This is a genomic window from Bacillus sp. H1a, assembly GCF_000633475.1.
GTDB classification, from domain to species: Bacteria; Bacillota; Bacilli; order Bacillales; family Bacillaceae_G; genus Bacillus_A; species Bacillus_A paramycoides.
Genome location: NZ_AYMH01000034.1, coordinates 1 through 84,446, shown reverse-complemented (window position 1 = coordinate 84,446; position 84,446 = coordinate 1). Strand labels below are relative to the sequence as shown.

Annotated in this window: 80 protein-coding genes, 6 pseudogenes and 4 other annotated features; of the genes and pseudogenes, 21 read left to right on the top strand and 65 right to left on the bottom strand. The window is 33.9% G+C overall.

Features of this window, described 5'->3' with window-relative positions:
• Positions 1 to 22: 22 nt before the first annotated feature.
• The 5 genes and pseudogenes from U860_RS0116325 to U860_RS0116305 all read right to left on the bottom strand — a co-directional run.
• Positions 23 to 745, bottom strand: a pseudogene (locus tag U860_RS0116325) (MurR/RpiR family transcriptional regulator); the annotation flags it as partial.
• Positions 746 to 806: 61 nt separating this feature from the next.
• A complete protein-coding gene (locus U860_RS0116320) occupies positions 807 to 2,117 on the bottom strand; it encodes a serine hydrolase domain-containing protein (protein WP_025149401.1) in 1,311 nt (436 codons plus the stop codon).
• 9 nt (positions 2,118 to 2,126) lie between these two features.
• A complete protein-coding gene (locus U860_RS0116315; protein ID WP_025149400.1) occupies positions 2,127 to 2,762 on the bottom strand; it encodes a response regulator transcription factor in 636 nt (211 codons plus the stop codon).
• A gap of 14 nt (positions 2,763 to 2,776) precedes the next feature.
• Complete coding sequence (locus U860_RS0116310; RefSeq protein WP_240184481.1) at positions 2,777 to 3,874, bottom strand: GAF domain-containing sensor histidine kinase; 1,098 nt, start codon at positions 3,872 to 3,874, stop codon at positions 2,777 to 2,779.
• A gap of 241 nt (positions 3,875 to 4,115) precedes the next feature.
• The gene (locus tag U860_RS0116305) at positions 4,116 to 5,018 is read right to left on the bottom strand and encodes a mechanosensitive ion channel family protein (protein WP_025149398.1); all 903 of its coding nucleotides are present in this window, start codon (positions 5,016 to 5,018) and stop codon (positions 4,116 to 4,118) included.
• A gap of 315 nt (positions 5,019 to 5,333) precedes the next feature.
• On the opposite strand from U860_RS0116305, the pseudogene U860_RS37020 reads away from it, so the two are divergent.
• Positions 5,334 to 5,417 (top strand): annotated as a pseudogene (locus U860_RS37020) (DNA mismatch repair protein MutT); the annotation flags it as partial.
• 34 nt (positions 5,418 to 5,451) lie between these two features.
• Here U860_RS37020 and U860_RS0116300 read toward each other — a convergent pair.
• The 9 genes and pseudogenes from U860_RS0116300 to asnB all read right to left on the bottom strand — a co-directional run bounded on the left by U860_RS0116300 (position 5,452) and on the right by asnB (position 14,131).
• On the bottom strand, positions 5,452 to 6,000 hold the full coding sequence (locus U860_RS0116300) for an isochorismatase family cysteine hydrolase (RefSeq protein ID WP_025149397.1): 549 nt from the start codon (positions 5,998 to 6,000) through the stop codon (positions 5,452 to 5,454).
• Between the two features lie 450 nt (positions 6,001 to 6,450).
• A complete protein-coding gene (locus U860_RS0116295; RefSeq protein WP_025149396.1) occupies positions 6,451 to 6,939 on the bottom strand; it encodes a hypothetical protein in 489 nt (162 codons plus the stop codon).
• 259 nt (positions 6,940 to 7,198) lie between these two features.
• Positions 7,199 to 7,846: a nitroreductase family protein gene (locus U860_RS0116290; RefSeq protein WP_025149395.1), complete on the bottom strand. Its 648-nt coding sequence runs from the start codon at positions 7,844 to 7,846 to the stop codon at positions 7,199 to 7,201.
• Positions 7,847 to 7,944: 98 nt separating this feature from the next.
• A complete protein-coding gene (dat, locus tag U860_RS0116285) occupies positions 7,945 to 8,820 on the bottom strand; it encodes a D-amino-acid transaminase (protein ID WP_025149394.1) in 876 nt (291 codons plus the stop codon).
• Positions 8,821 to 8,947: 127 nt separating this feature from the next.
• A complete protein-coding gene (locus tag U860_RS0116280) occupies positions 8,948 to 9,910 on the bottom strand; it encodes an iron-siderophore ABC transporter substrate-binding protein (protein ID WP_025149393.1) in 963 nt (320 codons plus the stop codon).
• A gap of 380 nt (positions 9,911 to 10,290) precedes the next feature.
• Positions 10,291 to 11,291 (bottom strand): annotated as a pseudogene (locus U860_RS31620) (N-acetylmuramoyl-L-alanine amidase).
• Positions 11,292 to 11,395: 104 nt separating this feature from the next.
• Positions 11,396 to 11,731: a hypothetical protein gene (locus U860_RS31615; RefSeq protein WP_115610325.1), complete on the bottom strand. Its 336-nt coding sequence runs from the start codon at positions 11,729 to 11,731 to the stop codon at positions 11,396 to 11,398.
• A gap of 45 nt (positions 11,732 to 11,776) precedes the next feature.
• The gene (locus U860_RS0116270) at positions 11,777 to 12,136 is read right to left on the bottom strand and encodes a GNAT family N-acetyltransferase (protein ID WP_025149392.1); all 360 of its coding nucleotides are present in this window, start codon (positions 12,134 to 12,136) and stop codon (positions 11,777 to 11,779) included.
• A gap of 93 nt (positions 12,137 to 12,229) precedes the next feature.
• The gene (asnB, locus tag U860_RS0116265) at positions 12,230 to 14,131 is read right to left on the bottom strand and encodes an asparagine synthase (glutamine-hydrolyzing) (protein ID WP_002171774.1); all 1,902 of its coding nucleotides are present in this window, start codon (positions 14,129 to 14,131) and stop codon (positions 12,230 to 12,232) included.
• A 217-nt stretch (positions 14,132 to 14,348) separates the two neighbouring features.
• On the opposite strand from asnB, the gene U860_RS0116260 reads away from it, so the two are divergent.
• The gene (locus U860_RS0116260; RefSeq protein WP_025149391.1) at positions 14,349 to 14,813 is read left to right on the top strand and encodes an Hsp20/alpha crystallin family protein; all 465 of its coding nucleotides are present in this window, start codon (positions 14,349 to 14,351) and stop codon (positions 14,811 to 14,813) included.
• 35 nt (positions 14,814 to 14,848) lie between these two features.
• On the opposite strand, the gene U860_RS0116255 is transcribed toward U860_RS0116260, so the two are convergent.
• Positions 14,849 to 15,436, bottom strand: a complete 588-nt coding sequence (locus U860_RS0116255) for an SCO family protein (RefSeq protein ID WP_025149390.1) — start codon at positions 15,434 to 15,436, stop codon at positions 14,849 to 14,851.
• Between the two features lie 406 nt (positions 15,437 to 15,842).
• Here U860_RS0116255 and U860_RS0116250 point away from each other — a divergent pair, with 406 nt between their 5' ends.
• The gene (locus U860_RS0116250) at positions 15,843 to 16,817 is read left to right on the top strand and encodes an MBL fold metallo-hydrolase (RefSeq protein WP_025149389.1); all 975 of its coding nucleotides are present in this window, start codon (positions 15,843 to 15,845) and stop codon (positions 16,815 to 16,817) included.
• Positions 16,818 to 17,000: 183 nt separating this feature from the next.
• Here the strand turns inward: U860_RS0116250 and U860_RS0116245 are convergent, their stop codons facing one another.
• The 4 genes from U860_RS0116245 to U860_RS0116230 all read right to left on the bottom strand — a co-directional run bounded on the left by U860_RS0116245 (position 17,001) and on the right by U860_RS0116230 (position 19,637).
• Entirely contained in the window at positions 17,001 to 17,843 is an 843-nt protein-coding gene (locus U860_RS0116245; protein WP_025149388.1) for a DegV family protein, read from the bottom strand.
• A 155-nt stretch (positions 17,844 to 17,998) separates the two neighbouring features.
• On the bottom strand, positions 17,999 to 18,250 hold the full coding sequence (locus U860_RS0116240; RefSeq protein WP_002171769.1) for a DUF2535 family protein: 252 nt from the start codon (positions 18,248 to 18,250) through the stop codon (positions 17,999 to 18,001).
• Positions 18,251 to 18,663: 413 nt separating this feature from the next.
• A complete protein-coding gene (gene tatC / locus U860_RS0116235; protein WP_029953007.1) occupies positions 18,664 to 19,404 on the bottom strand; it encodes a twin-arginine translocase subunit TatC in 741 nt (246 codons plus the stop codon).
• Between the two features lie 56 nt (positions 19,405 to 19,460).
• Entirely contained in the window at positions 19,461 to 19,637 is a 177-nt protein-coding gene (locus tag U860_RS0116230) for a twin-arginine translocase TatA/TatE family subunit (protein ID WP_002141629.1), read from the bottom strand.
• A 213-nt stretch (positions 19,638 to 19,850) separates the two neighbouring features.
• On the opposite strand from U860_RS0116230, the gene U860_RS0116225 reads away from it, so the two are divergent.
• Complete coding sequence (locus tag U860_RS0116225) at positions 19,851 to 20,507, top strand: hemolysin III family protein (protein ID WP_002171767.1); 657 nt, start codon at positions 19,851 to 19,853, stop codon at positions 20,505 to 20,507.
• Between the two features lie 37 nt (positions 20,508 to 20,544).
• On the opposite strand, the gene U860_RS0116220 is transcribed toward U860_RS0116225, so the two are convergent.
• The 5 genes from U860_RS0116220 to U860_RS0116200 form a co-directional block, all read right to left on the bottom strand.
• A complete protein-coding gene (locus U860_RS0116220; RefSeq protein WP_025149386.1) occupies positions 20,545 to 21,264 on the bottom strand; it encodes a lysophospholipid acyltransferase family protein in 720 nt (239 codons plus the stop codon).
• 112 nt (positions 21,265 to 21,376) lie between these two features.
• Positions 21,377 to 22,012, bottom strand: a complete 636-nt coding sequence (locus U860_RS0116215) for an FMN-dependent NADH-azoreductase (RefSeq protein ID WP_025149385.1) — start codon at positions 22,010 to 22,012, stop codon at positions 21,377 to 21,379.
• A gap of 240 nt (positions 22,013 to 22,252) precedes the next feature.
• Entirely contained in the window at positions 22,253 to 24,238 is a 1,986-nt protein-coding gene (gene pbpC, locus U860_RS0116210) for a penicillin-binding protein 3 (protein ID WP_025149384.1), read from the bottom strand.
• Between the two features lie 149 nt (positions 24,239 to 24,387).
• Complete coding sequence (locus U860_RS0116205; protein ID WP_025149383.1) at positions 24,388 to 24,876, bottom strand: dihydrofolate reductase; 489 nt, start codon at positions 24,874 to 24,876, stop codon at positions 24,388 to 24,390.
• 19 nt (positions 24,877 to 24,895) lie between these two features.
• Positions 24,896 to 25,852, bottom strand: a complete 957-nt coding sequence (locus U860_RS0116200; RefSeq protein ID WP_002171762.1) for a thymidylate synthase — start codon at positions 25,850 to 25,852, stop codon at positions 24,896 to 24,898.
• A 198-nt stretch (positions 25,853 to 26,050) separates the two neighbouring features.
• On the opposite strand from U860_RS0116200, the gene U860_RS0116195 reads away from it, so the two are divergent.
• Positions 26,051 to 27,505 (top strand): serine hydrolase, encoded by a 1,455-nt coding sequence (locus U860_RS0116195; RefSeq protein WP_025149382.1) that lies wholly within the window; start codon positions 26,051 to 26,053, stop codon positions 27,503 to 27,505.
• 192 nt (positions 27,506 to 27,697) lie between these two features.
• Here U860_RS0116195 and U860_RS31610 read toward each other — a convergent pair.
• The 8 genes and pseudogenes from U860_RS31610 to U860_RS0116155 all read right to left on the bottom strand — a co-directional run bounded on the left by U860_RS31610 (position 27,698) and on the right by U860_RS0116155 (position 34,807).
• A pseudogene (locus tag U860_RS31610) lies at positions 27,698 to 28,560 on the bottom strand (phosphatase PAP2 family protein).
• Positions 28,561 to 28,568: 8 nt separating this feature from the next.
• Positions 28,569 to 29,678: an alpha/beta hydrolase gene (locus U860_RS0116185; protein ID WP_025149381.1), complete on the bottom strand. Its 1,110-nt coding sequence runs from the start codon at positions 29,676 to 29,678 to the stop codon at positions 28,569 to 28,571.
• A 131-nt stretch (positions 29,679 to 29,809) separates the two neighbouring features.
• Positions 29,810 to 30,691, bottom strand: a complete 882-nt coding sequence (locus tag U860_RS0116180) for an AraC family transcriptional regulator (protein WP_025149380.1) — start codon at positions 30,689 to 30,691, stop codon at positions 29,810 to 29,812.
• 46 nt (positions 30,692 to 30,737) lie between these two features.
• Positions 30,738 to 31,124 carry a VOC family protein gene (locus U860_RS0116175; protein ID WP_025149379.1) on the bottom strand — a complete coding sequence of 129 codons (387 nt, stop codon included), beginning with the start codon at positions 31,122 to 31,124 and terminating at the stop codon, positions 30,738 to 30,740.
• Between the two features lie 20 nt (positions 31,125 to 31,144).
• Entirely contained in the window at positions 31,145 to 31,780 is a 636-nt protein-coding gene (locus tag U860_RS0116170) for an HAD family hydrolase (protein ID WP_025149378.1), read from the bottom strand.
• A 263-nt stretch (positions 31,781 to 32,043) separates the two neighbouring features.
• Positions 32,044 to 32,625 (bottom strand): YpjP family protein, encoded by a 582-nt coding sequence (locus tag U860_RS0116165; protein ID WP_002171756.1) that lies wholly within the window; start codon positions 32,623 to 32,625, stop codon positions 32,044 to 32,046.
• Between the two features lie 279 nt (positions 32,626 to 32,904).
• Positions 32,905 to 34,104 carry an ABC transporter permease gene (locus tag U860_RS0116160; protein WP_025149377.1) on the bottom strand — a complete coding sequence of 400 codons (1,200 nt, stop codon included), beginning with the start codon at positions 34,102 to 34,104 and terminating at the stop codon, positions 32,905 to 32,907.
• Positions 34,097 to 34,807 carry an ABC transporter ATP-binding protein gene (locus U860_RS0116155; protein ID WP_025149376.1) on the bottom strand — a complete coding sequence of 237 codons (711 nt, stop codon included), beginning with the start codon at positions 34,805 to 34,807 and terminating at the stop codon, positions 34,097 to 34,099. Before U860_RS0116155 ends, U860_RS0116160 begins: the two co-directional genes overlap by 8 nt.
• 166 nt (positions 34,808 to 34,973) lie before the next feature.
• Between U860_RS0116155 and U860_RS0116150 the strand changes: the two genes are divergently transcribed.
• Together U860_RS0116150 and U860_RS0116145 are read left to right on the top strand one after the other, a co-directional pair.
• On the top strand, positions 34,974 to 35,405 hold the full coding sequence (locus U860_RS0116150; RefSeq protein WP_025149375.1) for a GNAT family N-acetyltransferase: 432 nt from the start codon (positions 34,974 to 34,976) through the stop codon (positions 35,403 to 35,405).
• A 29-nt stretch (positions 35,406 to 35,434) separates the two neighbouring features.
• Positions 35,435 to 35,962, top strand: coding sequence for an HAD-IIIA family hydrolase (locus tag U860_RS0116145; protein WP_025149374.1), 528 nt, complete (start codon positions 35,435 to 35,437; stop codon positions 35,960 to 35,962).
• Positions 35,963 to 36,086: 124 nt separating this feature from the next.
• Here the strand turns inward: U860_RS0116145 and U860_RS0116140 are convergent, their stop codons facing one another.
• The 7 genes from U860_RS0116140 to U860_RS0116110 form a co-directional block, all read right to left on the bottom strand.
• Positions 36,087 to 36,527, bottom strand: a complete 441-nt coding sequence (locus U860_RS0116140; protein ID WP_025149373.1) for a GNAT family N-acetyltransferase — start codon at positions 36,525 to 36,527, stop codon at positions 36,087 to 36,089.
• Entirely contained in the window at positions 36,524 to 36,997 is a 474-nt protein-coding gene (locus U860_RS0116135) for an SAM-dependent methyltransferase (RefSeq protein ID WP_025149372.1), read from the bottom strand. The genes U860_RS0116140 and U860_RS0116135 overlap by 4 nt, the downstream gene beginning before the upstream one ends.
• Positions 36,998 to 37,072: 75 nt before the next feature.
• Entirely contained in the window at positions 37,073 to 37,783 is a 711-nt protein-coding gene (locus U860_RS0116130; protein ID WP_025149371.1) for an aspartate/glutamate racemase family protein, read from the bottom strand.
• Between the two features lie 162 nt (positions 37,784 to 37,945).
• Positions 37,946 to 39,145 carry an iron-containing alcohol dehydrogenase gene (locus U860_RS0116125; protein ID WP_025149370.1) on the bottom strand — a complete coding sequence of 400 codons (1,200 nt, stop codon included), beginning with the start codon at positions 39,143 to 39,145 and terminating at the stop codon, positions 37,946 to 37,948.
• 88 nt (positions 39,146 to 39,233) lie between these two features.
• Positions 39,234 to 40,673, bottom strand: a complete 1,440-nt coding sequence (locus tag U860_RS0116120; RefSeq protein ID WP_025149369.1) for a GntP family permease — start codon at positions 40,671 to 40,673, stop codon at positions 39,234 to 39,236.
• A gap of 217 nt (positions 40,674 to 40,890) precedes the next feature.
• The gene (locus tag U860_RS0116115) at positions 40,891 to 41,556 is read right to left on the bottom strand and encodes an HAD family hydrolase (protein ID WP_025149368.1); all 666 of its coding nucleotides are present in this window, start codon (positions 41,554 to 41,556) and stop codon (positions 40,891 to 40,893) included.
• A gap of 15 nt (positions 41,557 to 41,571) precedes the next feature.
• Complete coding sequence (locus U860_RS0116110) at positions 41,572 to 42,213, bottom strand: class I SAM-dependent methyltransferase (protein WP_025149367.1); 642 nt, start codon at positions 42,211 to 42,213, stop codon at positions 41,572 to 41,574.
• Between the two features lie 166 nt (positions 42,214 to 42,379).
• Between U860_RS0116110 and U860_RS0116105 the strand changes: the two genes are divergently transcribed.
• Both U860_RS0116105 and U860_RS0116100 read left to right on the top strand, forming a co-directional pair.
• Entirely contained in the window at positions 42,380 to 43,177 is a 798-nt protein-coding gene (locus U860_RS0116105; protein ID WP_025149366.1) for a lipid II flippase Amj family protein, read from the top strand.
• Between the two features lie 34 nt (positions 43,178 to 43,211).
• Positions 43,212 to 43,787 carry a nucleotidyltransferase family protein gene (locus U860_RS0116100; RefSeq protein WP_025149365.1) on the top strand — a complete coding sequence of 192 codons (576 nt, stop codon included), beginning with the start codon at positions 43,212 to 43,214 and terminating at the stop codon, positions 43,785 to 43,787.
• 39 nt (positions 43,788 to 43,826) lie between these two features.
• On the opposite strand, the gene U860_RS0116095 is transcribed toward U860_RS0116100, so the two are convergent.
• Both U860_RS0116095 and U860_RS0116090 read right to left on the bottom strand, forming a co-directional pair.
• Entirely contained in the window at positions 43,827 to 44,702 is an 876-nt protein-coding gene (locus U860_RS0116095; protein ID WP_025149364.1) for an alpha/beta hydrolase, read from the bottom strand.
• 78 nt (positions 44,703 to 44,780) lie between these two features.
• Positions 44,781 to 46,121 (bottom strand): sodium-dependent transporter, encoded by a 1,341-nt coding sequence (locus U860_RS0116090; protein ID WP_025149363.1) that lies wholly within the window; start codon positions 46,119 to 46,121, stop codon positions 44,781 to 44,783.
• A 117-nt stretch (positions 46,122 to 46,238) separates the two neighbouring features.
• Positions 46,239 to 46,487: a binding site (T-box leader), on the bottom strand.
• A gap of 153 nt (positions 46,488 to 46,640) precedes the next feature.
• Here U860_RS0116090 and U860_RS0116085 point away from each other — a divergent pair.
• Together U860_RS0116085 and U860_RS0116080 are read left to right on the top strand one after the other, a co-directional pair.
• A complete protein-coding gene (locus U860_RS0116085; RefSeq protein WP_025149362.1) occupies positions 46,641 to 47,567 on the top strand; it encodes an ABC transporter permease subunit in 927 nt (308 codons plus the stop codon).
• Positions 47,560 to 48,531 (top strand): peptide ABC transporter permease, encoded by a 972-nt coding sequence (locus tag U860_RS0116080; protein ID WP_025149361.1) that lies wholly within the window; start codon positions 47,560 to 47,562, stop codon positions 48,529 to 48,531. Before U860_RS0116085 ends, U860_RS0116080 begins: the two co-directional genes overlap by 8 nt.
• A gap of 34 nt (positions 48,532 to 48,565) precedes the next feature.
• On the opposite strand, the gene aspS is transcribed toward U860_RS0116080, so the two are convergent.
• Both aspS and murF read right to left on the bottom strand, forming a co-directional pair.
• On the bottom strand, positions 48,566 to 49,864 hold the full coding sequence (gene aspS / locus U860_RS0116075; RefSeq protein ID WP_025149360.1) for an aspartate--tRNA(Asn) ligase: 1,299 nt from the start codon (positions 49,862 to 49,864) through the stop codon (positions 48,566 to 48,568).
• Between the two features lie 105 nt (positions 49,865 to 49,969).
• Positions 49,970 to 50,182: a binding site (T-box leader), on the bottom strand.
• Positions 50,183 to 50,250: 68 nt separating this feature from the next.
• A complete protein-coding gene (gene murF, locus U860_RS0116070; RefSeq protein ID WP_025149359.1) occupies positions 50,251 to 51,618 on the bottom strand; it encodes a UDP-N-acetylmuramoyl-tripeptide--D-alanyl-D-alanine ligase in 1,368 nt (455 codons plus the stop codon).
• A gap of 80 nt (positions 51,619 to 51,698) precedes the next feature.
• On the opposite strand from murF, the gene U860_RS0116065 reads away from it, so the two are divergent.
• Positions 51,699 to 52,178, top strand: coding sequence for a hypothetical protein (locus U860_RS0116065; RefSeq protein WP_025149358.1), 480 nt, complete (start codon positions 51,699 to 51,701; stop codon positions 52,176 to 52,178).
• A gap of 105 nt (positions 52,179 to 52,283) precedes the next feature.
• On the opposite strand, the gene U860_RS0116060 is transcribed toward U860_RS0116065, so the two are convergent.
• A complete protein-coding gene (locus U860_RS0116060; RefSeq protein ID WP_025149357.1) occupies positions 52,284 to 53,795 on the bottom strand; it encodes a M36 family metallopeptidase in 1,512 nt (503 codons plus the stop codon).
• Between the two features lie 328 nt (positions 53,796 to 54,123).
• Here U860_RS0116060 and U860_RS0116055 point away from each other — a divergent pair, with 328 nt between their 5' ends.
• Positions 54,124 to 54,720, top strand: a complete 597-nt coding sequence (locus U860_RS0116055) for a TetR/AcrR family transcriptional regulator (RefSeq protein ID WP_025149356.1) — start codon at positions 54,124 to 54,126, stop codon at positions 54,718 to 54,720.
• Positions 54,710 to 55,795, top strand: a complete 1,086-nt coding sequence (locus U860_RS0116050) for a heparan-alpha-glucosaminide N-acetyltransferase domain-containing protein (RefSeq protein ID WP_025149355.1) — start codon at positions 54,710 to 54,712, stop codon at positions 55,793 to 55,795. Before U860_RS0116055 ends, U860_RS0116050 begins: the two co-directional genes overlap by 11 nt.
• Positions 55,796 to 55,849: 54 nt before the next feature.
• On the opposite strand, the gene ileS is transcribed toward U860_RS0116050, so the two are convergent.
• From ileS to U860_RS0115980, 15 genes are all read right to left on the bottom strand, one after another.
• Positions 55,850 to 58,951: an isoleucine--tRNA ligase gene (gene ileS / locus U860_RS0116045; RefSeq protein ID WP_025149354.1), complete on the bottom strand. Its 3,102-nt coding sequence runs from the start codon at positions 58,949 to 58,951 to the stop codon at positions 55,850 to 55,852.
• A 54-nt stretch (positions 58,952 to 59,005) separates the two neighbouring features.
• Positions 59,006 to 59,244, bottom strand: a binding site (T-box leader).
• A 98-nt stretch (positions 59,245 to 59,342) separates the two neighbouring features.
• Entirely contained in the window at positions 59,343 to 63,545 is a 4,203-nt protein-coding gene (locus tag U860_RS0116040; protein ID WP_025149353.1) for a bacteriocin-processing peptidase family protein, read from the bottom strand.
• A gap of 506 nt (positions 63,546 to 64,051) precedes the next feature.
• Positions 64,052 to 64,936, bottom strand: coding sequence for a class I SAM-dependent methyltransferase (locus U860_RS0116035; RefSeq protein WP_025149352.1), 885 nt, complete (start codon positions 64,934 to 64,936; stop codon positions 64,052 to 64,054).
• A 225-nt stretch (positions 64,937 to 65,161) separates the two neighbouring features.
• Positions 65,162 to 65,380 (bottom strand): hypothetical protein, encoded by a 219-nt coding sequence (locus U860_RS0116030; protein WP_025149351.1) that lies wholly within the window; start codon positions 65,378 to 65,380, stop codon positions 65,162 to 65,164.
• A gap of 29 nt (positions 65,381 to 65,409) precedes the next feature.
• Positions 65,410 to 65,739, bottom strand: coding sequence for a DUF2085 domain-containing protein (locus U860_RS33480; protein WP_081806753.1), 330 nt, complete (start codon positions 65,737 to 65,739; stop codon positions 65,410 to 65,412).
• A gap of 241 nt (positions 65,740 to 65,980) precedes the next feature.
• Complete coding sequence (gene argS / locus U860_RS0116025; protein WP_025149350.1) at positions 65,981 to 67,669, bottom strand: arginine--tRNA ligase; 1,689 nt, start codon at positions 67,667 to 67,669, stop codon at positions 65,981 to 65,983.
• A gap of 45 nt (positions 67,670 to 67,714) precedes the next feature.
• Positions 67,715 to 67,928: a binding site (T-box leader), on the bottom strand.
• A 40-nt stretch (positions 67,929 to 67,968) separates the two neighbouring features.
• Positions 67,969 to 68,745 carry a class I SAM-dependent methyltransferase gene (locus tag U860_RS0116020; protein ID WP_025149349.1) on the bottom strand — a complete coding sequence of 259 codons (777 nt, stop codon included), beginning with the start codon at positions 68,743 to 68,745 and terminating at the stop codon, positions 67,969 to 67,971.
• Positions 68,746 to 68,794: 49 nt separating this feature from the next.
• Positions 68,795 to 69,229: a BrxA/BrxB family bacilliredoxin gene (locus U860_RS0116015; RefSeq protein ID WP_025149348.1), complete on the bottom strand. Its 435-nt coding sequence runs from the start codon at positions 69,227 to 69,229 to the stop codon at positions 68,795 to 68,797.
• Positions 69,230 to 69,312: 83 nt separating this feature from the next.
• A complete protein-coding gene (locus U860_RS0116010; protein WP_025149347.1) occupies positions 69,313 to 69,696 on the bottom strand; it encodes a DCC1-like thiol-disulfide oxidoreductase family protein in 384 nt (127 codons plus the stop codon).
• 3 nt (positions 69,697 to 69,699) lie between these two features.
• Positions 69,700 to 70,827, bottom strand: coding sequence for a conserved virulence factor C family protein (locus tag U860_RS0116005; protein ID WP_025149346.1), 1,128 nt, complete (start codon positions 70,825 to 70,827; stop codon positions 69,700 to 69,702).
• Between the two features lie 441 nt (positions 70,828 to 71,268).
• Complete coding sequence (locus tag U860_RS0116000; RefSeq protein ID WP_025149345.1) at positions 71,269 to 71,607, bottom strand: single-stranded DNA-binding protein; 339 nt, start codon at positions 71,605 to 71,607, stop codon at positions 71,269 to 71,271.
• Between the two features lie 161 nt (positions 71,608 to 71,768).
• Complete coding sequence (locus U860_RS0115995) at positions 71,769 to 72,023, bottom strand: DUF4318 domain-containing protein (RefSeq protein WP_025149344.1); 255 nt, start codon at positions 72,021 to 72,023, stop codon at positions 71,769 to 71,771.
• Between the two features lie 256 nt (positions 72,024 to 72,279).
• Positions 72,280 to 73,011 (bottom strand): Bax inhibitor-1/YccA family protein, encoded by a 732-nt coding sequence (locus tag U860_RS0115990; protein WP_025149343.1) that lies wholly within the window; start codon positions 73,009 to 73,011, stop codon positions 72,280 to 72,282.
• A gap of 76 nt (positions 73,012 to 73,087) precedes the next feature.
• The gene (locus U860_RS0115985; protein WP_025149342.1) at positions 73,088 to 74,983 is read right to left on the bottom strand and encodes an ABC-F family ATP-binding cassette domain-containing protein; all 1,896 of its coding nucleotides are present in this window, start codon (positions 74,981 to 74,983) and stop codon (positions 73,088 to 73,090) included.
• Complete coding sequence (locus U860_RS0115980) at positions 74,980 to 75,627, bottom strand: HD domain-containing protein (protein ID WP_025149341.1); 648 nt, start codon at positions 75,625 to 75,627, stop codon at positions 74,980 to 74,982. The genes U860_RS0115985 and U860_RS0115980 overlap by 4 nt, the downstream gene beginning before the upstream one ends.
• Positions 75,628 to 75,736: 109 nt before the next feature.
• Between U860_RS0115980 and U860_RS0115975 the strand changes: the two genes are divergently transcribed.
• The 5 genes and pseudogenes from U860_RS0115975 (at position 75,737) to U860_RS0115950 (ending at position 78,849) form a co-directional block, all read left to right on the top strand.
• On the top strand, positions 75,737 to 76,408 hold the full coding sequence (locus U860_RS0115975) for a hypothetical protein (RefSeq protein ID WP_025149340.1): 672 nt from the start codon (positions 75,737 to 75,739) through the stop codon (positions 76,406 to 76,408).
• A gap of 498 nt (positions 76,409 to 76,906) precedes the next feature.
• Positions 76,907 to 77,113 carry a hypothetical protein gene (locus tag U860_RS31605; RefSeq protein ID WP_240184480.1) on the top strand — a complete coding sequence of 69 codons (207 nt, stop codon included), beginning with the start codon at positions 76,907 to 76,909 and terminating at the stop codon, positions 77,111 to 77,113.
• 442 nt (positions 77,114 to 77,555) lie between these two features.
• Positions 77,556 to 78,002, top strand: a pseudogene (locus tag U860_RS37015) (RNase A-like domain-containing protein); the annotation flags it as partial.
• Positions 78,003 to 78,020: 18 nt separating this feature from the next.
• Positions 78,021 to 78,320 (top strand): contact-dependent growth inhibition system immunity protein, encoded by a 300-nt coding sequence (locus U860_RS0115955; RefSeq protein WP_025149338.1) that lies wholly within the window; start codon positions 78,021 to 78,023, stop codon positions 78,318 to 78,320.
• Between the two features lie 226 nt (positions 78,321 to 78,546).
• Complete coding sequence (locus U860_RS0115950; RefSeq protein WP_025149337.1) at positions 78,547 to 78,849, top strand: contact-dependent growth inhibition system immunity protein; 303 nt, start codon at positions 78,547 to 78,549, stop codon at positions 78,847 to 78,849.
• 50 nt (positions 78,850 to 78,899) lie between these two features.
• On the opposite strand, the pseudogene U860_RS35200 reads toward U860_RS0115950, so the two are convergent.
• Together U860_RS35200 and U860_RS35930 are read right to left on the bottom strand one after the other, a co-directional pair.
• Positions 78,900 to 79,333: pseudogene (locus tag U860_RS35200) on the bottom strand (hypothetical protein); the annotation flags it as partial.
• A gap of 105 nt (positions 79,334 to 79,438) precedes the next feature.
• Positions 79,439 to 79,606: a hypothetical protein gene (locus tag U860_RS35930; RefSeq protein ID WP_025149334.1), complete on the bottom strand. Its 168-nt coding sequence runs from the start codon at positions 79,604 to 79,606 to the stop codon at positions 79,439 to 79,441.
• A 399-nt stretch (positions 79,607 to 80,005) separates the two neighbouring features.
• Between U860_RS35930 and U860_RS0115930 the strand changes: the two genes are divergently transcribed.
• Positions 80,006 to 80,362, top strand: coding sequence for a septum formation initiator family protein (locus U860_RS0115930; protein ID WP_025149333.1), 357 nt, complete (start codon positions 80,006 to 80,008; stop codon positions 80,360 to 80,362).
• 321 nt (positions 80,363 to 80,683) lie between these two features.
• Here the strand turns inward: U860_RS0115930 and U860_RS0115925 are convergent, their stop codons facing one another.
• From U860_RS0115925 to exsG, 4 genes are all read right to left on the bottom strand, one after another.
• The gene (locus U860_RS0115925) at positions 80,684 to 80,959 is read right to left on the bottom strand and encodes a stage V sporulation protein S (RefSeq protein WP_002171638.1); all 276 of its coding nucleotides are present in this window, start codon (positions 80,957 to 80,959) and stop codon (positions 80,684 to 80,686) included.
• A 264-nt stretch (positions 80,960 to 81,223) separates the two neighbouring features.
• Positions 81,224 to 82,828: a hypothetical protein gene (locus U860_RS0115920; protein WP_025149332.1), complete on the bottom strand. Its 1,605-nt coding sequence runs from the start codon at positions 82,826 to 82,828 to the stop codon at positions 81,224 to 81,226.
• Between the two features lie 268 nt (positions 82,829 to 83,096).
• Positions 83,097 to 83,306, bottom strand: a complete 210-nt coding sequence (locus tag U860_RS0115915; RefSeq protein ID WP_033795445.1) for a hypothetical protein — start codon at positions 83,304 to 83,306, stop codon at positions 83,097 to 83,099.
• A gap of 189 nt (positions 83,307 to 83,495) precedes the next feature.
• The gene (exsG, locus tag U860_RS0115910) at positions 83,496 to 83,648 is read right to left on the bottom strand and encodes an exosporium protein ExsG (RefSeq protein WP_025149330.1); all 153 of its coding nucleotides are present in this window, start codon (positions 83,646 to 83,648) and stop codon (positions 83,496 to 83,498) included.
• Between the two features lie 220 nt (positions 83,649 to 83,868).
• On the opposite strand from exsG, the gene U860_RS0115905 reads away from it, so the two are divergent.
• On the top strand, positions 83,869 to 84,446 hold a 578-nt coding region (locus U860_RS0115905; RefSeq protein ID WP_025149403.1), incomplete at its 3' end, for a DUF6056 family protein.

The following is an 84,446-nucleotide window of genomic DNA, read 5'->3' as shown; positions in this document are numbered from 1 at the left end:
CGCAAGTTTTTCAGTGCCCTCCTTCTGTACGGAACTCCGTCTCACGCGTCGAAGTATGTAACGTTATGTCAGCAAGTTGACTTAATGCCGACTTTTGATAGCTCGTAATCGCAATAATACGTGCTCCTTTTGTTTTTGCTACTTCTAACACTTCAAGTAATCCTTTATTACTGCCCGAATGAGAAATTGCAATGACAACTGCTTCTTTTGTCAGTAAGCCCGCCCCCATAATTTGAAAATGAGAATCCGTATGAGCAATACAAGAAATACCTGTTCTCATAAACTTATGGTAAGCATCCATCGCGATAATACCAGATCCACCATTTCCATAAAACTCAATTCGTTTCGCCTCATTCAGCGCACTTACTGCTTGTTCCAGTGCGTTATCATTTAATAAATGTAATGTATCTTGTAGTCCTGTAATATGTGAATGAAAAACTTTTTTAGCGACAGTGACCATATTATCTTCTACCGATACTTCCTCATGAATATTTTGCATCGGTGTATGTACAATCTCACGAGCTAATGTGATCTTTAAATCTTGAAACCCTTGAAAACCAAGGTGTTTGCATAATCGAAATATCGTTGCTTCTGAACTATTCGTAACCTCAGCTAATTCCGTAATAGATTTATGTACAACATCTTGTGGATGTTTCAAAATATGTTCGGCAATACTTCGCAATTTCGGTGATAAACCATTTAACGAAGCCTGAATTTTTCCAATCTCACTTTTTATACCAGGCATAACGTATCTTCCCCTTCCATAGAAGCTTTATTGTACCTAATAATCGAAAGAAGAAAAACCTTTATTTGGCATCACTACTTATTTTATTAGCTTTTATGTATTTCCCCATAACATCTTTGTAACGTAATAATCCTGTTTTTGTATTTATTTCTATCTTTTCATCTACGTATGTCGTTCGGAATGTTGCAACTTCATCTCGCAAAGAACAGAAGTGAAGCTCAAGTTTATATAATACACCATAACGTTTCGGAACTATAACATAGAGTTTATTTTTCGTTTCTATAATTTGAATTACTTCATTGTTTTCTGTTACATACTTCCCCACACATTCTAACTTGTTTGCAAAATTCCGCTCAAACTTCTTTATAGGTAGAGGCATCTGAACCTCTTCCCCATTTATAATTTCAGCTATATTTTTTGCAATCTCTATGACTGGTGTAATATTTATATTACTTAGTACAATAATACAAATATTATCTTTTTCATATCGAATCATATAATTCACAAAACCATTTATATCACCAAAATGGCTAGCGGAAGTATTTCCTTCTCGCTCTTGTGTGATTGCCCAACCATAACCATAATGATTCAAATATGCAGTAAACATTTTTTGACGTGAAGCATCTGAAATCACCTCACTACGTCGCAACGCTTTATGCCATTTAAATAAATCTTTAACTGTCGAATACATTCCGTATGCCCCTAACGGGATAGACATATCAATATGTTCAGTTTGAATTACATCTCCATATATCGTATATCCTGTTGATAAAGATTTTACTATCTCTCTACTCTCATCCTCACATCCGGTATTATGCATTTGAAGTGGTTGACATATATATTTATGTATATATTCTTTATATGATAAACCAGTAATTTTCTCAATTATTATTGTTAATAAAATATAACCAGAGTTTGTATAACTATATTTCTCACCTGGTTTAAACTCTAATGGATACGTCTTTAATAGTTGCACCATGTCTTCTTTAGATATAGGCTTCCTCATCATATCCGACCAATAATTAGGCCAACTTGTAAAATTTGAAATACCCGATGTGTGAGTTAAAAGGTGGTGAATTGAAACATCCTCTCCATAAGAGAACCCCTTTATATATTTTGTAATCGAATCTACTACTGAAAGTAAACCTCGTTCCTCTAGTTGTAATATTGCTGTACAAGTAAACGCTTTTGTTAATGATCCAATTCGAAATTTTGTATCAATAGTATGAGGAATATTATATGTGAAATTCGCTGTTCCAAATGCTTCACTTAATAATATTTCATCATTCTTTGCAATAAGTACTGTACCATTAAAATAACTAGCCTCAGCTAAACTTGACATATACCTCTGTAGTACAGCCTTTTCTTTCATATGCCCCTCCTAAATAGCCCCATGTTTCACCGCATATAAAGCAGCTTGTGTGCGGTCATCTACTTCCAATTTAGCCAATACGTTAGAAACATGTGTTTTAACCGTTTGTTCTGTAATATGAAGCTCTGCCGCAATCTCCTTATTACTTCTTCCTTTCGCAATTTCACGAAGTACTTCTTGCTCCCTTTTCGTTAACATCGAAAAAGGATTCTCTTTTTCTTTCTTGACTGCCGGACGTCCTAATAGCGCAGGTGTTACTTTCGGATGAAAATTCGTATTCCCTTGATATACCGCAACAATTGACGCAACAAGTTGATCTGGCTGCACTTCTTTTAATTGATAACCATCTGCCCCAGCTTCTAATGCTGGTAAAACATAATCTTGTTCTGAAAAACTACTTAACATAAGAATTTTTATTGTCTTATCATATTGTTTTATACGCTTTGTCGCTTCAATACCGTCCATTTTAGGCATTGATAAATCCATTAATACTAGATCTGGCTTTTCTTTTTGAACAAATGTTAGTGCCTCTTCACCATTTTCTGCTTCTCCAATTATTTCAAATTCCTCTCTCGATTTCAAAAAGAATACGAGTCCCCTTCGAACGATATGATGATCTTCTACCAGTAGCAATTTAATCTTCACCAGACTTCCCCCTTTCAAACCGGTAATTGAATTTCTATTTTCGTCCCCTTTTCCGGCTCTGTTTTTATTCGAAATGATCCTCTCATTAACTGAATGCGTTCCTTCATATTTTTTAAGCCAAGTGCTGACTCTCTTACTTGTTCCTGCACAAATCCTATTCCATCATCTTCTATGTAAAAATATAAATTATTATTTTCTACTCTTAAATGAACACATACTTTTTCACATGAAGCATGTTTTTTACAATTATGTAGCGCTTCTTGACTAATACGCCATAAAACTTCTTCTATTTCATCTCCAATTGAAACCATCCCATCAATTCGAACTTCCACTTGAATTCCTAATAGCTTTCCATAATTTTGAATCCCTTCTACTAAACCTTTTTCTAACCCTTCAGGACGTAATTGCCAAATTAATAACGTCATCTCTTGTAATGCTTCTTGCGATAACTCTCCAATATAACTCAACATCTCCTGAAGTTCTCTATCTTCAGTCATATTAAGAGTGCCTTTAGCTGTTAGCATAATAGAAAATAGCAATTGTTTAACTGAGTCATGTAGGTCACGTGCGAGCCGATTTCTTTCAGCTACAACTACATATTTTCGTTCTTTCTCAACTAACTGAATACGTTGTATCGTTGTTCCAATTTGAAATGCGATCGATTCTAATAACGCTAATTCTTCCTCTGAAAAATGTGTTTTATGAGGCGAGGCCACATTTAATAGACCGAATTTCTCTGATCCAGAACGTAAAGGAATTGTCGCGTGGTGTGTAATGTCTTCTGTCTCACCCCAATTACATTCAATCGCATCTTCAATACGTTTACATTCAATAATATTTGTCGCTTTTTCCAATCTCCCATTCACAAAACGTTCTACACACCAACAGTCACCTTCACACATTGGCTTTTTTTCTTGCCACGTAAGAGCTGGCGGTAAGTTTTGGTCTACAAGCATACGATGTGTCCCTTTTTCATCAATAAAAAATATCCACCCTGTTTGTAAATTCATAACTTGTAATAATGTATGTAATACTTTTTCTAACATTTCCTGCAAGTTTGTTGCTTCATTTAGTAATTCAGCAATTTTTTTTAATGCTTCTAAACGTTGCATATCTTTTTCGTCAAAGTTCATTCTCATCACCAACTACCATTATAACATTAAGAAATTTCTAAATTCTACAAATAACAAAAGAGCACAATTCTTGTTGCAGAATTGCGCCCAAGTGCTGAAGTTAATTTTTCGGGAGGTATTATGCCCCCTAAAGCTCATCGAAATCTATCGGCCTAAAAACCCGAATTGTACCCTTAATTTCCAATCACGCTTCATGAATTGACCTAGGATCTCCAACCAACTAGTTTTCTTTACCAGTCTGGTGAAGCTGATTCCCATGGATTCCCTGTAATTTTTCGGTATGAACGTACATGTTCGCTGCTGGCATTTGTACTTGATTCTTATGGAATATAGACATTAGTTCAAACCTTACTTGCCTGGAAGTTTCAAAGTAATCTTCAGGTTTAATCAAACCTATAATACAAAATTCGTACCCAACATATTTAAGGTTTGGATTTAAGTCTGTAACACCAATATATTTAAATGGTTCAACAGCCTCATCCTCTACTCTATGTAGGCTTTGTCCCAATTTTTCATTGCAGTTAACACATACTTCTTCTAACAATTCCTTTATTCTTGTAGGATCTTCCTGATAACTTACCGTAATCCGTTCAATAACCCGCATCCAGCCTTTATTAAAATTTTGTATCGTTCTAATCTCTCCATGTGGGATGGTAAGAAGTTTTCCTGACCATTCACGAATTTGCATAAAGCGAATACTGATTTCCTCAATAGTTCCTGAACTTGTTCCGTTAAAAGTAACAAAATCGCCGACGCGAAACTCTTTGTCCGTTAATCTTGCGAACCCTAATATAACATCTTTTAGCATCTGTTGTGCAGCAAAACCGATGACAACTCCGGCAATCCCTGCACCCGCAAGAATACCTTTTATATCTACAAATTGACTAATTAGATAAATAATAAGGCTGACTACAATTCCATATCTAACAATTGATCGAATTACACTTTGAATCGTCTGTTCTACTTCTTCATCCAAAAAGCTTGACTTCCTAAAAAACCAATCAATAATACGGTTTATGACAAAAGAAAAAATCATAAGAATCAAAGCAAATAATATAAATCTTAAAAGCAAAAACTCCCTTACATAATTAAAAAATTCCTCAGTAAAAGTTAATAAATTCATCCATCCACTTCCTTAAAAATAAAAATTTCATACAGAGCTGATTTATTGTTAATTCTTTTTAATCAGTTCAAATTTTTTCTAGGAACATCTGTTATCCTGATTTTAAATATCGCTTTCTTAACTTATGTATTTTGATTTTCACTCTCAGTTCATCTTCAACAATATGCCCCTTTAATTAACGGTTCCTTAATCAATCTTTCAATTTCAGATGTCCTTTTCCTTTTTACTATAAATATACCCTTTTTAATCATCTTAAAGGAGATAACAGTGGAATTTTTTATAAACATTACGACTTTATTTTAAAACGCCACTTATCAAACTTTTGCTTTAAACCAACTACCAGAAAACATTAGTCCGTTCATAAAGAAACTAATTCAGCAACAAGTCGTCTCTATTTAAACGTAAAAAAAAGACCTTTTTAAAGGCCTCTTTTTTACTTCACTTCTGCATTTAAACAAGACTTAAAATGTCCAAGTGCAAATGCATGTCCTTGTTCATTAAATGATGCTACTGCCTTTTCATAAACAACAATTTGGAACCCTTTATTATAAGCATCTACTGCTGTATGAAGAACACAAATGTCTGTACATACACCTACAAGATGTACTTCCTCTATTCCTCTTTCTCTTAGCTTCATCTCTAAATCCGTTCCTGCAAAAGCACTGTAACGTGTTTTGTCCATATAGTATACATTCTCTGCGGTTTTATATTTTTCATATATATCTTGTAATTCACCAAATAAGCCTCTTCCATTTGTATCCGTTATATTATGTGGTGGAAACAATTTCGCTTCAGGATGATATACATCATTTTCTTCATGTTTATCGATTGCAAATACTACGTAATCTCCATTTTTGATGAATTGCTTCGTTATATTAACAAGTTCTCGTTCAATTTCTTGACCTGGTTTTCCACAAGTTAAAGCACCTTTTTCAGCTACGAAATCATATGTATAATCAATGTTTATAAGCGCTCGCTTCATTACTGATATCTCTCCTTCTTCTGTTTCACAATAAACAATAGAAAATATGTTATTACGACATTATATATTTCATTCGACATTTATAACTAAAATCCTACATCTTTCTTATGGGAATTTATTTTAATCCTAATTTCTCCTAAAAAATAAAAACAATTATAAAACATGTACTTCCCATTAGTAGGTCTTCAACATTACCTGAACAAGTTCTTGTATAATAAACCGGCCTATTGATACAGGGATACAAAGTAAAATGATTCGAATTAATATCTTCACATTACTTCCCTCTTCCCATGCAGTTATAGCAAATAATATTTTACTATCATTCGTACTGGGAAGAGAAGCCGATTATTCTCTACGACGTAATACACGAGTATAATTCAATAATTTACCGGGAATCGTTATAAACTAAAAAGTACACTACCACTTTAAGTAATGTACTTTTTATCCATATTAAGACGCAGGCTTCGTTTCAAACGTCGCTTGATTAAAGCTAATGACTTTTCCTTTCGGGTCATTGTTTTCAAACTGAACTGCGGTAATCATATGACCACCTGTCTCAAGCATCTTTTCTTTTAATTGTACTGTTGTCTGTGTTGTACTAGTAACTTGATGTTTATCTGCAAACATTTGATCTACAAATACAAATGTTTCTTTATCATTTTGAAAATTAGAAAGTTCTAATTCAACTTGCTGAATTAAAGTATCTTTTTTTATGAATACAGTTGGTATATTGCCATTTTCAGAAGTACCATCTGGTGTAATTACTTTTACTTTTCCTTCTCCAACTGGAATTGCGCCTTCAGGAAATACGACCATATTCTCATCACTTGCATTTACAACTTGTTCTTCCTGATTTGACTGTGCACCCTCTTTTTCCTTTGGAGCACCACAGCCTACTAATAACAATACAGACAATCCAGCGATTATGAATTTCTTCAAAATTCATCCCCCCTGTTATTTCGTTAGAATTTATTATACAAAAATAACTTCTTGATTTTAAAAAAGTTTTTAACACTTTCATGAACAAATATTAGCTTGCTCACGATTACTGTACCATACTTTCATTTTAAGAACATTAATTTTTTTTAAGAAATAAATAGAAATTCCATCTTATCCATCATTTTAGCCCAATTCACCAGAAAAATATCCGTTCAAAATAAAAAGACATTGTTCTTTCAATGTCTTTTCTACATAGCATTTAAAAAATAAATGTTGTAATCTCATCTACTTCTTTTCGCGAAAGTTTCTTCGGCTTATCTTTCGGAAACCCGAGTGAAATTACCATATTAATTTGTTTTTCAGGCTCAATTTGTAAATATTGTCGCAGTCCATCTTGAGCTAATAATACAGGTCCTGTCATTGGACAAGTACCAAGTCCTCTCGCATGTGCAGCCAACATTAAATTTTGTGCCGCTAGACAGCTACTCTTAATCCCTTCCTCTTCCCACACTGAATCAGGAACGAAAGCAATTGGATCAAATATCTTTTCACGAAACTTTGATTCGTATGGTGTTGCCAAGCATACGATTAATACTGGAGCTTCAGAAAAGGCAGTTGCATAAGGCCCAAATGAACGTGTTAATAATTTACCTGCTTTTTCTTCTCCATTTTCTGCCGCTTTTGCCGCAAGTTTATGTAACGAATCCCATGTCATTTGTTCAATCTCTTTAATTTTATCTCGATTCATGATAACCAAGAACTCCCACGTCTGCGAGTTAGTATCACTTGGTGCATATCTAGCACAATCAATAATTTCTTTTATATCACTAATAGCTACTTCTTGTTCTGTAAACTTTCTAACACTACGTCTTCCGTGGATTACTTCCTTAAAATCTTCATAATTCATATATTAAATCCCCTTTTACAGCGTTTTCAAAACTTGTCCTACACTTGAATTATATCATGAAAAAAAGCTGGAAGAATACCAGCTTCTTTTCCTAATACTTAATTTGTTACTTTAAAAGAGACAATACTTTCTTCATAAGCTGCTTGTAATTTTTTTGTAATATTACCTCTCTCTCCACTTCCAAACTGCTCATCACCAATTTGAACAACCGGGAATATCTCAAGAGGTGTCGCTGTAAAGAAGCATTCGTCAGCCTCGTATACTTCTTGTAATGAGAATTCACGCTCTTCTACTTCAATATGTAAAGCTTTCGCTAATGTCATAACATAGTAACGAGTAATACCATGTAGAATGAAATTATCAGCCGGATGTGTAATCAACTTATTATTTTTCACCATAAAGAAATTCGAATGACACCCTTCTGTTACAATTCCATCACGTACTAATATCGCTTCTTGATACCCTTGCTCGTTTATTTTATTTTTAATCATAATATTAGGAAGAAGGTTTAAAGATTTTATATGACAAAACTTCCACCGTATATCCTCTTCCACCGTTACTTTTATTCCTGTTTCCATTGTAGCAATTGGTCTTGGAAACGAAACGATATTCGCAAAATATGTCGGTTGTAGATCTTGTTCATACACATGATTTCGCGCTTGAGCCCCTCGTGATATTTGAAGGTACACATTCCCATCCTCTTGAAATTGATTTTTTTCAATCATTTGATGAAGTCCCTCGACTAGCTCTTCCTTTGTAAACGGTGGAACAATTTTAATTTCCTTCATAGATTTAAAAAAGCGTTCCAAATGTAAGTCTAATAAATGAGGCTTCCCATCGTATAATCTGAATACCTCATATATACCATCACCAAATTGAAAGCCTCTTTCCTCCAATGGGACCATAGGCTGTTCTTCCTTCGTATTTACAATTCTACCGTTAAACAAAATCCAATCTTTATGAGTAGCTTTCATTCATTCCCACTCCTTTATTTCATAATTGATTTTATTGTACAACTTATAACAATCTAAAAGAAGGAATTTTCTGTATTTTTATAAATAAAAAAGTACATCACCTATTTAAAGTGATGTACTTTTTTATTTATTTAAGATAATATTTTTCAATATCATCTAACATAAGGTTTGCAGCTTTAATGCCGCCTGCTGTATTCCAAATTACTTCATCTACTTGGAATACTTTATTATTTTTAGAAGCCTGTAGCTGCTTAAAGAGTGGATCTTCAATCCATTCTTTTGCTAAAGTATTTCCTTCATTATTCTTATCTGCATCTTTATCAGATGTGAAATAGAATAAGTAGTCCCCGTCCATATTTGGAATTTGCTCTTTTGTAATTCCTTTTATCGCGAATTCATCTTTATCTTGTAATGGTGGTCGTTTAAATCCAACATCATTTAATACAACGCCTGAGAATGAATTCTTTTGATAAATACGAACATCTCCTGGTACGAAGCGAATAATAGACACTTTAGAGTTTATTTTATCTCCTAGATTCTCTTTCATTCCTTCAATACGCTTTTTATAATCTTCAAGAGCCTTTTGGCCTTCTTTTTCTTTATTTACTGCTTTTGTATAGAGTGTAAAGTTTTCCTTCCAATCCCCACGCAATGTTTCAGCATATACAGTTGGTGCGATTTCTTTCAATTGCTCATATATTTTTTCATGACGCATTTTATTTCCGATAATTAAATCCGGCTTAAGCTTCATAACTGCCTCTAAATTAATATCACGCTCAGTTCCTACAACTTTTGTATCTTTTAACTCTTTCGCTAAATGAGGATACCATTCATCACCCGCACGCGGTTTTGTAGTTCCAACTGGTGTTACACCCACAGCTAGAAGAGCCTCTGCACCCTCATTTGTTAAAACAACGACTTTTTTAGGTGTACCATTTACTGTTGTTTCACCCATTGCATGCTTTATACTATACGAATCTTTTGCTTTAGCTGATGTATCATTTTCTTTTTTCTCTTCTTTACTACACCCTGCGATTATAACCATAAGTATCATAATGCAGAACATAAATATTTTTTTACTATGTACCATATGTCCTCCCTAGATGAAATCGATTATCATTAACAATTAAAGGTTAATGTATATTACATACATTGTCAATGTATATCAGAGAACTTTTTTAATATATACTATTTAGATTCTATCCGCTATTCAAATGTTTCTTTTTAAAATAAAGTTAAACTTTAATCAGTGGGGGTTTTGTCCATTCCCCCTGATTATTAGCCCACACCAATTGGGGTTTTACGAGCAGTTGATCTCCTATCTATCGCCGAGTTTTGAGGTGGGAGTCTTACTGCCCTCAAATAGCGGGATAAAGTGTATGAGTATGAAAATAATAGACGTTCTTAGAATGCGTATCTATGTTATACATAACAAAGATACGCATTCATATTACATTATAAGTTTATTTCCTAATATTGATTATATTTAATATATGATGGGTCATAATACACCCACTGCTTTCCACCCAGGTTTAACCAACCGTTTTGATTTATATATACTAAATACGATTCAGGTTTATTTAACTTGCGAATAACTGAAGAAGATGTTGACGGACCACTTCTTAAATTTACATTTGTTCCTTGTATATAAGCGACACCGATTGGATTTCCATCACTATTGCTCGTTTTTATAAAATTAATGTATGAGGGATTATTATACACCCATTGTCCATTCCCTAAATCTAACCATCCGTTACTTTCCTAATATACGACATAAGATTCTGGCGAATTTAGTTGACGAATAACTGAAGAAGACGTTGATGAACCACTTCTTAAATTTACATTTTTCCCAAGGATATAAGCAATCCCCTTCGTTTGTGGTGTCGGCTGTGGGTTTGGGGTTGTGGATTTGGAGGATTCGGATTTGGAGCTACTCCCAAAGCAGCTGCTATTCCGTTTGCATATGCTTGACTTAGATCTTCAATAAATTGTGGATTTTTCAATAAATTCGCATCAAACGTTGTATCAATAAAAGCAGTTTCTGTTAATACTGCATCCATTGCAGTCTCTCTAAGTACTGCATAATTTACTTTTTTGGCTCCTCGATCACGAAGGCCGTATTTTGTTAATACAGGATTAACTGCCGCATGAATTTTTTGTTGCTTGGCATATGCCGAACTACTATTAGATATCGCATTGTGTATATAACTTTCAAAACCAGTGCCACCACCACTATTAATATGAAATGAGATAAAATAGTCTGCGCCAAAGGAATTAGCAATATTAGCACGTTCTGATAAAGAGATAAACACATCACTATCACGTGTCATTTTAATAGTAATTGGGTAATTTGCAGTTAGAATAGCTCGAACACGTCTAGCAATTTGAAGTGTTAACTCTTTTTCCACTAAACCATAACCAACAGCCCCCGAATCATATCCACCGTGCCCTGCATCTATAACCAGCTTCATATAACTTTTTCGTTCCTTTCTTTAATGTAATAAACTTATATTTCTACTCGTCCTATTTTATGTTACTTGTACAAGTTCCGTTACAAATACAAATAAAAACCGCCTTATGTAAGGCGGTTTTTATCGCTTTGCTTTAACCAATTTAAAACGAATATGTATGATTGATAGTGGATGTAACGTATGCAAAATAAAATAAATAAAAGAACTATCCCAACGCCGCTATATAGCAAACCGAACTTCAAAAAGATGTTCAAAAGAGGTGGAAAATGAGTTATGTTTTGTAATACAAATAGCATACAAAACAAAATTAAAAACACGGGGATAAATTGTAATTCATACGGTCTTCTCTTCTTATACATTCTTTTTCGAATAAACATCTGGCATAGTTCCGCTACTATAAAACACCCTCCAACTAATACAAGCCCAGAAGTCATTGTCATACGTTCACCTGCCTTTTATTCATTTCATCACGTAATAAATATTCGTTACATTTGCTTTATATATACTCCATTTTCCTCAATAAAACCAGATCCCTCTATGAAAGACTTAGCTCGTTCTGTTAATTCCTCTTGTAATACTTTTATCTCTTTCACATTTCTATGTTTCATCATTTCTTCAAATGTAAAATACGTATTCGTTCCATATCCATAACCTTGATAATCAAAATGGATAATTAGCTGAGATAAAATAGCACTCTCTTCTTGAACACTATAATCTATTACACCGATATATGTATCATCAACTTTTACACAGTACTGAACCTTTTCCACACTTAAACTGTGCGAGCGAAACATTTCTTTAACAACGCTTTCATTTTCTATATTTACTTTCTCAAACGTAATCATATGTTGTACATCCTTTTACTATTATTGTATCAATTAAAAGTGCTATTTATGAAAAAAACCTTAAGACCAAATGCGATCTTAAGGTTTTTCTAATTAAACTAAGCTATACGCACGTTTTGTTTCTTCATGGAATTTATTCGTATCGTATTTATGCTCAACATAAATTTGATGCCATACCATAAACGCAAGTACAGTCCAAATTTTACGGCTATAATCGCCTTTATCTGCACAATGTGCTTCCAGTAAGTTTAATACATACTGTTTGTCGATTAAATGCTCAGTTTTGCTTTCGTTAATAATATTTACAGCCCAATCGTGCATTTCATCTTTTAACCAGTGACGAATTGGTACTGGGAATCCAAGCTTTTTACGATCTAACACGTGATCTGGAACAATTCCACGTGCCGCTTCACGTAAAATAGCTTTCGTTGTTCCGTTTGCAATTTTAAATTCTGTCGGAATTTTAGATGCAACATCAAATACTTCTTTATCTAAGAACGGTACACGAAGTTCTAATGAATTTGCCATCGTCATTTTATCAGCTTTTAATAAAATATCGCCGCGTAACCATGTGAACATGTCAATGTACTGCATTTTACTTACATCATCATAATCTTTAATTTCGTTATACAATGGTTTCGTGATATCCATATAGTTAACACTTTCATCGTAATACTTCATTAATTCAGCTTTTTCTTCTTCACGGAAGATTTTCGCATTTCCATAGTAACGCTCTTCAATTGACGTACATCCACGCTCTAAGAAGCTTTTCCCTTTAAATCCTTCTTTAAGGGCACCACTTAGTGCCTTTAGAACGCTCTTTCCTGGGCTAGGAATGTAAGAGAACATTTTTAAAGAGTTTGGCTCGCGATAAATGTTATAGCCGCCAAACAGCTCGTCCGCACCTTCACCCGAAAGTACAACCGTTACATGTTTACGCGCTTCTTTAGCAACGAAATACAATGGTACAGCTGCTGGATCCGCTAAAGGATCATCCATATGCCAAATAATTTTTGGGAACTCATCCATAAATTCTTGCGCTGAAATGAATACGTTATGGTTTTTAACTCCTAATTTCTCAGCAGTTTCTTTCGCAACATCAACTTCACTGAAACCGCGTTGCTCAAAGCCAACAGAGAACGTTAAAAGATTTGGATTCATTTCTCTTGCGATAGAAGCAATAATCGATGAATCGATACCACCAGATAAGAAAGAACCTACTGGTACATCACTACGCATATGCACTTTTACAGAATCATATAATACATCACGAATCGCTTGGATATGCTCCTCTTTCGTTGCACTTGAAGCATTGAAATAAGGTTTCCAGTAGCGATGAATTTCCATCTCTTTTCCGATTTCTTTTACGAAGTAATGACCAGGCTCAATTTTATTAACATCAATTGTTAATGTTTCTGGCTCTGGACCATATTGGTACGTAAAGTAATGTTGTAATGAAGTTGGGTTTACCCCTTTATCTTCCATTACATGCATAATACTTTTCTTCTCAGATGCGAAGAATGTAGTATCACCTTGTTGTGCGATGTATAAAGGTTTAATACCAAAGTGGTCACGTGCACCGAAAAGTTTCTTTTCTTCACGATCCCAAATCATAAATGCAAACATACCACGAAGGTAGTCTACACATTTTTCTTTCATATGTGCATACAATGCAATGATAACCTCTGTATCAGATTGTGTTGCAAAAGTTGCACCTTTTTCAAGTAACATTTCACGTAATTCTACATAGTTATAAATTTCACCATTAAAAATAATTACATATCGATCATTTTCATAAGTTAGTGGCTGATGTCCTGCCTCTAAGTCAATGATACTTAAACGGCGGAAGCCAAATTGTACATGTTCATCACGAAAATATCCTTCGTCATCTGGACCACGGTGGAAAATCATCGTGTTCATATTTTCAAATTGATGTTTTTCTGTTTCTGAAAACTCTCTAGGGTTTTCACATAAACATCCTACAAAACCACACATACTTCTTACCCTCTTTCGGTTTTCATTCTGTCTCTATACTACTATATCAACCTTATTTATACTAGCATAATCAACTGAATATGGCGACCAAAAACTATAAAAAAATCACTCCATTTCACATTTTTAACAATTTTTTATGAAAACATGAAAACTAGGCACACACCTTTCTCCGCTTTTGTCATATGATATTGCAAATTGATTTCTAGGAGGTAATACCATGAGTGAAGAAAAAAAAGATTCTTCTCGCCCACCGGTTCGTAATTATTTAAAGCAAATTGATGATTTTTTCGAACAAACACCTCTTCGTAATGTAATTGCTGATTTAAATCATTTTTTCCAAAAAGGAAACCGTTTATTAACATTCCCTGTAGATTTATACGAAGTTGGTGACGAACTCGTCGTTACAGCCGAACTACCAGGTATTCAAAAAGAACAAATTCAAATTGAAATACAAAGCGAATACTTAAAAGTCTCTGTGAAAGAAGATATAATTGAAGAGACAGAAGAACAAACATCTCATAACTATTATCGCCGAGAACGTTCCAGTTCAGAAGCGTCAAGAATTATTAAGTTACCATATTTAATTAATAAAAAAACAGCGAAAGCTTCTTATCAAAATGGTGTGTTAGAAATTCGTGCACCGAAACTTCCGCAACAACATGATATATTATCCATAGACTAAAAGACAAAAAAGAAGGGTGCTAAGCACCCTTCTTTTTAATCCACTAATCGCTTCATATCACGTATAATATCTTCGTATGGCGTATTACTAATACCACTATATTTTTTCATTACTTTTCCATTTTGATCGACTAAGAAAAATGATGTTCCATGAATAACTTGCCCATTCTCTGGTTTATCTACAAGCGATTGGAAATTATCTTTTGAAAATTTTGTAATATCCTCCAATGAATATCCTGTTAATAAGTTCCAGTTACTTGTATCTTCTGTGAACTTTTGAATGAATGCTTTCAAATTTTCCGGTTTATCTAGGTCAGGATCTACGCTAAACGACACAAACTGAACGTCTAACTTCTCTTCCTTCGCCATCTTCTGTAATTTCGCCATATTAGCAGTCATTGGTGGGCAAACTGTTTGACAGTTTGTAAACATGAAATCTGCAACCCATACTTTTCCTTTCAAATCTTTTGTACCAAACTGCTTTCCTTCTTGGTTTGTGAATTGGAAAGTTTCTAAATCCCAGTTTAATGGTTTACGGAGTTTCGATCCTGAGTCACTGCATCCAGCTAGTACAAAAAGACAAAAAATAACCATAAGACCAATTAACTTTTGATAACGCTTCATTATTAAACCTCTTTTCTCTTCCCTTAATTTATGTAGGTTATGTATATCATAACCTAAGTAAACACTATGAGAAAATTGTTTACTTCATTTGTTCACGAAATCGTACGATTTTACGTATGTTACTTCTTATTATTATGCGAATTACTAGACAAAAGTTCTATTGTTAACTACTATTATTTCTCTATACTTTATTTACAAACAAGAATCCATTTTAAAGTGAAACTTTAATCAGTGGGGGTTTTTCATCCTCCGTTGATTATTAGCCCTCACCAATAGGGTTAAATTTTGTAAAGGTAATTATCAATTTTTTTACAATTCCTTAAACATTAATCCATTTTACACACTGTTTTCCTTTACAACATTTCGGTACAATACAACTACAACGATTTTAAATGAGGTGATGTTCATGACAAAGCGCTATGAAAATATGGATAATGTGAGTACAAAAAAATCAATTCACTCCTTCTTACGCTGGCGTAAAGAGAGAAAACAAAACAAAAAAGATTTTTCTTTTCTAGTAGAACAATCACCTGTTAAACAAAGTAAATTTCTGCAAAATAACTTTGAAAAAACGACTGTCACATGGATCGGTCACTCTACTTTTCTAATTCAAACGAACGGCTTAAACATTTTAACAGATCCAGTATGGGCAAATAAATTAAAGCTAGTTCCAAGACTTACACAGCCAGGTCTCGCTTTAGATGAACTACCTAAAATTGATATTGTGCTTATTTCACACGGCCATTATGACCATTTAGACTTTTCATCTCTTCGTCAACTGAATAATGATGTTTTATACCTTGTGCCAATTGGATTAAAAAAATTATTTACTCGTAAAAAATTCACCAATGTAAAAGAATACAGCTGGTGGGACAGTATAACAATTGATGAAGTCGCTTTTCACTTCGTACCTGCCCAGCACTGGACGAGAAGATCATTATTTGATACGAATACCTCTCACTGGGGAGGATGGATTATCGATAATAAGATTACTTCAGAAACCATTTATTTTTGCGGTGATAGTGGTTATTTCAAAGGTTTTAAAGAAATCGGCAAACGTTTTTCAATTGATATTGCACTCATGCCAATTGGTGCCTATGAACCAGAATGGTTTATGAAAGTATCCCATGTTTCACCGGAAGAAGCTGTGCAAGCCTATTTAGATATAAACGCTACGCATTTTATTCCAATGCATTACGGTACTTTTGCGCTAGCAGATGAAACTCCAAGGGAGGCTGTAACACGACTTCGTAATAACTGGAATTTACGAATGCTACCGTGGGAACAACTACATGTTCTTTTTTTGGGCCAAACTTTCACTTATATCCCTACTATACTAGAGAAAGAGCCAGAAAAAATTACTGAAACCTCTCATGTATAACAGAACTACTTTTTCGAATAATTTATCATATACTATAGAAAATCGAAAAGGGTGTTTTCCATGAAAAATTACTTACAGACTCGCTATATCATTAGCGGAAGCGCCTGTATTGCCCTTCTCATTTCTTATTTCATATACACATAAAAAAGCTACTTGAAAATATATTTCAAGTAGCTTTTTTTATTATTCTGCTAAATACATAAAACCAATTGCTCCTGGTCCTGTATGAGTACTAATGACTGGTGTTGTATAGAAAATCTCTGTTTGAGTGAATCCATTTACTTTTTCAACAACTGCTTTTACACTTTCTGCTAAAGGAAGTGCTTTTGCATGTGGAATTGCAACTGCTTTTACAACTTTCCCAGCAGTATCTTGCTCAAATAATTTAGTTAAAGTTTTAACAACTTGCCCTTGACTACGAACTTTTGTCACTGGATTGTATGCTCCACCTTCAAGGTTTGCAATCGGTTTGATGTTCAGTAAAGAACCGATAAACGCTTTCCCTTTACCGATACGCCCACCTTTCACTAAATTCTCTAATGTATCTACGACTACATATAAACGAGTATTCTTCCTCACTTCATCAATACGTTTTAAAATATCTTCTAACGAGCGCTCTTCTTTTGCCATTTTTGCAGCTTCAATTACTTGATATGCTAACGCATGGCTAATGAACTGAGAATCAACGACTGTTACTTTAGTATCTGTCATTGATGCAGCACTATTTGCTGTTGAAACAGTACCACTCATTCCACCTGTCATATGGATGGAAAGTACTTCACTTCCATCTTCTCCTAACTTTTCATACATTTCTACAAATGTACCCATAGCTGGTTGTGATGTTTTTGGTAATTCTTCTGATTTCGCCATTTCCTCAATAAATTCATCTGGTTGTAAATCAACGCGATCTAAGTATGTTTGTCCATTTACAGAAATAGATAATGGTAAAACATGAATATCATACTTCTTAATCACTTCTTGAGATAAATCTGCAGTTGAATCTGTTACAATTTTAATTTTTTGCATATTATACTTCTTCCCTTTCCAATACGCTCTCCTTGTTATTATACTAGCATTCCCATTGCTTTCAACAATTTCGAACAAATTTCACCAAATTAATTATATTTTTATACCTAAAATAAAAAAAGACAGAGCTTACCTAACTCTGTCCCTGCTGTGTATTATGCATTCTTTTCAAGAGTATTTGTTTTATATACATTTGAATAATCATTCCACTTCAAACAACTTTGTAAATATTCACGGAAAGAGTACGAAAATCTTGGGTTTTTATGTTTTTGAATTTTCGCAATAAATAACTGAAGACGAGACTGAATTAGAAACGCTAATGGATGTTGTGCTTGTAGGACAGGGATTTCAAATATTTTAATGCAATTCCCTGTTGAATGAGTGAAATAAAAACTTTTCGTAATCACAATATCAATCCTCTTTTTCGTTGGATTTTTGAACTTCCTCCACTTTACGCCATGACACGTTATTTAAAGTGAAGGTTTCCTACGAATACTAAAGTATCCATAGGCGAACCCCGTAGTCCCTACGGTTAGAAGCTTTAGGCTCTATTCATCTCCACCTAATCCAGACCCTGTCCTATATATCCCTTGAGACGGGAGTCTTATTATCCGTAAATAGCTAGATAACTCCAGTATAAACTTATAAAAGTGAAAAGTTTGTCTAAATTTTGGAGATTCTATATTTTTTTTCTTCTATAATATTGTATACGATTATAGCTAGAGTATAACAAATAAAGTGAAACTTTAATCAATGGGGGGGGTGTCCATACCCCACTGATTATTAGCCCACACCAATCGGGATAAATAAAAAAGTGCCTTTATAACGAGGCACTTTTCGACTGTATTTCTTCTTTTTTCTGTTTTCGCTTACTAACAATCTTTGATAAAGCGATACTAATTTCATAAATACAAATAAGCGGTACCGCTACTAAACTATGTGATAAAAAATCAGGCGGCGATATACACGATGCAATTATAATCAACACTACATAAGCATATCTTCTTATTTTTTGAAGAAATTCTGCCGTTAGAAGACCTATGCTCGTTAAAAACATAACAACTACAGGTAATTCAAATATAACAGCAAACGGAACTGTTAAATTAAGTACAAAATGAAAATACTTTTCTGTCGTAAACATCGTATTAAACATTTCATTACCAATTGTCGTTAAAAAATGAAATAGAAATGGCATTACGATAAAATAACCGAAAGATAGGCCTGCTATAAATAATATAGACAATACCGGTATATACATTAATGTCATTTTTTGTTCATTTGGATGTAAACCTGGTTTTACAAATAACCAAATTTGTATCGCTGCAAAAGGAATTGTACAAACGATAGCAAATACTGTAGCAATCGAGAAAAAAATCCATAACACATCACTTGGACCGAGAACAGTTAATTTCATTGGTAAATCTTTTACAAGCCAAAAATAAATATCCTTCGTAAAAGTAAATCCGATAATTAAAAATAATACGAAGGATATTACTGTATATATTACTCGTTTGCGAAGCTCAACAATATGTTCTACTACGCTCATTTCCCGATCTTCCATCTCGTTCACCACACTTTATTTATCCATTCCAAGAAAATTTCATCATATTCTTTTATTTACTTCTTTTCCTTCTCTTGAAATGCCTCATCTGTCAATTCTTTTGTTGATTTTTTAAATTCTTTTAACGTTTCCCCTAAAGCTTTCCCAATTTCCGGTAACTTTTTAGGGCCGAATAAAATTAACACTGCTACTAAAATTAAAATTAACCCTGGAAAGCCAATATTTGAAAACATTTCCCCATCCCCTTCATAAGTAGATTCCTTGTCCTACTATTCCATAAGTTCATTTTGTCAAAAAATTTTGTAAACGTCAATGTATCCGCTATCTTTTGTCAAAAAAATTCAAAAATATAATCAATTATACAAATATCATTTTCTAATCCTTTTGTATATGATATGGTTAAGAAAAATATATCTTATCTCATTACAAGGAAAGGGATTTACATTATGACACAAAAAATCACAAGAATGACCCAATTTGTAAAAGAAGAGATTGCTAATGCAGTTACCCATGGTATCGGTGCCATTTTAAGCATCCCTGCCTTAATCATATTAATTATTCACGCTTCCAAACATGGTACAGCATCTGCTGTTGTTGGCTTTACCGTTTATGGCGTAAGCATGTTCCTGCTGTACTTATTTTCTACACTGTTACATAGTATTCATCATCCAAAAGTAGAAAAGTTATTTACCATTTTAGATCACTCCGCCATATATTTATTAATCGCCGGCACGTATACACCATTTCTACTCATTACACTGCGTGGCCCGCTCGGTTGGACGTTACTCGCAATTATTTGGACCCTTGCGATTGGTGGCATTATCTTCAAAATTTTCTTTGTTCGTCGCTTTATTAAAACATCAACATTATGTTATATCATTATGGGTTGGCTCATGATCGTTGCCATTAAACCCCTTTATGAAAATTTAACTGGGCACGGCTTCTCACTACTTTTAATAGGCGGTATTTTATATTCTGTCGGAGCTATATTCTTCCTTTGGGAAAAGCTTCCGTTCAATCATGCCATTTGGCATCTCTTCGTATTAGGTGGTAGTACAATGATGTTTTTCTGCGTACTCTTTTATGTCTTACCCGCAGCATAAAAAAAGTTTCAGCTTGTTTAAGCTGAAACTTTTTTTATTACTTATGTAATTGAGATGCAATTATATCTTTTGTATGCTCTGTTAACTCTTTAGCATCCATACTTGCATATTCTTCAGGTGTAATCGGCTTAGAAATTGTTAATGTCGCATGAGCTGGTTTCATACGGTTTCCATTTGCCTCAAACATCTTATATGTACCATCTAAAGTTACTGGTAAGATAGCTACGCCAGATTTTACAGCAAGGTGAAAACTCCCTGCTTTAAACTCACCGATTTCACCGCCCTTACTTCTCGTTCCCTCTGGAAAAATTACGATAGAATGCCCGTTCTTTAATAGCTCAATTCCATCTTTAATTGCTTTAAGAGATTGACGACGATCGCTACGGTCCATGAATACACAATTCATTAGTTCCATCCAAGTTGGTACAACCGGAAACTTTTTAATTTCCGCTTTAGAAACGAATCCAATTGGTTTATTTAAGTAACCTAGTAAAACAGGAATATCCATATTACTTTGATGATTACTTACCACAAGTACCGGCTTGTCTTTCGGAACATTTTCAAGTCCCTTTACTTCTACAGTCGACCCAGCAACACGTACCATTTTCTTACCAAACCAGTTTGTTGTTTTATACACAACACTATCTTTTTCTTGCGGTGACATCGTACTTGCTTTTCTTTTAATACGCCACAATCTTGGTGTAATCACAATTACGATTAAAATTAAATAAAAGATTTTAAAAAACGTTTGAATCATACAGAACCCCCACCTATTATCATTCCGACCTTCATTATACTAGACAAACGAAGGAAAAAGAAGAAAAAATGTCCAAACAGCAAGTGTTTGGACATTTTCGAAGTTTTCTATATTAGAAACGTTTTGCTAATTCGCGTGCATTTGCAATCGCTGCTTCTTTAATGTCTTGTGCTTTTTCAGGATTTGCATTCATTCCTTCAACTGCAATATATTCAGTGTCAGCTACACCCATGAATCCTAATACTGCATTTAAGTGATTGCGGCCGAAGTCCATTGCTGCGTATGCTCCTTCAGAGTAAACGCCGCCTGTAGCTTGAATGTGAAGTGCTTTTTTACCTTCTAGTAAGCCAATTGGACCGTTTTCAGTATATTTAAATGTTTTACCTGCGATTGATAAGTTATCTAAGTATGCTTTCACTACTGGTGGGTAGCTGAAGTTCCACATTGGAGTCACGAATACATAACGATCTGCATGCATAAATGTTTCTAAGTTATTGTTCATTGCTGCAACCTTTTGTTGTTGAGCTTCGCTTAAAGTTTCGAATCCTTCACCTGCTGCAAATTTACCCCAAGCAGCGAATACGTCTGCATCAATTGCTGGTACTGTTGTATTGAATAAATCAATTGTTACAACTTCGTCTTGTGGATGTTCGTTTTTATATGCTTCGATGAAAGCTTCCCCTACTGCCATACCGAAAGAACCTTCTGTTGAATTTGGATTTGCTGTAATAAATAGTACTTTTGTCATTGTATTCTCTCCCTTTTTCTATTTTATCTTTAATTTGAGATTTATAATTCGAAAGTAAATAACTTACCTTATGTAAGTATAATACAAAAAGTTTTAACTAATGTCAATTAAAAATAGCAACTTTTTTTTCGTAAGTTAATAAGTTATATTGCTTCATATTGTTTTTGTATATAAATATTAAGATTCTGACCAAATAAAAAAACTACCTCCATATTTCATGGAGGTAGTTTTTATCAAATTTTACTTTTGAAAAACATGTTTCACTTTTTCAGCTGGAATATTACTTCCACCTCTACCTTTTACATCTTCAATCATCATTGTAATGACCATATCAGGTGAATTTAAATCGAACGCAGCGAACCAACCTAGTTCTTTTCCTTCTGCCTCTTTTGAAACTTTTAATTCTGCTGTTCCTGTTTTACCAGCAAGAGTCATACCATCAATTTTCGCGATTTTCCCTGTACCATCTGAATCATTAATTACTTTCGTTAAAGCCGTTTTTAATATATCTTGATTTCCTTTAGAAATCACGTTCTCTTTCCAAGCTTTTGGTTGTTTATCTGTTTTAATAATATACGGTGACGGAATCGTTCCATCATTTACAATTGGCGCATACGTTAAAGCTAAATGAAGAGGAGTCATTAATACTTGTCCTTGTCCATATCCTGTATCTGCCATTTGAATATCATTTTTAATGCCATCATTTGCGATTTTAGAAGCAGGGAATCCGTATTCGATTGGTAATTTCTCATCGAATCCAAATTTTTTCGCTTCAGACATAAATTTATCTTTACCAATTTTCAAAGCTTCTTGTGCGAAATAAATGTTATCCGAGTATTTCATTGCTTTGTCAAAATCAATCGGATTTGCGTCTTTGACACGAGTTACATAATAATTGCCCCAAGAAGAATCTTTCGTCCATTTCAATCCTTCAATTTTCAATTCTTCTTTCGGATCAATCGTTTTTGTTTCAAGACCAATTGCACCTGTAATAGGCTTAAATACCGAACCTGGAACCGATAATTGTGTAAATCGATTCGTCATCGGTTTTTTCGGGTCAGTATTCCAAGCTTCACGTTGAGCTTTCGATGTCCCTCTTGCAATAAGGTTAGGATCGTAAGCTGGACTACTTACAAGTGCAATCGTTTCTCCGCTTTTCGGATTAATTGCTGCACTTGATCCAGCCTCTCCTTTCATTTCATTATAAATTTTTTCTTGAACAGCACTATCAATAGTTAAAGTTACATTTTCTCCATCAACAGCATCTGTTTTCGCTAAATTTTTAATTTCCTTACCTTGTGCATCTTCCATGAAGACGCGACCACCTTTTTTACCACGTAACTTTTCTTCTAATACTTGTTCTAATCCTGCTTTACCCACTGGATCATCTGCTTGATACCCTTTCTTTTGAAGCGTTTTTAAATCTTCCGCATTAACTTTTCCGATATAACCAGTTAAATGCGCTGCCGCTTCTCCTAACGGATATGTACGAACATTTACCGGTCTTGTTGAAACACCTGGTAAATCAATGTACGCATTTTGCGTTGCCCCTTCAGGCAATATCCCAATTGGTACAAGATAATTTGGTTTTACCCATTTAGCAGCTAGCTTTTGATCAATTTCTTCTACAGACATATTTAACAACTTCGCTACTGTTTCTTTCGTTTGTGGAGCAGCATCTCCTAATTTTTCTGGAATCATTCCGATTTCAGACGCTTTACCATTCGTCGCAAGACCTTTTCCATTACGATCGTAAACTTCACCACGTTTTGGCTGTGTTGTCTGCATACGCACTTTACTATCTTTTGTCATGCCTGGGAAAATAAAATCAGGAGTCCAATCTACTTTCCATGATTCTTTATCTCCATCTTTTTCTTTCACCATTTTTGCTTCATAACCAAAAGAGACATTACCGCCAACTGTATCCATACTTACTTTAAAAGGAACAGGGCCATTCTCTTTTTTATCCTCTTTTACTTCGCCTGTTTCTACTTTCAAGTTTTTCACTTCTATACCTGCATAAATTTTTTCATATTTCTCTACGAAATCTTTTTTCGAGATATTCTTTTTTGCATTTTCTGATAATTGACCGTACATATCTGCAAATTTTTGTTTATTCCACGCTTTTGCATATGTATCAAACGCTTCTTGTGGTTTTTCTTCTTTGCCGCATCCGACTAGCATTAATGCTAAGCAAAGAAAAAGAATCCCCCATATTTTTCTCAACCGATTCTCCTCCTTTTATTACAACTTCTAAAAATTTATAGCATTATATACATGCTAGCTCTCATTATAGCACTATTGAATCCCATCTATAAAGTTACATCTGGTAATATAAATAAAAAGATTGATGTGAATACTCACATCAATCTTTTTTATTGTTGCTTCTCATAAATATGATAATAGTACGTGTATGGATTTTTTTCATTCGTTAAACCCTTCTCCACAAAAACTTCTTTCCAATCGGTCATATCTATTTCTGGGAAGAATGTATCTCCATCAAACGCATGATGAATCTTTGTAATATACAATTTCTCCACATACGGTAAGAATAAATCATAAATTTGCGCTCCTCCAAAAATAAAGATTTCTTCTTCATCTTTGCATAACGCAAACACTTCTTCCACAGAATGAGCAACTTCACACCCTTCAACATGATACTCTTCATTGCGAGTTACGATAATATTACGTCTTCCTGGGAGCGGTCTACCGATCGCTTCATAGTTCTTTCTTCCCATAATAAGCGGGTGACCCATCGTCGTTTTCTTCACGTACTGTAATTCACTTGGCAAACGCCATGGTAGTTTATTATCTTTACCAATTACTCTATTTTCGTCCATTGCCACCATAAATGAAACAATCATCTTTTCATCTCCTCTACAATTACACTGCAACTGGTGCTTTAATTGCTGGATGTGGATCATATCCTTCTAATGTTAAATCATCCATTTCAAAATCAAACACAGATTTCACATCTGGATTTAATGTAAGTTTAGGGAACGGACGTGGTTCACGTGCCAACTGCTTTTCTACTTGTTCAAAATGATTTGTATAAATATGTGCATCACCAATAGTATGAACAAACTCTCCTACTTCAAGACCACATTCATGTGCAATTAAATGTGTTAGAAGAGAGTAGCTTGCAATGTTAAATGGAATTCCAAGGAAAATATCACCGCTTCTTTGATATAACTGACAAGAAAGCTTTCCATCTGCTACATAAAATTGGAATAGCGTATGACAAGGTGGCAATGCCATGCTTGGTACATCTTCGGGATTCCAAGCAGATACAATCAAACGACGTGAATCTGGTGTTTTCTTAATCATTTCAATTACATCTTTTAGTTGATCAAGTGTCTCACCAGCTGTCGTTTTCCAAGCACGCCACTGCTTTCCGTATACGTCTCCTAAATAACCATATTTCTTCGAAAAATCATCATCTTCTAGAACGTTCTTTTTAAACAATTCCATTTGCTCATCGTATTGCTTCTTAAATTCCTCATCTTGTTGAGAGCGAAGACCGAAATCTGTCATATCTGGACCATTATACTCATCACTTTCTACCCAACTCTTAAACGCCCATTCATTCCAAATATTATTATTATGTTGTAATAAATAACGAATGTTTGTATCACCTTTCATAAACCAAAGCAGTTCACTTGCTACAAGGCGAAATGGGACTCTCTTTGTCGTTAATAAAGGAAATCCTTCACTTAGATCGAAACGCATTTGATATCCAAATACAGATACAGTACCTGTCCCCGTACGATCTTCTTTCTTAGTGCCGTGCTCCATTACATGACGGCATAAATTTAAGTATTCATATTCAGCATGTTTCATATGTAGGAAAACCTTCTTTCAATCTTATATGAGATTTATCATAACATGAAAAACATCGGATTTAATAATCTAAATTAATAAAAATACTTTCAATAATTCTTACAAAATTATTAACTTTCAATATTTAAAAAGGTTTTCACTTTTCTATTACAGAAAGTATAGTGCGGAACATAAAAATTATATTTGGAGGTTAGAAGCATGTCTAAAATCAAAACCCCTGTTTTAAGTACGTTACAACATACGATTGAGAAAATGATGAAAGATTTACACGTTCCAGGTACCGCTGTAGCTGTTATAAAAGATGGTGAAGTAATTATTTCAGAAGGTTTTGGCTATCGAAACATAGAGAAAAAAGAAGCTGTTACTCCGCAGACACGATTCGCAATTGGTTCTGCAACGAAAGCATTCGGTACACTTTCATTAAGCTTATTAGCACAGCAAAAAAAATTTAATTGGGATACTCCTGTCCAATCTTACGCACCTAACTTTTCTTTATCCGATATACTCGCTAACTCGCAAGCTACAGGACGAGATTTAGCTTCTCATCGTACTGGGGTAAGTCGTCACGATGCTCTTTGGTACAGTTCTTCCTTATCTCGTAAAGATATCGTAGAAAAAATTAAACATTTATCACTTGATGCACCGTTCCGCACTGCATTTTTATATAACAACTTAATGTATGCAACAATTAGTTATATTGTGGAAAACATTACGAATCAAACATGGGAGCAATACGTTACAGAACATATATTAGAACCTTTAAATATGAGGAATACAAACTTCTCTGTTACAGACTCACAAAATACAGATGATTACGCATTACCTTACGCTGAAGATAATGGTGAAATGAAAGAAATTCCATTCCGAAATATCGATACAGTTGGAGCGGCTGGATGTATTAACTCTTCCATTGAAGATATGGCAAAATGGGTTCTGCTTCACTTAAACAAAGGAAAAACAGAAAATCATGATTTGATTTCTACTGAACTACTCCAAGAAATGTATACACCGCATACGCCAATCCCGGATCAGCCAATGTTATCAACAAGTGAATCACCATTAAATAGCTACGGACTCGGTTGGTTTATTAGCGCTTATCGCGGTTATAAACTGATTCATCACGGCGGTAATATTGATGGATTCTCTGCACTTGCATCATTCATACCAAATGAAAACATCGGTATAGTCGTACTTACAAACTCCGGACAAACTTTACTTCCTACTTATATTACAAAGCATATTTACGACGAACTTCTCGGACTAGAATTTATCGACTGGCATAATCGTTCTGTAGAAGATAGTGAAAAAATGAAAGAAATGATGAAAGAGGCAACTGAATCACTTCCTGAAGCAACAAAAGGAACTAGCCTTTCCCATTCATTAGATGCTTATACTGGAACTTTTGAACACCCTGCTTATGGAATACTAAAAGTATTCAAACAAGATGATTCCTTACATGTACAATTTATGGATATGGAATTTCAGCTAAAACACCATCATTACGACATCTTCTCTGCATCAATTAGTTTGTTCCAAATGAAGATGGGGCTTTTATTCGCTTATGAAATGAATGTAAAGGGTGAGTTTCCGACCCTTCAATTACATGTTCCTGCAACTTTAAGTACTCAGCCCCTTACATTCACTAAAATTTAATAGTTAATTTAATAGAGGGAAGCTTTCGCTTCCCTCCATTTTTTCATAATTAGAAATTCCATCTAAAACTATTTATTTAATTATCTGATTGAATATTCGTATGCTAATTCATCAAATAACAACTTATTACTACTCAAACCATTAATTATTATATAATCTCACAATAATCCTTCCTGAGGCATGACTTTCTTATTATCGATTTACTGAATATGGAAGAATCTCATGATTATTGGTGCTTTTTATTTTCTTATCCTTCCAAATATTTTTTTTCAAACACATAAACACCGTTACTGAAATTGCAACTCCAACTGTAACATCTGAGGCAAAATGAGCCCCTACCATAATGCGACTAATTGGCACTACTATCATCCACAAAAGAATGAGAATCCAAACACCTATTTTTTTCTTTTTAATGAAGCGAAATATTCTGGTAACAGGCTAAACCAAATAATTAACGCTGCATTGGCACTATGGCCTGAAGGGAACGACATAAACTCATCACTTTTGGCGATTCCTTGAGGTACAAACCATTTTGAAAATCCTTCAAACGATCCAATAGAAATCATATGACGATAACGTTCTCTACCCCATCCTAATTTTATTAGATTAAATATAATTAATACAATAACTACACTTAATAATCCAATTAATGCAATGTCTCTCAATCTTGCATCATCGTATTTACTCCATGATTTAGAAATCATATAACAAACTACAATAAAGCAAATCATAAAAATCGGAATTAAAAATTTTGAAATGGTTAAATAGTGTACTAGCATAAATGACGCTATAAAAGCGAATAAAAGAGTGATTACTCCATAGCCAGCTCCAGATAGATAATACCCTCTTGAACCTTTATTCTTTCTAGTTTTAAATAAATATATACTAGAAAATAAGGCAATAAGCATCGCTGGAATTTCTCCTATAGCTTGTAAAAAAAGAGCAATCTTATTAGTTGGCTCATATAGACTATTGGATATTTGTAAGTCTGTAAATGCAAAAATACATAGTAAAATAGCGAAGCTGGAAATTAATATCACTTTTTTATTTTTCATCATTCCTCCTACTTTCCACTATGCTTTAATATAAAATTCCCCATCTCAATTGCTAAATCCTCACTTTGAGGATAGACACCTACGTTATCTCCATAAGCGTGCCCCAACCCTCGATAAAGAACTGTTTCAGTATCAACTCCTTTTTTTGTTAATTTAGCTGCATACGCTAAACATTCAATCATTAAAAAGTCATGCTCTCCTACCGTAATAAATGTACTTGGATAGTCTGGGGATACATCAACATATGGACTTAAATACTTAGAATTAATTTCTTGCGTACCAAGTACTTCTGACATACCTCCAACCATTGCATGCATAATGTTAAGCATTTTTTCTAATCCTTTTTTATACTTAGGAGCAATTTCATATTTGTCTATACTCCAAGAATAAAATTCATCTTCATAATCACACATATTAATTGTAGGATATAGAAGTAGTTGCCCCTTAACGAGATTTCTACCATCTTCCAAATCTCTAGTAGTACAATACTGCGTTAAGTTACCTCCTGCACTATCACCAGCAACAAAGATATTATTTTTATCGCCGCCTAATGTTTCAGCATTATCATAAATCCACTTTAAAGTAGTGTAACAATCTGTATGCCCAGTTGGAAAAGGATTTTCCGGAGCTAATCGATAATCCACAGAAACGGCTAGTATATCTGTTTTCTCTACTATCAATTTCACAAGCTCTTCTACCACATCAGGTGATCCTGCCATAAATCCGCCACCATGAATGAAGTATAAAATTGGTGCACTCTCTCGTTTTGAACTACTGTTATAAATTCTTATCGGAATATCAAATCCATCTTCAGCTTTAACAGTTTTATGCATAATATTAATGTCTTTTGTTACAATAGGAACACTTTTAATACCATTAAATTGTTTTCGCATATTCTTTACTGATTTTTCAGAAGCATCCATTTTCATCATATTTTTAGGCATAAACCTCATTACATTCATTTGAACCTTTGTGTCCTTATAAAGACGTGGATCCATAGCCCCTTTTTCATCACAATCTGGTATGTTTTTTACTAAGACTTTTACCCCCTGCACGTTAATAGTTTCTTGTTTTTCTTGAATTTTTTCTAAAAGGTCTAAGTCATATTTTCTAGTCATCCAGTATTCATCCTCTCTTGTTTTAAGCGCTTTCATTTTTAAGGTTATATAAATCCCCTTTGAATCTTACTTCATCTACTATCACTAAATTAAAAACGTTCCATGTACACAATGTAACATGGAACGTTTTTTTATTGTTGTTCATATTTGATTCGATTATTGTCATTTTTTGATATACTTTTCTTCCTATACTGTAATGGTGTATATCCATATTTATCTTTAAACTGTGAAATAAACGATTTTACATTTGGAAATCCGTGCTTTATTGCTATATCTTGTATAGAATTTGTACTACTAATAATATCCTTATAAGCTTTATAAAGTCTGTATCTTGTTAAAAAAGAGGTGAAATTTGATCCAAAGGATTTTTTGAACATACGAGAAAAATGTTCTTCACTTACAAAAAAGTGTTTTGCTACATCTTTCAGTTTAAGTTCTTCATCGTAATGTTCATAAATATATGTAATCATCTCTTTTTGTCTATTTCCAAGTTGAAAATCATTTTCTACATTCTCCACATCTTTACAGTACCGCAATAAAATATAAACGACTTCATAGATCAAACTATTAATTTTTATATAACTTAAGTCATCATAATTTGTGACTAATTCCTTCAATTCATCAAATATTTGTTGGAGGTTCGTTTTCTGAACAACTGATTCTTTTATATTAAATCTACATTTATCAAAATCTTCATTTATCTCTTTTAGAAATTCATAAGAAATAATTAACATCATTACTGAACAACTTGTATTTTCAACTTTTTCAAATTCGTGAACATCTCCACTATTTACAAAAATAAATTCGCCAGCGGATACTTTCTTTTTTTGCCCATTCACACACAAAATAATTTCTCCAAATACTACAAGGCTAATTTCAATACTTCTATGCCAGTGCGGTGGAATATAATAGTGAAAATCAGTTGGAAACATTGTGTCCTCTATATATTCAACCATTCCTGGAATTCTATCACGTAATTTTATTTCTTCATATTTTCCTTGCCTGACTTTCAACAGTCCACCCCCTTATTTTATTATAAAATAGACGTCAAGTTTCTCATTACATTTTTGCATTCGGTGTATACGCAACTTCTACAATAAATCCATTCGGGTCGTAAAAATCGATCGTATAGTAACCATCCGAATAATGATTCATTTCAATAGGTCCACGTATAAGCTTCATCTTAGTACTAGCAAGAAACTCTGCTACGTCATCAACTACTCCTCTATTAATAGCTTGATAACAAATATGTCTCGGTCCTAACGATCTTACAATTTCCTCATCTACTTCTTTAAAATATATTTCACTTTCTCCTGTGCTATATGCCACTTCATTTAATTTTCTCCATCCAATTATCGAAAACAAAACGTCATAAAAAGAAATAGACTCCTCTAAATTTGCTACCCAAAATTCAATATGATGAATACCTGGTCGAAGATTATTCATAACTCCCTCACTTCCCCAAATTAAGAATGTGCTGCCTGTACTACTTGCACAATTTCTCCTGGCGTACTAACCATATAATCAGGCGCATCTCCTTTTACCGCTTCAATTACGTCATATCCCCACGAAACCCAAATTACATTCACACCAGCCTTTTTACATGCTGCTACATCTCTCTGTTCATCACCGACATATAACATATCTTGTTCTGCTAACTTTTTCGACTTTAAAAACCTTTTTATCATTTTATCTTTGCCGAACAAATTTTTAGAACAATACACTTCTTGAATCGTTTCTATACCATTGTTGTGTAAAAATGCCCTAATATGCTCTTCTGAATTCGAAGATATAACCGCAATTCCATAACCTTTTTTATATAATTCATCTAACACATCCTTCATCCCATGGAATAAAACGAGATCTTTTATAGCAGGTTGATATAATTTATAAAACTCTAACGCCAATATAGGAAGTTTATACAGTGGTACATCTAATTTTTTACATCTCTCTGACATAGTTAATTTTCTTAGAGGCTCAATTTCTTCCTCACTAATTGTCTTATATCCATGCTTTTCAGCAAGTTGATTATAAATTGGTACAAATATATTTTGTGAATCTACTAATGTGCCGTCAAAGTCAAAAACAATGTATTTTTGCATCCCCCATACTCCCTTTACTTCTTTTTTACTTAAACATATTTTATTCAACAACCTAGCTGTCTTAACCTTTCATAAAGTGAAACTTTAATCAGTGGAGTTTTGTCCATCCCTACTGATTATTAGCCCACACCAATCGGGCTTTTACGGGCAGCCCGACTCCCACCTAACTTCCTTGCATTCGCCGAATTTTGAGGTAGGAGTCCTACTGCCCGCAAATAGCGGGATAAACATAAAAAAAGAACAAGATTTTCTCTTGTTCTTCATTAAGACAGCCATTTCGGCGGCACATTCGTATTCCAATAAATATTTCCTAGTTCATGATGTCCTGAGTATCCATCATCAAAACGATGATAGTGGAAATTAAAATAATATCCATCTTGCGGTGGATGATCTCTCCTCACGTGAAATCGCAGTAAGTCATTTCCTGTTTTCGTATCATATACATGAAAAATCTTTTCATTATTTCCACCAGCTGGTCTTTGGGATATTGCTAATGATTGTAACGATTCTTCTGGCACATCATTTGCAAGTTCCGCGATTGCTTCTTCAATTTTAGGTAATACAACATCTTTAAATTCATCTTCAATTACAGGCCCAATTTTAGAGCCGAATTTTTGCATAGATTGCTTCTCAGCTTCTTGCATCGCATAGTTAACAAAAGTATCGGTGGTTAACCTTTCATTCGTTTCTTCATATGTATAGGACGTTTGCTCCAAATTTTGTTGCCTAGTTGTAGTAGGCTTGTCCGCTTTTGCATTATCAAGCAAAATGGAAGGAGGCGTCACTAAACCAAATGTAAATACGGTAATTAATGCGACTAAGGTTTTTCTAAACCAATTTGGCATTTATATTCCCTCCCCTTTCACTCATTATATCTTATATAACGGTTGTTTCTTCTATTATACAAAATGATTGTAATTTTTGCACTTTACAAATTTGTTAACGTTCACATATTTTTCACTTGAATATGACATTGTAAGATTTCATACACTATATATACAACAACAATGAGGAGGCGATCAGATGACTTTAGATGTCATGTACTCCGCCGTAAGTATTCTCGTTCTAGTATACTTTATTTACCAATGCATCACAGACTAAAAAAGAGCCTATTCGGCTCTTTTTTACGGTAAAAATACAATCCATCCAATTAATAATATAAAAATAACTCCAATGATTACTGCTGGCAATAAATAAAACTGAGAAAGTATAACTGTCCCGTATATAATTATCGCTGGAAGTAATAAATAACGATTTATCTTCCATCTTAACAATAGTAATTTTCCTTCGTCACAATATAAATGAAGGAACATTTTCTTCGTGAATTCATTCCAATAATCACGTGCATAGTGAGCAATTGCAAGTAAAGCAAATACAAAAATAATAGCTGTTATCCACCTCGGAGTCACGATAATACTTACACTACTTATTAATACAATTTGAACATAAAACATTAAAGCACTACTTGTACGCAAAAATTCTTTTAAAAAAGATTCAATAATGCGTGAATCAGCTTTTTTTCCTAATATTTTTTTAGAACGAGGGAACATCCACTGGTTTTTATTCGAATTACTCGGTTTCGCCGCATGTCCACCAACTTGCATAATCCCTCTCGTCCAGCGCATACTTTCTTCTTTTTCTTTCTCGACTTCTTTAAAAAAGTAATTTTTATAATTCATCTTTTCTTTTACTAAGACTACAGTAAGTAAAGCTGCTAGACCGATAAAGAGTATGGAAAACAGTGGATTTTTATAAATGAAAAATAAACTGATTCCAACGAAAATTAATCCAAAAGAAAATAGAACATTTTTTATAATCCATAAAACCCATCGTTTCCCTACACGTACATTTATGAATCTCATCAACAACGATAACATAAATCGAAAAACAGTAAAGAAAATCCAAAATAGTACGATTTGTATAATTGTCGCTCCCATACTCTTCATCAATAGCGGTAGCATAATGAATACTACAATTACGTTCGTTATTGCAATCCGAATAAACGTATATATCATGCCGAACTTCATTAATCTTCGCATATGATTTGGGTACGAAATTAAAAATAAACTATCTGCTTGCTCAAAAAATGAGCGAACTCCTCTTGAAAATGTAACAAAGTAAAACGCGAGTAAACCTAATCCAAAATAAACGGTCTCTTCCATAGATAATTCCTTCATCCAAAGTGAACGATAATATATCCCCATAAATATAAGTGCTGGAATAATAATATATAACGCTACTGTCCAATCAGCTACAGAACGAATTGACTTCCATTTTCTCTGCAATTCATGACGTAGCCTTTTATTAAACTGTTGTTTAATCATGCTGCTCCCGCCTTACAATTGCATCGAAACAATCTAACAGTGTGCTTCCTGGCATCTCTGCTAACGATTGTATCGCCTCTAAATGCCCATCTGCTACTAACGTACCTTGTGAAATGAGTAAAAACCTTTCGCAAATTCGTTCAGCTGTATCTAGTACGTGCGTACAAAGTAAAATTCCTGTGCCCCGCTCTTTTTCTTTATATAAATAGTTTAAAAACTCTCGAGTTGCCACTGGATCTAAACCGATAAAAGGCTCATCAATAATATAAAAATCCGGTTCCGTTAAAAACGCGAGTATTAGCATCGATTTTTGTTTCATACCTTTTGAAAACTTCGATATGTATTCATGTATATGTTTTTCCATTCGGAACGTATGTAATAATCCATTTGCCTTATCCTCCCAGCTTCCTACTTCATTTCCACGTGCAGCCATTAACAATTCAATATGCTCCCATAAAGTTAAATATTCATAATACGTCGGATGCTCTGGTACATATGCATATGGATTTTTCTTTTCACCAAACGAGATTTCACCATCCATATTGACAAGTAAACCGAGTATCGATTTAATTGTCGTACTCTTTCCTGCGCCATTTGCGCCAATAAGAGCAACTAACTCTCCTTTTTCAATTGCAAATGCAATATCATGAACTGTCTTTTCACCAATTTCATATCCGGCTGAGCGGATATTCACTTCTAGCATACATTTCCCTTCTTTCCATTTACAATACAATCAAGGAAAATGATAACATATCCCTCTTAATATAGTATTATAGCATTTCTAAAATATTTGTTTCGGTAGCAGGAAAAAACACATTTTAACAGAATATTTAATGTTTGAAGTTTTTAATTTAAATGGAGTTGATCATATGTCATTTCAAATTCGTGAAGCAGTCATAAATGATATAGATACATTATGTTCTCTTACAAAAGAGTTAAAAGGCTCTTTTATATCACATGAGGATATGAAAAATCGTTTACAATTTGTGAGAATGAGTCCTTTTGATTTTTTATATGTTTACGAAGAAGACAATACTATTTTCGGATTACTAGGATTTCGTATACGCGAGAACTTAGAGGATGTAACGCGTTATGGCGAGATTTCAATTATTAGCGTAGATTCTACAATACGCCGAAAAGGTATCGGACAAGTTTTAATGGATTATGCAGAACAATTAGCAAAGAAGCATAATTGCATTGGGACGTGGCTAGTTAGTGGTACAAATAGATTAGAAGCTCATCCTTTTTATAAAAAATTAGGATATGAAGTAAATGGATATCGATTTGTAAAACATTTTTAAACTACATACACATAGAAAGGGCTGTAACTATGAAAAACATCGAAGCAATTTTCATTGATCGTGACGGAACAATTGGAGGTGATACTACAATACATTATCCAGGCTCTTTCACATTATTTCCTTTTACGAAGGAATCTTTACAAAAATTAAAGGCTCAAAATATAAAACTTTTCTCTTTTACGAATCAACCGGGTATCGCAGATGGAAAAGCGACTGTAAATGATTTTACGAAAGAGTTAATAGAGTTTGGTTTTGATGATATTTACCTTTGTCCTCATAAACATGGTGAAGGATGTGAATGCCGCAAACCAAGCACAGGCATGCTCCTGCAAGCAGCGGAAAAACATGGGCTTAATTTAACAAAATGCGCTATAATTGGTGATCGCTGGACTGATATTGTTGCTGGTGCAAAAGTAAATGCAACGACAATATTAGTTCAAACTGGCGCTGGATATGACGCCTTACATACGTACCGAGATAAATGGGCACATATTGAGCCGAATTACATTGCAGAAAACTTTGAAGATGCTACGAATTGGATATTAAATCAACGATAAGACAAGTTAAATTCTTCCTCATAACTTTCTCCTTTTGACTATTCTTTTCCTAAATGCCAAAAGGTATGAAAAATAATAAAAGCTCAGCCTACGAAAAGAGTAGGCCGAGCTTTTATAGATTAGTTTAAAAAGTTAATTCATAATGGAAATAACGATTATCTCTCAAATATCCATTTTCAGCATATAATCGCTGTGCTGATAAATTATCAATTTCTGTTTGTAGTTTTAAACCTTTTGCACCATTTTCTAATGCGAATGTTTTAGCAGCTTCCAGCAACTTTTTACCCGTTCCTGCCCCGCGTTTCTTCGCTTGTACAAATAAGTCATTTAATATCCATAATTCTTTCATCGAAATAGATGAGAATGATGGATATAATTGTGTGAAACCTATATATTCCCCGTCTTCTACCGCTACAAAAATGACTGATTCTTTTCGCTCAATTCGATTTTGTAAAAATGCTTTTGCTCCTTCAATATCGGAATCTTGTCGATAAAATACGCGATAGTTATTAAAAACAGATGCTAGTCCATCTAAATCTGCAATTGTTGCTTCATATACTCTCATTTTACTCCATTCCCCTTCCAATACTGCTTCATAATATCTGTTGCCCATTCGGGCTGTTTTATTTCTTCTCTCGGTATAAACTCTTTCATAACAGGCTTTATATCCAAAATAGGTGTGCCATCGATTGCGTCTAATCCTTCAACAACAATTGTTTTTCCATCTCTTCTTATCACTTTAACAATTGTCGCTCCTATTCGATTCGGACGATTTTTTCCACGTTGTGCAAAAATCCCTACCTTTGGAAAATTACTATTATTTCTAGGGTGTCTAGCAGAATACTGAATTTGTTCATCTGTTACTTTATGAAAATAGAAAATAACTTCAATATGAGAAAAATCTTCGATCCCTTGTATACTTTCCTCTGTATACGAATCACCTAAAGTAATAAGTGATCTTATTTCTCCCCACTCATCATCTACTATTTCCTTTCTTTCATTATGTACAAATGCGATTGGTTGAACTGAGAACATCCGCATTCCCCCTTAAATGTAACCACTTACATTATAAAATATTTTCTGAATGTTTTCCACTTACACGGTCATTGTTTACATAATAAAATTATCTTCATCTTCTAAAGACATATTCACAGCTTCAACTGCATGTATGCGGGCTGTGTCAAATAAAGGAACTAATGCATCTTCCTGTTTTACTAATAGTCCTATTTCTGTACACCCTAATATAATGCCTTTTGCTCCTCTTTGCGCCAAATCTTCCATTACATTTTTAAAATACTCCCTTGATTGTGGGGTTATTTTTCCTAGGCATAATTCGTTATATATTATTTTATTTACTCTCTCTCTATCCTCTTCGTTTGGTACAATTACTTTTATATCATTTTCTTCTATACGTAATTTATAGAAATCCTGCTCCATCGTGTATTTTGTCCCAAGTAGACCAACTGATTGAATTCTATGTTGTTTTATTTCCTTCGCTGTTGCATCAGCAATATGTAATATTGGAATACTGATTCTATTTTTTATATGCTTAATAACTTTATGCATCGTGTTTGTACAAATTATTATAAAAGCAGCGCCACCCTTCTCCAAAGAAGATGCTGCATTTCCTAATACCTCTCCCGCTTTATCCCAATCTCCTTCAGATTGATATCGTTCAATTTCTTCAAAGTCAACGCTGTAAAGAAGACATTTTGCTGAATGTAATCCACCTAATCTCATTTTTATTTCTTCATTTATCATTTTGTAATACTCAGTAGTTGTTTCCCAGCTCATTCCGCCAATAAGACCTATTAACTTCATATATCCTCCTTCAAAAAAAAACATTTTAAAACGTGATTTATCATATAATTTATACATAATTAATCACGTTTAAATCCTATAAAAATAATAACCTTCCTCCAATTATACCTATTACATTTATAGTAATTCTTTTTCATTTCCGCGGAAATAATTATAGAATATTCAGAAAACAGCATTTTTGGTTATCTTATATTGATAATCAAAGCATTTTCGATATAGCTCTTTTATTTCATCATAAGATGGAACTCGTGGATTGTTACTTGGACTACCACTTGCAATAGCATCTTTCGCCATTTTAGAAATAGCATTTTCAAATTCACCTTCATCAATTCCGTATTCTCTTAAATTAGGAATTCGAAGATCAAAGCAAAGTTTCTTAATTTCAGCAATCGTGTAGTTCGCGACTTCTTCATCAGAATACGAATACAAATCTTTGTTTAAGCTACGTCCTACTTCAGCTAACCTTTTTACTGCATTCATTTTTGTAAACTCTAGAACTGTAGGTAATAGTATTGCATTCGATATTCCATGTGGCACATGGAATAATGCTCCTACAGGACGAGACATACCATGGACTAATGTAACAGAAGCATTTGAAAAAGCAATTCCAGCTTGCAATGAAGCAATCATCAGTGCTTCTCTTGCTTCCATATTATCCCCATCCTCATTTGCAAAACGTAAATATTTCATTATACTTTCAATAGCTGAAAGCGCGAGAACATCTGTTAGTGGTTGTGAAACTTTAGAAATATAAGCTTCAATCGCATGGCATAATGCATCTATTCCTGTTGCTGCAGTAATATGAGGTGGTACTGAACTTGTCAAAATAGGGTCTATTATCGCCAATTGCGGGGTAAAGCTCGGATGCTTTATCATCATTTTCACATCCGTTTTTTTATTCGTAATTACAGCTACACTCGTTACTTCCGATCCAGTACCAGAAGTTGTTGGGATTGCAATAAGAGGTAATGGATCATTTTTTATTTCGATATCCTTTTGGACATATTCTTCAATTTCTCCACCATTTGTGTATAACACTGCTACTGCTTTCGCAGCATCAATACAACTTCCCCCGCCAATACCGATAATAAAATCACATTTTTCTTCTTTACAAATAGATAACGCTTCTAATACGTGTAAATTTGTAGGCTCAGCGTTCACTTTATTATACGTAATAACTGTGATCCCTTTCGCATTTAATTGCTTCACACATCTTTCAACATACCCTAACTTCTCCATAATTGTATCACTAACTATAAAAGCCCTTTTCCCTAACTTCTTTGATTGCTCCCCTAGTTTTTCAAGCGAATTTCTCCCATATAATACAGACTTCGGCATACGAAATTCAGCAACTTCTTGCAAGTACTCCACCCCTTCTATTTCTAATAAATATTTTATTATATAAACTATCAATCTGATAAATCTTTTCTTTTCATCTATTAACTATTTATTAATAGATTCCTGTTAAAGTATAGAACACGATGACTAAAAATACAGCAACCGTTTTCAAAATTGTAATAGCAAATATGTCTTTATATGACTGCTTATGTGTTAATCCTGTTACCGTTAGAATAGTAATAATTGCCCCATTATGTGGTAATGTATCCATTCCACCTGATGCCATTGAAACAATGCGATGCATAACTTCTAACGGAATGTTATATTGCGTTGCTGCAGCAATAAATTTATCTCCCATCGCACTTAAAACTATTCCCATTCCTCCTGATGCTGACCCAGTAATCCCAGCCAAAATATTAGTTGTTACTGCTCCATTTACTAATGGATTCGTGAACGTTGCAGAGATGCTATCTCTCATAATCGCAAATCCTGGAAGTGCTGCAATAACACCACCAAACCCAAACTCAGCTCCTGTATTCATTGTTGCAAGTAGTGCCCCCCCAATACTTGTATTCAATCCAGCTTGGAATCCAGTTACTACTCGTTTCCAATATAATAAAAGCGTTGATAAAATTCCTATAATAAGTGCCAATTCTACAGACCAAATTCCAACTACCGCACTTAATTCAACTTTTCCAAATGCTTTCATACCAATAGCTGAGAAATCAAAACCATTTGGATACCACTTTGGTATCATGATTGTGAAAACCTTATTCATTACACCTACTAAAATAAGTGGTATAAACGCAATTACTTGCTGTACTCTTGTGATTTCAATACCACTTAGTATCGGCATATCTTTTTGTTCTAATTGCAAAGATGCTGCCATTTCAGAGTTTCCATCGTTAAAGCCGAAGTATCCTTCTCCTGCAGCTTTTGCCTTCTTTCGCCTACTCTCTAAATATAGTAAACCTAACGTGAGAACAAAGATTGCTCCTACAATACCAAGTATCGGAGCTGCATAAATATCAGTTTTAAAAAAGGTTGTAGGTATTACATTTTGAATTTGTGGTGATCCAGGTAGTGCATCCATTGTAAAAGTTACTGCTCCAAGAACGATTGTACCGGGGATTAACCGTTTTGGGATATCAGCTTGTCGAAACAATTTTGCTGCAAACGGATATACAGCGAATACAACTACATAAACACTTACACCGCTATATGTTAAAATAGCCCCCATTAAAACAATGGCTAAAATTGTACGCTTTTCCCCAACTAACTCTATAATTGTCTTTGCAATAGAATCAGCAATACCTGACATTTCTACTACTTTACCAAAAATGGCTCCAAGCAAGAAAACAGGAAAATATAGTTTAATAAACCCTACCATTTTCTCCATAAAAATATTAGAAAAGAAAGGTAATACATAACTAGGCTCTGTCAAAAATACCGCAAATAATGCAAAAATCGGTGCGAATAATATTACAGAAAATCCTCTATATGCTACAAACATGAGTAAACTAAGTGCTAATAAAATAATAACTAGCTCCAATTATACCCCTCCTTTTAAACTGAAGATTCAATCTTTTGATAATAAACTTCTGCTAACATCTCGTATCCTTTTATTTCATGACATTCCTCCTCTTTTTATAACAAATTTTTCATGCTAAAAATGTCTAATTATAACTATTCGATTACATACGAAAAATCCCTTTAAACAAAAACGATTTCATCGTCATACGTTATAAAGGGATTGTTAGTTTCTCTTTTTATAGGTTTACCATACTTTTCTCTAAATAAAAGCTTTGCAACTCTTCGACATCTTTCACTATATAAGTCGCCCTAGCTTCACTCAGTTCTTTCTCACTTCCATAACCGTACAATACACCAATAGAAGCGATTCCATTATTATTAGCCCCTATTATATCGTGCTTTCTATCTCCAATCATTACAATTTCTTCTTTTTTGAGTTCTTCATTTGTTTGTAATATATGAGCAATTATTTCTTCCTTTTTTATTCTTGTCCCATCTAAATTGCTCCCAACAATCTCTTCAAAAAATGATGTTAACTGAAAGTGCTCTATTACTTGCTTTGCAAATATAGTAGGCTTTGAAGTTGCTACATACAAACGATTACCTGCATCTTTTAATTCTTGCAATAGAGTCGGAATCCCATCATATATTTTATTTTCTAATAGACCGCTTTTCTTTAAATATTCCCGGAAATAAACGACAGCTTCCTCAACTTCTATTTCACTCATATTATATCTTTCTGCAAACGATTGTTGAATCGGTGGACCAATAAATGAATCTAACTCACTTATATTTACTTCTTCAATCCCCATCTTTTCTAACGCATATAGAACAGAGTTTATTATCCCTTCTTTCGGATCCGTTAATGTTCCATCTAAATCAAATAGAAATATTTTATACATGTTTCATTCCTCCACTTACTTTACTTTATATGTAACCCACCAAAAACACTCACCTATATGAAAATTTAAATCTAATGCAAATGGTTCAAGAATAGATTGCAATTCTTCTTGCGTATAATAGTTTTTAATAATCTCATACCTCTCACCAGTCGAGAGTATACGAATTTTATATGTATTTACATCTCCATCTTTACGAATAAGCTCTCCACCAATTCCTTCGTTATACAAATTATCTGCAAAACAAACTATCGCTCCTTTTTCTAATACATGATGAAACTGTATTAAAAAAATAGTAATCTCTTCTTTTTTAATGTGTGAAAACCAAAAGTTTGCATATGCCCCTTGAAAGATGTCTTTCATTTGTTCTAGTTTAAAGGCGTCACCTTTCTGAAAGGTAACCTTTTCCTTAGAAAGCTCTTTCTCCTTTGCTATCGCTAGTACTTCATCAGAATAATCAATCGCTGTTATATGTGCAGCTACATCTGTTACATACTTCGTCCAATACCCTGTTCCGCAAGCAACTTCAAGAACTTTTCTTCCTATACATATATCTTTTAATTTTTGTTCAAGCATCTTTTGTTCCGCTTGCCTTACTGGATCATTCCGATTGTACACCGCTTCATATTCACTCGCACGATTACTATAATATGTATACATAGAAAAGCTCCCCCTCTATTAAACAGATCACATCCTTTCCATAATACCATTTTTATTTTTTTCAGAAAATTACTTTTTCTATTCCTCATACTTTCAGTTACAAAAATACAAAAGATATGATAAAGTGAAAAAGTTACAATTAATTTCATAGAAACTGGTGAAACACATGTCAATTACGTTAATTTTTATTATGGCTTTCACAATTGTTATCCACGCAGTTGAAACAAGCTCTTATAGTATTCGATTAGCTGGTGTACGTTTAAAAAAGATTGCCGTTGCCTTATCTGTCGTAGGAATGGTACTGCTTATTTCAAGAACATCTAACTTACTACAAGCCTTTTTAATTGGTGGTATTGTCGATGAAGCAAAACTAGATTCTTCTATTAATTTAGAGCATATTATACGGCTCGTTCTATTATCTGCCTCTATCGGTACATTGTTGGCAATTATACTCTATCCAACTTTGACAAAGCTATTTGGATATGTCATTCAAAACTTTGAAACAGACAGTTCTTTCATACGAATGATGAAAACAAATAACATTCAAAAATTAAAGCGCACAAAAAAATATGTACGCTTTCCAAAGTTAGAAATGATTCATCGACTAAGGATCGGTGGTATCCCAAAGCGTATTATGCTTATTAACATGTTCGCAACTGCAATTTATACAGCGGGTGTCCTTTCAGCTCTTTACGCTTCTTTTTTAAATCCAGATTACGCAACAAATGCAAGTACAGCATCTGGTCTCGTGAATGGTTTTGCTACTATTTTATTAACAGTATTACTCGATCCACGTATCGCCCTTTTAACAGAGCGCGCTCTTCAATCAGAGGACGGTGCTGAGGCAATGAGTAAAATGTATGGTTGGCTAATGATTTCTAGACTTCTCGGCACCTTATTAGCACAATTTTTATTTGTACCAGGTGCTTACTGGATTTTATGGATTATTGAACTAATGCATTAATCCACTAACTCTATAAATAGAGGGGAATTTATCAATGACTATAAAAACCGAGCAAGATATTATCCATTTCATACAAAATGATCCGTGGATGATGAACGTATTACAAATGGCAAAATCACTACAACTACCTGATTGGTGGGTTTGCGCCGGATTTGTTCGTTCTAAAATTTGGGATACTTTACATAACTACGAAGTACGAACGGCTACACCAGACGTTGATGTTATTTATTATGATTCAATGCAGAAAGATGAGGCATATGAAAAATTATTAGAAATGAAGCTGACAAATATGGATGCCACTATCCCTTGGTCAGTAAAAAATCAAGCTCGCATGCATGTAGTGAATAAAATGCTACCTTACTCTTCTTCTGTTGATGCTATTTCTAAATTTCCTGAAACAGCAACTGCTCTTGGGGTTACATTAGACGAGAAAAACAATGTCATATTAACATCTCCTTGCGGAATAGAAGATGTACTTTCGTTACAAGTGAAACCCACACCTCATTTTCTTGAAACGAAAGAACGTATACATATGTACAAGAAAAGAGTTATTAAAAAGAATTGGCAAAGCAAATGGCCTAACATTACAATCACTTATCCAGAAATTTAAAAAGGGTGCTTCTCATTATTAGAAGCACCCTTTCTTTTTTTATTTCAAAAAATGAATGACTGTTTCAGCGAATCGGTCTGCTTCCTCATAATGTGGTGTATGACCACTCTCTTCAAACACGATATACGTACCATTTTGAGTATCTTGATTAAATGTTAGAATTTGTTTTTCACAAGTTACTGCATCATGTTGCCCTACGAGTAAAAGCATTGAACTCTTTACCTCTTTTAGTTTTGATAACAATGACTTATAAATTTCTCCCTCTTCTTTTAATCTTACAAAATGGATCTGCGAACGACTAGAAAATTCTTCCCACTCTTCGTTACTATATAAACTATCGTCTGTTTTATCTTCCTTATAACTGTAAATTTCCATTCTATTTTCCGCTAGCTCACCACTTAATCTTATATAAGCTTCTAACAACTTTTCTGAACTAGCATTACTAGCTGCTAAATCAAGGCACTCTTTTGCATGTTCTTCTTTTCCATACTTTATTAATAAAGCTCCTGTCTTTTGTAACAAAGCTCTACTTGTTAGAGCAAAATCGAAAGTCGGCCCTTCAAATATTATTTTCGCTATTGAATTTGGATACGTCACCGCATATAACAACGCTAAAAAGCCACCGAAAGAATGCCCAATTACAGACCATTTTTCAATTTGTAATACTTTTCTTAGTTCCTCACAGTCTTCAATTAAATCACTTAATCTAAAAGGTTCTTCTTCAGTAATTACTTCTGAACGACAAACTCCTCTTTGATCTAACGTAATTAAATACAATGAATCTTTTAATCGTTCCACTTGATGAAATGAAAAATCATAACAGCTTTCACCCGGTCCCCCGTGTAAGTATAAAATCGGTTTATTTTCAGGAGATCCATGTGTTTCGACATATAGTTTTTTCCCTCTAATATTTATTAATTTTCCTTTTGCAGCAAAATCATATTATAATTTCATCCTCGCCCCCTTTTTCACTGAATATTATAACATTTTAACTTAAATAATCCCTATTACATTTAAAAATACGATGACTATCGCAAGGGGAGCTACAAATCGAAGTAAAAATACCCAACAAGTAAATACTTTCTTTCCATAATTTCCACCTACGTAAAATTCTGCTTCTAATACCTTTTTCTCCATTTTAAACGATACGAAAATACTGATAAACAATGCTCCAAGTGGCATTAATATATTACTTGATAAGAAGTCTACTGCATCAAAAATATTCTTACCAAAAATCGTAATATCACTCCATACTCCAAATGATAACGCGGATGGTATACCTACTAGAAAAATGCAGAAACCGATGATCCATGATAGTTTATTTCTTCTTTCTTGCTCACCATTTGCTAATGCTGAAACGACCGTTTCTAGTAGAGAAAATGCCGATGTTAATGTCGCAAATGTAAACAGCGCAAGAAATACTGTTAAGAATACTCCACCGAATGGAATTTGACTAAATACAGATGGTAATACGATAAATAGTAATCCAGGTCCTTCTGTTGGCTCCATTCCTAATGAAAATACTGCTGGGAAAATAGCAAGTCCTGCAAATAAAGAAACGAATAAATTCAATCCAACAATTGTTATTGCCGATTTTGGTAAACTTTCTTTTTTATTTAAATACGAACTATACGTAACCATAATCGAAATCCCTATACTAATCGCAAAGAATGATTGTCCCATTGCGAACAAAATACTTTCTGAAGTAATCTTTGAGAAATCTGGTTGTAAGAAAAACTTCACACCTTTCATTGCATCATCAAGTGTTAATGAACGAATAATAAGAGCTACAAATAAAACGAACAACGCTGGTAACATGTATTTACTTGCTTTTTCAATCCCATTTTGTACACCTTTTGATACAACCCATATCGTAATAAACATAAAAGCAAAATGACCAAGGATAGCCCAAATTGGATTTCCAATTGTTTCAGTGAATAATGTACTGTAATTTTGTCCCGGAGTAATAAGCTGTCCTGTTACTCCCCTGAATAAATAGATTAATACCCAGCCACCTACAACACTATAAAACGAAAGTAATATAAAACAAGTTCCAACGCCAAGACGTCCAATCCAGTGCCATCCTGTATTTGGTGCAATACTTTTAAATGCTCCAACTGCTTGTTTCTGTGTACTGCGTCCAATCATAAATTCAGCTATAAGTAGCGGTAGTCCAATTAATACAGTAAATAATATAAAAATTAAAAAGAATGCTCCTCCCCCGCTCTTCCCAGCGATATAAGGAAACTTCCATATTGCGCCAAGTCCAATTGCTGATCCTGCTGCTGCCATTATAAAACCTAATTTCGAAGTCCATTGCTCCGTCTGTTTCATCCCATTTTCCTCCTAATTAAATCTTTTTATATAAATAATTAAATTTAATATATCAATCCAAATAAACCCTCCATTTCTTCCTCTATATAATAAAAAATGGCCTAGCATCTCTTTATATAAAGAGACGCTAAGCCATTTACTTAACGCGGTACCACCCTTATTGATTCCATTATGAATCCACCTTAGTAGTAATCGTTTGATTACAAACCTAATATCGAAGGTTAACCGTTAAGATTTACTAAGAATGTGATTCCGTTCCACCTTACTGCTCCTAGGCGAGTTCAGGATGTCATTTGACTATGTCGCACCAACCCATAGCTCTCTGCACAAATACATGACCTTACTACTCCTATTCAACACATTTTAATATTTAGAATATATTTTCTTTTGAAATTAATATGAAGTATATCGTTTATATTTGTTACTGTCAAGATATATATTACTTTTTTGTCGAAAAGGATTTTTATAAATTCTCATAGAAAATATTTACAAATATAAATTGTAAGGAGAAAATACATTATGTCATATTTAAAGAATGGATGTTTTTTTATTATCCGCTCATTTTTCATCATCTTTGGTATTATTGCGATTTGTTCTTTGCCACAATTGTTTTTTGGTAAATCTCCAAATTCATCAAATTCACTAGCAATGCAACCAACACCAACTTTACAATTTAATTTGAGTAACTATTTAGATTCGATATTAAATGTAATCTCTTCTTTATTTCACCCTACAACAATTACTTACAAAATCAGCAATGCAGGGATTCAATCACCGGATCGAGACCTATTTCCATACTTACTAGAATCATATAACCATACATTAATTATTATGATTTGCGCTTTTCTTATTGCCGTACTCCTCTCTACTACTTTTACAATTCTTACATTTTACTTTCCAAAACACATTCAAACTATTATTCTTAAAATTTTGCACGTACTAGAGGCGTTGCCAGACTTATTTTTCGTCGTTTGTGTACAGCTATTTGTCATTTGGATTTATAAAAATACAAATTTTCTCGTTACGGTACCTTTTTCTACAATGCAAGAAAAAACATATTTGTTACCCATATTAACATTAAGCATTTTGCCGATTATTTTCTTATACAAAATCAGTCTACTAAATTATAAAGATGAGCTACAAAAGGATTATGTTAATGTTGCAGTCGCAAAAGGATTAAAACCGTTTTACATTTTATATAAACACGTACTCATCAACGCTCTATTATCTATTTTTTATAATGCTAAATCTATTTTTTTATTTATGATTTCCAATATGATTGTACTTGAGTATTTATTTAACTCATATGGATTGTTTAAATTTTTAATTATGCATCAAACACCGGAAATTGTTACAATCAGCATTTTACTTTTAACGATTCCATTTTATCTCTCCTTTGAACTATTAAAACGTATTTTACCAAGAAGAAGGGATTTACATGTTTAAAAAGGTAGTTTTTAATATACGATTTTTAATCGGTCTTTTTATTTTAGTAATTATTATTGTTGCAAGTTATATTACTAAAGAAAAAATGGACTCAGGAAAAATCCAACCTGTTCCTGCTTTTCAATACATTGACGATAAACTAGTTAGTACTGCTCCAGCACCGCCCTCTTTTTCTCATCCTCTCGGTGTTGATAAAGAGGGGAATGACGTTTTAATCTGGACTCTTTATGATGCAAAAACGCCAATATTTTATGCAGTGATTATTAGTCTTTTCCGGATCGTCTTTTCACTTATATTCGGTGTTCTTCATGCATACTTTTATCGATACGTACGCTTTTTGGATATTCTATTTGAAACATTCCAATACATCCCTACTACCTTATTAGCAATTTTTTTATTATCACCTGTAATGTTTGTATCTCCAGATGAAGAACACCTTTGGCTTTCTTATATGATTTCAGTTTTGATTTTTATTAGTGTACCTAATTTAGTACAACTTTTCAGTAATGAAATTCGTTTATTACTACAAAATGAATTTGTGACAAGTTCTAAAACATTAGGAGGTGGGGTTTTTCACATTTGTAAGATCCATTTAAAACCCTTTCTTACGCCAAAAATTTTCATTTGGATTAATCAACAAATGCTGCAAACTTTAGTTTTATTACTGCATTTAGCACTATTTCAAACCATTTCATTTAACGTTGCTGGTACACTTGTTTTACTTGGTCACAATCATCAGTTTTTAAATGTTTTACCTTGGGTAGCATTCGGTCCCGTTTTATTTTTCACTATCGTTATTTTAGCTGTATACATGATGTTATCCGGAATGCAAATTGCACTAAAAAATGAAATGGTTCATATCGATAACTCACTTTTATTAAGTGTATTATCGAAAGGCAAAAGAGAAAGAAAGAGAAAATATTTTTCCCTCTTCAAACAAAATGTAAAAATGAAAGAACAGTAAAAAAAATCTTCGCGATTATCGCGAAGATTCTTTTTTATGGTGTAAGGCGCGTACAATCTCTCGGAAAAGCGCTCGCCTCTCGTACGTTTGTTAATTCTAAAAATTTATACACAACTCTCTCTAATCCAATTCCGAATCCGCCATGCGGTGGACATCCGTATCGAAACGTATTTAAATAAGATTGGAATTGCTCTGGATGCAATCCTTTTTCTTTAAAAGAAGCAAGTAACATATCATAATGATGAATTCTCTGTGCCCCTGATGTTATTTCTAATCCTTTATATAGTAAGTCAAATGAATCAGTAATAGATGGATTCTCTTTATTCGGCATCGTATACATTGGTCTCGCTTCTTTCGGATAATGTGTAATGAAAACAAATTCACTATTATATGTTTCCTTTACATATTTCCCTAGTAACTTTTCACCTTCTGTATCTAAATCCCCTACAGGGGATTCTTTTCGATACTTCATTTTTAAAATTTCTTGTGCTTCTGATAATGTGATTTTAGGAATTTCTGCAATGACAGGTACTGTTATTTGTAATAGTTGTAGTTCTTTCTCACATGTTTCTCCTACTTGTTGAAACATGTATCGTAACACATCTGTCTCTAATTGCATCACTTCATGAAAATCATGAATAAATCCAACCTCTACGTCTAACGATATATATTCATTTAAATGTCGTGAAGAGTTATGATGTTCAGCCCGGTACACAGGAGCAATTTCAAAAACACGTTCTAAGCCTCCTGCTACCATCATTTGCTTATAGAACTGTGGTGATTGTGCTAAATAAGCTTCTTTTTGGAAGTATGGAAGCTTGAAAACATTTGCTCCTCCTTCTGCCCCTTGTGAGACAATTTTCGGAGTAAATATACGTGTGAAATCGTTCTCTACTAGAAATTCACTAAAGCTTTGAACGAGTGTAGATTTCACTTTAAAAATCGCCGCGATTCGTTCATGTCTTAATGATAATACCCGCTCATTCAACAGTTGATCTAAGCCGACTTGTAGCTTCTTTTTATTTATTTCAAATGGAAGTGATTCTGCACCATTTAATACTTTTATTTCATGTGCAAGTAGTTCAACGCCTAATTCTGTTTTCGTTGTCTCTACTATTTCACCAACAACTTGAACGACACTTTCAACATCTACTTTATATCCAGCTAACTCGTTTCCTAATACACATTGAATAACTCCCGTACGGTCCCTTAATAATAAAAAACTAACATTCCCTAAATGACGAATCTTTTTTGCCCATCCTTGTAGTAATACAACCTTCCCGCTACGCTCTGTACATTCTCGCGTGAGTGAACGCTTCATTATTTGATCCATTATATTTCCCTCCAATAGTTTTATGTTTATTTACATTATTGTTGTCATCGTCATCATCCATGGTCACTCACCCCCTTTAAAAGAATACAAAAATCCGCCCCTATAAATAGGGACGGATTTTTTCCGCGGTACCACCCAAATTGTCATACTGACCATCTTAGTCCTGATAACGGTAGGTACCGTTTGCTTTTACTAATTATCACGTTCAAAGCAACACTCACAGGTGTCTTTCCATCATGCGGTATCGCAATCTTCCCAGCAACCGATTGCTCTCTGTAGACCCTTGCATCATGTACTTTTCCTGATCATCACTTTTTATATTTACAGAGTATTCTATCTCTTCGCTTTATAAAACGCAAGCCTTTTTTTCAATATGTTCTGATTTTTCACATCCATCTTTGCACAATCTCCTCTAAAGCCATTCCCCGAGAGCCTTTCAATAATACAATATCCTTTTCATTTATTATTTCTAAAATCTTCGCTGCTATTTCATCTTTATTTTGAAATGATTGCACTTGATTTTTAGGATAGTTCTTCTTTGCTTCTTCCGCTATCATCATTGAAAGCTTACCATACGTAAAAACGTATTGAATTTTCTCTGGACTTAACATTCTTCCGATTTCTCTATGATATACCTCAGCTTCATTTCCTAACTCCAACATATCCCCAATTACAATGATTTTTTTCTCATAAGTATTTAACTTCTCTAATGTTTCAATTGCTGCTGTCATTGAAGATGGACTCGCATTCCATGCATCATTAATAATCGTAAAGCCTGATTTTGCAGATAAAAATTGAAAGCGCATGTCTGTAATGTTTATTTGTCTTAACGCCCGCTTTATTTTCTCTGTGGGCACATTATAAAATTGACCTATAGCTATTCCGATGATTGCATTTAATATATTATGCTTCCCATGCAAAGAGACGTCATACTGTACTTTTTTTGATTCATTTAATTTGAAATGACTACCATATTCATTTAATCGTACATTCGTAGGATAAAGATCATTGGTATCCTTTTCACCAAATGACTTATATTCTATACCTAGCATTTTATTATTTTGAGAAAGTAATGGCTCATCACCATTATATAAAAATAAACATTTTTCTTTGAATCCGTCTATAATTTCTAATTTAGCATTCGCAATTCCTTCTCTCGATCCAAGCGTTTCTAAGTGAGACTGTCCAATCATTGTAATTATCGCTACATCCGGCTGCGCTATATTTGATAACTTTCGAATTTGCCCTTCTTCACTCATTCCCATTTCTAGTATTAAAAACTCCGTATCTCGTTTCATTTCTAAAATCGTTAACGGCAATCCAATTTGACTATTTAAATTACCTTTCGTTTTATGTACGTTATAGGTTGTACTTAAAATCGTCCCTATTATATCTTTTACTGTTGTCTTTCCATTACTACCAGTAATTCCGATTACTTTCACATTAAGTTCATTTCGGTAAAATCGTGCTAATTGTTGTAGCGCGAATAGCGTGTCATCTACAAATATAATCGGTATTCCTTTTGGTGGATCACCGTGAGATTTTTTCCATAAGCACGCAACTGCTCCATTCCTCATTGCCTCTTGTACGTAATCATGCCCATCTTTTACACGTATAATTGGTACAAACAAATTTTCCTCTTGAGTTTTTTTAGAATCAATTGACACTCCCACTGCAACTAATTTATAAAACAACTCATGTAGCCCTTCACCATCTACTACTTCTTCAAGTTCTTTCAAACTAATTTGAATCACACTATCACCTTTTCTATTTTATTACATAAATTTAATTTTTTTACACATATTAATATAAATTTTATAGCGGAGGTGTGCATATGAGAAAAACGATTAGTTTCTTTTTCCTATTGTTATGCATAGTTGCAGTTAATGAAACGTATGCTTATTCCCCAAACTCTTTACCAGTCTCTCAAAACTCTAATCAATGGCAAGTGAATATTGATGAAGTGAAAAAAACGGGTGAAAAATTGTTGCAGCCTAAAAAAGGTGTATTTCAAACATATCATTTCTCTGTAAAAAATCTTGGGAAAAGCGAAGTATATAACGTACAAGTTGAAGTCTTCCGCAATGAACCAAATACGAAAACAAAATATGAACTCTTTTCCCTAAAAGAAAGTCGTCTAGCAAGCGGAAAAACTGGATTTGAACACGCTAATTTCCCTGTTGCTACAAAAGCCGATAAGGTTGACGTTATCATTACGTGGCAAGAACATCCTTTCCGCTCTATGAGAAACGGTCAAAAAGTTGAAGCTAGAAAGTTTAAAGAGCATTTTGTTTTTAAAGAAGCGACAAAGTAAACTTGTTGATATATTTACATTATCGCCGATATAAATAAATTTTCTAGTACCGGTCCTTAAACAAATCAAAAACGTCGTGGCTTATAAATGCCACGACGTTTTATATTAATTCGTACTAATTCCTCTCGCCGTCCAAATACGATCAATTTCAGCTGCGTGTTGTCCGCCGTATAAAAGAGCATCTGCTTGCTTAATCGCTTTTGCTCCATCACGGAATTTCGCATTTGGTGTTAATGACCAATGTGATTGTAAAATAATTTTTGTTGCTACATCACGTCCAAAAGCTTGTGCCATTTCGTATTGACCTTGAGCCCAAATTTCCCCATCATCGTGTACTTCATTTGTTATATCTTTTGGATATACTTTATTATTATCTAATCGGCGTAAGCACGTTGGATCTGAACTAGAGTAAGCAGTCGCATCCCATTCTCCAATGCATGCTTTTCCGTAACCCGTCGTTGATACCGCATCTTCATACGTTGCGCCTAAGAAATCACCAAATCCTTCTCCCATCGCTCCGCCTTCTGCTGAACTTCCGAATCCAGGTACTTGGTTATCTTGAATCGAATGCCCGTATTCATGTGCGATAATGCCAGCATCTTCTGCATCATCTACTCCGCCAGTACCGAAAGTTAAAGCTTTCGTTGATGGAGAATAGAATGAATTATCATCAGTTGTACCATTTACATTCACTTTAATGGAACGATTATTAATATTTTTAAGGCCTAATCCTTGAATGTAACGCTGTAATGTATCGATATGATAATATGACATAACATCTTCAAAACTATCATTTGCACGTGTATAGTTAAATTGTAGATTTGTAGATTTCGTCTTCGCTTTTGAAGAAATCGTGACATACTCCCCAATTAAAAATCCTGTACCATCTAGACCTTTTAAAGTAACTGTTTTTAGTTGATTATTTAACGCTGTAGAATCTGCATCATTATTGTCCTTTAACCCTGCTAAACTACCACTTGATACGACAGGGTTAGGTAAAAATACTTTTCCATTTCCTTCTGCTTTTCGGTTTATATCAACCTTTTTAATTAACTTTCCGTTTTCCGCATCAATAAATGTTTCCCATGCACCAAATGGATTATTAGAATGGACTACAACTTTGTATACTGGGATAGCGATTCCCTCTTCAATAATATATCCGAAGTCTTTCTCTGTAGGAGCCCATAGATTTTGCTCACTTTCTCCTCCAACATACGCCATTGATTTTTGTTCCGCATCTTTTTCACTAATCTTGTTCGTTACTTCCTTCACACCTTTAACAGACTGATAATCAGAAACTGCCAGCACTCCTTTTCCCTCTCCATTAAGAGTAACTGTTATTTGTTTTGAAAATACAGGAGCACCATTGACTACTTGTTGAAACCTAACGTATGAAGCTACTGACGTTTCTGTTGTAGAAATATATTGTAAGTCTGAAAGGTCTGGCTTTAATCCATACTGATCAGCATTCCCTTTTAAATATTCAATTGCCTTTTTCTGTGGTGAATAAGCTTCTAACTTTACTTCCTGTTGTTTTTCAAGTGCTGAAACAGTAGAAATTGTCCCCATTACTAATGGCACAGTCATTGCCATTGCCACCATTTTTTTGTTTAACATAAAACCACTCCCCCTAATAAATTGAAACCTTTATCCCATTCCTATAAGGCTATTACTGTCCACAAGTAACGAAATAAAGTGAATCTACGAGTAATTCTATATGAGCAAATATATTACCTTTACATTTAAGGTGAGTGAAATTTTCTCAATATTTATGTGTAAAACGAGAAAAATAATGTAGAAATATATTTCTTTATTAATTCCCTTAACCATATACTTTTTAAATTAATGTATTAAAAAACAGGCTGTTTTTTACCTAACGGTAGGTTGAAAATATTATTAATGAATGATACGATTTATGTAACCTTTTTTATTAGGAGGATTTATTATGAGCAAAAGTGAAGAAACACTCTCTTCGATAATTGAGGCGAGTTACCGCTTATTCGCTGAGAATGGTATCGCTAAAACAACTTACACGATGATTGCTGAAGAAGTTGGTATCGCCAAACCATCTATTTATTACTACTTTAAATCTAAAGACGCATTAATCGAAGGTATTTTTAATGAATTATGCAAAGCAATGCAATTCTCTTCTTTTTTCCATACAGAAGAGTTTACGTATGAAAATTTTATTGAGAAATGTATTGAAATTGGATTCAAAATGATTGATGAACAACGTAACGATCCTTATTTTAATCGTGTGTTGCAAGAATATGTTTTACTTTCTTCTAGAAACGATATGTACAAAGATCGATTACTAACTGTGCAAACAGAATATTTAAACGGATTTGAATCACTCCTCATAAAAGCAAATGAACTTCAACTCATTCAAAATAAAAATCTAGTTTCAAAAGCTCATATGTTAGCGTTAGTACTTGATAATATCGGAAGTTATATGATGTTTGATATAAATATGGATTATAAACAAATATGGATTGAAGCTGTTAACAGCATATTTGAAAGAAGTGATTCTTATGAAAAGTAAAAAACGAATTATCGGCTTAGATTTTGCTAGAGCTTGGGCGATGTTTGGAATGTTACTAGTTAATTTCATGGTAATAACAGGGGCGGAAGGAAATGGTCCTCCTCTGTTAAAAACCTTTATGTCACTTTTTGAAGGTAGAGCTTCTGCCTTGTTTGTTATACTTGCTGGGATTGGCATAACTTTAATGACTAAGTCATCTGTTGCTAGCCACGAGAAAATAAAAATTAGTAATAGCCGAAAAATGATATGGAAACGATCACTATTCTTATTTATTTTAGGACTATTATTGTACGTAATGGAATGGACGGGGGATATATTACACTACTATGGCGTTTATCTTTTCATTGCTGCATTACTAATTACTGTACGAAGAACTATATTAATATGGCTTTCTATCATTATTCTACTCACTGCACAATATCTCCAACTTACTTTCAATGCCTTCGAAGGATGGGGAGGCTCTACTTCATTTATAAACTATATAGACTTTTGGACAGTAAAAGGATTCCTTCGCAACTTATTCTTTAATGGCTATCACCCTATTTTCCCATGGTTTTCATTCTTCTTAATCGGTATGATAATTGGCAGGTTAGATCTTCATAATATAAAAATTAGACATTGGTTGTTCTTACTCGGTATAACAACAACCGTAATTATAGAGCTATTATCAAAAATATTAACACAGCTATTTATCCCATACATTGGTGAAGAATCATCTACATTTTTGTTTAACACAGGACCCATTTTACCCAATATATTATACGTCGCATCAGCTACAGGATCTGCTATTGCTATATTAATAATTTGCCTCCATCTTGCTGAAAAATATGAAAAGAATTGGTTTATTACGGCCATTGTACAAACAGGACAACTCACATTAACTCATTATGTAAGCCATGTATTTATCGGTATTGGGACATTGATTCTATTAAATAAGATGGAACATCAAACACTACTTTTCGTTTTATTATTTGCTACTGGATTTTTCATTTTCAGTGTATTATTTAGCACTTTATGGAGAAAGAAATTTTCTAGAGGCCCTATCGAATGGATTATGAGAAAATTAGCCGGATAATTTCTCTTCATACAAAAAGGAAGTTGGAATCGTTCATTCCAACTTCCTTTTTATTTAATTAGCTGGGCTCAGTTTGATTCGAACTTTTGTCTCACCTAATGAAAGTTCATCATCTTCTTTCGTTAATGCACGAAACGTAAATTGTTTTACGAGTAAATTTTCTTCTAATAGCCCTTTATAGTTCGTTAATGTATGTTCCAATTCATCTTCTGTATCAAGAACAACATCAACTCGTAAGTTAACCGGTAAATTCAATTGTTTACGATATTCTTGCACTGCTCGAATGAATTCACGAGCCACTCCTTCTTGTAGCAATTCCTCCGTTACATTCGTGTCTAACATAACTGTATACTGTCCATTAGTCGTATTTGAGAATCCTGATTTCGCTACTTTTTCTACTAATACATCTTCAGACGTTACAACTACTTCTTCCCCTGATGCTGCTTGATATGCTGCTCTTTCAGTTGAAACAAAGTTCTGTACTTCTTCTTGCGATAATTGTTTTAGCCACCCGTTTACTGCATTCACATCCTTACCGAACTTCGGTCCCGCTGTTTTAAAATTCAACTTTAATTGATATGATGTGTATTTCGTTTCATCCAGTTCAACATGGAACGCTTTAACATTTAGCTCATCCATTACGATATCACGATAAGATTCCCAATCGATATCATTTTCCTTATGCTCAAGTAATACAAGCTCTGCTAACGGCTGTTTTACTTTCAATGAATGTTGATTGCGATTACTTCTCCCAAGTTCAACAACTTGTAAAACAGCGTCCATTTCTGCTTCTAACTTTGACTGAATAAGTGATTCGTTTACAACCGGATAATCTGCTAAATGAACACTGCTTCCTTCTAAATTTAGATGAATATCCTCAGCTACAAACGGTGTAAATGGTGCGATTAGTTTACTAATTGTAACAAGTACTTCATGTAGAGTTGCATAAGCAGCTGCTTTTTCAGGATTCATTCCTGACTCCCAAAAACGATTGCGTGAACGTCTTACATACCAGTTACTCACTTCATCTACGAGCGCAGCAATTTCACGAGCTGCATTCGTAAATTGATAATCATCTAGTGCAGTTCTTACCTTTCTCGTTGTGCTATGCAATCTTGATAACACCCATTCATCTAATTTCGTACGTTTAACTTCATACTTTTCTTTCGGATTATATCCATCTAAATTTGCATATAAAACATAGAAGCTATACACATTGACTAACGTATCTACAAATTTAGATTTCGCTTCTTGTACTGTTCTTTCAGAAAATCGTTTCGCATTCCACGGAGCACTGTCAACGAGTAAAGCCCACCTTAGTGCGTCGGCACCAAACTTCTCTACTAAATCCACAGGATCAAGTGCGTTACCTTTACTTTTAGACATTTTCTGTCCTTCTTCATCTAATACATGCCCTAATGATAATACTCGTTTATATGGTACTTTCCCTGTATATAGCGCTGATACTGCTAATAAACTATAAAACCAGCCGCGTGTTTGATCAATTCCCTCTGCAATTACATCTGCTGGAAACTGTTCTTCAAACAACTCTTTATTTTCAAACGGGTAATGATATTGCGCAAAAGGCATTGAACCACTATCAAACCAAACATCAATTACTTCTGGTGTTCGATTCATTGTACTTCCACATTTCTCACAGCATACTTGTACTTCATCCACATATGGCTTATGCAATTCTAAATCTTCAGGTGTTTCTTTTGTACTATGCTTTCTTAATTCAGCAATACTTTTCGGTGCGAATTGATGATCGCAGCTTTCACATTCCCATACGTTTAACGGTGTTCCCCAATATCTATTTCGGCTAATATTCCAGTCCACCATATTTTCTAAAAACTTCCCAAAGCGTCCATGCTTCATATGATCTGGATACCACGTGACAGTATCATTATTTTGTAAAAACGTCTCTTTAATCTCAGTTGTTCGAATTAACCAACTTTCTCCTGCATAATAAAGTAACGGCGAATCACAGCGCCAACAATGTGGGTAGCTATGTTCATATTTTTCTTTATGATATAACAAACCTTCTTTAGCTAAATAACGGACAATATCAACGTCACATTCTTTTACAAACTTACCTTTTAGAAATGGTACTGCTTCTGTATACTCACCCTTCTCATCTACAACATGTAAAAATGATAACCCTTCATTTTGAACGACTCTATAATCGTCCTCCCCATATGCTGGAGCGATATGAACGAGTCCCGTACCACTATCTGCAGTAACAAAGTCTGCCGCAATAACACGGTATCCATTTGTAACTTCTTTCATCGGAAACGGTGCTGTATATGAAATATTTAATAATTCTTCTCCTTTATGAACAGACATTACTTCATAATCTTCTTTTAGCACTTCTTGCACACGGTCTTTAGCAACAATATACACTGATTCTTCTTGTTTTGCTTTTACGTATTCCATATTCGGATGTACGGCAAGTGCAACATTCGCTGGGAGCGTCCACGGTGTTGTCGTCCATCCAAGGAAATATTCATTTTCACTATCTTTCACTTTAAACTTAACCGTTGCGCTTAAATCTTTAACCGTTTTGTATCCTTGTGCAACTTCATGTGAACTAAGCGATGTTTGACAGCTTGGACAGTATGGTGAAACTCTATGCCCTTTATATAACAAGCCTTTTTCATGAATTGTTCCTAAAATATGCCATACACTTTCGATATATGGATTCTCTAAAGTAACGTACGGATCATCCATATCTACCCAATATCCAATGCTCTCCGTAAATTCACGCCACTGCTTCTCATATGTGAATACACTCTCTTTACACTTTTGAATAAACGGTTCAATTCCGTATTCTTCGATTTCATGTTTACCTGAAATGCCCAGTTGTTTTTCAACGCCTAATTCTACCGGTAATCCATGTGTATCCCATCCGGCTTTTCTTAATACTTTATATCCAGCCATCGTTTTATATCTCGCTACTAAATCTTTAATCGCCCGCCCAAGTGCATGGCCGACGTGTGGTAATCCGTTCGCTGTTGGTGGCCCTTCATAAAACACAAAAGATTGTGCGCCTTCTCGATTCTGAATTGATTGCTCGAAAATACTTTGTTCATTCCACTGCTTACGAATACGTGTTTCTCTCCCTACAGCTGACTCTTTTACATCTACTTTCTTCATCTACAACCACTCCTTTGAATTTTTTAAAAGCACACAAAAAACCCGTCCCTATGAAATAGGGACGGGTTTACCCGCGTTACCACCCTAATTCTATTAGCTTTTCACTAATAGCACTTAGCAACGTACTAACATACGCGTTCTTTGTAACGGTAGACATCCGTCCGAGCTTACTTTATTCAGCCGCGGCTCCTCGGAGATGATTTTCAAATAATGTCTGAACACCGGCTTTCAGCAATACACCGGCTCTCTGGGGAACAGCTCACTATTTTACTCTTTCTCGTCTTCAGATTTGTATACTTTATTAAAAGTTATTTTATGCCATCTAACAATTAATTGTCAACTAATTCAAAATATATTTTTATTTATATCCTTTTTCACTATTCGTTTACATTTATTTTTCAAATTCTCGCAATCCCGATAAATCTTCATCTTCCTCTGCAAGTTCAGCAAAAAATCCGGTTTCATCTTCACGAAGTACAATTCCAAGTTCTTCTCTTGCCTCTTCATTTCTGCTTAATACAGCTAAGTAACAAGCATGATCATATCTTGCTAACAAGTCAGTAGCATCAATATCTAATATTTCACTTGTTATCTTTTCTGCCTTTATCGTTTGTCCAGCTCTATGATATGAAGATGCTAAAGTAAGAAGAATTGCCGTTTCATTTGGATGATGTATAGTAGCACCTTCTAATAAATGAATCGCATCCTCAAACCTCTCTTGACTTTGGTACATTTCTCCTAAAGCAAGGAATCCTCTACTTACGAATGGCGTTTTCTCAATTAATTGTAAGCAAATTTTTTCTGCTTTTCTTTCTTCTCCATTCTTACATAATACATTCGCTTGTAAAAGAAGCGTATCATAATCATCCGGTAGCTCTCGAACCATTTGTTTCGTTAATTCGAAAGCATCTCGTAACATATCTTCTTCCTCACACTCAATGAAAAGACTTACAAGTTGCTTCGCTACATCATAATCCCACTTATTTTCTAACGACGTTTGTAATACCTCTATCGCTTCTTTATTCATCGCTGCATTCTCGTAAAATATCGCGAAACGCTGCGCTGCCATACTATTTTTTGGGTTTAACTTTAAGGAAATCTCAAATAAATCAATAATAACTGTAATCATTGAAATTTCCTTCGCACGATTTTTCATGCGATAAAATGCTCTTGTAAATATAGATTTTTTCGGTTGCTCATTTTGCTGCCTTTCTACTAATCTTTCGGCAACCGCAGTAGCTGCATAAACAAATGCTGTACTTCTTTCTGCTTTTCTCACCTTTAACGTATGAAGTGCGTCTCTTATTTGGGATAATTTTTTATGTTGCTCCATTGCTTTTACGTACACACCAAATATACGTTCACTTTCCAAATCTTTATGCATTACTTTCAACGCAACTTCGATTGCTTCTGCATTCTGTTTTTTAACAAGTACTTTCGCATAATGATATAGTACTTCCACATGCTCTTCATCTATCTTCATTGCGTATTCGATATATTCTTTTTCTTTATCTATATCATTCATCGCACCAAACACGTATGCAATCGCATCTAAACGCCATATTTCAGAAACTTCTTCCGCTAATTTTTCTAATTCAATTAGCAATTCTTCTTGAAGATTCATTTCTACGGAAAGCTGCGCCAAATATTCCATATTAATATGCAACGGCTCTTCTTTCATCGCCTGTACCATATGACTTTGTTCTTTGAAACGATTCTCTTCTTTTTCATATATTTCAGCAAGCTGTAAATGTACACCTATGAAATTCTCATCCATTTCTAAACATGTTTCATATGCATGCTTCGCTTCTTGAAATTGCCCTAGCGCCATGAATGTTTCACCAATACGGAAATACGGCAATGAATCCTGTTTTTTCTTAAGTGCATCATTATATCGTTTTATCGCCTGATCATACTGTCCAATAGATTCATATAAAACACCAGCGTAACAACCGAATTCAATTACTTCCGTTTTTTCTTTTTCTAACGTTCTTAAAAACGCTATGCCTCGTTGCACAAAAGCTGTGTCTTTTATTCGACTTACATACTCATCTAACACGCTGGATATATTAGCGTATACTCTTCGTATACCGTTCTCTAATTTAGAAAGTGCAAGTTTTAATTCTTTTTCATCCCCGCCTAATGCAATTTCAGCATCCCATAGCACCATGCCAGCATTCATAAGGAAATCTTGATTGTCTTCAAATTGCTTATTGATATTAACAAGATAGTTTTTGGCATCCTCATATTGTTCTTTTGCCATATAAACTTGAATTAAACCGAAATGAGAATATACATCTTCATTATTTTCTTCTAAAGAACGCTTATAAATAGTTTCTGCTTCTTCAAGTTCATCATTTTGAAAATGAACATCTCCTAAACGAACATATAAAGACGCCTGATCCTCACAATTTTGAATTCCTTGTAATAAAATTTCCTTCGCACTATTCCCATCATCCAAATCTGATTCATAGATTTCCGAAAGCTTCGTATATACATACGCTGCCGTTTTATCTAATTGGATCGCCACTTTAAGTCCTTTTACCGCCAAATACACTTTTCCTAAATGCTGAGCACATCTTGCACGTTCATACCATATGTGCGCTTCATATTTATATTCTTTTAATAAATCATTAAAGAATCCATATGCCTCTTCATATCGTTCTAAATCTATTAATATTAAACCGTGATTTACAAGCGTAAACCTTTCTGGACTACGTTCTATAGCTGTTAGAGAATACTCTAGCCCCTTTTCAGATTGATCCATATACATGTATGATAAAGCTAAGAAACTCCACGCAACTGGTTGGTCTGCATCCAATTGTAATGATGAACGAAAACTAGCAATCGCTTCTGCATAATTATCTTGTTCAAAAGAATAACGTCCATTTATAAAATGATATAACGCTTGATTGTTTTTCTTCTCCACACTTTGAAGCATTTGTCCTGCTTTCTTCATATCTTGCAGGCGAATAAAACACTGTGCACTATGCAATTTCACAAAGTCAGAGCTCGGAAACTTCTCCATTAACTTTTCTATACAAAACTGAATAAACTCTTTATCTACTTCAGCATCTAAATGTTTAATTGTATATAACCAAGTGTTTGGATTTTCACTTGTTTCTTTTAAAAATAGTATCAACTTTTCAATTCCCTCTTTATCTTGCTCATCTAAATGATCTGTAAGAGAAAAAATTGATTTAAAATACTTATGTTCTTCCACACTTAAAAAGGAAAGCTGTCCTATTCTATCTTTTGGCGTAAACGTAATAGCTAAACAATCTGTATAACGATATTTTTCTTGCAACTTATCATATTCTACAAGAATCGGTTCTAAGAAATTCGGATCTTGAATATAAAAAGCTTGTAACACATTGTCATAACCAGAAAGTACTTGTACATGGGAAGCGTGATCAATATCTATACTTAATAAAACGGGAATACCTTGATCAAGTAACTTCTTATAATTCTCTTCATTCCCTTTAAAATAACGATACTCGTAACCTAATTCTTCTAAATACGTAACTGTATCTGAAAACTTGGAACCTGTTACATCAAAAATATGCTTTGCAATTTCGTCTTGCGTGCGGTTTTCTCCCCATAATCCTAACATCATTTCCAAACTCGTCGGAACACAATAGTTATCCTTTTGTACAATTGGAACTAACGGTAACCGGACCTTTTTTCCATCCGGATTTTTTTCTATATGATGATATAAAGAATTTTTCAAACTCAATTCTACTTTCAATAGTGCTTGTAACTCTTTAATCTCATTCCTTTTATACAATGCTTCTGCACGTAAATGTATGAAATAAGTTGTGTAAGCGTGATACGAAAGCATTTGATTCATATTATCTATTACCGCTAACATTTCTTCAAAGCGCTCTAAATCTAATAAATATTTCACCTTTTCAAAATGGAAGTATGGTATTTGTGGAAACTTTGCAATCGCATCGTTAATGAGTTGTAATGCTCGCTGCTGTTCTCCTTTATATGCATATAATTGTGCTAGTAAATATGTAGCTAACTCTTCACAATCTTTATGCTGTTGTCCAGCTAAAAGTTGTTCCTCTGCTTTCTCCCACTCACCGGTCTGTATATATAAGTAACCCCATTTATCAAAAACTGCATGTGTGCTATACTTTTCTGCCTTTTGCATATAGGCATATGCCTCTTCATTTCGCTTCATATCTAACAAACATCTAACTAACGTAAAATATGCTTTCGCTAAAACATCAGCATCAGTTTCTTCTTCATTTACCTCTTCCAAAGAATTTTTTAACAATTGTTCTGCATCAAGGATTTTACGCTCATCAATTAACTCATCACAATACAAAGAGAGCGTTCTCATATTTGGGAACTTTTTATAAGTGTAACGAATTAAAAAGGAGCTATATTGATGCATTAACCCTTCATCAGCAAGGCGAATTAATATATCAAACTCTTTAGGTGATGGAACGTTAGAAAGCCAGTTCTTCACGTATGATAATTTATTCGTTTCTTTTATATGTGCAATTTCATTATTTATCTCCTGTAATCCATCTATAAATCTCTTTTCCTTCAAACAAATTTCTAATTGCTTAAAATCTAGCATGCATTCACCTCAAATAATTATTTATACTGCCATTTGCAAGCAGTATTCTAACCTACTTGCTTAGATTTTACACATCATATAGTATGCATTCAACTAAAACCTCATATAATGAACGATATTATTTAATATTATTCAAGTTTGTAACTAAATATCTTAAAAACGATGATTTCTCTCGGCATTTTGTTTAATTTGATGAAATATCGTATAACCTTAAAAAGAGGATCTTGTCTCCTTTTTTGTAGAACATTATTTCAGTAAATGAAATTATATCAGTGATTCGACAAAGAATATCGATTCACCTACAAATTTTGACAATAATAGATACTTCTATTTTATGCGTTAAAGAGAGATTGTCCTGTAGGACAATCTCTCTTTTGTTTCACTTATCAGATTTTAAATCTACAAAAACACCGTAATGATCACTTTGAACTACGCGTGATTAAGTTAATGTTGAATTTTCAAATATTCAAAGTAGCAATTCTCATTATATCCCTACTTTTCTAAAATTAGATTCTTCTCCTTATTTCACCATATGTAATCCTCATACTTGGAGCGTAAACTATAGAAGAGTGTATATGACACGTTTCAAAAAATCGTAGTTCTGCTTCAAATTGAGCTAGCGCTTCATCATATGTTAAGCCCCGACTCATTAAACGGTCTATAAATGGTTGTTTTTTACCTGGATTACTAGCAATCCCCTCTTCTTTTAGAGAATTATATAAACCTTGTTTATCATTTTGATTTATATTAGAATCTAAAAAATTCACTTTATCACTTACTCTACATTCAATATTTTTAACACCTAATTCACTTAAATAAATCGGTATTTTTATACCAATATTGCCATCTTTACCACTTGTTTGCACGTCTCGTTCGAATAACCTCTGTAAAACACCAAGCTGGATGATTTCCGATTGGTTTACTCCACCGAGTACATATGAAGACATATTAGAAATCCAATGTGGTTCAAAACATATTATTTTCCCAACATCCTTAATTGAATTAATCATTTTTTGTAACATCGTTTTAGGTGAATTCATATGTAATAAGAAAGCATGACAGACCGCTATATCGTATTTATTTTTCAATTCATTTTCTGTAGCATCCCCCTCAATAAATTCTGTTTCATATGGGAGTGCACGAAATAACTCTCTCGCTTTAGCTATTAACGTTTCCCCTCTATCAATCCCTGTATACTTTGATCCAACTGGAAGTAAAGGCAACAAGGCCAAGCCTATATAACCATATCCACAACCATAATCAACAATATGTACTGGCTCAGAAATCTTCCAAACTGAATTAACTAGAAAGCTTAAATAATCATCGTTATAATATAAATCTCTCGTATTTCTTAAATACGCTAACTTACTATTCCAATCATACTCTTCCAAGTCTAGCACCCCCTATTATTTACAAAACTATAGTTCTCCATTTAATATATGTATTCCTATGTTTCTAAAAATTTTAGAGATGTTTAGTTCTAATTAAAGCGTTAAATTGTACATGTTCTTTACTCTCCACCTATTTGACAAACTAATTTTGAGAAAAACAAAAAAGATTACATACCTGAAACGATATATAATCCTTTTTATAAAAATATCGAAATAAATAGAAGTTTAGTTAGTACAATCACAATCTGAGCAATCGGTACAATCTATTACGTCACAATCTAAATTTCTCTTTTTTTTGCTTCTTTTTAGATAAAAATATAGTAGTATCATACATAATAAGCAAATAACAAAAGCTATTGTTGCTTCTATATATTTTTCATGAATGATAAAACCAATTCCACTTCCTCCTGATATAAAAATTAGAATTATGTAAATCCAAAACATATAAGTAGCTACCTCCATTTTTATATGGATTATGAAAGAATCCATATAATATTAGATGCAATAAATAGTCCCATACCATTACCGCTTAATAAGCCGGTAGTTACTCTTAGCAAATTTGTACTGTTTCGCAATCTCCACTTTTGGGTGAATCCATCGATTAATAATGGAATTTGAGCAAAAAAGGATAGCATTAATGAGAGACTAAACGAAGGTGTTATTAAAAAGTAAATTAGGAACATACAGAAACCAATAAGCATACCTGTGCATCGTGCACATAAAGGTATGTATTTTTGTAGTTTAAGGAAACTCCTTTCCGGTATTCTATGACAAGGAATATGTAAAATGAAACCTCGAATCAATACGAACCATCCTCTCTAAAAATATTTTAATTGATTTCACAACAAAATTATAGAGTTCTTACACTTCGTAGCATATAACTCCTTATAGTTAAGAGTTTTATTCAAGAAAATACAAAAAGACAAATCAGGTTAATGGTCGCCCGATTTGTCTTTTTGTTACTATATTTAGCTTTAATTTGATCTGCAGTTCATTACTAACGTACTGTGAATATTTGTCACTGCACATAAACACATTTTTATTTTACATCTCCTCAGGAGCCCCAACACCGAGTAAACGTAAGCCTTCTTTTAATACAACCGTCACAGCATAAACTAATGCGAGTCTGCTGTCTTTCTCTTCGCTCTCTTCTAATATACGAACATTACCGTAATATTTATTAAATGATTGTGCTACATCTAATACGTACTTCGAAATGTTTGATGGCTCATTTTTATGAAAGGCTGTTTCAATTACTTGCGGGAATTTATTGAGTAGTTTTACTACACTCCAACTATAATCGTCTTTCAATTCAAAATTACACGTTTCAAATTCCGCGCTTTCTTTTCTTAAAATCGAACAAGCACGCGCGTGTGTGTATTGTACGTATGGTCCTGTTTCTCCTTCAAATTTCAACATATTTTCTAATGAGAATTCGATATTATGCATACGCTCATTTTTTAAATCGTGGAAGATGACTGCTCCAACACCGACTTGTTTTGCTACTTCTTCTTTTTGTTTTAAATTAGGGTTTTTCTCTTCAATATTTTGTTTCGCAAGCGCAACTGCTTCTTCAAGTACTTCTTCTAGTAATATAATTCTACCCTTACGTGTGGACATTTTCTTACCATCTTTTAAAATGAATCCGAACGGTATATGTTCCATTCCATCAACCCAGTTGTAGCCCAATTTTTTTAATACAGTGAAAAATTGATTAAAATGCAAACTTTGTTCTGGGCCCACAACATATAGCGCTTTATCAAATCCATATGTGTTTTGACGATATAAAGCTGCCGTTAAGTCACGTGTTGCATAAATAGTCGCACCATCAGATTTTCTAATTAAGCAAGGCGGCATACCTTCTTCTTCTAAATTAACGACTAATGCGCCTTCTGATTCTTCAAGTAAATTGTGTTCCTCTAAAATTCCAACGAAGTCTTCCATCTTATCGTTATAAAAAGCTTCTCCCTGAAAATTTGTAAATTCCACACCGAGAAGTTCATAAATACGAGAGAACTCCTTTAAAGACTCGTAACGGAACCAATTCCAAAGTTCGACTGCTTCTTCATCACCTTCTTCTAATTTTTTAAACCACGCACGTCCTTCTTCTTCTAGTTCTGGGCTCTCTTTTACTTCTTCATGAAACTGAACATATAGCTTAAATAATTCGCGAATTGGATCTTCTTTAACAACTGCTTCATTGCCCCATTTTTTATATGCAGTAATTAACTTTCCAAACTGCGTTCCCCAATCTCCAATATAATTAATTCCTACAACTTCATATCCACATTTTTCGGCGATATGCTTTAACGAGTTACCAATCATCGTAGAACGTAAATGCCCCATTGAAAAAGGCTTCGCAATATTTGGTGAGGAGTAATCGATAACTACCGTTTTTTCATGTCCAAAATGATTTTGGCCGTATTCTTCTTTTTCTGCTAAAATCGTTTTTAATACCTCATCGCTTACTGTTTGACGATTAAAAAATACGTTTACATAAGGACCAACAGCCTCTACTTTCGTTAAGAACGGATCATTTAATTTCTCTGCGATCTCCTTTGCAATAATAGCCGGTGCTTTCTTATATTGCTTCGCAAGTGAAAAACACGGGAACGCTGCATCTCCGAATTCATCTTGCTTTGGCGTTTCAATTAAGTCTAAAATTTGATTTTGTGTTAATGCATTCGTAATAATACTTGATAGGCTTTTCGCAAACTGCGTTTTATACTCCATACTACAACCTCCTTATTTTTTAAAACACAAAAAACTCGTCTCTAAAAAAGAGACGAGTTTTAACCCGTGGTACCACCCTTGTTGTTCATTTTGAACCACTTTCCCGTTTGTAACGAGGACAGGGGGCCCCGGCTTACTCTACTATTCGTTCAAGAAGCATCTCCGAAGTGCGCTTCATCTTTTTCTCCGCACCAGGCTCCCACCATCCCTAGCTCGCTTTCCTTCTGAAAAAGATTACTCTCTTCATCACAGACAGTATATTTAATTAATTATTGCTTATTATACATCTTTTCAAACAATTAGCAAGGGTCAATTACACCAAAATGAAACTTTGCACTTTTTCTTTTGTATACATGAAAATTGTGTTTTTCAAATCTAGAACTACGGAAATGATCTTTCAGAACGACACGTTTTCTCGCCACACGCTTCGCTTCCGCAATTGTTTCGTCAGTAATATCATGATACAAAGCGAAGTGTTTTAATCCTCTAATTCCATCTGATTCGATGACAGTTTCTTCGAACATCGGATCAATATATACGACGTCATAACTATTATCTTCACATTGTTTTAAAAATGCGAAATGCTCCGTTTGCTTTACATCGATTCTTTGCATTGCCTCATCAATTTCTTCAACTAATGAAGACCATGTTTGCAAACCGTTCTCCATGATGTAAGCCATATATTCATTACCTTCAAGCCCTGTTACTTTTCCGTTCTCACCAACGACATAACTAGCTACGATGCTATCTGATGCCATACCGAGCGTACAATCTAATACCGACATTCCACTCTCTAACTTTGCAGCTAGTACAAACGGATCATGTTCACCTCGCATTAACCTTTTCACACGAAACATTGCTGAATTTGGATGAAAGAAAAACGACTCTTCCGTACCTTTTGGATAAATAGCTAATCGGTTCTTTCCTACGACAAGTACATCTTGTTCGTACTGCTCATGTAGTTTGTATACAGGTATATCCTTACGAATAACGAAAGCGCTATTTAATTCTTCTGCTACTTTTTTTGCATATGCTGTCATTTCTTTATTTGTTCTTCCTGCTGTTGTTACTATCATTGTTTCACCTCTATATAAAGAAAAGAGGGAGATTTACTCTCCCCCTTCTTTAGCAATTCTTTTCGAAAGCTTGTTCTAAGTTTGTAATAATTTCGTCCATTGTTGCCCCTTCAATTTCATGACGGTGAATGAAGTGAACAACTTCTTTTCCTTTTAGTAATGCCATAGATGGTGAAGATGGAGGAATTTCTCCGAAGTATTCACGCATTTTCGCAGTAGCATCTTTATCTTGACCTGCAAATACAGTTACAAGATGATTAGGTTGTTTTTCAGCACGTACAACTGCTTGACCTGCTGATGGACGTGCTAAACCAGCTGCACAACCACAAACAGAGTTTACAACTACTAATGTTGTACCTGATGCATTCTCCATAAATTCTGTTACAGCTTCTTCTGTAGTTAACTCTTCAAATCCAGAACGCACTAGCTCTTGGCGCATTGGAATTACCATTTGACGCATGTATTCTTCATATGCATTTGACATCTTGTAATCTCTCCTTCAACTTTCATTCCAAATTTATCATATCACGCTCTATTAATAGGTGCAAAAGAAAGATAGTAATGTCTTTATTTTTTTAATGGGATTTCACAAACCCCTTCACGGCAATGACCTACGGGTACAAGTTTTCTATTATTAGCAATATAATCATATACTTTACTTCCAAATCCAAGAGCTATCGATAGCTTAATGAAAGGAACTGCAAACCAAAAAGACGGGACAGCCTTCGCTAAGACGTATATACTATGAATGCCATCGTACCATTTATTGCTTTTTAATATATACAGTCTTTGTTCCATCTTGCTCTGTAATTCTTCAGAAAGTTCGTATTGATCCACTACCTCTTTATCTCGAAATGAAATAAATTTCATCTTGCCTTTTTTATCTACTTTTTTCGTACGGTCTGCCACTGCTGTGCACATCGGACACCAACTATCATAGAAAACAATCATAAATTATTCTCCTTTACGAGACTCCGTCATTTGCTTCCATACAGAACCTTTTGCTTCTTCGCCGCCTTCAATACGTTCTAAAGCTAAACGCGCTTGCATCGCTACTTCAAACTCTGGATCATCTTGCGCTGCTTTTAGTGCTGGAATTGCACTTTCATCACCAAGTTCAAATAAGAACATTGCTGCACGCCAGCGTACTAATTTACTTGAATCTTTCAGAGATTTAATCATAACGAACATCGCTGCTGGGTCACCTACGTCTGATAAGCAATCCCCTGCTGTACGGCGAACACTTACAGAACGATCTAATAACGCCTTATATAATAACGGCAATACTTCATCACCTTTTACCATACCTAAATATGCTGTTGCTAAGCGGCGGATAGATACTTTCTCATCATCTAACGCCTTTTTCAATACTGGAATATCTTCTTCAGTAGGATCCATTTGTTCTAAAGCTACAAAACGTTTTTTCCAATCAGAATCTTCCATCATCTCTTCTGTTACTTTATATGGCTCACGCTTTTGAATCGTTACTTCAATAGCACCTGCTTGATCTAATAATTCTTTAATCGTTTGATTTACACGTTCTTCTGAATAAGCAGCGACAAGTTCTTCTACTACTTCTTTCCCGATTTCTTCAAAATTACCGTAACGTGTACTTTGCTCTACCCATTTACGCTCTTTCACAACGTTAGGTGCAGACATTTGCACTTTCATAATTGATTCTTTAAAACGATCAGGTAAGCCAACACGCTCTTCTGTCGTTCCATCTGTTAACTTCACTTGCATCGGAATAGTAAAGAACATTTGAACAAACACTTTCACTTCTCCAAAATGAGAAAGTTGCTGTTCTTCACTTTCTTCCACTATTTCTTCACCGAAAACGGTACGAACTTGTTGTAATAAAACTTTCCAGTCATACTTCGCATTTCTCTCTACTGCTAAAAAGTCTGCTACATGATACACACCTTTAATGCCTTCAATTTTCAAAATTTCTTGTACTTGTACGGGTGCTTGTTCTTTATTTTCATTTGTATAATTATTACGTGCTCCTGATGGTAATACTTCATTCAAAATAACTTTCATTGTATTCGGACTTGGCGTCGGTTCAATTGCTTTAATCTTCACGTAAATAAACTCTCCTTTATTGCATGTTCTTAGCTGTATTGTAACATATTATCCCTCTATACTCCTACTCGGATGCTTAACTACTTTCTTCCCACCATCATACTTTTTCATTCTTTCTTTTTCTTTATATAGAATAATAAAGTTTCTATAGTGCTTAAAGAAAAGAATATATCTTTTTTAGTGGACTATATCCTATTCGCATAAGTTTACTGATTGCAAAATAATTCAAATGGAAGTGCTGAAGACCGACAGACTGTAGATAAGATATGGGAGAATGTACTGACTGATAGTGGCCTCGCCCCTATTGATGTCCATACTCCATTATGGTTGTGGAATCGTACAGGTTTCCCACAAATTTCAAGCTGAGAAACATTACGAAGCAACACCTAATAAAAATACTTTTCACCACATTCTTCCGAACCTATTGTTTAAAGTCCCATTTTATTGCGATGCCCCCTCCCTCCTTCTCTCTAAAAATGTAATACTCTCAATTACAACTTCAGTTCCATATATTCTCTTTCCCTGTTCATCATCGTAATTACTCGTATGAATACGCCCAGTAATCCCAACAAGGGACCCCTTCGTACAATATTCAGTTACATTTTCAGCCGATTTTCGCCAAACGACACAATTTATAAAATCCACTTGTTGTTCACCTAAACTATTTCGAAACCCCCTATTCACCGCAACACATATTCGTGCATAAGCCACTCCTTGTTTTGTGTAGTATAATTCCGGCTCCTTTGTCAATCTACCGATTAATACAACTCGATTCATCATAAGTTATACCACCTCACACATTTTTCTTCATTGTAAAGAAAAATGTGTGAAGGGTAAAAATTGCAAAATGGTATGTTTGTAAATAAAATTACTTATTTTATACCTTATAAAAGTAAAAAAGAAACCTTACATGTTTCAAACATATAGGGTTTCAAATTTTTTTACACTTCGCTGCAAGAAATATAATATCCCCCACGAGCCAACTTAATTTCAGCACGATAAAGTACATTTTCTAAATAAAAAATAATCGGTTTTACTTTGCTCTCAAACTTTAGTTGTTCATTACACTCAGTCGCGTATCTATCAATAGCCGAACAAATCACTTCCGCCGATGGATACGTTAAAGCGTCATCTAGTTCTATGAAAAAACTTTTAGAAAATAGTTTTTTCAAAATCCCTTTTTTCTCTTTCATCATATTCCATCCCCCTTTAATTCAAGTTACTAGCTTCCATATTATACCGTATTCTCAATTTATCCCGCATTAACGGGCAGTAAGACTCCCACTTCAAAATTCGGCGAATGCGAGGGAGTTAGGTGGGAGATCAACTGCCCGTAAAAGCCCGATTGGTTCAACTAATAATCAATGGAGGATGGACCACCCCCCACTGATTAAAGTTTCACTTTATCTTTGAAAATAAAAAATCCTGCACATTTCATGCAGGATTTTTTTATTAATCATTTTTCGTAAAGTAAGAAACAAAACGAAGGATTTCTAAGTATAACCATACTAGCGTCATCATTAGACCCATTGCACCGTACCACTCCATATATTTTGGAGCTTGGCTACGTGCACCGCTTTCGATTAAATCGAAATCTAGTAATAAATTTAATGCAGCAACTACAATAATAACTGCACTAATGATCATACCAATTGTTCCACCTTGGTGAATATATGGAACAGTAACGCCGAACATGTTTAGTAAGAATACGATTAAATACATAACCGCAATTCCCATTGTCGCTGCTATTACACCCGTACGGAATTTATCAGTTACTTTTACTACGCGCGTTGCATACAACACTAACATTGCAAATAGAATTGAAATTGTTAGTAAGACAGCGTTTAAAACGATAGTATCGCCAAATTTCATTGTATAAATCGCTGAAATACTTCCCAATACAACCCCTTCTACTGCTGCATAGATTGGCGCACCAATAGGTGAAAAGCGCGGGAAGAATATAGACGCAAACGCAACAATTGCGGCAATAACTAAAGCACCAATTAATACTGGCATTTTCATCGTATTATTTGTCATCTGTATGTATGAATAGACAGACGTTGCAAGTAACAAGATAAGCATAATAAACGTTTTGCCTACTGTTCCGCCAATAGTCATCGCAGAAGCACTTGCTCCCTCTTTACGAAATGTGTCTTTTTTCAACATTGGATTAGATGTTCTCATTTTTTCCCCTCCTAAAATAGGTTCTATCAATAGTGTAAAGTTTTTCTCTTTACATTTCAATATATGCAGCTTGTTTTTATTTTAAACCTTCAACGATGTCAGATAACTCGCTCCAACGTTCCATCGTTTTTTCTAGCTCTTCTTCTATTTTCTGCTGTGCTTCAGATAATTCTTGTGCCTTTGTGAAGTCAGATCCAACATTCGCAAGTTCTTCTCCAATTGACTCAAGTTTCTCTTCCAGTTCTGCAATTGTATCTTCAATTGTTTCCCATTCACGTTGTTCATTGTAAGAAAGCTTACGTTTACGTTGTTGTTTCGGAACTTCTTCTACTACTTTTTTTTCTTTTTGAACTTCTGCTTTCTCAATGAGTTCTTTCGTTTTTTCCATTTCTAAATAATCAGTATAACTACCTAAGAATTCACGCACTTCGCCTTCGCCAGTAAAGATGAATAATTCATCTACTACTTTATCTAAAAAGTAACGGTCATGCGATACAGTTAAAACGACACCTGGGAAATCTTCTAAATAATCTTCTAGCACTGTTAATGTTTGTGTATCTAGATCATTCGTAGGTTCGTCAAGTAATAGTACATTTGGTTCTCCCATTAATATACGTAATAAGTATAAACGTCTTCTTTCACCACCAGATAGTTTACCAAGCGGTGTTCCATGTGAATGCGGCGGGAATAAGAAACGTTCTAGCATTTGAGATGCGCCAATTACTTTTCCGTCTGTCGTATGAATGACTTCCGCAATTTCTTTAATATATTCAATCATACGCTGGTTTAAATTCATCTCTTCATTTTCTTGCGTATAATAAGCTATTTTTACAGTTTGTCCAACTTCAATTTCACCACTATCAGGAGATAGCTTGCCTGCAAGCATATTTAATAGAGAAGATTTTCCACTTCCATTCGCTCCAATAATTCCAATACGATCGCCTGGTTTCACAATATGGTTAAAATTATGTAGTACTGTCTTATCGCCAAATTTTTTCGTTACGTCTTTTAACTCAAGTACTTTCTTTCCTAGACGACTTCCACTTAGTGCAATATCAACTGACTGTTTCGCAGCTGGTCCTTCTTGCCCCTTTAGTTCTTCAAAACGTTGAATACGTGCTTTTTGTTTTGTAGAACGGGCTTTTGCACCACGTCGAATCCAAGCAAGTTCACGACGATATAAATTTTGGCGTTTTGATTCTTGTGCCGATTCTTGCTCTTCACGAAGTGCTTTCGCTTCTAAAAATGTACTATAGTTTCCTTCGTAGCTATATAGTTTACCATTATCTAATTCAAAAATACGGTTTGTCACACGATCTAAGAAATAACGATCATGGGTTACAAGTAATACCGCACCTGTGTATCTTGCTAGATATTCTTCTAACCATTCAACTGTCTCATGATCAAGATGGTTCGTAGGCTCGTCTAAAATTAATAGATCAGGTGTTTCAATAAAACATTGTGCCATTGCGATACGTTTTTTTTGTCCACCAGATAAATTCCCAACAGTTGCTGTGAAATCTGTAATTCCTAATTTCGTTAAAAGAGATTTCGCATTTGCATTTGCTTCCCACGCACTCATTGCATCCATACGTTGCTGCACTGCAAATAATTGTTCTTGTACTTTTTCATTACTTGGATCTTTTTCGATATTTAATAGCGCCTTTTCATAATCACGAAGAAGACGAATTAAAGGTGTATCACCATGGAATACTTGCTCTAATACTGTTAGTTTTTCATCAAACTCAGGCTGCTGTGATAAATAACTAATTGTATACCCACGCGAATGCGTCATATCACCTGTATCAGGAATTTCTACCCCTGCAATAATTTTTAATAACGTTGATTTACCAGTACCGTTTACACCAATAATTCCAGCACGTTGTCCCTCCGTAATACTACATGATAGTCCATCAAATAACGGTTTATCTCCGTATGATTTCGATAAGTTTTCCACAGTTAACATTTTCATATTTGTGCATTCCACTCTTTCATAAATTGTTCAATAAACTCTTCCATATAACGATGACGAACTTCAGCCTCTCGTTTTGCTGCGTTCGTGTTCATTAAGTCTTTTAGTTTTAAAAGTTTTTCATAAAAATGATTTAAAGATGGATCGTTATTTTTTCGGTATTCATCTTTCGCCATCACTTCACGAGGAGGAATATTTGGATCATACATTAATCTCCCTTTCGCTCCTCCGTATGCAAACGTACGAGCTATTCCAATTGCACCAAGAGCGTCTAAACGATCCGCATCTTGAACAATTTCCCCTTCAATTGATTCCACTTTGCCACCATGGCCACCCTTAAAGGACATATTCGCAATAATGTGGAGAATATGTTTACTTTCCTCTTGTTCAACATGTAAATCTTCTAACCAATCAGAAACTTTTTTCATTCCTGCCTCTTCACTCTCATTTAACTTCTCATCTGCTACATCGTGAAGTAATGCCGCCATTTCAATTATAAAACGATTTCCCCCTTCTTGCTCGGATAAAGAAATCGCCAATTTATGTACTCGTTCAATATGATACCAATCATGCCCACTCGCATCTTTTTCTAAAATATGTTTTACGAAAGTTATTGTTTTTTGAATTTTTTCTTGTTTTATCATTTTATCTTCACCCAGTTTCTTATTGTAACACGCCCGCATTTTTTCATCACATATTTTCTTGTCCGCCCATACACTAGGTGGTAGGCATCATCATGAAGGAGGAATAAAAATGTTCTATAATAATCAACCGCCTTACCCACAACAACCATTTTCCCCTCAACATCAGGATCAAAGATATGCAGAACAATATGGGGAGCAAGAAACACAACATCAAGAACCCCAATACGAACAAGATCCATACGCAACTCCGCAAAATCAAGAAGCTGAATATCAACAAAATCCATATGAAACACGTCCAAATTATGAATATCCTCAAAATCCATATGTAGCACCACAAAATCAAGAACAACAATATCAACAAAATCCATACGCATCTCAGCCACAACAACCGCAATACCAACAACAAATGTATCAACCAAACTCCGATTCACGTGTCTCACCACCTGCACCACCAACAATTGATCCGACGCAACCACAAATTTTACCTCCAGGACCAACGTTAGATACTACACAGCCACAAATTTTACCTCCAGGACCAATTACAGAACCAACACAACAACAAATCCAACAAGTTGTCGGCACACAGTTTTTAACTTTAAAGAAACCTGTACTAGATTTCGTAAAACCTTGGGTAGATTACGGTTTAAATGAAGCAAAACATACATCACACCAACACGCTTTAACGGAAGTTGCTGCTATTATGTTCTTAGTTGGAAAAGGATTCAACCCGACGATTGCTCATTATATTGTAGAATCTTGGGAGAAGAATGAGCAGTTTTAATCTTATTCATTTTGTGTTAAATAAAACTATAAACGTGTCACAAATGCCTGTTATACAAGCATTTGTGACACTTTTTCATTTGTTATATTATATTTCAATAGGGAATTTCATATTTTTTCACGTGTTTTTATATTATTTGTGAGCAAATAATAGCCTTTTAATTAAACTATATTAGATCGATTTTTATTTTAAAAACAATTCATTTAACATACATTTCTGCAATAAATCTTGTATTACAATCACCTTGATAAATAGGTATTGCCGTTCCCATTGTTGAACTTGTGTGTGGAATATATCCTCTGGATTCATCAAGTTTTACTTCCACAAAATTGGCCTTTAGAATGGATTTCAGATGTACGAAAAGTACCAAATAAATAATTGAAATGAAAATGGAGGTATTTAAATACTAATGCATACTCAAAATATTACCGAATAAAAAAAACAAATGAACAATATTATTAAAAATCTTGAAAAAGAAAATGAAGTTAAAGAAAAAAAATGATTGATGATATAATTAAACGTTACAAAGCAGCTGTAGCCGTATTAGAAACTAAAGAACTTTCTTCACTATCCAGACTAGATTTCAAGATTTTTGGTGGAGTTAGAGCATATCTCGACTCTTGTAGTGATTATGATAATCCTATATTAGGTGAAATGTATAAGGTAGAACAATCTCTTCAGGCTATATTAAATAGCAATAAATAATATTAGACCGTCCTCAAAAAATGATTGATATATATAGGAGGACAATATATATGTCTAAAAATGCAAATGTACTATTAAGTCAAATCGAGATAGTAATTGAAATTACAAAAAATAAATAAAAAGAAAAAGAAGATCCATTCTATGAAGATTTACTAAAACGATTAAATCGTTTAGCTAATTATCTGCAAAGTAACGACTATACTAATGACGGACTAGAATCTCATCGAATTAAAGGCGCAGTGAGAGCCTATACTGATACCGGCCTCGTAAAAAGTTTTGACGACTCTCTACTTATTGAATTAGATAAATTAGAGATTATGCTAAATGAAAATTAACAATTCCTTTTCAAGTATACTAATTGTAAATAATATTAGACCATCTATTACCAGCGGTTTATTTCTTTTTCTATTTCACATATACATAGATTTCATTTGCTGTTAGACAAGCTAAAGATACTTTGGTATTTGCTGAAAACATAGATAGATCAACTCAATATAGTCCACGTGTATTTGATGGTGATTTAAAGCAACACGAAGATAAAGGCGGACATTTAATGGACAAGCATGTTGAAATATCTAATGAAGCATTGGTTCAACGCTTAATAGATGATCCAGATATCACAGGATCTTCATCTTTTAATGATTTAAAATCAGCTCAAAAAGTTGCTGATGAAGTGTTAACTAATCCTCGAAATATACGTAAAATAGAAAGGTAGTTAGATGATCCTTACAGCTGGCCAACTCTAGCGTTTAAGTATAGAGGTGATGAAGTTATTGGTCGATCTATTGTAAGAGGATCTGAAAATGTTTTAGAGGTAACTAATGCTAAAATTCTCTTAAAAAAAGACGGGCAAGGAAGTTATATTCGGACAGGATATCCCGTAAGATAGAAATTTAGGAGGATACTTATGAATGATAAAGATTATATGTATGAAGAATTAAGTGATTTTTTAGATGGAACATTTCATCAAGATATGGGAACAGCAGAAAAAGCCTTAAATGAATTTATAGAAGAAGCTCATAAAGTGTGTATAGAAAATACTATAAAGTACATAACTGAATTTTTAAAAAGTGATTTATCTACACAAGAAAAAGAAGAGTTCATTAAAGATTATACTGAAGTTTATTTTCCTTCTTTAAAACTTACTCCTATAGAATGGCTTGAACAAACAGTTGAAACGTTAAAACAAGCATTAAAAAATAATTAGTAAAAATCGACCGCCCGTAATAGGCGGTCTTTTCTTCGTATTACTTCACATTCACGTACGTATTACTATCCGTAATTTATAGCGGTAATGCTATAATTGGACGAGTTATCAACAGAGGATAAAACAGTGCTTCGGATGCGGAAAATGCTGTGATTGTTTTGAAAAAAGATAACCAAGGAAGTTTTATTATTACAGGATATCCAGAAAAGTAGAGGAGAGAATTTATATGGAAAATAAATATAGCTCATATAAAGAATTAGGTGATTTTTTAGCAGGAACATTTCACCAAGACATGGAATCACCTGAGGAAGCTCTTAGTGAATTTATAATGGAAGTTAATAAAGTCTGTATCGAAAATACTATAAATGATATACTTTCATTTTTAATCGGTAATTTAACTGATAGTGAAAAAGAGGAATTTATTACATATAAAACTTATATTTATTTCCCTGCATTAAATTTAACAGCTTTAGAATGGTTAAAGCAAACTCTTGAAACACTAAAAGAAGCTATAAAAAGTAAAGAATAAAATTACACTAAACAAAGCCGACTCTATATAAGAGCCGGCTTTTCATTTTGCTATTTAACTTGTACAAAATATGGACTATCTGTAATATAGAATACACTTCCACGAGAATTTTTCACTTTATATTGTCTCGACCCATTCACTATCACTTTATCAATGATAGTAAATCCTAATCCTGTATCTACAGATCCAGCAACATCTTTATCCTGCCAAGATGGATCGTCATAGAAACGTAGATTATTAACTTTAGAAACAACACGCTTTCCAACAATAGAAGAATCCACTGTGCTTTTCTTACTAAACTTCACATAAGTTGGATCGTTTTTAATCCATTGCTCACCGCCAAGATTTAACCAACCATCCTTTTCGTCACATCATAGTGAGTCCACAATCCTTTTTCTACAGATAATCCACGATCACGTAGGATTTTAGCAAGTAATTTTACATATTTATCATAGCTGCGTTTGAATTTCTTGTAATCAAATGTTCCGTCCTCATTACGTACAGCAAAATAGATTTCTTTTACATCATGTTTGTCATCATTCATCATCCTCCAAAATAAAAAGCACCCGAATGGATGCTTAGATTAAACTTATTCATTATCAATATCTCTACTTTCATCATTAACTGATTTCGGGTCTAACAAGCTTCCTATATCAGGCGACAAAGTTAACTCTATACCAGCTACTGGCTGATTATCCTCATTAAAATAATACTTCTTCACCTTATTCAATTCTTCATTTTTCTTATTTTCACTCATATTACCCCGCCTTTTATGTATGATATTAAACACTTTACTTAATATGTACATTGAGAAAGATAATATACTATTTTTTCAACTCTCACACGACTTATACAATTATTGAAGGTTCCATATTTTCTCTCTTTCTATTCAAATAACGATTTTGTTACTTTTTCGTAACTACTATAGGTATATGTACATGTTACAATTTATATGATTTTACAGATTACCCCTTGCAACTCCATGTATATTCTGCCCTTGTTGCTCCTCCAATAAGGGCAGTTTTTAATAAAGAATAGGGATTTTATTTAAAGTTTACAAAACCCACATTTACAAAAATGAGTTCAAAATTCCCATTTTGTTTATATGATTTCTTAAAAAATTTAAAATTCTATAATTAGTAATGGAGGCATTAAAATGAGCAATACCCCAGAATTATCACAACAATTAGTCCCCAAAAAACAATTTAATCCTAACAATCGACAACAAACGAAGAAAAAACTAAGACGGCGTTTGTTGTTAACTTTAGCTTTTATATTGTCTGTAACTTTGTCTGCTCAACATTCCATTTACCAACAACAAAAATTAACAAAAGCAAAACAAGCCCTAATAGTTCAAGAAAAACAAAGATTATCCGCTCTAGAAAAGGTTGGAAAATCCCTTGAGAAAGATATTAAGACTTTAACAGCAAGCGAAGAGGGAATGCTAAAATTCGCAAGAAAATTATATAAATTTTCCAAACCTGGCGAGACTATATTCCCAATAAATAATTAACGTATAAATATCTGATAGTAATTTAATTTATTTAATATTTGTATCACTGATTTTAATTATTTTTGCTCCAAAAGGTATAGGAAGGAATTTTTATATTGTTGTTTTTATACTTGTAAGTATTTTCTACCCCTTCTTTTCCATTATTGGTGCTATTATATTGGTGCTATGTTCGGGGCTAGCTGAAACACATTTAAAAGACATAAGCCCGGTACAATACCGGGTCCATGCCCAAGGAACTTCCAAATGAAATAACGTGTCTAACTTTTTTGGATCACTTCATTCTATCAAACTTTTCAAATCCCCTTATACTAGCGTCTTCTATTAGGACCTCTTTTTTCTAGGACCTACAATTAATTTGATTGCTGTTCTTTCTTGATTATTGATAGAAACCTCTTGAAATGCTGGAACAAGAACCAAGTCAATGCCACTTGGAGCTACAAAACCTCTTGCAATCGCAATTGCTTTAATCGCTTGATTTAAAGAACCAGCTCCAATCACTTGGATTTCTACATTGCCACTTGCTCTTAGTACACCCGCAATTGCACCTGCAACTGAATTTGGACTTGATTTTGAGGATACCTTTAATATATTTTCCATGTAAGTTGCTCCCTCTATTATTTATTAGCTTTTCGTTACAGTTTGAAAAATAGTTAACGTATCTTTATTCCTACCAAAAGCAAACAGTACTGTATAATTACATTCATTCGATACTTTTTGTCTTCTTCCTGCCCAACTACATAAATAAAAAGCGAGGACTAAATTTCAAACTTAGTCCCCGCTTTATTCATTATCTCCTGGTTCACACTAATATATCTTATTGATTAAAGTTTCACTTTATTTAATTCTATATGTTTATTTCTCTTACTTCTCCACATAAACAGACTTAACAATCGTACGATTATAAGGTTGTCCTTCCTTATTCATCCCTTTTATATCAATCGTAACGTTATATACGCCTGGCTGCTTTACGTTTTTCAAAGCGCCTGTAAACGTATTAGTATTTATATTTTGTGTTTCATTTGATTCAGATACTAGCTCCCCTTCTTTATTAATTACTCTTACTGTTACTGAAAGATCACCTTTCATTTCAGGAGCTGTAGGTGATTTTTTTAGTTTATAATCTGTTTTATCTACTTTGACTTTTGCCGGCATTTGAAGGACGAACGGAGCTTCTTTTTTGTAATCAGTTACAATTAAATATGCATCTTTCGGCTGCTTCGCCATCATTTTAACTTTCCATTCTCCTACGTCCATTTTATCAAATTTAAATGTTCTTATAGTCGCTCCTTTAAAGAAAGATTCACCTTCACCAATTGCGAAAGCACTATCTTTATTTGTATAAACTTTTCCTTTTGGAGATATAAGTTGTGTTTCTACATCTGAAGAGGCAGTTAAAACTGAGACTGTTCCTTCTGCCTTTTTATCTACCACAACAGTTTGCCCTATCCACTGATTTTGTTGTAATTCTCCTCCTAAAATATTTTGATTAGAAGTTGTGTTTAATTGTTCTACCTTTTCATCTGAACTATAACTCGGAGCTAATAAAGCTGGTACTGCTACATTTGCTGTACGTAAATATGGTTCAATTCTTGCGAAAACAGCTGAACCTTTCCGTATATTGTCATGATCAAATCTTGAATCTGTAAATAAATGTGTTCCATACGGCAACTTAGCACTCCATTCGTTCACTAATCCATCATTAGAACCGTACGATGCTAAATACAGTCCGCCCATAGATAATGCTGAAAATACAGGTCCCCAACTTGTCCCAGTAGCCGTAAAGTAGCGGTTCAACTTAACTGCAGGATTATTATCTATTGTAGATCGGAATTTTGCCATTTCACCTATTTGTAATGAGTACGTACCATCATCTTTTTGACCTAATATAGAAGCAAGCCATCCTGCCCACCAACTATATGATAAATCCGCTAAATTTGATCCATAATGCGGAGTGGCAAGTGTAATAACATTTCCAACAAATCGATTCGCTCCGTATCCAACTAAAGCAGCTTGTGTATCGATACCACCTTTACTATGAGCTACAATATTTACTTTTTTACCAAAATGATTATAAATCTCTTCAAGTTTTTGCGCTAACAATTTTCCATTGTCCCACTGACTCGCTGACCCTTTCCCTGCAGCATCATACAATTGAATAAATACAGTTTGATAGCCTGCTTTCACTGCATAATCGTACATATCATTTATATCGTGATACACTGTTTTTCCATACCAACTATCCGCATTACCATTTCTTCCTTGCACAAAGAGAATCGGTGGTTTATTCTCATCATAATTAGCTGGCTTCTGACCTAAAAACCATTCTCCAGGAGTATATACTTCTTTATCTGGAAATCCGGTCTTAAGCTCTTTTACAACCTCCGCCTGTATATTTGTACTAATAACCATTGGACTCATAATAAAAAGTACAATAAGTAATACGATACATCTTTTCATAATCCCCATTAAAATCCCCCTTTTTCCGTCTGAAAGAAAGCGTTATCATTTTAGTAAATACCTATTGTTAAAAAACTATTTAATCAATTATTTTTGTGATACATTTGAATAAGAAATTAATAACGACATTCCTTTCTTATCCAACGATATTCTCTAAATAATCATCCATTCCTTTTTGCAATAAGGGCATTAAATATTTCTCAACAAAGCTTTCTCTTTACAAAAAAGCTGCGTATAAAAGGTCTCTTTAATAACCTTTTATACGCAGCTTCTTTGTTTAAAACTCGATGATGTACTCATCACCATATTTATCGTATTGTAAACCAGCTTCGATTTTCAATTCTGTAACTTGATCTCTTAAAAATGGTGCATCTTCAATATTACTAGTTGCAATTTCAATTCCATATTTTTTTGTTAAGTGCGCTAACTCTATTAAAAACCATTCTCTTCGCAATGCGACTGGAATGTCATACGTTCGTCTTTTCATGTATACTAGCGCCTCATTTATTTTCATAAATATAAAGAGTATCCCCTCTATTTTTAATACACTTTTTAAATCTATATTTCATCATAAAAGGCTAATGAAACATTTTAGTATATGTATGTCTGTTTTAAACGTGCTATTGCAAAATTAGTATAAAATAGACGGCATTCCCTTTTACTATTACAATTTAAATTAAGAGTATTTTGGTACACCTAAAGCTAAAAATAAACCTGATACTCCTTCTGTAATTGGTACTTTTAACGTAATAACATCATCTACTTTCGTTACTAAAAAGTAAGCATTACCTTCTTGTAACACGCAATTCACTAACAATTGGAATTCCATTCAAATCCCCTTCTTTCAGACGAGATACTATAATCTATGAAAATCTTTTCGAAAGATAATAGGAATTAAATTCATTTTTCTCTATATATAAAATATTTATTTTTTTGTTTGTTTATCTATTAAAAATAATATAAATTTTTTTATTTTATTAGAAACCCTGTTAATCCCAATGAATTCTTATATAATCAAAAGGGCAAATCTTACAAATGGAGGTATTGAAATGGCAGTTTTGAGTAATATTGGTACAGCTTTATTTTTTATTGCTTTTATTCTTTTAATCTTATGTACTATTTCATTCTTTAAGAAAAATGGTAAGGCGATAAAATATGGTCGTTTTACCGTTATTCTTTTTATGATTTCAATTATCTTAATGGTGACCGGCACAACAAAATCTGATCACCCAGTCGTCGAATTTTTTTCTATTTTAAGTTTCGTTCTATTTATATTCTTCCTTGTTCTTGCGATATTATCTGTTATTAAGAAAACAGGTGTAGCAAAAAAACAATTTATTATTACCGCTGTGTTATTTGTCATTTTCGTTGCGCTATTAGGTATTTCAGGTCCTTCATCTGAAAAAACGACAACAAGTAATAAACAAGTCGCTTCTAATAATGAAGAGAAAAAGGCTGCCGAAAAGAAAAAGGAATTAGAAAAGAAAGAGGCGGACGATAAAACTCGTAAACAAGAAGATGAGAAACGCCAAGCTGAGGAACAAGCTCGTAAGCAAGAAGAACAACGTCAAGCTGAAGAACAAGCTCATAAACAGCAAGAAGAACAACAACGTCAAGCTGAAGAACA

What these genes read in the sequence shown, in the direction of transcription:
- U860_RS0116320 (WP_025149401.1), bottom strand. Translation starts at nt 2,117, where the DNA reads ATGAAAGAAAAGGCTGTACTACAGAGGTATATGTCAAGTTTAGCTGAG.
- U860_RS0116310 (WP_240184481.1), bottom strand. Translation starts at nt 3,874, where the DNA reads ATGCAACGTTTAGAAGCATTAAAAAAAATTGCTGAATTACTAAATGAA.
- U860_RS0116305 (WP_025149398.1), bottom strand. Translation starts at nt 5,018, where the DNA reads ATGAATTTATTAACTTTTACTGAGGAATTTTTTAATTATGTAAGGGAG.
- U860_RS0116300 (WP_025149397.1), bottom strand. Translation starts at nt 6,000, where the DNA reads ATGAAGCGAGCGCTTATAAACATTGATTATACATATGATTTCGTAGCT.
- U860_RS0116290 (WP_025149395.1), bottom strand. Translation starts at nt 7,846, where the DNA reads ATGAATTATGAAGATTTTAAGGAAGTAATCCACGGAAGACGTAGTGTT.
- dat (WP_025149394.1), bottom strand. Translation starts at nt 8,820, where the DNA reads ATGAAAGCTACTCATAAAGATTGGATTTTGTTTAACGGTAGAATTGTA.
- U860_RS0116280 (WP_025149393.1), bottom strand. Translation starts at nt 9,910, where the DNA reads ATGGTACATAGTAAAAAAATATTTATGTTCTGCATTATGATACTTATG.
- U860_RS31615 (WP_115610325.1), bottom strand. Translation starts at nt 11,731, where the DNA reads ATGACAATGACTTCTGGGCTTGTATTAGTTGGAGGGTGTTTTATAGTA.
- U860_RS0116270 (WP_025149392.1), bottom strand. Translation starts at nt 12,136, where the DNA reads ATGATTACGTTTGAGAAAGTAAATATAGAAAATGAAAGCGTTGTTAAA.
- asnB (WP_002171774.1), bottom strand. Translation starts at nt 14,131, where the DNA reads ATGTGTGGTTTTGTAGGATGTTTATGTGAAAACCCTAGAGAGTTTTCA.
- U860_RS0116260 (WP_025149391.1), top strand. Translation starts at nt 14,349, where the DNA reads ATGAGTGAAGAAAAAAAAGATTCTTCTCGCCCACCGGTTCGTAATTAT.
- U860_RS0116255 (WP_025149390.1), bottom strand. Translation starts at nt 15,436, where the DNA reads ATGAAGCGTTATCAAAAGTTAATTGGTCTTATGGTTATTTTTTGTCTT.
- U860_RS0116250 (WP_025149389.1), top strand. Translation starts at nt 15,843, where the DNA reads ATGACAAAGCGCTATGAAAATATGGATAATGTGAGTACAAAAAAATCA.
- U860_RS0116245 (WP_025149388.1), bottom strand. Translation starts at nt 17,843, where the DNA reads ATGCAAAAAATTAAAATTGTAACAGATTCAACTGCAGATTTATCTCAA.
- tatC (WP_029953007.1), bottom strand. Translation starts at nt 19,404, where the DNA reads ATGGAAGATCGGGAAATGAGCGTAGTAGAACATATTGTTGAGCTTCGC.
- U860_RS0116230 (WP_002141629.1), bottom strand. Translation starts at nt 19,637, where the DNA reads ATGTTTTCAAATATTGGCTTTCCAGGGTTAATTTTAATTTTAGTAGCA.
- U860_RS0116225 (WP_002171767.1), top strand. Translation starts at nt 19,851, where the DNA reads ATGACACAAAAAATCACAAGAATGACCCAATTTGTAAAAGAAGAGATT.
- U860_RS0116220 (WP_025149386.1), bottom strand. Translation starts at nt 21,264, where the DNA reads ATGATTCAAACGTTTTTTAAAATCTTTTATTTAATTTTAATCGTAATT.
- U860_RS0116215 (WP_025149385.1), bottom strand. Translation starts at nt 22,012, where the DNA reads ATGACAAAAGTACTATTTATTACAGCAAATCCAAATTCAACAGAAGGT.
- U860_RS0116205 (WP_025149383.1), bottom strand. Translation starts at nt 24,876, where the DNA reads ATGATTGTTTCATTTATGGTGGCAATGGACGAAAATAGAGTAATTGGT.
- U860_RS0116200 (WP_002171762.1), bottom strand. Translation starts at nt 25,852, where the DNA reads ATGAAACATGCTGAATATGAATACTTAAATTTATGCCGTCATGTAATG.
- U860_RS0116195 (WP_025149382.1), top strand. Translation starts at nt 26,051, where the DNA reads ATGTCTAAAATCAAAACCCCTGTTTTAAGTACGTTACAACATACGATT.
- U860_RS0116185 (WP_025149381.1), bottom strand. Translation starts at nt 29,678, where the DNA reads ATGACTAGAAAATATGACTTAGACCTTTTAGAAAAAATTCAAGAAAAA.
- U860_RS0116175 (WP_025149379.1), bottom strand. Translation starts at nt 31,124, where the DNA reads ATGAATAATCTTCGACCAGGTATTCATCATATTGAATTTTGGGTAGCA.
- U860_RS0116170 (WP_025149378.1), bottom strand. Translation starts at nt 31,780, where the DNA reads ATGCAAAAATACATTGTTTTTGACTTTGACGGCACATTAGTAGATTCA.
- U860_RS0116165 (WP_002171756.1), bottom strand. Translation starts at nt 32,625, where the DNA reads ATGCCAAATTGGTTTAGAAAAACCTTAGTCGCATTAATTACCGTATTT.
- U860_RS0116160 (WP_025149377.1), bottom strand. Translation starts at nt 34,104, where the DNA reads ATGATTAAACAACAGTTTAATAAAAGGCTACGTCATGAATTGCAGAGA.
- U860_RS0116155 (WP_025149376.1), bottom strand. Translation starts at nt 34,807, where the DNA reads ATGCTAGAAGTGAATATCCGCTCAGCCGGATATGAAATTGGTGAAAAG.
- U860_RS0116150 (WP_025149375.1), top strand. Translation starts at nt 34,974, where the DNA reads ATGTCATTTCAAATTCGTGAAGCAGTCATAAATGATATAGATACATTA.
- U860_RS0116145 (WP_025149374.1), top strand. Translation starts at nt 35,435, where the DNA reads ATGAAAAACATCGAAGCAATTTTCATTGATCGTGACGGAACAATTGGA.
- U860_RS0116140 (WP_025149373.1), bottom strand. Translation starts at nt 36,527, where the DNA reads ATGAGAGTATATGAAGCAACAATTGCAGATTTAGATGGACTAGCATCT.
- U860_RS0116135 (WP_025149372.1), bottom strand. Translation starts at nt 36,997, where the DNA reads ATGTTCTCAGTTCAACCAATCGCATTTGTACATAATGAAAGAAAGGAA.
- U860_RS0116130 (WP_025149371.1), bottom strand. Translation starts at nt 37,783, where the DNA reads ATGAAGTTAATAGGTCTTATTGGCGGAATGAGCTGGGAAACAACTACT.
- U860_RS0116115 (WP_025149368.1), bottom strand. Translation starts at nt 41,556, where the DNA reads ATGTATAAAATATTTCTATTTGATTTAGATGGAACATTAACGGATCCG.
- U860_RS0116110 (WP_025149367.1), bottom strand. Translation starts at nt 42,213, where the DNA reads ATGTATACATATTATAGTAATCGTGCGAGTGAATATGAAGCGGTGTAC.
- U860_RS0116105 (WP_025149366.1), top strand. Translation starts at nt 42,380, where the DNA reads ATGTCAATTACGTTAATTTTTATTATGGCTTTCACAATTGTTATCCAC.
- U860_RS0116100 (WP_025149365.1), top strand. Translation starts at nt 43,212, where the DNA reads ATGACTATAAAAACCGAGCAAGATATTATCCATTTCATACAAAATGAT.
- U860_RS0116090 (WP_025149363.1), bottom strand. Translation starts at nt 46,121, where the DNA reads ATGAAACAGACGGAGCAATGGACTTCGAAATTAGGTTTTATAATGGCA.
- U860_RS0116085 (WP_025149362.1), top strand. Translation starts at nt 46,641, where the DNA reads ATGTCATATTTAAAGAATGGATGTTTTTTTATTATCCGCTCATTTTTC.
- U860_RS0116080 (WP_025149361.1), top strand. Translation starts at nt 47,560, where the DNA reads ATGTTTAAAAAGGTAGTTTTTAATATACGATTTTTAATCGGTCTTTTT.
- aspS (WP_025149360.1), bottom strand. Translation starts at nt 49,864, where the DNA reads ATGGATCAAATAATGAAGCGTTCACTCACGCGAGAATGTACAGAGCGT.
- U860_RS0116065 (WP_025149358.1), top strand. Translation starts at nt 51,699, where the DNA reads ATGAGAAAAACGATTAGTTTCTTTTTCCTATTGTTATGCATAGTTGCA.
- U860_RS0116060 (WP_025149357.1), bottom strand. Translation starts at nt 53,795, where the DNA reads ATGTTAAACAAAAAAATGGTGGCAATGGCAATGACTGTGCCATTAGTA.
- U860_RS0116055 (WP_025149356.1), top strand. Translation starts at nt 54,124, where the DNA reads ATGAGCAAAAGTGAAGAAACACTCTCTTCGATAATTGAGGCGAGTTAC.
- U860_RS0116050 (WP_025149355.1), top strand. Translation starts at nt 54,710, where the DNA reads ATGAAAAGTAAAAAACGAATTATCGGCTTAGATTTTGCTAGAGCTTGG.
- ileS (WP_025149354.1), bottom strand. Translation starts at nt 58,951, where the DNA reads ATGAAGAAAGTAGATGTAAAAGAGTCAGCTGTAGGGAGAGAAACACGT.
- U860_RS0116040 (WP_025149353.1), bottom strand. Translation starts at nt 63,545, where the DNA reads ATGCTAGATTTTAAGCAATTAGAAATTTGTTTGAAGGAAAAGAGATTT.
- U860_RS0116030 (WP_025149351.1), bottom strand. Translation starts at nt 65,380, where the DNA reads ATGTTTTGGATTTACATAATTCTAATTTTTATATCAGGAGGAAGTGGA.
- argS (WP_025149350.1), bottom strand. Translation starts at nt 67,669, where the DNA reads ATGGAGTATAAAACGCAGTTTGCGAAAAGCCTATCAAGTATTATTACG.
- U860_RS0116020 (WP_025149349.1), bottom strand. Translation starts at nt 68,745, where the DNA reads ATGATAGTAACAACAGCAGGAAGAACAAATAAAGAAATGACAGCATAT.
- U860_RS0116015 (WP_025149348.1), bottom strand. Translation starts at nt 69,229, where the DNA reads ATGTCAAATGCATATGAAGAATACATGCGTCAAATGGTAATTCCAATG.
- U860_RS0116010 (WP_025149347.1), bottom strand. Translation starts at nt 69,696, where the DNA reads ATGATTGTTTTCTATGATAGTTGGTGTCCGATGTGCACAGCAGTGGCA.
- U860_RS0116000 (WP_025149345.1), bottom strand. Translation starts at nt 71,607, where the DNA reads ATGATGAATCGAGTTGTATTAATCGGTAGATTGACAAAGGAGCCGGAA.
- U860_RS0115995 (WP_025149344.1), bottom strand. Translation starts at nt 72,023, where the DNA reads ATGATGAAAGAGAAAAAAGGGATTTTGAAAAAACTATTTTCTAAAAGT.
- U860_RS0115990 (WP_025149343.1), bottom strand. Translation starts at nt 73,011, where the DNA reads ATGAGAACATCTAATCCAATGTTGAAAAAAGACACATTTCGTAAAGAG.
- U860_RS0115985 (WP_025149342.1), bottom strand. Translation starts at nt 74,983, where the DNA reads ATGAAAATGTTAACTGTGGAAAACTTATCGAAATCATACGGAGATAAA.
- U860_RS0115980 (WP_025149341.1), bottom strand. Translation starts at nt 75,627, where the DNA reads ATGATAAAACAAGAAAAAATTCAAAAAACAATAACTTTCGTAAAACAT.
- U860_RS0115975 (WP_025149340.1), top strand. Translation starts at nt 75,737, where the DNA reads ATGTTCTATAATAATCAACCGCCTTACCCACAACAACCATTTTCCCCT.
- U860_RS31605 (WP_240184480.1), top strand. Translation starts at nt 76,907, where the DNA reads ATGATTGATGATATAATTAAACGTTACAAAGCAGCTGTAGCCGTATTA.
- U860_RS0115955 (WP_025149338.1), top strand. Translation starts at nt 78,021, where the DNA reads ATGAATGATAAAGATTATATGTATGAAGAATTAAGTGATTTTTTAGAT.
- U860_RS0115950 (WP_025149337.1), top strand. Translation starts at nt 78,547, where the DNA reads ATGGAAAATAAATATAGCTCATATAAAGAATTAGGTGATTTTTTAGCA.
- U860_RS35930 (WP_025149334.1), bottom strand. Translation starts at nt 79,606, where the DNA reads ATGAGTGAAAATAAGAAAAATGAAGAATTGAATAAGGTGAAGAAGTAT.
- U860_RS0115930 (WP_025149333.1), top strand. Translation starts at nt 80,006, where the DNA reads ATGAGCAATACCCCAGAATTATCACAACAATTAGTCCCCAAAAAACAA.
- U860_RS0115925 (WP_002171638.1), bottom strand. Translation starts at nt 80,959, where the DNA reads ATGGAAAATATATTAAAGGTATCCTCAAAATCAAGTCCAAATTCAGTT.
- U860_RS0115920 (WP_025149332.1), bottom strand. Translation starts at nt 82,828, where the DNA reads ATGGGGATTATGAAAAGATGTATCGTATTACTTATTGTACTTTTTATT.
- U860_RS0115915 (WP_033795445.1), bottom strand. Translation starts at nt 83,306, where the DNA reads ATGAAAAGACGAACGTATGACATTCCAGTCGCATTGCGAAGAGAATGG.
- exsG (WP_025149330.1), bottom strand. Translation starts at nt 83,648, where the DNA reads ATGGAATTCCAATTGTTAGTGAATTGCGTGTTACAAGAAGGTAATGCT.